At 73.3% G+C, this 94,870-nt stretch carries 95 protein-coding genes, 4 tRNA genes and 1 pseudogene; 26 read left to right on the top strand and 74 right to left on the bottom strand.

The genetic code is table 11. From position 1 onward, the window contains the following. Positions 1 to 145 precede the first annotated feature (145 nt). Entirely contained in the window at positions 146 to 742 is a 597-nt protein-coding gene (locus tag BLW04_RS11325) for a maleylpyruvate isomerase family mycothiol-dependent enzyme (protein ID WP_175484014.1), read from the top strand. Positions 743 to 910: 168 nt separating this feature from the next. Here BLW04_RS11325 and BLW04_RS11320 read toward each other — a convergent pair whose 3' ends face one another. From BLW04_RS11320 to BLW04_RS11300, 5 genes are all read right to left on the bottom strand, one after another. Beyond that, positions 911 to 1,480: a TIGR03086 family metal-binding protein gene (locus BLW04_RS11320; protein ID WP_091540397.1), complete on the bottom strand. Its 570-nt coding sequence runs from the start codon at positions 1,478 to 1,480 to the stop codon at positions 911 to 913. Further along, on the bottom strand, positions 1,477 to 1,989 hold the full coding sequence (locus BLW04_RS11315) for an SRPBCC family protein (protein WP_217630987.1): 513 nt from the start codon (positions 1,987 to 1,989) through the stop codon (positions 1,477 to 1,479). Before BLW04_RS11315 ends, BLW04_RS11320 begins: the two co-directional genes overlap by 4 nt. After that, positions 1,986 to 2,348 (bottom strand): ArsR/SmtB family transcription factor, encoded by a 363-nt coding sequence (locus BLW04_RS11310; protein ID WP_091540392.1) that lies wholly within the window; start codon positions 2,346 to 2,348, stop codon positions 1,986 to 1,988. Before BLW04_RS11310 ends, BLW04_RS11315 begins: the two co-directional genes overlap by 4 nt. A 264-nt stretch (positions 2,349 to 2,612) precedes the next feature. Further along, positions 2,613 to 2,873: a hypothetical protein gene (locus BLW04_RS11305; protein ID WP_091540388.1), complete on the bottom strand. Its 261-nt coding sequence runs from the start codon at positions 2,871 to 2,873 to the stop codon at positions 2,613 to 2,615. Between the two features lie 164 nt (positions 2,874 to 3,037). Beyond that, a tRNA-Asn gene (locus tag BLW04_RS11300) sits at positions 3,038 to 3,110 on the bottom strand. Positions 3,111 to 3,243: 133 nt separating this feature from the next. Here BLW04_RS11300 and BLW04_RS11295 point away from each other — a divergent pair. Continuing rightward, positions 3,244 to 3,456, top strand: coding sequence for a hypothetical protein (locus BLW04_RS11295; protein ID WP_091540384.1), 213 nt, complete (start codon positions 3,244 to 3,246; stop codon positions 3,454 to 3,456). 44 nt (positions 3,457 to 3,500) lie between these two features. Here the strand turns inward: BLW04_RS11295 and BLW04_RS11290 are convergent, their stop codons facing one another. The 6 genes from BLW04_RS11290 to BLW04_RS11265 all read right to left on the bottom strand — a co-directional run bounded on the left by BLW04_RS11290 (position 3,501) and on the right by BLW04_RS11265 (position 9,830). After that, on the bottom strand, positions 3,501 to 4,067 hold the full coding sequence (locus BLW04_RS11290; protein WP_091540380.1) for a hypothetical protein: 567 nt from the start codon (positions 4,065 to 4,067) through the stop codon (positions 3,501 to 3,503). Next, positions 4,064 to 5,953 carry a DNA primase gene (gene dnaG / locus BLW04_RS11285; RefSeq protein ID WP_091540375.1) on the bottom strand — a complete coding sequence of 630 codons (1,890 nt, stop codon included), beginning with the start codon at positions 5,951 to 5,953 and terminating at the stop codon, positions 4,064 to 4,066. The genes BLW04_RS11290 and dnaG overlap by 4 nt, the downstream gene beginning before the upstream one ends. 10 nt (positions 5,954 to 5,963) lie before the next feature. Then, positions 5,964 to 6,593: a YdcF family protein gene (locus tag BLW04_RS11280; RefSeq protein WP_091540371.1), complete on the bottom strand. Its 630-nt coding sequence runs from the start codon at positions 6,591 to 6,593 to the stop codon at positions 5,964 to 5,966. Positions 6,594 to 6,682: 89 nt separating this feature from the next. Beyond that, positions 6,683 to 7,129 (bottom strand): hypothetical protein, encoded by a 447-nt coding sequence (locus BLW04_RS11275; RefSeq protein WP_091540368.1) that lies wholly within the window; start codon positions 7,127 to 7,129, stop codon positions 6,683 to 6,685. Continuing rightward, the gene (gene dusB / locus BLW04_RS11270; RefSeq protein ID WP_254781359.1) at positions 7,126 to 8,307 is read right to left on the bottom strand and encodes a tRNA dihydrouridine synthase DusB; all 1,182 of its coding nucleotides are present in this window, start codon (positions 8,305 to 8,307) and stop codon (positions 7,126 to 7,128) included. Before dusB ends, BLW04_RS11275 begins: the two co-directional genes overlap by 4 nt. A 101-nt stretch (positions 8,308 to 8,408) precedes the next feature. Further along, entirely contained in the window at positions 8,409 to 9,830 is a 1,422-nt protein-coding gene (locus BLW04_RS11265) for a glycine--tRNA ligase (protein ID WP_091540359.1), read from the bottom strand. 141 nt (positions 9,831 to 9,971) lie between these two features. On the opposite strand from BLW04_RS11265, the gene BLW04_RS11260 reads away from it, so the two are divergent. Beyond that, positions 9,972 to 10,793, top strand: coding sequence for an alpha/beta fold hydrolase (locus BLW04_RS11260; RefSeq protein ID WP_175484013.1), 822 nt, complete (start codon positions 9,972 to 9,974; stop codon positions 10,791 to 10,793). 18 nt (positions 10,794 to 10,811) lie between these two features. Here the strand turns inward: BLW04_RS11260 and BLW04_RS11255 are convergent, their stop codons facing one another. Genes BLW04_RS11255 through era form a run of 4 tightly spaced genes read right to left on the bottom strand, consistent with a single transcriptional unit; the run spans position 10,812 to position 13,543 of the window. Then, entirely contained in the window at positions 10,812 to 11,099 is a 288-nt protein-coding gene (locus BLW04_RS11255) for an antibiotic biosynthesis monooxygenase (protein ID WP_254781355.1), read from the bottom strand. Further along, positions 11,092 to 11,856: an isoprenyl transferase gene (locus BLW04_RS11250; RefSeq protein WP_091540355.1), complete on the bottom strand. Its 765-nt coding sequence runs from the start codon at positions 11,854 to 11,856 to the stop codon at positions 11,092 to 11,094. Before BLW04_RS11250 ends, BLW04_RS11255 begins: the two co-directional genes overlap by 8 nt. A gap of 13 nt (positions 11,857 to 11,869) precedes the next feature. Next, positions 11,870 to 12,616: a DNA repair protein RecO gene (gene recO, locus BLW04_RS11245; RefSeq protein ID WP_091540351.1), complete on the bottom strand. Its 747-nt coding sequence runs from the start codon at positions 12,614 to 12,616 to the stop codon at positions 11,870 to 11,872. A 9-nt stretch (positions 12,617 to 12,625) separates the two neighbouring features. Continuing rightward, complete coding sequence (gene era, locus BLW04_RS11240; RefSeq protein ID WP_091540458.1) at positions 12,626 to 13,543, bottom strand: GTPase Era; 918 nt, start codon at positions 13,541 to 13,543, stop codon at positions 12,626 to 12,628. Between the two features lie 162 nt (positions 13,544 to 13,705). Here era and BLW04_RS11235 point away from each other — a divergent pair, with 162 nt between their 5' ends. Then, the gene (locus BLW04_RS11235) at positions 13,706 to 14,302 is read left to right on the top strand and encodes a hypothetical protein (RefSeq protein ID WP_139306817.1); all 597 of its coding nucleotides are present in this window, start codon (positions 13,706 to 13,708) and stop codon (positions 14,300 to 14,302) included. A 58-nt stretch (positions 14,303 to 14,360) separates the two neighbouring features. Here BLW04_RS11235 and BLW04_RS11230 read toward each other — a convergent pair whose 3' ends face one another. The 6 genes from BLW04_RS11230 to BLW04_RS11205 all read right to left on the bottom strand — a co-directional run bounded on the left by BLW04_RS11230 (position 14,361) and on the right by BLW04_RS11205 (position 19,027). After that, on the bottom strand, positions 14,361 to 14,708 hold the full coding sequence (locus BLW04_RS11230) for a cytidine deaminase (RefSeq protein ID WP_254781351.1): 348 nt from the start codon (positions 14,706 to 14,708) through the stop codon (positions 14,361 to 14,363). Between the two features lie 6 nt (positions 14,709 to 14,714). Beyond that, the gene (locus tag BLW04_RS11225) at positions 14,715 to 16,082 is read right to left on the bottom strand and encodes a hemolysin family protein (RefSeq protein ID WP_091540344.1); all 1,368 of its coding nucleotides are present in this window, start codon (positions 16,080 to 16,082) and stop codon (positions 14,715 to 14,717) included. Beyond that, the gene (gene ybeY / locus BLW04_RS11220) at positions 16,079 to 16,585 is read right to left on the bottom strand and encodes an rRNA maturation RNase YbeY (protein WP_091540340.1); all 507 of its coding nucleotides are present in this window, start codon (positions 16,583 to 16,585) and stop codon (positions 16,079 to 16,081) included. Before ybeY ends, BLW04_RS11225 begins: the two co-directional genes overlap by 4 nt. 2 nt (positions 16,586 to 16,587) lie before the next feature. Further along, the gene (locus BLW04_RS11215) at positions 16,588 to 17,721 is read right to left on the bottom strand and encodes a PhoH family protein (protein WP_254781348.1); all 1,134 of its coding nucleotides are present in this window, start codon (positions 17,719 to 17,721) and stop codon (positions 16,588 to 16,590) included. A 96-nt stretch (positions 17,722 to 17,817) separates the two neighbouring features. After that, positions 17,818 to 18,639 (bottom strand): enoyl-CoA hydratase/isomerase family protein, encoded by an 822-nt coding sequence (locus BLW04_RS11210; protein ID WP_091540336.1) that lies wholly within the window; start codon positions 18,637 to 18,639, stop codon positions 17,818 to 17,820. Positions 18,640 to 18,667: 28 nt separating this feature from the next. Next, positions 18,668 to 19,027 carry an HIT domain-containing protein gene (locus BLW04_RS11205; RefSeq protein ID WP_175484012.1) on the bottom strand — a complete coding sequence of 120 codons (360 nt, stop codon included), beginning with the start codon at positions 19,025 to 19,027 and terminating at the stop codon, positions 18,668 to 18,670. A 43-nt stretch (positions 19,028 to 19,070) separates the two neighbouring features. Here BLW04_RS11205 and BLW04_RS11200 point away from each other — a divergent pair, with 43 nt between their 5' ends. The 3 genes from BLW04_RS11200 to BLW04_RS11190 are packed head-to-tail and all read left to right on the top strand — an operon-like array spanning position 19,071 to position 22,458. Then, a complete protein-coding gene (locus BLW04_RS11200; protein ID WP_091540332.1) occupies positions 19,071 to 20,099 on the top strand; it encodes a putative selenate ABC transporter substrate-binding protein in 1,029 nt (342 codons plus the stop codon). Then, positions 20,096 to 20,842 carry a phosphonate ABC transporter ATP-binding protein gene (locus tag BLW04_RS11195; RefSeq protein ID WP_091540442.1) on the top strand — a complete coding sequence of 249 codons (747 nt, stop codon included), beginning with the start codon at positions 20,096 to 20,098 and terminating at the stop codon, positions 20,840 to 20,842. The genes BLW04_RS11200 and BLW04_RS11195 overlap by 4 nt, the downstream gene beginning before the upstream one ends. Next, positions 20,839 to 22,458, top strand: coding sequence for a PhnE/PtxC family ABC transporter permease (locus BLW04_RS11190; protein ID WP_091540328.1), 1,620 nt, complete (start codon positions 20,839 to 20,841; stop codon positions 22,456 to 22,458). The genes BLW04_RS11195 and BLW04_RS11190 overlap by 4 nt, the downstream gene beginning before the upstream one ends. A 109-nt stretch (positions 22,459 to 22,567) precedes the next feature. Here BLW04_RS11190 and BLW04_RS11185 read toward each other — a convergent pair whose 3' ends face one another. Genes BLW04_RS11185 through hrcA form a run of 3 tightly spaced genes read right to left on the bottom strand, consistent with a single transcriptional unit; the run spans position 22,568 to position 25,504 of the window. Continuing rightward, a complete protein-coding gene (locus BLW04_RS11185; RefSeq protein WP_091540324.1) occupies positions 22,568 to 23,332 on the bottom strand; it encodes a 16S rRNA (uracil(1498)-N(3))-methyltransferase in 765 nt (254 codons plus the stop codon). Further along, the gene (gene dnaJ, locus BLW04_RS11180; RefSeq protein ID WP_091540321.1) at positions 23,329 to 24,465 is read right to left on the bottom strand and encodes a molecular chaperone DnaJ; all 1,137 of its coding nucleotides are present in this window, start codon (positions 24,463 to 24,465) and stop codon (positions 23,329 to 23,331) included. Before dnaJ ends, BLW04_RS11185 begins: the two co-directional genes overlap by 4 nt. A gap of 16 nt (positions 24,466 to 24,481) precedes the next feature. Then, positions 24,482 to 25,504 (bottom strand): heat-inducible transcriptional repressor HrcA, encoded by a 1,023-nt coding sequence (gene hrcA, locus BLW04_RS11175; protein ID WP_091540317.1) that lies wholly within the window; start codon positions 25,502 to 25,504, stop codon positions 24,482 to 24,484. A gap of 237 nt (positions 25,505 to 25,741) precedes the next feature. On the opposite strand from hrcA, the pseudogene BLW04_RS11170 reads away from it, so the two are divergent. Further along, positions 25,742 to 26,032 (top strand): annotated as a pseudogene (locus tag BLW04_RS11170) (type II toxin-antitoxin system VapB family antitoxin); the annotation flags it as partial. Between the two features lie 121 nt (positions 26,033 to 26,153). On the opposite strand, the gene BLW04_RS28355 reads toward BLW04_RS11170, so the two are convergent. Further along, positions 26,154 to 27,035 carry a response regulator gene (locus BLW04_RS28355; RefSeq protein ID WP_254781344.1) on the bottom strand — a complete coding sequence of 294 codons (882 nt, stop codon included), beginning with the start codon at positions 27,033 to 27,035 and terminating at the stop codon, positions 26,154 to 26,156. Between the two features lie 101 nt (positions 27,036 to 27,136). Here BLW04_RS28355 and BLW04_RS11160 point away from each other — a divergent pair, with 101 nt between their 5' ends. Then, the gene (locus BLW04_RS11160; protein ID WP_254781341.1) at positions 27,137 to 28,381 is read left to right on the top strand and encodes a Cache 3/Cache 2 fusion domain-containing protein; all 1,245 of its coding nucleotides are present in this window, start codon (positions 27,137 to 27,139) and stop codon (positions 28,379 to 28,381) included. A gap of 139 nt (positions 28,382 to 28,520) precedes the next feature. Here the strand turns inward: BLW04_RS11160 and hemW are convergent, their stop codons facing one another. Next, a complete protein-coding gene (gene hemW, locus BLW04_RS11155) occupies positions 28,521 to 29,762 on the bottom strand; it encodes a radical SAM family heme chaperone HemW (RefSeq protein WP_254781338.1) in 1,242 nt (413 codons plus the stop codon). 89 nt (positions 29,763 to 29,851) lie between these two features. Between hemW and BLW04_RS11150 the strand changes: the two genes are divergently transcribed. The 4 genes from BLW04_RS11150 (at position 29,852) to BLW04_RS11140 (ending at position 31,861) form a co-directional block, all read left to right on the top strand. Then, positions 29,852 to 30,388: a hypothetical protein gene (locus BLW04_RS11150; RefSeq protein WP_091540311.1), complete on the top strand. Its 537-nt coding sequence runs from the start codon at positions 29,852 to 29,854 to the stop codon at positions 30,386 to 30,388. Then, a complete protein-coding gene (locus BLW04_RS11145) occupies positions 30,385 to 31,170 on the top strand; it encodes an enoyl-CoA hydratase-related protein (RefSeq protein WP_091540306.1) in 786 nt (261 codons plus the stop codon). The genes BLW04_RS11150 and BLW04_RS11145 overlap by 4 nt, the downstream gene beginning before the upstream one ends. A 39-nt stretch (positions 31,171 to 31,209) precedes the next feature. Beyond that, positions 31,210 to 31,374: a hypothetical protein gene (locus tag BLW04_RS26670; RefSeq protein ID WP_175484011.1), complete on the top strand. Its 165-nt coding sequence runs from the start codon at positions 31,210 to 31,212 to the stop codon at positions 31,372 to 31,374. A 217-nt stretch (positions 31,375 to 31,591) separates the two neighbouring features. Continuing rightward, the gene (locus tag BLW04_RS11140; protein ID WP_091540303.1) at positions 31,592 to 31,861 is read left to right on the top strand and encodes a type II toxin-antitoxin system Phd/YefM family antitoxin; all 270 of its coding nucleotides are present in this window, start codon (positions 31,592 to 31,594) and stop codon (positions 31,859 to 31,861) included. A 200-nt stretch (positions 31,862 to 32,061) separates the two neighbouring features. Here the strand turns inward: BLW04_RS11140 and BLW04_RS11130 are convergent, their stop codons facing one another. The 9 genes from BLW04_RS11130 to BLW04_RS11095 form a co-directional block, all read right to left on the bottom strand. Continuing rightward, entirely contained in the window at positions 32,062 to 32,556 is a 495-nt protein-coding gene (locus BLW04_RS11130) for a GNAT family N-acetyltransferase (RefSeq protein WP_175484010.1), read from the bottom strand. Continuing rightward, on the bottom strand, positions 32,553 to 34,319 hold the full coding sequence (selB, locus tag BLW04_RS11125) for a selenocysteine-specific translation elongation factor (RefSeq protein WP_254781335.1): 1,767 nt from the start codon (positions 34,317 to 34,319) through the stop codon (positions 32,553 to 32,555). The genes BLW04_RS11130 and selB overlap by 4 nt, the downstream gene beginning before the upstream one ends. Then, positions 34,310 to 35,638, bottom strand: coding sequence for an L-seryl-tRNA(Sec) selenium transferase (gene selA / locus BLW04_RS11120; RefSeq protein ID WP_091540296.1), 1,329 nt, complete (start codon positions 35,636 to 35,638; stop codon positions 34,310 to 34,312). Before selA ends, selB begins: the two co-directional genes overlap by 10 nt. A gap of 80 nt (positions 35,639 to 35,718) precedes the next feature. Continuing rightward, positions 35,719 to 36,912, bottom strand: coding sequence for an ABC transporter substrate-binding protein (locus BLW04_RS11115; protein ID WP_091540292.1), 1,194 nt, complete (start codon positions 36,910 to 36,912; stop codon positions 35,719 to 35,721). Further along, entirely contained in the window at positions 36,913 to 37,395 is a 483-nt protein-coding gene (locus BLW04_RS11110; protein WP_091540289.1) for an ABC transporter substrate-binding protein, read from the bottom strand. Between the two features lie 206 nt (positions 37,396 to 37,601). Beyond that, positions 37,602 to 37,697, bottom strand: a tRNA-OTHER gene (locus BLW04_RS26665). A gap of 56 nt (positions 37,698 to 37,753) precedes the next feature. Continuing rightward, the gene (locus tag BLW04_RS11105) at positions 37,754 to 39,139 is read right to left on the bottom strand and encodes an ABC transporter substrate-binding protein (protein ID WP_091540284.1); all 1,386 of its coding nucleotides are present in this window, start codon (positions 39,137 to 39,139) and stop codon (positions 37,754 to 37,756) included. 56 nt (positions 39,140 to 39,195) lie between these two features. Beyond that, positions 39,196 to 40,104, bottom strand: coding sequence for a carbohydrate ABC transporter permease (locus BLW04_RS11100; RefSeq protein ID WP_091540283.1), 909 nt, complete (start codon positions 40,102 to 40,104; stop codon positions 39,196 to 39,198). After that, on the bottom strand, positions 40,101 to 41,072 hold the full coding sequence (locus BLW04_RS11095; RefSeq protein ID WP_091540280.1) for a carbohydrate ABC transporter permease: 972 nt from the start codon (positions 41,070 to 41,072) through the stop codon (positions 40,101 to 40,103). Before BLW04_RS11095 ends, BLW04_RS11100 begins: the two co-directional genes overlap by 4 nt. A gap of 320 nt (positions 41,073 to 41,392) precedes the next feature. Between BLW04_RS11095 and selD the strand changes: the two genes are divergently transcribed. Then, entirely contained in the window at positions 41,393 to 42,400 is a 1,008-nt protein-coding gene (gene selD / locus BLW04_RS11090) for a selenide, water dikinase SelD (RefSeq protein WP_091540277.1), read from the top strand. Positions 42,401 to 42,491: 91 nt separating this feature from the next. Here selD and BLW04_RS11085 read toward each other — a convergent pair whose 3' ends face one another. Genes BLW04_RS11085 through BLW04_RS11070 form a run of 4 tightly spaced genes read right to left on the bottom strand, consistent with a single transcriptional unit; the run spans position 42,492 to position 46,394 of the window. Next, positions 42,492 to 43,268: an enoyl-CoA hydratase gene (locus BLW04_RS11085; protein WP_091540273.1), complete on the bottom strand. Its 777-nt coding sequence runs from the start codon at positions 43,266 to 43,268 to the stop codon at positions 42,492 to 42,494. Beyond that, complete coding sequence (gene mmsB, locus BLW04_RS11080) at positions 43,265 to 44,188, bottom strand: 3-hydroxyisobutyrate dehydrogenase (protein WP_217630986.1); 924 nt, start codon at positions 44,186 to 44,188, stop codon at positions 43,265 to 43,267. Before mmsB ends, BLW04_RS11085 begins: the two co-directional genes overlap by 4 nt. Further along, positions 44,185 to 45,258 carry an enoyl-CoA hydratase/isomerase family protein gene (locus BLW04_RS11075; RefSeq protein WP_091540270.1) on the bottom strand — a complete coding sequence of 358 codons (1,074 nt, stop codon included), beginning with the start codon at positions 45,256 to 45,258 and terminating at the stop codon, positions 44,185 to 44,187. The genes mmsB and BLW04_RS11075 overlap by 4 nt, the downstream gene beginning before the upstream one ends. Beyond that, the gene (locus tag BLW04_RS11070) at positions 45,255 to 46,394 is read right to left on the bottom strand and encodes an acyl-CoA dehydrogenase family protein (RefSeq protein ID WP_091540266.1); all 1,140 of its coding nucleotides are present in this window, start codon (positions 46,392 to 46,394) and stop codon (positions 45,255 to 45,257) included. The genes BLW04_RS11075 and BLW04_RS11070 overlap by 4 nt, the downstream gene beginning before the upstream one ends. Before the next feature lie 276 nt (positions 46,395 to 46,670). Between BLW04_RS11070 and BLW04_RS25870 the strand changes: the two genes are divergently transcribed. Then, a complete protein-coding gene (locus tag BLW04_RS25870; protein WP_175484009.1) occupies positions 46,671 to 47,657 on the top strand; it encodes a LysR family transcriptional regulator in 987 nt (328 codons plus the stop codon). Positions 47,658 to 47,742: 85 nt separating this feature from the next. Next, on the top strand, positions 47,743 to 47,922 hold the full coding sequence (locus BLW04_RS28350) for a hypothetical protein (protein WP_254781332.1): 180 nt from the start codon (positions 47,743 to 47,745) through the stop codon (positions 47,920 to 47,922). Here the strand turns inward: BLW04_RS28350 and BLW04_RS11055 are convergent. From BLW04_RS11055 to lepA, 4 genes are all read right to left on the bottom strand, one after another. Then, the gene (locus tag BLW04_RS11055) at positions 47,912 to 49,594 is read right to left on the bottom strand and encodes an MFS transporter (protein WP_254781330.1); all 1,683 of its coding nucleotides are present in this window, start codon (positions 49,592 to 49,594) and stop codon (positions 47,912 to 47,914) included. The two genes, BLW04_RS28350 and BLW04_RS11055, sit on opposite strands and share 11 nt — an antisense overlap. Before the next feature lie 16 nt (positions 49,595 to 49,610). Then, the gene (locus BLW04_RS11050) at positions 49,611 to 50,312 is read right to left on the bottom strand and encodes an LppX_LprAFG lipoprotein (RefSeq protein ID WP_091540260.1); all 702 of its coding nucleotides are present in this window, start codon (positions 50,310 to 50,312) and stop codon (positions 49,611 to 49,613) included. A 64-nt stretch (positions 50,313 to 50,376) separates the two neighbouring features. Continuing rightward, entirely contained in the window at positions 50,377 to 51,039 is a 663-nt protein-coding gene (locus tag BLW04_RS11045; protein WP_091540257.1) for an MOSC domain-containing protein, read from the bottom strand. Beyond that, a complete protein-coding gene (gene lepA / locus BLW04_RS11040; RefSeq protein WP_091540254.1) occupies positions 51,036 to 52,874 on the bottom strand; it encodes a translation elongation factor 4 in 1,839 nt (612 codons plus the stop codon). The genes BLW04_RS11045 and lepA overlap by 4 nt, the downstream gene beginning before the upstream one ends. A gap of 309 nt (positions 52,875 to 53,183) precedes the next feature. Between lepA and BLW04_RS11035 the strand changes: the two genes are divergently transcribed. Then, positions 53,184 to 53,924: a phosphotransferase gene (locus BLW04_RS11035; RefSeq protein WP_175484008.1), complete on the top strand. Its 741-nt coding sequence runs from the start codon at positions 53,184 to 53,186 to the stop codon at positions 53,922 to 53,924. Between the two features lie 141 nt (positions 53,925 to 54,065). Beyond that, positions 54,066 to 54,326 (top strand): 30S ribosomal protein S20, encoded by a 261-nt coding sequence (rpsT, locus tag BLW04_RS11030; RefSeq protein ID WP_091540248.1) that lies wholly within the window; start codon positions 54,066 to 54,068, stop codon positions 54,324 to 54,326. Between the two features lie 123 nt (positions 54,327 to 54,449). Here rpsT and holA read toward each other — a convergent pair whose 3' ends face one another. The 10 genes from holA to BLW04_RS10980 form a co-directional block, all read right to left on the bottom strand. Continuing rightward, on the bottom strand, positions 54,450 to 55,397 hold the full coding sequence (gene holA / locus BLW04_RS28345; protein WP_254781362.1) for a DNA polymerase III subunit delta: 948 nt from the start codon (positions 55,395 to 55,397) through the stop codon (positions 54,450 to 54,452). Then, a complete protein-coding gene (locus BLW04_RS11020) occupies positions 55,280 to 57,922 on the bottom strand; it encodes a ComEC/Rec2 family competence protein (protein ID WP_091540245.1) in 2,643 nt (880 codons plus the stop codon). Before BLW04_RS11020 ends, holA begins: the two co-directional genes overlap by 118 nt. Positions 57,923 to 58,037: 115 nt before the next feature. Continuing rightward, entirely contained in the window at positions 58,038 to 58,895 is an 858-nt protein-coding gene (locus BLW04_RS11015; RefSeq protein WP_091540240.1) for a ComEA family DNA-binding protein, read from the bottom strand. Positions 58,896 to 59,032: 137 nt separating this feature from the next. After that, positions 59,033 to 59,980, bottom strand: a complete 948-nt coding sequence (locus BLW04_RS11010; protein WP_091540237.1) for a DegV family protein — start codon at positions 59,978 to 59,980, stop codon at positions 59,033 to 59,035. 22 nt (positions 59,981 to 60,002) lie between these two features. Next, on the bottom strand, positions 60,003 to 60,776 hold the full coding sequence (locus tag BLW04_RS11005) for a histidine phosphatase family protein (protein WP_091540233.1): 774 nt from the start codon (positions 60,774 to 60,776) through the stop codon (positions 60,003 to 60,005). Then, on the bottom strand, positions 60,773 to 61,225 hold the full coding sequence (rsfS, locus tag BLW04_RS11000) for a ribosome silencing factor (protein WP_254781328.1): 453 nt from the start codon (positions 61,223 to 61,225) through the stop codon (positions 60,773 to 60,775). The genes BLW04_RS11005 and rsfS overlap by 4 nt, the downstream gene beginning before the upstream one ends. Then, positions 61,222 to 61,998 carry a nicotinate-nucleotide adenylyltransferase gene (gene nadD, locus BLW04_RS10995; RefSeq protein ID WP_254781326.1) on the bottom strand — a complete coding sequence of 259 codons (777 nt, stop codon included), beginning with the start codon at positions 61,996 to 61,998 and terminating at the stop codon, positions 61,222 to 61,224. Before nadD ends, rsfS begins: the two co-directional genes overlap by 4 nt. Before the next feature lie 325 nt (positions 61,999 to 62,323). Further along, on the bottom strand, positions 62,324 to 63,763 hold the full coding sequence (locus BLW04_RS10990; protein ID WP_091540225.1) for a vWA domain-containing protein: 1,440 nt from the start codon (positions 63,761 to 63,763) through the stop codon (positions 62,324 to 62,326). After that, the gene (locus tag BLW04_RS10985) at positions 63,763 to 64,656 is read right to left on the bottom strand and encodes an AAA family ATPase (RefSeq protein ID WP_091540221.1); all 894 of its coding nucleotides are present in this window, start codon (positions 64,654 to 64,656) and stop codon (positions 63,763 to 63,765) included. The genes BLW04_RS10990 and BLW04_RS10985 overlap by 1 nt, the downstream gene beginning before the upstream one ends. 32 nt (positions 64,657 to 64,688) lie before the next feature. Then, complete coding sequence (locus BLW04_RS10980; RefSeq protein WP_175484007.1) at positions 64,689 to 65,939, bottom strand: glutamate-5-semialdehyde dehydrogenase; 1,251 nt, start codon at positions 65,937 to 65,939, stop codon at positions 64,689 to 64,691. A gap of 104 nt (positions 65,940 to 66,043) precedes the next feature. Between BLW04_RS10980 and BLW04_RS10975 the strand changes: the two genes are divergently transcribed. Next, positions 66,044 to 66,700 carry an MFS transporter gene (locus BLW04_RS10975; protein ID WP_175484006.1) on the top strand — a complete coding sequence of 219 codons (657 nt, stop codon included), beginning with the start codon at positions 66,044 to 66,046 and terminating at the stop codon, positions 66,698 to 66,700. Between the two features lie 465 nt (positions 66,701 to 67,165). Here BLW04_RS10975 and BLW04_RS10970 read toward each other — a convergent pair whose 3' ends face one another. The 11 genes from BLW04_RS10970 to ndk all read right to left on the bottom strand — a co-directional run bounded on the left by BLW04_RS10970 (position 67,166) and on the right by ndk (position 79,990). Beyond that, positions 67,166 to 67,846 carry a GNAT family N-acetyltransferase gene (locus tag BLW04_RS10970; protein WP_091540214.1) on the bottom strand — a complete coding sequence of 227 codons (681 nt, stop codon included), beginning with the start codon at positions 67,844 to 67,846 and terminating at the stop codon, positions 67,166 to 67,168. A gap of 2 nt (positions 67,847 to 67,848) precedes the next feature. After that, positions 67,849 to 68,328: a peptide deformylase gene (def, locus tag BLW04_RS10965; RefSeq protein ID WP_091540209.1), complete on the bottom strand. Its 480-nt coding sequence runs from the start codon at positions 68,326 to 68,328 to the stop codon at positions 67,849 to 67,851. 12 nt (positions 68,329 to 68,340) lie between these two features. Next, positions 68,341 to 69,462 carry a glutamate 5-kinase gene (proB, locus tag BLW04_RS10960; protein WP_091540206.1) on the bottom strand — a complete coding sequence of 374 codons (1,122 nt, stop codon included), beginning with the start codon at positions 69,460 to 69,462 and terminating at the stop codon, positions 68,341 to 68,343. Between the two features lie 73 nt (positions 69,463 to 69,535). After that, the gene (gene obgE, locus BLW04_RS10955) at positions 69,536 to 71,029 is read right to left on the bottom strand and encodes a GTPase ObgE (RefSeq protein WP_091540202.1); all 1,494 of its coding nucleotides are present in this window, start codon (positions 71,027 to 71,029) and stop codon (positions 69,536 to 69,538) included. Positions 71,030 to 71,207: 178 nt separating this feature from the next. Further along, positions 71,208 to 71,483: a 50S ribosomal protein L27 gene (gene rpmA, locus BLW04_RS10950; RefSeq protein ID WP_091540199.1), complete on the bottom strand. Its 276-nt coding sequence runs from the start codon at positions 71,481 to 71,483 to the stop codon at positions 71,208 to 71,210. Between the two features lie 7 nt (positions 71,484 to 71,490). Further along, complete coding sequence (rplU, locus tag BLW04_RS10945; RefSeq protein WP_175484005.1) at positions 71,491 to 71,814, bottom strand: 50S ribosomal protein L21; 324 nt, start codon at positions 71,812 to 71,814, stop codon at positions 71,491 to 71,493. Between the two features lie 279 nt (positions 71,815 to 72,093). Next, on the bottom strand, positions 72,094 to 75,309 hold the full coding sequence (locus BLW04_RS10940; protein ID WP_091540192.1) for an Rne/Rng family ribonuclease: 3,216 nt from the start codon (positions 75,307 to 75,309) through the stop codon (positions 72,094 to 72,096). Between the two features lie 283 nt (positions 75,310 to 75,592). Next, the gene (locus tag BLW04_RS10935) at positions 75,593 to 76,360 is read right to left on the bottom strand and encodes a TIGR03936 family radical SAM-associated protein (protein ID WP_091540189.1); all 768 of its coding nucleotides are present in this window, start codon (positions 76,358 to 76,360) and stop codon (positions 75,593 to 75,595) included. Continuing rightward, positions 76,360 to 78,288 (bottom strand): TIGR03960 family B12-binding radical SAM protein, encoded by a 1,929-nt coding sequence (locus BLW04_RS10930; RefSeq protein WP_091540185.1) that lies wholly within the window; start codon positions 78,286 to 78,288, stop codon positions 76,360 to 76,362. The genes BLW04_RS10935 and BLW04_RS10930 overlap by 1 nt, the downstream gene beginning before the upstream one ends. A gap of 51 nt (positions 78,289 to 78,339) precedes the next feature. Next, positions 78,340 to 79,266, bottom strand: coding sequence for a S1C family serine protease (locus tag BLW04_RS10925; RefSeq protein ID WP_217630985.1), 927 nt, complete (start codon positions 79,264 to 79,266; stop codon positions 78,340 to 78,342). Between the two features lie 301 nt (positions 79,267 to 79,567). After that, positions 79,568 to 79,990, bottom strand: a complete 423-nt coding sequence (ndk, locus tag BLW04_RS10920) for a nucleoside-diphosphate kinase (protein WP_091540410.1) — start codon at positions 79,988 to 79,990, stop codon at positions 79,568 to 79,570. Positions 79,991 to 80,066: 76 nt separating this feature from the next. Between ndk and BLW04_RS10915 the strand changes: the two genes are divergently transcribed. Further along, on the top strand, positions 80,067 to 80,291 hold the full coding sequence (locus BLW04_RS10915) for an RNA polymerase subunit sigma-70 (protein ID WP_091540179.1): 225 nt from the start codon (positions 80,067 to 80,069) through the stop codon (positions 80,289 to 80,291). A 1-nt stretch (position 80,292) separates the two neighbouring features. Further along, complete coding sequence (locus BLW04_RS10910) at positions 80,293 to 80,631, top strand: Clp protease N-terminal domain-containing protein (protein ID WP_091540176.1); 339 nt, start codon at positions 80,293 to 80,295, stop codon at positions 80,629 to 80,631. Here the strand turns inward: BLW04_RS10910 and BLW04_RS10905 are convergent. Beyond that, the gene (locus BLW04_RS10905; protein WP_091540173.1) at positions 80,575 to 80,970 is read right to left on the bottom strand and encodes a DUF4233 domain-containing protein; all 396 of its coding nucleotides are present in this window, start codon (positions 80,968 to 80,970) and stop codon (positions 80,575 to 80,577) included. The two genes, BLW04_RS10910 and BLW04_RS10905, sit on opposite strands and share 57 nt — an antisense overlap. Beyond that, complete coding sequence (locus BLW04_RS10900; protein ID WP_254781320.1) at positions 80,967 to 82,406, bottom strand: bifunctional folylpolyglutamate synthase/dihydrofolate synthase; 1,440 nt, start codon at positions 82,404 to 82,406, stop codon at positions 80,967 to 80,969. The genes BLW04_RS10905 and BLW04_RS10900 overlap by 4 nt, the downstream gene beginning before the upstream one ends. Positions 82,407 to 82,425: 19 nt before the next feature. On the opposite strand from BLW04_RS10900, the gene valS reads away from it, so the two are divergent. From valS to BLW04_RS10885, 3 genes are all read left to right on the top strand, one after another. Then, on the top strand, positions 82,426 to 85,011 hold the full coding sequence (valS, locus tag BLW04_RS10895) for a valine--tRNA ligase (protein WP_091540166.1): 2,586 nt from the start codon (positions 82,426 to 82,428) through the stop codon (positions 85,009 to 85,011). Between the two features lie 10 nt (positions 85,012 to 85,021). Further along, the gene (locus tag BLW04_RS10890) at positions 85,022 to 85,768 is read left to right on the top strand and encodes a nucleoside/nucleotide kinase family protein (RefSeq protein ID WP_217630984.1); all 747 of its coding nucleotides are present in this window, start codon (positions 85,022 to 85,024) and stop codon (positions 85,766 to 85,768) included. Positions 85,769 to 85,870: 102 nt separating this feature from the next. Then, the gene (locus BLW04_RS10885) at positions 85,871 to 86,788 is read left to right on the top strand and encodes an endonuclease domain-containing protein (RefSeq protein WP_175484004.1); all 918 of its coding nucleotides are present in this window, start codon (positions 85,871 to 85,873) and stop codon (positions 86,786 to 86,788) included. A gap of 59 nt (positions 86,789 to 86,847) precedes the next feature. Here BLW04_RS10885 and clpX read toward each other — a convergent pair whose 3' ends face one another. The 6 genes from clpX to BLW04_RS10855 all read right to left on the bottom strand — a co-directional run bounded on the left by clpX (position 86,848) and on the right by BLW04_RS10855 (position 92,284). Next, a complete protein-coding gene (gene clpX, locus BLW04_RS10880; protein WP_091540407.1) occupies positions 86,848 to 88,122 on the bottom strand; it encodes an ATP-dependent Clp protease ATP-binding subunit ClpX in 1,275 nt (424 codons plus the stop codon). Positions 88,123 to 88,413: 291 nt separating this feature from the next. Continuing rightward, complete coding sequence (locus tag BLW04_RS10875; RefSeq protein WP_091540156.1) at positions 88,414 to 89,046, bottom strand: ATP-dependent Clp protease proteolytic subunit; 633 nt, start codon at positions 89,044 to 89,046, stop codon at positions 88,414 to 88,416. A gap of 2 nt (positions 89,047 to 89,048) precedes the next feature. Further along, entirely contained in the window at positions 89,049 to 89,681 is a 633-nt protein-coding gene (locus BLW04_RS10870; RefSeq protein WP_371327786.1) for an ATP-dependent Clp protease proteolytic subunit, read from the bottom strand. A 300-nt stretch (positions 89,682 to 89,981) separates the two neighbouring features. Further along, the gene (gene tig, locus BLW04_RS10865; RefSeq protein ID WP_091540152.1) at positions 89,982 to 91,484 is read right to left on the bottom strand and encodes a trigger factor; all 1,503 of its coding nucleotides are present in this window, start codon (positions 91,482 to 91,484) and stop codon (positions 89,982 to 89,984) included. 95 nt (positions 91,485 to 91,579) lie between these two features. Continuing rightward, positions 91,580 to 91,653 (bottom strand) — tRNA-Pro (locus BLW04_RS10860). 58 nt (positions 91,654 to 91,711) lie between these two features. After that, the gene (locus BLW04_RS10855; RefSeq protein ID WP_091540148.1) at positions 91,712 to 92,284 is read right to left on the bottom strand and encodes a hypothetical protein; all 573 of its coding nucleotides are present in this window, start codon (positions 92,282 to 92,284) and stop codon (positions 91,712 to 91,714) included. Positions 92,285 to 92,438: 154 nt separating this feature from the next. Here BLW04_RS10855 and BLW04_RS10850 point away from each other — a divergent pair. Then, positions 92,439 to 92,512, top strand: a tRNA-Gly gene (locus tag BLW04_RS10850). A gap of 295 nt (positions 92,513 to 92,807) precedes the next feature. Here BLW04_RS10850 and chrA read toward each other — a convergent pair. Both chrA and BLW04_RS10840 read right to left on the bottom strand, forming a co-directional pair. Continuing rightward, positions 92,808 to 93,752 carry a chromate efflux transporter gene (gene chrA / locus BLW04_RS10845; RefSeq protein WP_175484003.1) on the bottom strand — a complete coding sequence of 315 codons (945 nt, stop codon included), beginning with the start codon at positions 93,750 to 93,752 and terminating at the stop codon, positions 92,808 to 92,810. Continuing rightward, a complete protein-coding gene (locus BLW04_RS10840; RefSeq protein WP_175484002.1) occupies positions 93,713 to 94,084 on the bottom strand; it encodes a chromate transporter in 372 nt (123 codons plus the stop codon). Before BLW04_RS10840 ends, chrA begins: the two co-directional genes overlap by 40 nt. A 276-nt stretch (positions 94,085 to 94,360) precedes the next feature. On the opposite strand from BLW04_RS10840, the gene BLW04_RS26660 reads away from it, so the two are divergent. Continuing rightward, positions 94,361 to 94,870: Chromate resistance protein ChrB (locus tag BLW04_RS26660; protein ID WP_175484001.1), on the top strand; the 510-nt coding region annotated here is incomplete at its 3' end.

The raw sequence follows: 94,870 nt of genomic DNA, 5'->3' as shown, positions 1-94,870 counted from the left end.
GGCCCTGATGACCGCCGGCAGGCAGCACCGGCTGGATCAACTCCCACAACTCGTCCGGGATCTCGTCGGTACGCAACATTCGTCCAGCGTCGCCCACCAACCCGCCAATCTTTGGCAGACACGCTCTAGTCCACGAGGAGCGACCGTGACCGACCTGCAGACCTGGGTGGCCCCCACCTACGACGGCCTCGCCGACCTGCTCGCCTCCGCGCCCGCCGAGACCTGGGACGCCCCGTCGCTGTGCGAGAAGTGGCAGGTCCGGCACGTGGTCGCGCACGTGGCGATGCCGGTCCGGCTGACACCCGCGCAGTTCGGCGCCGAGATAGCGGCGGCCGGCGGGGACTTCACCGTGCTCTCCGACACCCTGGCCGCGCGCGACGCCTCCCTGCCGCTCGCCGATCAACTGGAGGCGCTGCGCTCCCCGCTGCTGCACGCGTGGCAGCCCCCGGGCGGCGGCGCGGCCGGAGCGCTCAGCCACGCCGTCATCCACTCCTTCGACATCACCGTCGCGCTCGACCGGCCGGCGGTCGCGCCGAAGGAGGCCGTGGTCGCCATCCTCGACCAGCTCACCGCCGCCAACGGCGCATGGTTCGGCGTCGACCTCACGGGCGTCCGCCTCGAGGCTTCCGACACCGACTGGAGCTGGGGCCATGGTGACGTCGTGCGGGCCGACAGCGGTCGTCTCGTAGCGCTCCTGAGCGGCCGCGCCCTGCCCGACGGCCGGGCCCTGCCTCGCGGCTGAGCCAACTCGGGCTCACCTGTTGGTCGAGACGACACCCGCATCCCGAGCTGGTCCGTCCTCCGTGCACGTTCCAGGACGGACGGCCCTATCCGGGAACAGCGCCGGCACACCCCAACCGTGTCGGTGCTGTGGCCTTTTTGTGCCCCGCCTTTCGTCACACGGTGAACGTCATTCCCTGCCGCGCAGCGGGTCGCGACCGATGAAGCCGAGCAGGCGGGTCTGCACGTCGGCGTCGTCCGGGACCGGCACCTGGGGGCCGAACTGCCCCGAGGACCGCATCAGTTCCTCGATCGGCTCCATCCCTGCGAGCAGGTCGGCGCAGGTCTGCGGGTCGAGCCGCTCGTCCTGGGCGGTGGCGCGGGCCAGGTCCCACGTGTGCATGAACACGTCGGAGGTGTAGAACCGGTCGACCGCGACCGGCAGCGGCATCTCCCCCACCATCGGGTGCCGGAAGGGGGTGGCCGCCTCCGGCCCGTCGAGCAGCCGCTGCACCGCGTCGGCGTGCACCTGCCAGGCGGCGACCGGGTCCTCCTCCGGCGACGGGCCGCGGTCGAGCACCAGGCCGGTCGCGCTCTTCAGGAAGTCCGGGAACCACTCGACCAGGTGACCGACCACGTCCCGGGCGCGCCATCCGGCCACCGGGGCCGGCGCGTCCCAGTCGGACGCTCCCCGCACCCGGGCGGTGAACCCGACGGTCACCGCGCGATGACGCCCGGCCGGGCCTACGGGGAGGGTCATGCCTCGGCTCCTTCGACGGTCCCGGCGATCCGACCGGCGGCGAGCAGGGCGTCCAGCTTGGCGTAGCCCTGGTCCACGCCGACCTCCATCCCGCTGCGCAGCCAGGCGTCCCGGCCCTCGAAGCTGTCGCACAGCGACTGTGCGCGCAGCCGGGTGCGGCCGTCGCCGAGGTCCTCGAAGAGAAGCGTCTCCAGCGCGACTCCGTCCGGGTCGCCCTCCCAGGTGAAGGTCTGCACGATCCGGTCCGGCCGGACCTCGTGGAAGCAGCCGTGGAAGCCGAACTCCATGCCGTTCCGGGCGGCGAGGTAGCGCCAGCTGCCGCCGGTGCTGGCGTCCCAGCGGTCCAGGGTGGTCGTCATCCCGTCCGGGCCGACCCACCGAACGAACAGCTCCGGGTCGGTGTGCGCCCGGAACAGCTGGGCCGGGGTGGCCGCGAAGTCACGGGTGACGCGGATGATCGGGACCTTCGGATCTGCTTCGATCGTCGCGGTCGTCATCGTGTCGTTCATGCCGTCTCCTCGCGCGTCGGGCGGTGCCCGGCCTCCTCGTCGTCGTCCATCTCCGCCAGCACGGCGTCCAGCCGCCGGTACCGGGCCTCGGCCCGCTGCCGGTAGCGCTCGATCCACTTCGTCATCAGGTCGAAGACCTCCGCCTCCAGGTGCACCGGGCTGCGGTGCCCCTCCGCGCAGCGGCTGACCAGGCCGGCCTGCTCGAGCACCTTCAGATGCTTGGAGATGGCCTGCACGCTCACCCGATACGGCGCCGCCAACTGCCCCACGGCGGCGTCGCCGTCGGTCAGCCGCGCCACCAGGTCGCGCCTGGTCGGATCGGCCAGGGCCGCGAACACCTGCGACAGCGGGTCGCTCATCTTGGCCCCCGAACCTCAACTGCTTGGTTGACGAAGGTATGCCGTCGCCTGACGAAAGGCAACCGAATGATTGACACGATGCGAGGCCGTCGGTGACGCTGGTGTTCAGCCGGGCACTGGCGTCCCGGACCGGGTTGGCCGTCACGGCGCCGTCGGCGATGGCGAGCGCGAACATCTCCGAGAGGCAGGCGCGGGCCGTCTTCGCCGCACCCGGGCCGCTCTTCGTGGCAATCGTGGCCAGCGCCCGGCTGACGGCGCCGGGCGTCACCTCACGCAGGCACAACCGACCGAAGGCTGGGAGACCTGGGTTCGCACGGTCGAGCGGTAGGTGCGCTCGGTGTCGTTCGACCAGCCGTGGTCGGCGGCCGACAAGGCGTCGACCACCGCGGACATCCGGGAGCTCGCGGTGAGCACTCCCGCTCCGCCGGGTCCGCGGCGGACGGTCAGCTCGGCTTTGAGCGCCCGCTCGGCGGCGCGGGTGGCGCCGGTCTTGGAGACCAGGCGGGGGCGGCCGTCAAAGTCCAAAACCGGGCGCGGGCCTGGATCTCACCGCTGGGCGAGGTGAGGAACCCGATCCGCCCGAAGGTGCCCACCGGCAGCGGAGGTCGTCCCATGCGGCACCGTCCTCATCGGCATCTGATGAGCGAATGATGGGTGCGGGACCCCAGAGCCAGCCGCCCTGGTCAGAGCTCCCTCGATAGGACTTGAACCTATAACCCTGCGATTAACAGTCGCATGCTCTGCCAATTGAGCTACGAGGGACCGGCGGGCTGACCCGCAGGTGCCCGTCGAGGTTACCGCACCCGGGCGCGGGATGCGGTTGGGGGCTCTCGGCGGGTCGCCGGTTCGTCACGCCGGTAGCGTGATCGTCCCGTCCCCATCCTGGAGGTCCCCCGTGGCCAAGCTGTCCTTCCTCGCCGGCTTCGGTGCCGGCTACGTCCTCGGCGCCCGCGCCGGGCGGGAGCGCTACGACCAGATCCGCCGCGCCTACAACCACGCCAAGGACGACCCGCGCCTGCAGAGCGCCGCCGGCATGGTGCAGGCCCGCGCCGACGCAGCGGTCGACTCGGCCAAGAGCCGCCTCGGTCAGGAGCCCGGGCCGCGCTGACGCCGGGCGGACCCCACGCTGACCTCGCGCGGCCCGGCGGGGCGTCAGCGGCTGGGGTCGTCCGCGGCCACCGCGGCGGCCAGCCGCTCCCGGGCCACGGCGCGGGCGTCCGGGTCGTCGCGGTCGGCGTCGTCGTCGAACACCACCGACCACTCCCGCGTGTCCAGTCCCGGCACCCGCCGGGCGACCAGCAGCACCCCTCCCCCGCCCGGGAGCCGGTGCCGCTGGCTGGTGACCACCGTCCGGTCGACCCGGTTGCGCAGCGCAGCGGGGAGCTCCCCCGCCTCGCGGAGCACGTGGCGCTGGGCGGGCAACCGGCGCTGCACCCCGGGCTCCACCTCGGCCAGCGGCGTCACGGTGAACGTCCCGCCCGCACCGGCCGCCGCCCAGGTGGCGCTAGCCACCTCATGCCACGGCAGGACGTCGCCCGCCGCGGGAGCCGGGTCCGCGGGCACGACCCGGAGCCCGCGCGAGGTGGCCACCAGCCAGCCACCCGCGACCAGCTCTCCCCAGGCCAGCACTCGCTCGTCGGCCCCAGCGGCGGCGACCGCGGCCCGCACCTGCTCGGGCGCCCTGGCGAACCGGGTCCGCAGCCATTCGGCGAGGCTCACGGGGTGAGCCCGCCGGCAGCCCGCTTGCGCAGCGAGATCGCCAACTGCTCGAGGTCCATCAGCTTCTTGAACGCCTTCATGTACTCGTCCTGCGCCTCGACCGGGTTGGTCCGCTGCAGCTTGCCCTTGAGCGCGGCGATCTCGCGGACCGTGGCCATCTCGTGCAGCCGGGCCATCAGCGCGTTCACGTAGCCGGCGTCGTTCTCCCCCACCGAATGCAGCGGCTCGACGGCCAGCGCGGTCAGCATTGCCCGGGCCGAGTCGAGGGAGCAGTGCGCGGACACCTCGTCCAGCCACGCCGGCCCACTGGACGTCGCCGATGCCGCGCCCCCGGCTCCGGCGATCGCCGCGGCCACCGCGGCGTAGTCGGGCTGGGTGTAGGCGCCGGGGTCGACCGCGTCGAACGACGGTCCGGCGATCTCCGGGCACTGCAGCGCCGCCTTCACCGCCTCTCGCTCCACCTCGACCGCGGCGTCGTCCGGAGTCCGCTGGGCCGCACGCGGCCGGGCCCGCGGCCGCTCACCGCTCCCGTTCTCCCCGCTGAGCCGGCGGACCCGCTCGATGACCTCCGACTCGTCGGGCAGGCCGAGCATCCCGGCCAGCCGCCGGGCGTAGGCCGGTCGCAGCGCGTGGTCCTTGACCTGCGCGAGCAGCGGAGCGGTCTTGTCCAGCGCAGCGACACGGCCCTCGACGGTGTCCAGGTCGTAGCCGGCCAGCGTCGTCTTCAGCACGAACTCGATCAGCGGGGTGCGCCGCGCGACGAGATCGCGGACGGCGGCGTCCCCCCGCGCCTGGCGCAGCTCGCAGGGGTCGCGGCCGTCGGGCTCGACGGCCACGAACGTCTGCGCGACGAAACGCTGGTCCTCGGCGAAGGTCTTCATCGCCGCCGCCTGACCCGCGGCGTCCCCGTCGAAGGTGTAGACGACCTCCCCGCGGAACTCGTCCTGGTCCATCAGCAGCCGGCGCAGCACGTTGATGTGCTCGGCGCCGAACGCGGTGCCGCAGGAGGCCACGGCGGTGGTGACGCCGGCGATGTGGCAGGCCATCACGTCGGTGTAGCCCTCGACGACGACGGCCTGGTGCCGCCGGGAGATGTCCCGCTTGGCCCGGTCCACGCCGTAGAGGACGGTGCTCTTCTTGTACAGCGGCGTCTCGGGGGTGTTCAGGTACTTGGGCCCCGGGTCGTCGTCCATCAGCTTGCGGGCGCCGAAGCCGATGACGTCGCCGGTGATGTCCCGGATCGGCCAGAGCAGCCGGCGGTGGAAGCGGTCGATGAGGCTGCCGCGGGAGGACTCCTTGGCCAGGCCGCCGGTGACCAGCTCGCCCTGGGTGAAGCCCTTGACGAGCAGGTGCTTGGTCAGCGCGTCCCAGCCACCGGGCGCGTAGCCGCAGTCGAAGTCCAGGGCGACCTGCTTGTCGAAGCCCCGCTCGGCGAGGAACTGCCGGGCCGGCGCGGCGTCAGGGGTCATCAGCTGCGCGGCGTAGAACTCCGCCGCCGCGGTGTTGGCCGCCACCAGCCGGGCGCGCTGGCCGACCGCAGCCCGGTCCGGACCGCCGGTGGGCCGGCCGCCGTCGTCCTCGTACTGCAGCTGGACGCCGGCCCGCCCGGCCAGCAGCTCGACCGCCTCGGAGAAGGCGAGGTGGTCGATCTTCTGGATGAAGGAGATGACGTCGCCGCCTTCCCCACAACCGAAACAGTGATAGAGCCCGCGCGAGGGGGTGACCTGGAACGACGGCGACTTCTCGTCGTGGAATGGGCACAGCCCCTTGAGGCTGCCCCCACCGGCACGCTTGAGCTGCAGGTGTTCCCCGACGATGTCGTCGATCTTCGACCGCTCACGGACCAGTGCGATGTCCGCGGCCCGGATGCGTCCCCGCGGTGCCATCAGACCCCCCTCAGCCGATCCCCGGTGCGCCCGCGACGCTCTCTCCGGTGGCCCGGTAGAGCAGGTACGCCGCGGTCTCCCGGAGGATGTACCGGAACTGTGTGGCGCGGGTCTGCACCGCCGGCCCCTGTCGGGTCGGCGAGCTGGTGGCGTCGATCCCGGCGTCCTCGGCCATCCGCTCGGCGCGCATCGCGTGCCAGGGGTCGGTCACCAGGACGGCGCTGCTCCACCCACGGTCGGCGAACACGGAGGCGACCGCCCGCATGCTCTCCAGCGTGTCGACGCCCTCGGGCACGGCCAGCAGCCCGTCGGCTGGGATCCCCGCCGCGGCGAGGTAGTCGCGCCCGGCCTCGGCCTCGGTGAACGCGTCACCGGACTTCTTGCCGCCGACGGTGACCACGACCGGGGCGACGCCGTCGGAGTACAGGTCCAGGGCGTGCTCCAGCCGTGCCTCGAAAATCGAGGACGGGACGCCGTTGTACTGCGCCGAGCCCAGCACCACGATCGCGTCGGAGGCCGGGCGCGCGTCCTGCCGCGCCGTCCACCAGATCGCCAGTGCAGTGGAGCCGACCAGCAGCACCAGCGCGGTCACCGCCGCGCCGACCACCCGGGTCACCAGCCGCCCCGCCCATCCCGCCACAGGTCATGGGTACCACGTGACCGGTGGACGGGTGGGACGCCTGTGGACCCCGAGGCGGCGCGCCCGCTCAGCCGCCGGCGGCAGCACGGTCAGCGGGTGCCGCAGACCTTCGTGCCGCCCTCGGGGACCACGGTCAGCTCGGTGGACGTCGCGTCGGCGCCCTCGCCCCACCGGACGTCGACCAGCCGAGTGGGCTGCGCACCGGTGCCCTCGCGCGAGCCGGTGACCTCCGGGGTGCCGTCGTGCAGGTACGCCGCGGCCAGGTCGCCGGGCTGCAGCCTGGCCCGCTCGTCGTCGCAGAGGAGCTGGTAGGCGGTCTCGGTGTCGCCCTGCGACAGCGCCGCGGCGAAGACCCCGGCGACCTCCTCGGCCTGCTCCTGCGCCGAGCCGGTGAGCACCGGCAACAGCACGGCCACCAGGACGGCGACCAGCACGGTGCCGCCGCCGATCGCCAGCAGCAGCCCGTTGCGGTTGCGCGGCGTGCCGGTGTGCAGCGGCGCCGGGTCGTCGTCGTAGAGGTAGTCGCCGCTGCTCATCCGCCACCGACCAGGAGTTCAGCGCCCGCGGGCGGCCGGGGGTCGTCCCGGTCGGCCAGCCAGCCCTCGGGCAGGGCCACCGGCCGCGGCGGGGTCGTGCGGCCGCGGGGGGCGCCCAGCACCGACTGCGGATAGGGCTGGTCGGGGATGCGGTCCAGCAGGTCGGCGAGCTCGTCCAGGCCGCTGACCATGGCCAGCGCGCGGCGGACGTCGGAGCCCACCGAGAAGCCCTTGAGGTACCAGGTGACGTGCTTGCGGAAGTCGGTGCAGCCGTGCAGCTCGCCCTGGTCGGCCGAGAGCAGGCCGGCGTGCCGGTGCATGACCGCGGCGACCTCCCGCATCGTCGGCATGGTCCGTCGCGGGCTGCCGGCGAAGGCAGCGGCCAGGTCGGCGAACAGCCACGGCCGGCCCAGGCAGCCCCGCCCGACGACGACGCCGGCGCAGCCGGTCTCGGCGACCATGCGCAGCGCGTCGTCGGCCTCCCACAGGTCGCCGTTGCCCAGCACGGGGATGCCGACGGTCTCGACCAGCCGGGCGATGAGCGTCCAGTCGGCGGTGCCGCTGTAGAGCTGATCGGCGGTGCGGCCGTGCAGGGTGATCGCGGCGGCGCCCTGGTCCTCGGCGATCCGACCGGCCTCCAGGTAGGTGACGTGTTCAGGATCGATGCCGATCCGCGTCTTCACGGTGACCGGCACGCCGCCGGCGGCGCCCACGGCGGCCGCGACGATGTCGGCGAACAGCCGCCTGCGCCACGGCAGCGCCGCTCCTCCGCCCTTGCGGGTCACCTTCGGCACCGGGCAGCCGAAGTTCAGGTCGATGTGCGCCGGGCGGACGCCGGCCACCAGCTCGTCGACCAGCATCCCCACCGCGCGACCGACGGTCGCCGGGTCGACGCCGTACAGCTGGACGGAGAACGCGTCGGCCTCGTCGGTCGTCGCGCGGACCATCTGCAGCGTCTTCTCGTTGCGCTCCACCAGGGCCCGGGTGGTGATCATCTCGCAGACGTACAGCCCGGCCCCGAACTCCCGGCACAGCGTGCGGAAGGCGGGGTTGGTGATGCCGGCCATCGGCGCGAGGACGACGGCCGGGTTGACGGTGAGCCGGCCCAGCTGCAGCGGCGCCGGCACGGGCCGGGCAGAAATGGCCATTTCTGCCCTCGGGGGCGCCAGGGTCGTCACGGGCTCCAGGGTAGGTGGCCCGCCCGAGTGCTCCCGCAAACGGCCCCGCTGCAGGGGCCCGCCGCGAGCGTGCGAGCGGTGGGGGGCAGCGGGGTCCTTCTTCAGCAGCCGGGCAGGCGCGCGGCGAGGTAGCCGACGACGGCGTCCAGGCCGATCCGCTCCTGACTCATCGAGTCCCGCTCCCGGATGGTTACCGCGTCGTCGGTGAGGGTGTCGAAGTCGACGGTGAGGCAGAACGGCGTGCCGATCTCGTCCTGCCGCCGGTAGCGACGGCCGATCGCGCCGGCGTCGTCGAAGTCGACGTTCCAGTTCCGGCGCAGGGTCGCGGCCAGGTCGCGGGCCTTGGGCGAGAGGTCGGCGTTGCGCGACAGCGGCAGGACGGCGGCCTTCACCGGCGCCAGCCGCGGGTCGAGCTTGAGCACCGTGCGGGTGTCGACGCCGCCCTTGGCGTTGGGCGCCTCGTCCTCGGTGTAGGCCTCCACCAGGAACGCCATCAGCGACCGGGTGAGGCCGGCCGCCGGCTCGATGACGTAGGGCGTCCAGCGCGAGCCCTCGGCCTGGTCGAAGTAGGACAGGTCGTTGCCGGAGTGCTCCGAGTGCGTCTTCAGGTCGAAGTCGGTGCGGTTGGCGATGCCCTCGAGCTCGCCCCACTCCGAGCCGGTGAAGCCGAAGCGGTACTCGATGTCGACGGTGCGCGTCGAGTAGTGGCTCAGCTTCTCCTTCGGGTGCTCGTAGTGCCGCAGGTTGGCGGCGTCGATGCCCAGGTCGGTGTACCAGCGGGTGCGCTCGTCGATCCAGTACTGGTGCCACTCCTCGTCCGTGCCGGGCTGGACGAAGAACTCCATCTCCATCTGCTCGAACTCACGGGTCCGGAAGATGAAGTTGCCGGGGGTGATCTCGTTGCGGAAGGACTTGCCGATCTGGCCGATGCCGAACGGCGGCTTCTTCCGCGCCGCGCCCATCACGTTGGCGAAGTTCACGAAGATGCCCTGGGCGGTCTCCGGGCGCAGGTAGTGCAGCCCCGACTCGTCCTCGACCGGGCCGAGGTGGGTCTTCAGCATCATGTTGAAGTCCCGCGGCTCGGTCCAGGAGCCCTTCACCCCGCAGTTGGGGCAGGTGATGTCGAGCAGGCCGTTCTCCGGGACCCGGCCCTTCTTCTCCTCGAACTCCTCCTCCAGGTGGTCGGCGCGGAACCGCTTGTGGCAGTTCTGGCACTCGGTCAGCGGGTCGGTGAAGACACCGACGTGACCGGAGGCGACCCACACCTGGCGGGGCAGGATGACCGAGGAGTCCAGGCCGACGACGTCGTCCCGGCTCTGCACGACCGTGCGCCACCACTGCTTCTTGATGTTCTCCTTGAGCTCGACGCCCAGCGGCCCGTAGTCCCAGGCGGAGCGGGTGCCTCCGTAGATCTCACCGGAGGGGAAGACGAACCCCCGTCGCTTGCAGAGGTTGACCACCTTCTCCAGGCGGGCCGGGTCGGCCTTGCGCCGCTCGGGAGTCTCGTTCGGGGTGCTCGACATGTGCGGGCTCCATCCGGCTGGCGGTCGGCGGGTGAGCCTCGAAGGTTAGTCGGGGGCTGCGAGCGGTCCCCCGGGGCGTCGGGCCATCAGCCGTGCGGCATCTCACGCGCACTGCGGTGGGGCCGGGGGTATCCCCCGCAGATGCACCTGAACCTGTCCGTCACCCGCTCGGGGCGCGGCGAGCCCCTTCTCCTCCTCCACGGCATGGGGAGCTCCCGTCGGGACTTCGCCCCGCTACTACCGGCCCTGTCCGCCGCCTTCGAGGTCGTGGCCCTCGACCTCCCCGGGTCCGGGCGCTCCGCACACCTCGAGCAGCGCCCCACCGTCGCCGCCATCACCGACGCGGTCGAGGCCACGCTGGACGCCGAGGGCCTGGGCCGGGTGCACGTCCTGGGCAACTCCCTGGGCGCCCGGGTCGCCCTCGAGCTCGCCCGCCGTTGCCGGGCGCGGTCTGTGGTGGCCATCGCGCCGTCCGGCCTGAACGCCCTTCCCGAACGGGCCTACCAGGGGACCGGCATGGCCGTCGCCCGGGTGGCCTTCCGGTCGGTCGGCCCGCTCATCAAGCCGCTGTCCCGCTCGGCGCTCGGACGCACGGCCCTGCTCACCGCGCTGAAGGGCCGCCCCTGGCAGGCCACCCCGGACGAGGCTCTGGCCGCCCGGGACGGGTTCTCCGACGCCCGCGACTACTGGCGCACCCTGCTGTGGGCCCTGCTGCTCGACGTGCCGCGTGGCATGGACCAGATCGACTGCCCGGTCACGCTGGTCCAGGGCGCGGCGGACCTCGTCGCGTCCGGCCAGACGATGCGCTACCTCCCGCTGGTTCCCGGTTCACGGTTCCGGCCGCTGCTGGCCGGCGGGCACTCCCCCCTCTCGGACCGGCCGGGCACGATCGTCCGTCTGGTGCACCAGACCGCGGCCCGGTCCACCGACGCTGCCCCAGTGCGCCTCGCGACCGCCGCCTGAGGGCGCGAGCCGCCGCGCTCAGTCGGTGAGGTAGACGCCCGGCTCGTCGACGGCGTGCAGCCAGACGGGCGCGCCGGCGATCTTCACCTCGGTCGCGCCGAGGGCCCGCCGGTAGGCGCCGACGCCGTCCCACGTCGTCCAGAGGGCGAGCAGGCCTGGTTCGTCGGCGGCCCGGCCCACGGCACCGTCCCGGAACCCGTGGCGTTGGCGCAGGAGCGCCAGCAGCTCGTTCACCGCGATCAGCAACGAGGGGACGTCGGACTCGTCGGCGCGCAGCCGGGTGACGGCGAACACCGGTTCAGGCACTGCCGAACCGGCGTTGCCGGGAGGCGTACTCCTCGCACGCCGCCCACAGGTGCCGGCGGTCGAAGTCCGGCCAGAGAGTGTCGAGGAAGACGAGCTCGGCGTAGGCGGACTGCCAGAGCAGGAAGTTGCTGGTGCGGTTCTCCCCGGAGCTGCGCACGAACAGGTCGACGTCGGGCATGTCGGGCTCGTCGAGGAACCGGGCCACGGTCTCCTCGGTGACCTTGTCCGGCTTGAGCCGGCCGGCCGCGACCTCGCGGGCGATCGCGGCCGCGGCGTCGGCGATCTCGGCCCTGCCCCCGTAGTTGACGCACATCGTCAGCGTCAGGACGTCGTTGTCCCGGGTCAGCTCCTCGGCGACCTCGAGCTCCTTGATCACGCTGCGCCACAGCTTCGGACGACGTCCGGCCCAGCGCACCCGCACCCCGAGGTCGTGCATCTCGTCGCGGCGACGGCGGATGACGTCGCGGTTGAAGCCCATCAGGAAGCGGACCTCGTCGGGGCTGCGCCGCCAGTTCTCGGTGGAGAAGGCGTAGGCGCTGATCGCGGTGATGCCCAGCTCGATGGCGCCTTCGACGCAGTCGAACAGCGAGGACTCCCCGGCCTCGTGACCGGCGGTGCGGGGCAGCCCGCGGGCCTTGGCCCAGCGGCCGTTGCCGTCCATCACGATCGCCACGTGCCCGGGCACCTTGCCCGCCGGGATGTCCGGCGGGCGCGCGCCCGACGGGTGCGGGTTCGGCTGCTTGACGACCCGGTTCACAGCGCCTGTCCTCTCACGTGCGGTCGACCAACGGCAGCGAGCGCAGGCCGCGCTCCAGGTGCCACTGCAGCAGTGCCGCGACCAGTCCGCTGCCTTCCCGGCGGTTGGTGCCCTGGCTCGCCTCCGCCCGGGCCCAGTCGCCGCTCAACAGCGCCTCCATCAACTCGATGGTGACCGGGCTGGGCATCGACGAGCCGGTCGGCCGGCAGGACGGGCAGACCGAGCCACCGGCCGGGACGGAGAAGTGCCGGTGCGGCCCGGCCTCGCCGCAGCGGGCGCAGTCACCGAGCGCCGGTTCCCAGCCGGCCACCGACATGGCCCGCAGCAGGAACGCGTCCAGCACCAGGGTCGGCGGCTTCTCCCCCTCCGCCAGCGTCCGCAGCGCGCCCACCACCAGTAGGAACATCCGCAGCGACGGCTCCTTCTCCTCCGCGGTCAGCCGGTCGGCGGTCTCCAGCACCGCGGTGCCGGCGGTGTAGGCGCGGTAATCGCCGGCGATGCCCGGTCCGTAGGCGCGGATCGACTCGGCCTGGCTGACGATGTCGAGGTTGCGGCCGGTGTAGAGCTGCAGGTCGACGTGGCTGAACGGCTCCAGCCGGGCGCCGAACTTGCTCTTGGTGCGCCGCACGCCCTTGGCCACCGCCCGGACCTTGCCGGTGCGCCGGGTGAGCACGGTGATGATCCGGTCGGCCTCACCCAGCTTCTGGGTGCGCAGGACGATGCCCTCGTCCCGGTACAGCGACTGCGGGACTGAGCTCACGGGAGCAACTCAGTACCCGAGCCGGTTGAGCTTCTTCGGGTCGTCCTGCCACTCGCCGAGCACCGTCACGTGCAGGTCCAGGTGCACCCGGCCGCCGAGCAGCGTCTCCAGTCCGACCCGGGCCTCGCTGCCGATCGCCTTGATGGTCTGCCCGCCCTTGCCCAGCAGCATCGGCTTCTGGCTGGCCCGCTCGACGTGCAGCAGGGCGTGCACCTCGGTGAACACGGCGCTCGCATCGCGGGGGTCGGGCTTGCGGATGATCTCCTCGACGCTGACCGCAAGCGAGTGCGGCACCTCCTGGCGGACCTTCTCCAGCGCCGCTTCCCGCACCAGTTCGGCGATCTGTCGCTCGACGTCCTCGTCGGTGGTCTGCTCCCTGGGATACAGCGGCGGCCCCTCGGGCAGCATCCCGATCAGCAGGTCGCTCAACAGCTCGACCTGATCGCCGGCCACCGCGCTGACCGGCACGATCTCGCGGGCCTCGACCAACTGGCTGGCCGCGATCAGCTGGGCGGTGATGGCCTTCTTGCTCGCCGTATCGGTCTTGGTGACCACCAGCACGACCGGGGTGGACACCTCCTTGAGCTGCCGGGCGATGTAGGCGTCGCCGGTGCCCACCGGCTGGTCGGCGGGGATGCAGAAGACGATGACGTCGACGTCGGACAGGGTGTCGCGGACGACGTCGTTGAGCCGCTGGCCCAGCAGGCTCTTGGGCTTGTGCAAGCCCGGGGTGTCGACCAGCACCAGCTGGCCCTGTGACCGGTGCACGACACCGCGGATCGCGTGCCGGGTGGTCTGCGGGCGGTTGCTGACGATGCCGACCTTCTCGCCGACCAGCGCGTTCGTGAGCGTGGTCTTCCCGGCGTTGGGCCGGCCGACGAGGGCGGCGAAGCCGCTGCGGTGCGGCGCGTGCTCGGGGGTGCTCACGGAGCCAGTCTTCCACCCGGCTACGACGGTCCCGCGGTCCCGGGCGCGAGCACTCTTGCGCTGTTCCATCCGCTCCTGCGGTCGGGCAACAGCGCAAGAGTAGGGAGAACACCGCAAGAGCCGCCGTCCCGGGCGTGCGGACGCAGCTGGGATCATGACCGCATGCCTCCCCGGTCGCGACGTGAGCACGGCGAACCCCTCGTGGTGCAGGCGGCCCGTGACCGGGAGCGGCACGTCAGCCAGGTGACCAGCTACGGCTTCTTCGCGGGGCGCGGCCCCAAGCGCACCGTCACGGTCGTCCCGCCGCCCCTGCGGTACTGGCAGTACGACGCGGCGAGCCCGCTGGTGGTGCTGCTGACCGTCGCCGCCCTCGCCGCCTGGCTCGGCTTCCTCGGCTGGCGCGACGGCAGCGCCGCGGTCACCGACGAACTCCCGCTCGCGTTCGGCCTGGCCGCCCTCGTGCTTCTCGGGGCCACCGGTCGGCTGACCGTCTCCGACGTCGGGGTGTCCACCGACATCGCCGGGCTGCGGCAGACGTCGTCCTTCGGGATCGTGCCGCGGGTCCTGGTCACCGACGTCGTGCTGGGCTCGGCGCCGAAAGGCTGGCCGAAGCCCAAGCGCCGCGGCGGCTGGTGGCCCGGCCGGCGCCGGGTCACGGTGCGGCACCTGGACGGCGACGCGGTCACCGAGCAGGCGTTCACCGTGTGGGTGCGCGACCCGGCCGCCTTCGCCGACGCCCTGGGCCACCCCCTCCCTTGACGGCCCCGTCCAGGGCACCGCCCCGAGCTCGCGAGGGGTGGGAGGACGGGGTCCTTCTTCAGGCGGTGGTGCGCAGGGCCCCGTCCGGGCCGGCCAGGTACACCGGCGCGGACGGCGTCAGGTCGTGGACGGCAGTCAGCCCGGCGTCCTCGACCGCGTCCGCGGCGCTCACCACGGCCGCGGCCTCCAGACCGGTGACGCCACTGGACACCGCCGCCGCGACGGCCGCCTGCAGCGCGGTCAGCTGCAGCGAGGGCAGCGAGACCGTGGCCGCCAGGTAGGTGCGGCCGTCGGTGTCGCGCACGGCCGCACCCTCGGCCGCGCCGGTGCGGCCGCGGGCAGAGCGCGCGAGGGTCACCAGCTTGGCGTCCTCGGGGTCCAGTTCAGGCAGGTCAGCGGCACTCACGAGCAGTCAGCCTTCCACGACGGCGTGCTCGGGCTGACGCCCGGCCGGCTCGCCCTCGTCGGCCCGGCCGCGCCCGTCCGCGCCGTCCTGGTCGCCCGGCCCGGGCACCCGGCAGACCAGCAGCGTGTCGATGCGGTTGCGCCGCCCGCCGGTGCTCTCGGCGACCAGGCGCAGGCCCCCGACCTCGGCGACCGAGCCCTCGATCGGCACCCGGCCGAGCTCGCGGGCCAGTAGGCCGCCCACGGTCTCCACGTCGTCGTCCTCGGGCAGCTCCACCTTGAACAGCTCGGCGAGGTCCTCCACCGGCAGCCGGGCGGTGATCCGCACCGAGCCGTCGGTGAGCTCCTCGACCGGCGGGCGCTGGACGGCGTCGTGCTCGTCGTCGATCTCCCCGACAATCTCCTCGAGGATGTCCTCGATCGTCACCAGGCCGGCAAAGCCGCCGTACTCGTCCACGACGACGGCCATGTGCGTGCGCTGGGCCTGCATCTCCCGCAGCAGCTCGTCGACCGGCTTCGACTCCGGGACGAAGCTCGCCGGGCGCATCAGCTCGGCGACCTGCGGGGCCACCCGGGTGGAGTCGCTGGCGCCCTGGGACCGGCGGACCAGATCCTTCAGGTAGACGATGCCCAGCACGTCGTCGACGTTCTCGCCGATGACCGGGATGCGGCTGAACCCGCTGCGCAGCGCCAGCGCCAGGGCCTGCCGCAGCGTCTTGGTGCTCTCGATCCAGACCACGTCGGGCCGGGGCACCATCACCTCGCGGGCGATGGTGTCGCCCAGCTCGAACACGCCGTGGATCATGTTGCGCTCGCCGGCCTCGACGACACCGCGCTCCTCGGCCATGTCGACCAGCTCGCGCAGCTCGACCTCGCTGGAGAACGGGCCGTCGCGGTAGCCGCGGCCGGGCGTGATCGCGTTGCCGACCAGGATCAGCAGCGTGGCGACCGGGCCCAGCAGCCGGCCGAGCAGGCGGATCAGCTTGGCCCCGGACAGCGCGATGCTGTAGGCGTGCTGGCGGCCCACGGTGCGCGGGCCGACGCCGATCAGCACGTAGCTGACGACGACCATCACCCCGGCCGCGGTGACCACGCCGAGGGCGACGCTGTCGAAGAGCCGGAAGAAGACGTCGGCCACCAGCACCGCCGCGGTCATCTCGCAGACGATCCGCAGCAGGAGCAGCAGGGCGACGTGCCGGGCGCGGTCCTCGACCACCCGGCAGAGAGCGGCGGCGTGCTTGACCCCGTCGCGGCGCATTTCCTCCGCCCGCGCCTTGGACAGCCGCTGCAGGGCGGCCTCCAGTGCGGCGAAGACGCCGGCCAGCAGGACGAGGGCGACGGCGATCACGAGCAGGACCACCGCGGTCGGGCTCATCGGGGACCCGACTCCCCGCTGGCGGTCGGCTCCCCCGTCACCGGGTCACGGGGCGTGGAGCGCCAGCCGTCGAGCAGCGTGGTCTGCAGGCCGAACATCTCCTTCTCCTCGTCGGGCTCCATGTGGTCGTAGCCGAGCAGGTGCAGCACCCCGTGGGTGGCTAGCAGCAGCAGCTCGTCGCCCATGGAATGGCCGGCCGCGCGCGCCTGCCGTACCGCGACGGCGGGGCAGAGCACGACGTCACCGAGCAGCGCCGGACCCGGGTCGGGGTCGTCGGGGCGGGCGGTGTCCAGCTCGTCCATCGGGAAGGCCAGCACGTCGGTCGGGCCCTTCTCCCCCATCCACCGCTCGTGCAGGCTGGCCATGTAGTCGACGTCCACGCACAGCACAGACAGCTCGGCCAGCGGGCTGACGTCCAGCTCTCCCAGCACGTAGCGGCAGACGCCGGCCAGCGCGTGCTCGTCGACGGAGATCTCGGACTCGTTGGCGACCTCGACGGCCACGCTCAGCTCCCCTGCTGGCGGCGCGGCCGGGTGGCCCGGGCCTGTGGCGCCGCGGTCGGGCCGGACTGCCGGGCGGCGTCCCAGCGCTCGTAGGCGTCGACGATGTCGCCGACCAGCCGGTGCCGGACGACGTCGGAGCTGGTCAGCAGGGCGAAGTGGACGTCCTCGATGCCGTCGAGGATGTCCCGCACGATCCGCAGCCCGCTCTGCGCGCCACCCGGGAGGTCGACCTGGGTGACGTCGCCGGTGACCACCATCTTGGAGCCGAAGCCCAGCCGGGTCAGGAACATCTTCATCTGCTCGGCAGTGGTGTTCTGCGCCTCGTCGAGGATCACGAACGCGTCATTCAGACTCCTGCCACGCATGTACGCCAGCGGGGCGACCTCGATGGTGCCGGCGGCCATCAGCCGCGGGATCGACTCGGGGTCGACCATGTCGTGCAGCGCGTCGTACAGCGGCCGCAGGTAGGGATCGATCTTCTCCGACAGCGAGCCGGGCAGAAAGCCCAGCCGCTCGCCGGCCTCGACGGCCGGCCGGGTCAGGATGATCCGGTTGACCTGCTTGGTCTGCAGCGCCTGCACGGCCTTGGCCATGGCCAGGTAGGTCTTGCCGGTGCCGGCCGGGCCGATGCCGAAGATCACGGTGTGGTCGTCGATCGCGTCGACGTAGCGCTTCTGGTTCAGCGTCTTGGGCCGGATGGTGCGGCCCCGGCGGCTGATGATGTCCAGGCTCAGGACGTCGGCCGGCCGCTCGGACCCGCCACTCCTGAGCATCGCCACCACGCGGCGCACCGAGTCCGGGCGCAGCGCCTGCCCGGTGTTCAGCAGCGCGATCAGTTCGTCGAAGACGCGGACGGCGAAGGCGTTGTCGGCCGGCTGACCGGTGACGGAGATCTCGTTGCCGCGCACGTGGACGTCGGCGGTGAGCTCGTCCTCGACCAGTCGGAGGATCTCGTCGCCCGAGCCGAGGAGGGCGACCATGGAGACGCGCGCCGGGACGGTGATGGCGGTGCGGACGGCCGGGGGCCCGCCGTCGGCGGTCGTGTTGTCGATGTTCCCGAGGCCGGCGGCGCGCGCCGAAGCCTCACGGGACTCGCTGGCACCGGGCGGGGTGGACCCTGGTGAGGTGTCGGGCAAGAACGCTCGACCCTGCCTTCCTGCGACGGGGCTGTGACCCGGGCCAGTCTACCCGCGCGGACGACCCGACGAGCCCGGGTTCACACCTCCAGGGGGTCAGCGCCCGGTGTAGCCGGCCTTTCCCGGGCCGTCGGTGAGGAAGGAGGCCACGGCCCCGCGCAGGTCCGCGGTGCCGAACAGCAGCCCCGAGACGGCCGGGACGACGTCGTCCGCCGCTCGTACCCCGTGCCGGACCGCGGTGGCGACCAGCCGCTTGGTCGCCGCGTGGGCGACGGTGGGGCCGGCGGCGACCCGGCGGGCGTACTCGCGGGCGGCCTCGGCGAAGCCCTCGTCGGGCAGCACCCGGTTGACGACGTTCCACCGCTCCAGGACGGCGGCCGGGTAGCGCTCGCCGGTGAAGACCAGCTCCCGGGCCCGCGCCGGACCGGCCCGCTCGGCCAGCCGCTGCGGCCCGCCCATCGACGGGGTGAGCCCCACGACGATCTCCACCAGGCCGAAGGAGGCACGCTCGGCGGCGAGCAGGATGTCGCAGGCCAGCGAGATCTCGAACGCCGCGGTGAGGGTGAGCCCGTGGGCGGCGAAGACGGTGGGCACCGGGAGGTCCTCCAGCGTCTGCACCGTGCGCAGCAGCCGGGCCCACAGTGCCCCACCACGGGCGACGGCGTCCGGGCCCTCGGCGATCTCTGCGAACAGGTGCACGTCGACGCCGGCGGAGACGACCTTGCCGCGAGCCTCGATCAGCACCGCGCGGGCCCGGTCGGGCCGGGCGGGGTCGGTGAGCTCGGCGAGCTCCGCGGTGACCCGTTCCCAGGCATCGAAGACCGCCTGGTCGAACAGGTTGAGCGGGGGGTTGTCCAGGACGACGACGGCGACGTCGCCGTCCCGCTCGACCCGGACGGGGGCAGTGGTCTCGGTCACGCGGACACTCTCGCAGGCGCAGGCGAGCTCAGCCGGGCGGCCAGCCCATCGGGCGCCCGCCCAGGACGTGCAGGTGCACGTGGTGGACCGTCTGGCCGGCGGCCGGTCCGGTGTTGGCCACCAGCCGGTACCCCGGCTCGGCCCCGTCCTCGGTCACCAGACCCTCGGCCACGGCGACCGCGTGGGCCGCGGCCACCACCTCGGCCAGCAGCTGCGGGTCGGCACCGACCAGCAGTCCGGCGGTCGCGTGGTGGTCCTTGGGGACCACCAGCACATGGGTGGGGGCCTGCGGGTTGATGTCCCGGAAGGCGAAGGTGCGCTCGGTCTCGTGGACGACGTCGGCCGGGATCTCCCCGGCGACCATCCGGCAGAACAGGCAGTCCGTCACGACCCTGACCCTAGGTGAGCAGCAGCCGCAGCGATGCCCGACGATGAGCCCGCACCCCATCGTCCCGCTGGAGGTACCCCGTGTCCGCACCCATCCCCTGTCCGAGGACGTAGTGAGCACCCATCGCGCTGCCCGGTCGGGTGGTCCCGTTCCGCACCTCCCGCTCTCCCGCCGCGGCTTCCTCGCCGGCACCGCGGCCCTCGCCGCCGCCGGTCTCACCGCCTGCGGCCGCACCTCCCCCGTCGCCCGTGCCGCGCCCGCGGGTTCGACCGGCCGGCTGAGCATCGGCGCCATCCCCGACCAGGACCCCGAGGTCCTGGCGCGCCTCTACGGCACCGTCGCGGACTCCATGTCCGCCGCCCTGGACCTCGAGGTCGCCTACCAGCCGGTCACCGACTACGCCGCCGCCGTCTCGCTGTTCCGCACCGGCGACCTGGACCTGGTCTGGTTCGGCGGGCTGACCGGCGTGCAGGCCCGGCTGCAGACCCCGGGCGCGACCCCGATCGCCCAACGCGACATCGACGAGGCGTTCCACTCGGTCTTCGTGGTCAACGCCGCGACCGGGCTCGCCCCCTCGGACGACCTCACCCCGCTGGCCGGGCTTCGGTTCACCTACGGCAGCGAGACGTCGACGTCCGGCCGGCTCATGCCCGCGTACTTCCTGCAGCAGCAGGGCGTCGACCCGCAGGGCTTCCCCGGCGGACCCGGGTTCTCCGGCTCGCACGACGCGACCCTCGGGCTCGTGGCGTCGGGCAGCTATCAGGCCGGGGTGCTCAACGAGCAGGTCTGGACGACGCGCACCGCCGAGGGCTCGGTCGACCCGGCGGTCGTGCAGTACGCCCGGACGCCGGCCTTCTCCGACTACCACTGGCTGCTCGGACCCCAGGCGGTCGAGCGGCTCGGCGCGGACCTCCCCGACCGGCTGACCGGCTACTTCACCGGGCTGTCCGCCGACGACCCCGGTGGCGCGGAGGTCCTCGACCTGTTCGGCGCCGGCTCCTTCGTGCCGACGGAGGCCTCGAACTACGATCAGATCGAGGAGATCGGCCGGCAGCTGGGACTGGTCAGCTGACCGCCGTCCTGCGGCTCTCCGGCGTCGAGGTCCGCTTCGGCGGCACGACCGCGCTGGCCGGCGTCGACCTCGTCGTCGACGCCGGCGAGCGGGTCGCCGTGGTCGGGCCCTCCGGTGCGGGCAAGTCGACGTTGCTGGCGCTGGCCAACGGTGCGGTTCCCCCCACTGCCGGGTCGGTGCAGGTGCTGGGCGCGGACGTGGCCGCACTGCGCGGCCGGGCGCTGCGCCGGCTGCGCGCACGGGTCGGCACGGTGCACCAGCATCTCGAGCTGGTCGGGCAGCTGCGGGTGGTGCACAACGTCAACGCCGGCCGGCTGGGCAGCTGGCCGGCCGGCCGGGCGGCCTGGTCGCTGGCGCGCCCGCAGGGCCTGCCGGAGGTGCTGGCCGCGCTGGCCCGGCTCGACCTGGCCGACCGGGTGTTCGAGCGCACCGACCGGCTCTCCGGCGGGCAGCGGCAGCGGGTCGCCGTCGCCCGGCTGCTCGTGCAGCGACCGGAACTCGTGCTCGCCGACGAGCCGGCGTCCGCGCTGGACCCGGCCCTGGCCGACCGCGTCCTGGGGCTGCTGGCGGAGCTGGCGACCGAGCCCGGCGGCGCGCTGGTGGCCTCGCTGCACGACCCCGCGCTGGCGCTGCGGCACTGCACCCGGGTCGTCGGGCTCGTCGCCGGCCGGGTGGCGCTCGACGCACCCACGTCTGCGCTCACCGTCGGGGACCTGGCCACCTTCTACGGGGCACCGCGGTGACCGCCGTCCTGGAGTCACCGCCGACGGTGCCGTCCCGCCTGCACCGGGCGCGGGCCCGGTGGGCGTGGGGGCTGGGCGCGGTCGCCGTCGTCCTCTGGTCGCTGGCCGGCGCTGGGCTGTTCAGCGGGAACGTCGTCAACCCGGCCGGCCGGGCACAGTTCGGCCGGTTCGCCGGCACCGCCCTCTCCCCCGCGCTGGACGCCGCCTTCCTGCAGGTGCTGGCCTCCAGCGCGCTGATCACGATCGCCTACGCCGTCCTCGGCGCGGCGCTGGCGGTGCTGCTCGGCGCGCTGGGGGCGGTGCTCGTCGCCCGCACGACCTGGGGACGGCGCCGGCTGGGCTGGACGCTGGCCCGCGGGGCGCTCGCCGTCCCCCGCGGGCTGCACGAGGCGGTGTGGGGGCTGCTGCTGGTCAACGTGCTGGGTCTGGACCCCTGGGTGGGGGTGCTGGCCATCGGCCTGGCCTACGGCGCGGTGACCGCCAAGGTCTTCGCCGACCTGCTCGACGAGGTGCCCCGCGGCAGCTACGACGCGCTGCTGGCCGCCGGCTCGGGCCGGATCGCCGCGGCGCTCTACGGGCTGCTGCCCCCGGCGTCCGGCGGGCTGCTGTCCTACGCCTTCTACCGGCTGGAGTGCGCGGTCCGGTCCGCGGTCGTGCTCGGACTGATCGGCGCCGGCGGGCTCGGGTACCAGCTGGCGCTGTCGTTCAGCTCGCTGCGCTGGGAGCAGGTGTGGAGCTGCGTCTACGCGCTGGCCGCGCTGTGCCTGCTCGCCGACGTCGGTGGACGCGCTGTCCGTCGCCGGCTGGCCGCCCCGCGCACCCCGGGCGACCGGCTGGCCCGCGATCGGGTGCTGACCGCGGCGGTGCTGACCACGCTGGCGCTGGTGGCCTGGTCGTGGTGGTACCTGGCGATCTCCCCGGCCACGCTGTTCGCCGAGCGGACCCGGGAGCAGCTGGGCTACGTGCTGGGCGCGGCCTGGCCGCCGGACACCGACGGCGGGCTGCTGCGCTCGATCGCCGTCCTGGCGGTGGACACGGTGCAGATGTCGGTGATCGCCATCGCGCTGGCCACCGTCGGCACCGTCGCCCTCGCCGGCCTGGCCGCGCAGCCCGCCGGGCCCACAGGGCCGGGACGGCGGCTGACCGGGACCGCCGTCCGGATGGGATTGCTGCTGCTGCGCGCCGTCCCGCCGCCGGTGTGGGCACTGGTGGTGCTGTTCGTGCTGCTGCCGGGCGTGCTGCCCGGTGCGGTGGCCCTGGGCCTCTACACCCTGGGCGTGCTCGGCCGGCTGGCCGCGGAGGCCACCGAGGAGCTGGACCCCCGGCCCCGGGCCGCACTGGCCGCACTCGGCGCCGGCCCGGCTGCCGGGTGGCTGTACGGGGTGCTGCCCGGGGCCACCGGGCCGGTGCTGGCCTACGCGCTCTACCGGTGGGAAGTTGCCATCCGGGACAGCGTGCTGGTGGGGCTGCTCGGTGCCGGCGGGCTCGGTGCGCTGCTCGCCTCCCGGGTGGGGGCCTTCGACTGGGCCGCGGTGACCACGATCCTGATCGCGCTGGTGCTGCTGACGCTGGCCGTGGACCTGGTCAGCGCCCGCGCCCGAGCGGCGCTGAGATGAGTTGCGGGGAAGGAACGCTTGCGACCACCCCCGAGTTGATCAACGGCAACCGGTTGACCCCACCGGCGTGGCGAGCAGCCATTCGCCGATGATCAACTAGGGACCGGTTCTACAACCAGCGGGTCCCGGCCGAGATCGCAGCCAGCGCAGCGGCGCCGGCGGTCGACGTCCGCAGCACCTCGGCGCCCAGGCGCACCGCCTGCGCGCCCGCCGCACGGAAGGCGACCACCTCGCCGTCGGTGAGCCCGCCCTCGGGCCCGACGACGACGGCGACGGTGCCGATGGCCGGCACGGTCAGCCCGGCGAGGGGGCGGCTGGCCTGCTCGTGCAGCACCAGCGCGAGGTCGACGTCGGTGAGCAGCCCGCACACCTGGCGGGTGCTCATCGGCTCGGTCACCTCGGGCACCCGCGGCCGGCGGGCCTGCTTGCTCGCCGCCCGGGCTGCGGACCGCCACTTGGCCAGGCCCTTGTCCACGCGGTCGTCGCGCCACTTGGTGACGCAGCGGGCCGCCGTCCACGGCACGACCCGGTCCACGCCGAGCTCGGTGGCCAGCTCCACGGCCAGCGGGCCGCGCTCACCCTTGGGCAGCGCCTGCACCAGCACCAGCGTCGGGGCGGGCTCGGGGACCTGGTGCCGGACGGCGACCTGCACCCGCAGTCCGTCGGGGCCGGCTGCGAGCACCGTGCCCTCGGCGACCAGGCCACGGCCGTCGCCGACCCGCACCCGCTCTCCCGGGGTCAGCCGCAGCACGTCCACGGCGTGCCGCCCTTCGGACCCCGCCACGATGAGCACGTCGCCGTCGGGCAGCTCGTCGAGCAGGAACAGCGGGGCGCCGTCGAGCTCGGGCACCGCACTGTCGGTGGGGACGCTCATCGCCCGAACGCGTCCCGGACCCGGGAGAACAGCCCGCCCTGCGGGGCGCCGCTGCCCACGGGCAGTTCCTCGCCGCGCAGCGCGGCGAGCTCGCGCAGCAGCTCCTGCTGGCGCTCGTCGATCCGCGTGGGGGTCTGCACGTCGACGTGCACCATCAGGTTGCCGCGCCCGGTGCCGCGCAGCCGCGGCGCACCGTGGGCGCGCAGGGTCAGCACGCTGCCGGACTGGGTGCCGGCCTTGATGTCGAGGTCCTCGACGCCGTCGAGGGTCTGCAGCTTCAGCGTCGTCCCGAGGCCTGCGGCCGTCATCGGCAGGGTGACCCGGCAGTGCAGGTCCTCCCCGTCGCGGGTGAAGACCTCGTGCGGGCGCTCGTGCACCTCGACGTAGAGGTCACCGGCCGGGCCGCCGCCGGGGCCGACCTCGCCGTGGCCGGCCAGCCGGATGCGCATGCCGTCCTCGATGCCGGCGGGGATCTTCACCGGGATGGTGCGGCGGGCCCGGACCCGCCCGTCACCGGCGCACTTCGGGCACGGCTCGGGGATGACCCGCCCGGTGCCGCCGCAGGTGGGGCAGGGGCGGGTGGCGACGACCTGGCCGAGGAAGGAGCGCTGCACGCTCTGCACCTCGCCGCGGCCCTCGCAGGTGGTGCAGGTGGCCGGGTGCGTGCCCGGCGCGGTGCCCGCGCCGGCGCAGGTGTCGCAGAGCACGGCAGTGTCGACGGTGATGTCGGTCGTCGTCCCGAAGACCGTCTCGTCCAGGTCGAGGTCGACCCGGATGAGCGCGTCGCCGCCGGCCCGGGTGCGGCTACGCGGGCCGCGCGCGGCTGCCCCGCCCCCGAAGAAGGCGTCCATGATGTCGCCCAGGCCGCCGAACCCGGCGCCGCCGCCGAACGGGCTGCCGGCGCCGCCCCGGGCGGTGTCGTACGGGTCGCCGCCCAGGTCGATGATCCGGCGCTTCTCCGGGTCGGTCAGCGCCTCGTAGGCACGGCTGACCTCCTGAAAGCGCTCCTTGGCGCCGGGCTCGGGGTTGACGTCGGGGTGCAGGTCCCGCGCCAGCTTCCGGTAGGCGCGCTTGATCTCGGTGTCACTGGCGTGCTGGGCCAGGCCCAGCACGCCGTAGTAGTCGGTCGCCATCGATGTGTTCTCGTCCTCAGCTCTCGGCCAGCAACTGGCCGACGTAGCGGGCCACGGCTCGTACCGCGGCCATGTTGCCTGCGTAGTCCATCCGGGTCGGGCCGACGACGCCGAGCCCGCCGAGGGCCTGTTCGCCGGCGCCGTACCCGACCGAGACGAACGAGGCACCGGTCAGCGCCTCGTGCTCGTTCTCCTGGCCGATGCTCACCAGCACGGTGCTGGGCCCCACCTCGGCCATCAACCGCAGGACGACGACCTGTTCTTCCAGCGCCTCCAGCAGTGGGCGCACGGTCCCCGGGAAGTCCAGGGCGCTGCCCCGGGCCAGATTGGCCGTGCCGCCGATGACCAGGCGGTCCTCGGTCGGCTCCATCAGGGTTTCCAGCAGCGTCGCGCTGACCGCTGCGACGAGGCCGCGCAGGTGCGGCGGGGCACCCTCGACCAGGTCACCGACCTTGCCGCTGGCCTCGGCCAGCTTGGCGCCGGTGAAGGACGCGTTGAGCAGCGTGCGCAGCTCGGCGACGGTGTCGGCGTCGGCCTCGGCGGCGACCTCCACGACCCGCTGCTCGACCCGGCCGGTATCGGTGATGAGCACCATCAGCAGCCGGGAGGCCGTGAGCGGCACCAGTTCCAGGTGCCGGACAGCGCTGCGCGACAGCGTCGGGTACTGGACGACAGCCACCTGGCGGGTCAACTGCGCGAGCAGCCGCACCGTCCGCCCGAGGACGTCGTGCAGGTCGACCGCGCCGTCCAGGAACTTCTCGATCGCCCGCCGTTCGGCCACCGACAGCGGCTTGACCGCCGACAGCCGGTCGACGAAGAAGCGGTAGCCCTTGTCGGTGGGCACCCGGCCGGCGCTGGTGTGCGGCTGGGTGATGTAACCCTCCTCCTCGAGGACGGCCATGTCGTTGCGGATCGTGGCCGGGCTCACCCCGAGGTCGTACCGGGCGGCCAGTGCCTTGCTCCCCACCGGGTCGTTGGTGGAGACGTAGTCCTGGACGATCGCCCGCAGCACCCGCAGGCGCCGGTCGTCGTGCGCCACGGCTGACACCTCCCGTACCCGTCGACGTGGCCCGCGCAGGAACCGGCCGGGGCGGCGCCCTGGCACTCCCACAGGCCGAGTGCCAGCATACGACCGCCCGGCGCCCGGGTCGTCAGGTCGCGGGTGTGGGATCGATCCCCCACCGACCGTGGGCGGCGACGTCCGCCGGCCCCCACTAGGCTGGTCTGCGGTCGACGGGCCCCTGCCGACGGGGCCCGGGGAGCAGGGGGATCGGTCCTGATCTTCAAGGCGGTGCGGGACGGGCGGCCGTACCCCGACCATGGCTTCTCCACCCGGGACTGGGCGTTGATCCCCCCTCGGCAGATCCGGCTCGACACGCTGGTCACGACCAAACTGGAGCTGGCCCTCGACGCGCTGCTCGCCGACGACTCCACCTTCTACGGCGACCTGTTCCCGCACGCCGTGCAGTGGCTGGGCGAGATGTACCTGGAGGACGGCCTGCACCGGGCGCTCCGGGCGGCGCTGCAGCAGCGCAACGTCATCCATGTGCGGGTGCTGGACCTCGACGCACTGATGCCCGCCCAGCCGGCCGGCGAGCCGGGCACGGACGATGCCGCGCCGGCGGACTTCCCTGCGGACGCTCGCTCGGCCGCCGGTGGGCACTCCCCCAGCTGAGCCGGCCGGCAACTCAAAGCCAGCCCTTGTCCTCCGCCACCCGCGCTGCCTCCACCCGGGGACGGGCGCCGGTCTTGCCGATCGCCGAGGACAGGTGGTTGCGCACGGTCCCCTCGGACAGGAACAACCGCCCGGCGATGTCGGAGACGGTCGCCCCGCCGGCCGCGGCGCGCAGCACGTCGGCCTCCCGGACCGACAGCGGCGTCGCGCCCAGGGCCAGCGCCGCCGCGGCGAGGTCCCGGTCGATCACCCGCTCGCCGGCGACCACCGCGCGGATTGCCCGGGCCAGCTCGGACACCGTGGAATCCTTGACCAGGAACCCGGCCGCGCCGACCTTCATGGCCCGCCGCAGGAACCCCGGCCGGCCGAAGGTGGTCAGCACCACCGCCCGGCAGGTGGGCAGCTCGGCGGCCAGCTGGCCGGCTGCGGCGAGGCCGTCCATCCCGGGCATCTCGATGTCGAGCAGGGCGACGTCCGGGCTGCTCGTCCGCTTCGCGGCCAGCACCTCTCCGACCCGCGTCTCGGTCGGCAGGCCGCCGCGCTGGAGCCGACCCCGCCGACCCCGCCGACCCCGCCGACCCCGCCGGCGGCGATGGCGGCCGCCGGATCGCGGCCGAGCAGCCGCACCGTCCCGGCGGCCGGCCGGAACAGGCCCAGCGCCGCGTTTGACGGTGGAGGACTTGCCGGGCCCGTTGGAGCCGAGGAGCGCGACGGTCTCACCGGCGGCGATGCGCAGGCCGAGGCCGTCGACGGCGAGCGTGTCGCCGTATCGGACGGTCAGCCCCTCGATCTCGAGGGCGGCGGGCGGGAGCGTGCGTCGAGCCTGGCCGCCGCAGCCCGTCCCCGGCAGTGCGAGACGTCGTCGACCCGACCCGACGGATGTCAGATCGGGCACCGGCGCGTCCGCTCCCAGCAGCCCGTCCGGACTCGACGTTCGACCTACTCTCGGGCCGCGCTCCGGTCGGAGCCGAGCCGGAACAGGGAGGTGGCGGGATCGTGCGCTGGACAGCTCTGCGCGGACCCGAGTCCCCAGGTGCGGTCGCGGTCGCTCCCACACCGCCGACCGCTGCCCTGGCGCGGCCGGTCCGCCGGGTCGAACACGACGCCAGCATGGAGACCGCCGCGCAGCAGGCCGGGGTGCTGTCGCAGGCCAGCCGCGAGGTGTCGGACACCTCGCAGCAGGCGGCCGAGTCCCTCACCGAGCTGCGCGCCGCGATCGGCGACATCTCGGCGAGCACCAGCCGGGCCTCCGCGGTGGCGGAGGAGGCGGTCCGCGACGCGCAGGCGGTCGACGAGCGGATCGCCGCCCTGCAGAGCGCCAGCGATGCGATCACCGAGATCGTCCGGCTCATCTCCGCCATCAGCCAGCAGAGCCGGATGCTGGCGCTGAACGCCTACGTCGAGGCAGCGCGCGCCGGAGAGGTGGGCCTCGGGTTCGCCGTGGTCGCCGACGAGGTCAAGCAGCTGGCTGGGCGCACCGCGCAGGCCGCCGAGGACATCGGGGCGCAGATCGGCGCCGTCCAGTCGGAGACCCGGCAGGCGGTGGCGGTCATCCAGCGGATCAGCGGCACACTCGGCTCCATCGCCCAGGCCCAGGACTCCATCGCTGCGGCAGTGGAACAGCAGCGGGCCGCCGCCGACCGGGTCGTGGACAACGTCGACCGCGCGGCCAGCGGGTCCGCCCGCATCACCGAGGCGGTCGCCCAGCTGGCCGAGAGCCAGCGCCTGGTCTACGTCCGTCGCGCGCTGGCCACGGCCCAGGACCTGCTGGACGACGCGGGCGGGATCGAGCTCGGGACGGCCCGCGTCACGCTGACCGTGCGCAACCAGGTCACCGCGCAAACGGGCACCGCGCAGCTGCCCGAGTTGCTCCTCGGTGGCGTGCCGCTGCACCGGGAGGACGACCCGCGGCGATCGGCCGCGCTGGTCGATGAGGTCGTGCGGAACGTCGGTGGGACCTGCACCTTGTTCCAGCGCCTCGATGACGAGGGCAGCATGGTGCGGGTGGCGACGACGGTCGTGACGGCCGAGGGAAAGCGCAACATCGGCACCTACATCCCCCGGTCCAACCCGGATGGCAGCTCCAATCCCGTGCTGGCCGCGGTGCTGGCCGGACAGACCTACACCGGCGCTGCGACCGTCACCGGGCGGCCCTACTTCACCGCCTACGCGAGCGTGCAGTCGGCGGCCGGGGACCTCATCGGCATGCTGTACGTGGGGCTGCCGCTCGGAGATGGGTAGGAACCTGGACTGCGCCGACGAAGTCGGCTCCGCTGGCCCGGCGCGGGGCCGCAGGCTTCCGCCGGGCCCGCGGGCAACGGCTCAGCGGAAGCCGGGAACGGCACCTGGCCGCGGTGCGGCCCGGAGGGTCGCGATGTGCTCAGCTCAGGTCGCGGATCACCGCGTCGGCGAGCAGCCGGCCGCGGTCGGTGAGGACGGCGAGCCCGGCGGCGTGCGGCTCGGGCTCGAGCAGCCCGCGGACGACGGACTCCGCGGCCCGCAGCCGGCCGGCCTCCGACAGCGCACCCAGCGGCAGCCCGTCGCGCAGCCGCAGACCCAGCATCACCCGTTCCAGCGCCTGGTCCTCCGCGGTGAGCTGCTCGGCGTCCGCGGCCGGGGACAGCCCGGCGGCGAGCCGGTCGGCGTAGGCGGCAGGGTGCTTGACGTTCCACCAGCGCAGCCCGCCGACGTGCGAGTGCGCTCCCGGTCCGATCCCCCACCAGTTGGCGTTGGCCCAGTACAGCTCGTTGTGCCGGCAGCGTGCCGCCCGGTCCCGCGCCCAGTTGGAGACCTCGTACCAGCCCAGTCCGGCGCCGGCGAGCACCCGGTCAGCGGCCTCGTAGCGGTCGGCCAGGACGTCGTCGTCCGGCATGGGCAGCTCACCGCGGGCGACCCGCCGGGCCAGCCGGGTGCCCTGCTCGACGATCAGCGCGTAGGCACTGACGTGGTCGACGGGGGCGTCCAGGACGGCGGCCAGTGAGGCCGCCCAGTCGGCATCGGTCTCGCCGGGAGCGCCGTAGATCAGGTCCAGGTTGACGTGCTCGAAGCCGGCCGCGCGGGCCTCCCGGGCGGCCTGCGCTGCCCGGCCCGGGGTGTGCCGGCGGTCCAGCACGGCGAGCACGTGCTCGGCGGCGGACTGCATGCCCAGGCTGATCCGGGTGAACCCACCGGCGCGCAGGGTGTCCAGCGACGCGGGGGTGACCGACTCCGGGTTGGCCTCGGTGGTCACCTCGACGTCCGCGGCGACCGGGAAGAGCTCGTGGACCTCGGCCAGCACCGCGGTGAGGTCGGCGGCCGGGAGCAGGGTGGGCGTGCCGCCGCCGACGAAGACCGTCTGCACCGTCGGCCGGTCGGGGCCCAGGACGTCGGCGGCCAGCCGGAGCTCGGCGATCGCGGTGGCCGCGTACTCGCTGCGGGTGGCGCCGGGACCGAGTTCGTCGGAGGTGTAGGTGTTGAAGTCGCAGTAGCCGCAGCGGGTGGCGCAGAAGGGCACGTGCACGTAGAGGCCGAACGGCGTCGTCGCCAGGCTGTCCCGGGCCGACGCCGGCAACATCGAAAGGTCGGCCGGCAGCACGGGCGGGACGGCTCGGGCGGCGCCGAGCAGGGGCAGGGTGGTGGTCACTGCCTCCCAGTGTGACCGTCTGCTGCAACCTCCCCGCGACGCGCCGTCCTCACCTTGTCGCTCGGCATGCCGGTGGGTTGGCTCGGGGGATGGGCAGTGCCTGGGTCGGGTTCAGCAGCGCCGTCGTCGTCGCCGTGCTCACCTTTGGGTTCGGACTGCTCAACCTCCGTCGCAACACGACGAACCAGCGAGCGGAAGAGCTGCGCCGTCGCCGAGTAGAGGTGTATTCGGCATTCTGCGCCGGGGTCATCGAGTACCGCCGGGCCCAGCTACACCGGTGGCACGTCACGGCACGGTTGGGTAGCACGGAAAAGGTCGAGAAGAAGGCCCCGGACGTGGCCGAAGACGTCCGGCGCAACCGCGCGACTGCATGGGGCCGCTTCTACGAAGTCCTCATGATCTGCAACGACCCGCACGTGGAGAGCGAGGCGCGCGCGGCAATGGAACTGGCCCGCTCGATGAAGGAGTCCCGGACGGCGGAACAACTGGACGCAATCAGCGACAAGGTCCACGACCAAGTCGCACGCTTCGCCCGTGTCGCTGGGCGCACCGTCCTCGCGACGGACCAGCGCGAGGCGGCACCGCCCCCAGCGCCAGCTGTCGGGCCCGGCAGGATGGCCCGGTGACCTCAGGAACAGAGCGCGTGCTGTCCGTCGAGGTGTCCCGCGGTGTGGCGCGGTTGACCCTGGACTCCCCCGCCAACCGCAACGCCCTGTCCCGCGCGATGCGGGCGCAGCTGCGGCAGGCGCTGACCGACGCCTTCGCCGACGACGCCGTCCGGGTCGTGGTGCTCGACCACACCGGCCGGGTGTTCTGCTCCGGGATGGACCTGTCCGAGGCATCCGGCGGTGCGGCCGCCGACCAGGGGGTCAACGAGTTCCCCGAGCTGCTCGAGCTGGTGTGGTCGGCACCGAAACCGGTCATCGCCGCCGTCCGCGGTCCGGCGCGCGCCGGTGGGGTCGGACTGCTCGCGGCCTGCGACGTGGTCGTGGCCGGCGCCTCGGCCACCTTCGCGTTCAGCGAGGTCCGGATCGGCGTCGTCCCGGCGGTGATCTCGGCGGTGGTCCGGCCGCGGATGCTGCCCCACGCGGTGCACCGGCTGATGCTCACCGGCGAGGTGTTCGACGCCGACACGGCGGCGGCCGGCGGGCTGGTCGACCTGGCCGTGCCCGATGACGAGGTCGACGCCACGGTGGCCGCGCAGGTCACCGCGCTGGGCGCAGGCGCTCCGGCTGCGCTGGCGGAGACCAAGCGGCTGCTGCGGTCCACGCCGACCGGGACGCTGTCGGAGCAGTTTGCCAACCTGTCGAGCCTGTCGGCCCGGTTCTTCGCCAGCGCCGAGGGACAGGAGGGCATCGCCGCGTTCCGGGAGAACCGGCCCGCCCGCTGGGTGCCCGCCGCGGAGTGACCGCTTGTCAGCCGCCGCCGGGGCGCGGACGCTGACGCCATGACCCATCAGGCGCAGCCTGCGGAGGACCGGGAAAGCCGCTTCCGGGAGCTGCCCGTGCCGGTGCGGCTGGAGGACATGGTCGAGAGCGTCGACACCGGCCGGCTGCCCGAGCGCGACCTGGACGCCGAGCGCGACCAGCTGCTCCGCGCCGCCGGGGGCTGAGCCCCCGTCCGTCAGGCCAAGATCAGCCGGGTCCAGGCGTCGGCGAGGACGGCCCCGAACCGCTCGGCCGACCAGCCGCGCTGCCCGACCAGACGCCAGTGAGGTCGGGCCCTTCCGGCAGTGGGTCCGTATCCGATCGCGGACGAGTGGATCCGAGGTCGGGTCGCGACACGTGCAGCAGTAGTGTTTGCCCGTACTTCTGGCTGTCCTGAGCGCCATGAGCGCTGTGCCGCTGGGCGAGGCTCGTGACCGGCTGTCTGAGTACGTGACCGATGTCGAGCGCACCCACGAACGGGTCACCATCACACGACACGGTCGCCCGGCCGCCGTACTCATCTCCGTAGACGACCTCGCCTCCATCGAGGAGACCTTGGAGATGCTCGACACCCCCCGGCGCCGCGAAGGCGGTCCGGGAGGGCAGGCCGACGCCGCAGCCGGTCGGTTCGCCGACAACGACGAGATCAGCGCCCGCTCCGGGTTCCGGTGAGCGAGCTCACGCCGGAGCACGGCACTGAGCCGTATCAGATACAGATCACCGCTCGCGCTGCCCGCGACCTGCTGCGCCTGCCGGAGAAGATCGCAACGGCCTGCGTCGAGTTCCACTTCGGCCCGCTCGTCGAGAACCCCCAACGGGTCGGCAGGCCCCTCCCGGCCACCGGTGGAGCCGACCGGAAACCGGCGGGTTCCTCAGCGCAGGTACCGGACCAGGTACCGCACCGGGTCAGCCTCGTCATGGGCCTCGCCGGTGAGGTCGGTCCAGCTGTAGCGGTCGACGTAGCGCAGTCCGTTCTCGGTGAAGCCGAGCCGCAGGTACAGCCGCGCCGCGCCCGGGTTCTCGTCGCCCACGGCCAGCCCGAGGGTCGGGCAGCCGGCGGACGCGGCTCGCGCCGCGATCGCCTCGATCAGCGCCGATCCGGAGCCGCGGCCGCGCGCGGCCGGGCTGACCTGGAGGTTGGACAGCTCCGGTGCGCCGGGAAAGGCCGTGCGGACGACGTCCTCACGCGCCCGCCAGCGGAGCAGTCCGCTGCCCACCGGACACCCGTCTTCGCCGAACGCGAGAAACAGCACCGCCTCCCCCGCCTCGTGCCGGGCGAACAGCGAACGGTGGACACCCGGCGGTGCACCGAGCGCCTCGTCCAGGCCGGGCAGGTCGGTGGCCGCGGCGGCCCGGACGCCGGTCACCGCAGTCGGCGGGTGTTGTCCGGCAGCCGCTCGGTGACGCCGCGGGCGTCGAGCCACTCGGCCAGCGGGACGGCGACCCGGCGGCTGGTCCCCCACGCCGTCCGGGCCTGGCTGAGGGTGAACGGCTGCGGCACAGACGCCAGCCGGGCCGTCGCCTCTGCCTCGACGCCGGGCGCCAGGTACACGGCGTCGGCGATCCGCACCAGTAGCTCCTCGCGCACCGCGGCGGCCAGCTCACGGGGACCCAGCCCGGCGGCGGCCAGGTCACCGGCCTCCGGAGCGGCGAACGGCGACTCGGCCAGTCGCGCCCGAACGCCGTCCACGGCACGCTGCACCGCCGGCGGCAGTCCGGCGCCGGCGACCACCACCCGCCCGCCGCGCAGCGCCAGTGGCGCCCGGACGACGCCGGCCACCAGCTCGGCGTCGGGCAGGCCGAGCTCCTGGCGCACCCACTCCACCGGCGGCCCCGGCTCCAGCGGCAGCCGGTTCCGGTAGCCCGCCACCAGCGGCAGCACGCGGGCCGCGAGCTCCTCGACCAGCCCCGGCGCCAGCAGCCACGGCCCGGTCGACGTCGCCTCGGGCGGCACTGGCCAGCCCATCGCGACGAAGTCCACCCGCCGCACGACCCGGCGCCGGGCCAGGTCGGCGCGGGCCCCGCCCGCACCCGGCGGCTGTTCGGCGAGCTCGGCGGCGCGGGTGCGGGCCGCCCCCCGCCGGCCCAGCTCCGGCGGGTCGACGTCGCGCACGTCGGCGCCCAGCACGCGGCGCGTGCCGGGGTCGCGCAGCAGCAGCCGGTCGCCCACCCGCAGCGGCAGCGGCTCGGTCAGCCGCAGCCGCAGCGCCGACCCGTCGAGTGGGCGCACCCGCGCGGCGACGGTCGCCGACCCCACGTGGACGACGAGCTCGGCCGGCAGCCGGTCCTCGACCGGCGTGACCAGCGTGACGTCGAGGGCGTCGGTGCGCCGGAAGGCGTCCGGGGTCAGCAGGGCGTCGCCACGGGCGACCTCCTCCACCGCGACGCCGCGCAGGTTCAGCGCGACCCGGGCGGTGGCCGACGCGGTCGGCACCGCCTCGCCGAGGGACTGCAGCCCCCGCACTGTCACCGGCCGCCCGCCGAGCTCCAGCCGGTCACTCACCGCGACGGTGCCGGCGGCGAGCGTGCCGGTGACCACGGTGCCGGCGCCGCGGATGGTGAAGGCGCGGTCGACCCACAGCCGCACGGGCGCGGTGACGTCCGGCGCGGGCAGCCCGGCCAGCACCGACTCCAGCGCCGCCGCGACCTCGGGCACGCCGGCGCCGGTGCGTGCGCTGGCCGCGACGGCCGGCAGTCTGCCCAGCGACGTGCCGGCCAGCCGGTCCAGGGCGTCGGCGAGCGCCGGTGCCGGGTCGGCGGCATCGGCCTTGGTCACGACCAGCAGCCCGTGCCGCACGCCGAGGGCGTCCAGGACGGCGACGTGCTCGGCGGTCTGCGCCGACCAGCCGTCGTCCGCCGCAACCACGATGAGGGCGGCCGGCACCGAGCCGACGCCGGCCAGCATGTTGCCGACGAACTTCTCGTGCCCGGGGACGTCGACGACCGCCAGTCGGCGACCCGAAGGCAGCGTCGTCCAGGCGAACCCCAGGTCGATGGTCAGCCCGCGGCGGCGCTCCTCCTCCCAGCGGTCCGGCTCCATCCCGGTCAGTGCCTTGACCAGCGTGGACTTGCCGTGGTCGACGTGCCCGGCAGTGGCGACGACGTCCATGCCGGCGCCGGTCACGTCCACCGCTGCGCTACCGCGAGCACCGCGTCGGCCAGGGCGTCGTCCTGGGCCGGGAGCAGGCTGCGCAGGTCGAGCAGGGTGCGGTCCCCGGCGAGGTGGCCGACCACCGGCCGCGGTCCGCGGCGCAGCGGCTCGGCAAAGGCGGCAGGCAGCGAGACGGCACAGCTGGGCAGTTCGAACTCCGGGGCTCCTCCCCCGCCGACCCGGGCGGTGGAGGCGACGGCGACCGCGTCCAGCCCGCCGTCGACCAGCCGGGCGGCCAGCGCCCTGGCCCGCTTCCGGAGCATGTCTGGGTCGGCGTCGAGCATCTGGTGAACCGGCGGCTGCGGTCCGCGCAGGGTCGCCTCCAGCGCGGCCAGGGTCGTCTTGTCGACCCGCAGCGCGCGGTACAGCGGAGAGCGGCGCAACCGCTGCACGAGGTCGGCGCGGCCGAGCACCAACCCGGCCTGCGGGCCGCCGAACAGCTTGTCGCCGCTGGCCAGCACCAGGTCCGCGCCGTCGGCCAGAGCGGTCTGCAGGTCCGGCTCGTCGGGCAGCAGCGGGTGCGGGCGGAGCAGCCCGGAGCCGACGTCGGCGACCAGCGGGACGCCGGTGCCGGCGAGCGCGGGTGCCAGCTCGGCGACCTCGACGGCCCGGGTGAAGCCGCGGACGACGAAGTTGGAGGGGTGCACCTTGAGCACCGCGCCGGTGTCCGGGGTCAGCGCCGCGGTGTAGTCGGCCAGCGCGACGCGGTTCGTCGTCCCGACCTCGCGGAGCCGGGCCCCGGTGGCGGTGAGCAGTTCGGGAATGCGGAACCCGTCGCCGATCTCCACCAGCTCCCCGCGCGCGATGACCAGCTCCCGGCCGGCGCAGAAGCAGGTGGCGACCAGCGCGAGGGCGGCCGCGCAGTTGTTGACCACGAGGGCGGCCTCGGCGGCGGGGACGGCGGCCAGCAGCGCCGACAGCGCCGCCTCGCCGCGGGGACCGCGCCGTCCGGTGGCCAGGTCCAGCTCGACGTCGGTGGTGCCGCTGGCGGCGACCACCGCCTCGACCGCCGCGGCCGACAGCGGGGCCCGGCCGAGGTTGGTGTGCACCAGGACGCCGGTGGCGTTGAGCACCGGCTGCAGGCTGCCGGCCGTGCCGGGCAGCGCCGCCAGCACGGCCGCGACGGCGTCCTCGGGGGGCAGGTCACCGCTGCGCACCCGCGTCTGCACGGTCTGCACGGCCGTTTTGACCAGCTCGCGCCCGAGCCGGCCGGCGGCAGCGGCCACCTGCGGTTCGGCGAGCAGCGTGTCGGTGCGCGGCACCCGTCGGCGGGGGTCGGCGCTCGGGTCGGCGGTCATCGTCGCCGAGCGTAGGAGGTCGGTGCCCGGAGCGGCGCAGGGCGGCCCGGGCGGGGATCCGCCGCCCGGGCCGGCCGGCGTCAGCAGGCGTTGCCGGCCGCGCCGGCGAAGCCCGGCTTCGACTGCGACCGTGCGGTCCGTGCGCCGAGCTCCGCTCCACCGCCGGTGACCGACCAGTGCCGGTCGTCGACGGTGACCTCGGCGAGCTCGAAGGTCGTCTTGTACGGGGAGAACGTGACGTGCTCGTTCACCGCGTACAGCGCCTGCGGGGCGCAGATGAACAGCGCCAGCGCCTGGTCGTGCACGTACGCGTCGATCCGCTCGGCCACCGCAACCAGTGCCCCGCCGTCCAGCTGCACCTTCATCTCGTCGAACAGCGCGTCGAAGGCGTCGTCCGGCGGGCCGGCCCGAAAGGCGCCGTCTAGCCCGAAGAACTCCCGGTGCACCGCGGCGGGTGGCGCCTCGGAGGAGAGGTCGAACCAGGCGTGGATCAGCACGTCCCACGGCAGGTCGAGCTTCTTCTCCACCAGCGCCCGGGCACCGCCCGGGGCCTGGTCCGGAGGCACCACGATGACCTCCACCATCAGGTCCAGGGTCGAGCGGATGCTGGCTGCCACCATGTGCGCGATCCCGGCGAACGGCTCGGGCGTGGCGATCCGCAGCGGCCGGCGCGCAGGCCAGGACCCGCGGGAGAACGCCTCGCGGGCTCTCGCCGCGTCCAGCTCGTAAGGGACCGCGCCGGCGGGGAAGCCACTGCACCAGTTCGGGGTCAGCGCCGGGATCACCGACGCATACCCGGCCAGCCCCTGCTCGATGATCGCCTGCCGGTCGATGGCCATGTTCAGCGCGCGGCGGACGCCGAGGTCGTCGAGCGGCGCGTCGCTGTTGCGGTTGAGGATCCCGACGAGGACCCGGTTGGCGTCACAGACGACCAGGCGGGCGTGCGCGGAGTCCTGCACCCGCTGGGCGTCCGCCGGTGACACCTCGGTGACGATGTCGACTTCGCCCTCGGTGTCGCACACCAGCCGCAGCGCCTCGTCCGGCGTCACGTCGTTGCGGAACACGGCCCGCTCGATGCGGGGGCCGCGGGCCGCGCGGTTCCAGTGGTCGGGGTTGGCCTCCAGCACGACCTGCGGATCACGCTGCTCGCTCTCGATGAACCAGGACGCGCGGTAGGGGTCCGCGCTCATGACGACGTTGCGGGTGGTGATCGACGAAGCACCCTGGACCAGGGTGAACGGACCGGTGCCCCACGGGCCCGGCTCGTCGATCACCTACCAGTGGCCCTCTCCCGAGCCGAACTTCTTGTAGCCGAAGCCGGGGGCGTCCTTGCCGTTCCAGAAGGCGGAGGAGGCGACGTGGAAGCCGCGGAACTTGCCGATGGCCAGCCCGTCCGGGCCGGGGAAGTGGAAACGCAGGACGTGGTCGTCGACGACCTCGGCGGTGGACTGCGGTGGGAAGTTCAGCCAGGTGCCCGGCGGGTGGGGAGCCGCCCAGCGCTGCATCTCGTCGAAGTTCTGCTTGATGTTGTGGGCGGTGAAGTGCTCGCCGTCCTGAAAGCGGACCCCGCGGCGCAGCCGGAGCTCCAGGGTCCGGTCGTCGAGCCATTCCGAGGACTCGGCGAGGGAGTAGACGACGCGTCCGGCCTCGTCGATCCGGATGGGCTCTTCCATGGTGTTCCAGGTGATGAAAAGCCAGTTCAGCGGGGACGGGTCGACGACGTGGACGGTGCCGGCGGCCTGCGGAGGTGCGGTCATGCGGGGGCCTCTCGTGCGGCCGGGACAGCGCCGTCCCGGGCGGACCGCACGGCGGACGCCGGCGGCTCGACGCAAGGAGCGCTGCGCAGTTTGTGATCCGGCTCACGCTCCCCGGCGGACGGTAGTGGCCCATTGGGTTGCGCGCAACAGTGCCGGCGGTGGGTACGAGCAAGGCCGGCCGGGAGGTTCCCGGCCGGCCCTGTGGCTGGCGGAGGCGGACGGGAATCGAACCCGCCTGACCGAGCTGCTCGGTCACGTCGGCTTTAGAGGCCGCGGGGGCCACCAGACACCCTGACGCCTCCGGGAGCGAGCTTAGGGCCGGCCCCGGCCCGGTGCTGCACGGGACCGGCCCCAGCGGTCAGATGTTCGGCGCGACGTCCCGGTTGTAGATCGTCTCCAGGGTCGTCTTCAGCCCGTCCAACTCGCTCTGTACGTCGGCCTGGCTGGTCAGGATGTTGGCGCAGGTCTTGGCCATCTCCTGGTCGGCGCCGGGCAGGAAGACGCGGGCCCAGTCCTGCGGGCGGGTCACGTCCAGCTGCTCGATCGCGACTTTCGCCTGCGGGGCGGCGGCGATGATGTCGTCGACCTTGGCCGACTTGCGCACCGGCAGGTAACCGGTGGCCTTGGAGAAGGTGACCGCGTTCTCCGGCGAGGTGAGGAACTTGATGAAGGTGGCCGCGGCGAGCTGGTTCTCCTTGGGGATGTCCTTGGGGATACCCACCCCGGCGCCACCGGTCGGGCAGACGGGAGAAATCTCCTTCGGACCACCGGGCAGGAAACCGGCGCCGACGTCGAACTGGGCGGCCTTGAGGACGGTGACCAGGCTGCCGGTGGAGGCGATCGTCGCGCTGGCCGCCCCGGCGGTCAGGTCGTTGACCGAGTCGTTGCTGGCGACCCCGGCCCAGCCGTTCTTGTAGACCGAGTCCTGCAGGAACTGGATCGCGGCCGCCGACGGCTCGGAGTTGCAGGTGATGTCGAACGAGCCCTTCTTCGACCAGCCGCCACCCCAGCCCCACAGGTTGTTCTGGAAGCTCCAGCCCGCGTAACCGGCCAGCGCCGGGTGCTGGAAGGCGTGCTGGACGCCGGTGCCGGCCGCCTGCAGCTTCGGCGCCCACTCACTGAACTCGTCCCAGGTCTTCGGCGACCGGTCGGGAAGGCCGGCGGCGGCCCAGTGGGCCTTGTTGTAGTAGAAGAGCGGCGTCGAGCGGGCCCACGGGATGGCCCACTGGGAGTCCTCGTACTGGTAGTCGGCCAGCAGCGAGTCGCGGTAGTCGTCGGTCTCGATGCCCACGGCGTCCATCAGCGGGTCCAGCGGGACGATCGAGTCCTGCATGAAGTAGCGGAACCACCACACGTCGGAGAAGACCATCAGGTCCGGCAGTTGGCCGCCGGACTGCGCGGCCTGGAACTTCTGCGCGATCTCCTCGTAGTTGGCGCCCGCGGTGACCAGGCTGACCTTGATGTCGGGCTGGGAGGCGTGGAAGGCGTCGACGATCTGCTGGGAGACCTCCTGCGACGAGCCGGGGTTGCTCGACCACCAGGTGATCTCCGCGGCGGGCTTCACCCCGGAGTAGTCGATGCCGGTGGCCGCGGCCGACGCACGGGCGCCGGGGGCGGTCGAGGGACCGCTGCAGGCGGCGAGGGCGGCAGCGGACAGGCCGAGACCGGCCAGGCCGAGGAAACGGCGGCGGTCCAGGGCGGCGGATGCGAGGGTCCCGGGGCGGAACGGCGGCGTGGCTGACATGGGGTCTCCTGAGGACGGATGGGGCGGAGTGGTGGCTGGGCCGGAAGCGGGAGTCGTCAGTCCTTGACGGCCCCCTGGGTCAGCCCGGAGACGATGTAGCGCTGGAAGGCGGCGAAGACGACCAGCACCGGGACGAGCACCAGCACGGTGCCGGCCATGACGATCCCGTAGGAGTCCGCCCCGCTCTCGCTGTTGGCCAGCAGGGTCAGCCCGACCGGCAGGGTCATCATGTGCGGGTCGGAGACGATGACCAGCGGCCAGAGGTACTCGTTCCACTCGAAGACGATGTTGACCAGCGCGACGGTGGCGATGGCCGGCGTGGAGATCGGCACCACGATCCGGGTGAGCCGGCGCCAGTGGCTCGCGCCGTCGATCTCGGCGGCCTCCAGGATCGACAGCGGCAGGCTGAGGAACTGCTGGCGCAGCAGGAACGTGGCGAACCCGGTGCCCAGGCCCGGCAGGATGATCCCCCAGTAGGTGTCCTGCCCACCGAGGCTGCTGATCAGCACGTAGTTGGGCAGCACGGAAACCTGCGGCGGGACCATCAGCGTGGCCAGCACGAGGATGAAGATGATCCGCTTGCCGGGGAAGCGGACGAAGACCAGCGCGTACGCGGTGAGCACCGCCAGCACGACCTTCAGCCCGGCGCCGACCACGGTGACGATCGCCGAGTTTAGGAACAGCCGCCCGAACGGCACGCTGCGTGCGGCGTCGGTGTAGTTCGTGGGCGCGAAGGAGTCCGGCAGCACGCTGGGGCGCTGGGTGAGCAGCTCCCCCGGGCTCTTGAACGAGGCCAGCGCCATCCACACCAGTGGGAGGACGACGACCGCGGTGGCCAGCAGGATCGGCAGGTAGCCGGTGGTGATCGTGGCGACCAGGTTCCTCCGCGACAGCGGCCCGGACCGGCGGGGCTCCGACGTCTGCTCGGCCGGTCGAGGGTCGGTGGGGTCCAGCAGCGCGGTCACCGGTAGTGCACCCGGCGCTCGAGGACGGTCAGTTGGAAGACCGTCAACAGCACCAGCAGCGCGAAGAGCACCGTGGACACCGTCGCGGAGTAGCCGGCCCGGTTGGAGCCGCCGAAGGCCTGCAGGTATGCGTCGAAGATCAGCGTCGTCGTCCCCCGGCCCAGCGGCGTCATGATGCGGAGCAGGTCGAAGGCCTGCAGCGAGTTGAGCATGGTGGTGACCAGCAGGAAGAAGGTGGTCGGCGACAGCAGCGGCAGCACGATCGAGAAGAAGGTGCGCCGGGAGCTGGCGCCGTCGATCGCGGCGGCCTCGAGCAGGTCCTTGTTGATCGACTGCAGACCGGCGAGGTAGATCACCGCGGCGTAGCCCAGGTTCTTCCAGACGTAGACGATGATCACCATGACCAGGCTGAGCGTCGGGTCGTTGAACCACTGCGGGCTGGAGCTGCCGAAGGCCCGCAGGATCGCACCGAGGACGCCGACCACCGGGTCGAAGATGAACAGCCAGACCAGCCCGACACCCACCCCGGACAGCACGAACGGGGAGAACACCGCGGCCCGGGCGAACCCGCCGCCGCGCACCCGCCGGTTCAGCGCGAGGGCGACCAGCAGCCCCAGGACCATCGACCCGCCGACGGTGGCGACGGTGAACACCAGGGTCGTGGTCAGGATCCGACCGGTGCCCGGGGAGCTGAAGAACTCCTGGTAGTTGCCCAGCCCGATCGGGGTCGCGTAGGGCGAACCGAGGGTCCAGTTCAGCGTCGAGTAGTAGATGTTGGAGAACAGCGGCCGGTAGGTGAAGAACGCGATGAGCAGCAGGTTGGGCGCAGCGAAGGCGAGGAAGACCAGGTAGTCGCGCCGGTTCCGCCGGCTGGGCCGCCGCCGGCGGCGGGTCCGGGCGCGCGGGGCCGGCGGGGAGCCGGGCGCAGCGCCGGGGACCTCCATCGGCGGCGCCGCTACCGACGCCATGACGTCTCCAGACCCATCCGGGACCGCCCCCCTGCCCGCGCCGGGGACGTCCCGGCCGACCGTGGAGCAGCGTGCCGGGCGGCCGGGGCCGCAGGACCGCCGTCAGGTGTCCATGGGTCGAACTTCCGACGACGACCCGGTGCGGGGTCGACGAGAGGGCCGCGGCCGTCCCGCACCCCGTTGCGCGTACTCACGGGCAGAAGATAACGGCACGGGACGCGATCCCGGACACAGATCGGCAACGCGAGATGCAGTTGTGTCCAGCGCCGTCCCGAACCGGGGATGCGGCGACCGTCGTCCGGACGACCTACCGTGCTGTCATGACCGCGCTCGCCTCCCCCGTCCGGTTGACCCAGTACGCCCACGGCGGCGGCTGTGCCTGCAAGATCCCGCCCGGCGAGCTGGAAGCCGTGGTCGCCGGGCTCGCCGGCACAGAGCCGACCGACCCGGCCGCCGAACTGGTCGTCGGCCTGGACGACGGGGACGACGCCGCGGTGGTCCGGATCGCCGGCGGCCAGGGGCTGGTGCTGACCACCGACTTCTTCACCCCGGTGGTCGACGACGCCTACACCTTCGGCCGGATCGCCGCGGCCAACGCGCTCTCCGACGTCTACGCCATGGGCGGCACCCCGGTCGTTGCGGTGAACCTGCTGGGCTGGCCGCGTGACGTGCTGCCCGCCGAGCTCGCCGCCGAGGTCCTGCGCGGCGGGCTGGAGGTCGCCCACGAGGCCGGCTGCCACGTCGGCGGCGGGCACTCCATCGACGACCCGGAGCCCAAGTACGGTATGGCCGTCACCGGCCTGGTCGACCTGGACCGGCTGATCCGCAACGACGCGGCGGTGGCCGGGACGGCGCTGTCGCTGACCAAGCCGCTCGGCGTCGGCGTGCTCAACAGCCGGCACAAGAACACCGGCGAGGTGTCGGCGGAGGCGGTCGCCTCGATGACCGCGCTCAACGCCGAGGCCGGCCGGGCCGCCGTGGCCGCGGGCATCCGCGCCGGCACCGACGTCACCGGGTTCGGGTTGCTCGGGCACCTGCACAAGATGGCCCGGGCCAGCGGGGTGACCGCCGTCGTCGACGCAGCCGCCGTCCCGTACCTGACCGGGGCCCGGCAGGCGCTGGCCGACGGCTGGGTCTCCGGCGGGACCCGGCGCAACCTGGACTGGGTCCGGCCGCACACGGACCTGTCGGCGGTCGGCGAGGACGAGGCACTGCTGCTGGCCGACGCACAGACCTCCGGCGGGCTGCTGCTGGGCGGCGAGGTCCCCGGCGCTCCGGTGATCGGCGAGTTCATCGCGCAGACGGAGTTCACGGTCATCGTCCGCTGACAGCCGCGGGAGCATCGCCGGGAGCGCCAGCGACCGAGGAGCGGAGTTACGGCGGTACCCGCTTTCGGCGCCGAAGCGGGTACCGCGGGCGTCAGCGGTGCCGGAAGACCGGGGTCCGCTTCTCCACGAACGCGGCCATGCCCTCCTTTTGGTCGGCCGTCGCGAACGTCGCGTGGAAGAGGCGACGCTCGAAACGAACGCCCTCCGCGAGGGTCGTCTCGAAGGCGCGGTTGACGCTCTCCTTGACCATCATGGCGACCGGCAGGGACATGCCGGCGATCACCGCGGCCAACTCCAGCGCCTCGCGCACGAGGTCGTCGGCGGGGACGATCCGGGAGACGAGCCCGGCCCGTTCGGCCTCCTCCGCGCCCATGGTCCGGCCGGTCAGGCACAGCTCCATGGCCTTGGCCTTACCGATGGCCCGGGTGAGCCGCTGCGAGCCGCCGATGCCGGGGATGACGCCGAGCTTGATCTCCGGCTGGCCGAACGTCGCCGTGTCGGCGGCCAGCAGGATGTCGCAGAGCATCGCCAGCTCGCAGCCGCCACCCAGGGCGTAGCCACCCACCGCGGCCACCAGTGGCGTCCGGACCTGGCTCAGCCGGTCCCACTCGGAGAACCAGTCCGCCGCGTAGACGTCGGAGAACTCCTTGGGCTGCATCTCCTTGATGTCGGCGCCGGCCGCGAACGCCTTCGCCGAGCCGGTGAGAACGATCGCGCCGACGCCGGGGTCGCGGTCCAGCTCGGCGACGGCGTCGGTCAGCTCGTGCATCAGCTGGGTGTTCAGCGCGTTCAGCGCCTTCGGCCGGTTCAGCCGGACCAGGGCGACCCGGTCGTGCCGCTCGAGTGAGATCGTGGTGGGCTCGTTCATGCGTCGGCCGCCCCGGCGCCGGAGTTCCCGCGGATCCGGTTGATCACCGTGGAGAAGTCCTGTCCGGCCAGCTCCCCGTCGGCGAGCTGCCGGTAGATGTCGGCGGCCGCCAGGCCGAGGGTGGCCTGCACGCCGTTGCTGGTCACCGCGTCGGCGGCCAGCCCCAGGTCCTTGGCCATCAGGGCCGCGGCGAACCCGGCCTGGTAGTCGCGGTTGGCCGGGCTGGCCGGGACCGGACCGGGCACCGGGCAATTCGTGGTGAGCGCCCAGCACTGGCCGGTCGCGGTCGAGGAGACGTCGAACAGCGCCTGGTTCGACAGGCCCAGCGCCTCGCCGAGGACGAAGGCCTCGCTCACGGCGATCATCGAGATGCCGAGGATCATGTTGTTGCACAACTTGGCGGCCTGGCCGGCGCCGGGACCACCGCAGTGCACGGTCTTGCGGCCCATGACCGTGAGCAGCGGCTCGGCCGCCTCGATGTCCTCCTCGGACCCGCCGACCATGAAGGTCAACGTGCCGGCGCTGGCACCCGCGACACCCCCGGAGACGGGGGCGTCGATGGCCCGGTGGCCGGCGGCCTGCGCGGCCGCGGCGGCGGTCCGGGCGTCGGCGACGTCGATGGTCGAGCAGTCGATGAACAGCGTTCCGGCCGGAGCGGCGGCCAGCAGTCCGTCCTCGCCCTGGTAGGCCCCCAGCACGTGGCGTCCGGCCGGCAGCATGGTGATGACGTACTCGGCCGAGGCCACCGCCTCGGCTGCGGACCCGGCGATGGGAACGCCCGCCGCGCGGGCGGCGTCGTTGGCCTCCGGCGAAAGGTCGAACCCGGTCACTGCGTGACCCGCGGCGACCAGGTTGGCCGCCATCGGACCGCCCATGTTCCCCAGACCGATGAAGCCGACGGCGCGCGGTGTCTCTGTCACGGGTGGTTCCTCCTGGTGGTCGGCGTCAGCGTGAGTTCCTCGTCGCCGAGCGGCGCGAAGTACGTGTCGACGGCGTCGTCGGACACCTCGGTCAGGCGCGCCGGCTCCCAGTGGGGGGTGCGGTCCTTGTCGACGACCTGGGCTCGGATGCCCTCGGGGAAGTCGTGCCCGCGGAGGCATCGACAGGAGATGCGGTACTCACGGACCAGGGTGTCCCCGAGGGACGCGTCGCCCCGGGCCGCACGCAGCGCCCGGAGGGTCACCTTCAGCGAGGTCGGCGACCAGGCACGCAATCGTCCGGCAGCCGCGGACGGCGCCTCCTCCCCGCGGCTGTCGAGCCGCTGGAGGACGGTCTCCACGTGGTCGGCCGCGTAGCACTCGTCGATCCACGACCGGTGGCCGGCGAGCCCGCTCGCCGGCGGCGCCGTCGCGAGGTCCCGGAGGGCCTGGTCCGGCCCGACGTCGCGGATCGCGGCGACCAGTTCGTCGCGGCGGGCCTGGGGGACGAAGGCGTCGGCGAAGCCGCAGTGGATGGCGTCACCGGCGTCCATGCGGTCGGTCGTGAGGGCCAGGTGGGTGCCCAGCTCCCCGGGTGCCCGGGCGAGCAGCCAGGTGCCGCCGACGTCGGGGACGAAGCCGATCCCGACCTCGGGCATGCCCACCACGGAGTCCTCGCGCACGACCCGGTGGCTGGCGTGCCCGGCCAGCCCCACTCCCCCACCCATCACGATGCCGTCCATCAAGGCGACCACGGGCTTGCCGTAGCGGGCGACGTGGGCGTTCATCCGGTACTCGTCGGCCCAGTACCGGGCCGATGCGTCGCCGCCGGCGCGGGCGTCGTCGTAGATGGCGCGGATGTCACCCCCGGCGCACAGCCCGCGCTCGCCGGCACCGTCGACCAGCACCGCGGTGACCGCGTCATCGTGCTCCCACTCGTCCAGCGCCGCCTGGACCACGCGCACCATGTCGTGCGAGAGCGCGTTGATCGCCCGGGGCCGGTTGAGCGTGAGGTGACCGATGCCGCCCTCGACCTGGACCAGGACGTGGCTGTCCTCCGTCGGGGCGCTCATGCCTGTCCCACCAGCTCGCGGCCGATGATGACACGCATGATCTCGTTCGTGCCCTCCAGGATCTGGTGCACCCGGAGGTCTCGGACGATCTTCTCGATGCCGTACTCGGCGAGGTATCCGTAGCCGCCGTGCAGCTGCAGGGCCCGGTTGGCCACGTCGAAGCCGACGTCGGTGACGAAGCGCTTGGCCATGGCACACAACCGGACGGCGTCCGACTCCCCCGCGTCCAGCGCCGAGGCGGCCCGCCACAGGAGCGTGCGGGCGGCCTCCAGCTCGGTCGCCATGTCGGCGACCTGGAACTGCAGGGCCTGGAACGCGGTGAGGGGCGAGCCGAACGCGCGCCGGTCCCGCATGTAGGTCAGGGTCTGCTGCAGCGCCGCACCCGCCCCGCCCAGCGAGCTCGCCGCGATGTTGAGCCGGCCGCCGTTGAGCCCGGACATCGCGATCCGGAAGCCCTCTCCCTCTTCGCCGAGCCGGGACGAGGCGGGCACGCGCACCCCCTCCAGCACGACCTGGCGGGTGGGCTGGGCGTTCCAGCCCATCTTGACCTCGTTCGGGCCGAAGGAGACCCCCGGCTGGTCGCGCTCGACGAGGAAGGCGCTGATCCCCCGGTGCCCGTCGTCACTGGTCCGGGCCAGCACGATGTACAGCCCCGCCGCGCCGGCACCTGAGATGAACTGCTTGACGCCGGTGAGCACGTACTCCTCGCCGTCCCGCTCGGCGCGCGTGCGCAGTGCCGCAGCGTCCGAGCCCGCCCCGGGCTCGGTCAGGCAGTAGCTGCCCAGCGTGGTCATCGAGCAGAGGTCGGGCAGCCAGCGCAGGCGCTGGTCGTCGCTGCCGTAGCGGTCGACCATCCAGGCGACCATGTTGTGGATCGACACATAGCTGGCGATCGACGGGCAGCCGGTGGCCAGCGCCTCGATGATCAGGACGGCGTCCATCCGGGACAGCCCCGTCCCGCCGACGTCCTCGCGTACGTAGATGCCGCCCATGCCCAGCTCCCCCGCCTGCTGGAGAACGTCGACCGGGAAGTGCTTGGCGCGGTCCCACTCGATCGCGTGCGGAGCGAGGTTCTCCGCCGCGAACTCGCGGGCCAGGGCAGCGAGATCCCGCTGGTCCTCGGTGAGGGCGAACACTCAGACCACCGCCGGTGCGGCGGGGCCGGTGGTCGTGAACTGGGGCGCGGTCGGACGCCGTCGAGGGGACACGGGGCAGCCTTTCGGGTCAGGGCAGTCGGCGACGGCGCGGCCGCAGCCGCGGCGCATGGCCGAGCCGGCCAGCGACGAGGGACGGGGAGTCGGGCGACATGGGACCTCCTGCAGGCGTGCGGGCGCACGTCGCGTTCCGGGCGAGGCTGCCCGCCGGCCCGAGGACCGGCGGCGCAGGCTGTGGCGGCTGCCACCATCCTCCCGGTGCAGGTGCATGCAGTCGATGGGCAGGCGCGCACTGGCAGTCTGCAAGGATGTGCACCTCGACACGGCGAGGAGGGCACCCTGGTCGACCCGCATGACCTGCTGGTACTACTCGCCGTGGCCCGGGCGCGCACCTACACCGCTGCCGCGACGATGCTGGGCGTCAACCACACCACGGTCGCCCGCCGGGTGGGTTCCCTGGAACGCGCACTCGGCGTTCGCCTGGTCGTCTCGGCCGTGGGCGGCTGGGAGCTGACGTCCGCCGGGCGGGAGGCGCTGGCGGCCGCCGAGGCTCTCGAGTCGGCGCTGTCCCTGCTGCCGGGTTCGGACGGCCGGGCTGCTGACGACGACCTGCACGGCCTGGTCCGGGTCTCCTGCACGGAGGTGTTCGGGGTGCTCGTCGTGGCGCCCGCCCTGGCCCAGCTGCACGTCGACCACCCGCTGGTCAGCTTCGAGCTGACCTCGGTCACCCGGCCGACGCCGGCGTACGGCCCGGCGGCCGACCTGGACATCGGGGTGACCCGCCCAGCCTCCCGCCGGCTGGCGGTGAGCAAGCTCGCCGACTATGAGCTCGGCCTGTTCGCGACAGCGGAGCACCTGGACCGGCTCGGGCACCCCCGCCACCTCGCCGAGCTGGCGGCGCACCGACCGGTCTACTACGTGGAGTCCATGCTCCAAGTGGTCGAGCTGGACCTGCTGGACCGACTGTTCCCGCAGCGTGCCGAGGTCCTGGGCGCCACGAGCGTGCTGGCGCAGCTGGAGATGACGCGTTCCGGTGCAGGCATCGGCCTGCTCCCCGCCTACCTCGCCGCACGCTCGCCCGACCTCGTCCGGGTGCTCCCCGACGAGGCGACGGTCGTGCTCACCTACTGGATGAGCGGCCGCCCGGAGAACCTCCGTCGTCCGGAGGTCCGCGCTGCGGCAGCCGCCATCCAGGCGCGGGTGCCCACGGTGATCCCCGCCCCGCTGCAACGCACAGCGGACTGACCGCCTCGGCGGCGGCGTCGTCATCTGCGATGCGACCACCGGCTGCAACCCCGGCGCCGAGCTGAACCGGGTCTTCCTCACCCAGTTGTCGGTCATCGGTTCCACGATGGGCACCCGGGACGAGCTGGACTCCCTCATCCAGATGTGCCGGGTCACCGGCGTCCGCGCCGAGATCGACGTCGAGCTGCCGCTGGACCGGGCCCGCGAGAGGTTCGAGCGGATGCTCGAGGGCCGCACCGCAGGGAAGATCGTCTTCACCCTCTGACCCGGCGCCCGCCCCGCAGCAGCACCAGGGCGGCAACCGCGGCCAGCGCCGCCGCGACCGCCGCTCCGCCGAACACCGTGTGGAGCTGGGTGAGCACGGCGGCGTTGGTGGCCGCGTCGTAGGGCGGGCAGTTCGCCGGAGTCTGCGGGCACTGCTGGAAGGGCGAGGCGATGACGGCCACCTCCGCGGTGAATCGGCGGAGGGCGACGGCGGTCAGCAGCGAGAGCCCGACCAGCATCCCGACCGTGCGCGCCACGACGGCCAGCGCACCGGCGCTGCCGTGCACCCGGGGTGGGGTGACGGCCAGCAGGACGGCGTTGACCGGGGCGATCGTCAGTCCGAACCCGAGCCCGGCCGCCAGCAGGACGACGGTGGACGCCGCACCCTCCAGGGACCGCTCGCCCCAGCCGGTCATGACGACGAACGCTCCCGCACTGAGCGCCATCCCGGCCGCCGCGACGAACCGGGGTGCCACCCTGCGGCTCAGCCAGCCCCCGGCCACCGCCCCGACCGGGACGGCGACGAGCAGCTGCAGCAACACCAGGGCGGCACCGAGCTGGTCCCCCTGCGCGGTGGTGGACCGGGCGAACAACGGCACATCGACCAGTGCCGCCCCCACCAGCGCCGCCCCCACCAGCACATTCACCACCAGGGCACCCCAGGCGCCGACCGGCCGCAGCACGGCCAGCGGCAGCACCGGGTCGGGCGCCCGCCGCTCGTGCAGCACGAACGCTCCCGCGGCCAGCACCGCGACCGGCAGCAGCACGGGCCCGTGCGCCACCACCTGGGTCGCTGGGTCGGCTGCGGCGAAGGCCCACACCACGGCACCCAGGGCGACAATTACCAGCCCGGAGCCCAGGACGTCGACGTCGGCGACCAGCGAGCGCAGACCGCGCAGCGGCAGCACCGCGCCGGCCGGAACCGTCCAGCTGCGGACGACGAGCGCCAGCCCGGCCAGCGCGGCCACCAACACCAGCGGGCTGGCCCCCTCGGCTACGGGCACGTAGAGCAGGCCCAGCGTGACGTCCTCGGCCAGCGCCGCGGGGGCCGCCAGCTGCAGCGCGACCGCGACACCGGCCAGGGCGGCCAGGACGGTCCCCAGCGGGTCGAGCCGGCGGACGCGGCCGGTGGCGACGATGCCGATGGCCAGCCCGAGGGCCAGGAGCAGGTTGAGCCAGAAGATGGCGCGCCAGTCGGCCACGGCGAGGACCGCGGCCCCGGCCAGCGGGCCGAGCACCGCGCCGGCCTCCTGCACGGCTCCCACCACGCCCAGCGGGAGCGCCCGGCGCTCTGGCGGCCATCGGTCGGCGACCAGCGCGAGGGTGGCCGGCACCAGGCCACCGGCCCCGACGCCCTGCAGCCCGCGTCCGGCCACTGCCTGACCGAGGCCCAGGGCGGTGGCGGTCAGCAGCGAGCCGGCCGCGAAGAGGAGCAGGCACCCGACCAGGACGGGGACCCGGCCGCGCAGGTCGGCCAGCCCGCCCAGCAGCGGCAGCGTGGCGGTGTAGCCCAGCAGGAAGCCGCCGACGATGGGAGTGGCCCGCTGGAGTTCGTCGATCCCGACCCCGATGCCCACCAGGACGTCGGGCAACGCCAGGACGACGACGTAGGTGTCGGCCGCGGTAACCAGGACCGCGAGCGCTGCGAGGACGACCAGCCCCAGCCCGGGCAAGGGCGGGGCGGCCGGCTCAGCCGGTGGGGGGTGCGGTGATCTGGACATCGGCCCCGAAGTCGGACAGCTCCAGCGTGTACGTCGCGTCATCTCCGGCGGTGAAGAACGGGCCGGTCAGCTCGACCCGGCGCAGCTGTCCGCTGTCGGTGGCGATGGACAGCCGGGCCTGCACCGGCTGACTGGGTTCCTTGCTGGTGAGCGCCTGCGCGACGAGGTCCCCGGGCAGTTGCGCGGTGACCTCGCGGACCACCTCCCCGCCCACCCGCTTCTCCTTCCCGAGCTTCGCGTCCTCGGCGGAGGTGAGCAGCGGGGAGATGCCGGTGTCTGGGTCGAGCAGGGCGCCGGGGTCACCGACGCCGAACTGCGCGGGGTCGACAATGCTGTAGGTCTGCTGGAACGGCAGCTGGGCGTAGACGGTGCCGTCGACGGAGACCGCGTTGACGTCGATCGCCGAGCCCACTGCCTGCACGCGCAACGTCCCGCTGAAGGAGGCGGGTCGGGCGAGGTCGCCCATCCCGCCGAGCAGCACGGTGCCGGTGGCCGGGGCACCCGTGCTTTCCAGGACGAAGTGCACGCTGCGGGTGTCGTCGAGCGTCGTCCGGGCCCGGGCGAGCAGGTCGGTGGCCGACTCCGCCGGGTCGCTGCTGCAGGCGGCGAACGCGGGGACGGCGAGGATGGCGAGGATGGCGAGTGCCGTGCCTCGGCGGCGCTGCCGCATGGTCCCCCCCGTTGCCGGGGCGGGCGCCCGGCGTACCGGGCCGGACAGTAGCGCGGCCGCGTTCTCACGCCCGCGCGGCGAGCCGCCGCTCGATCGTGGCCGCCAGCTTCGGCTGGTCCTTGACCGGCAGGTGGTGGAGCGCCGGGGCGAGGTCGGGGAGCCGGGACTTCTCCGTCATGGCGATCCGGAAGGCCCGCCCGACGGTGATCCCGTGGTCGGGGCGGGAGACGACCTCGACGACGTCGCCGGCCGCGAGGTGACCCGGTTCGAGGACCCGCAGATAGGCACCGGTGGCGCCGTGCGCTGCGAACCGCTTGACCAGGTCCGGGATGGCCCAGTAGCGGGCGAAGTTGGCGCACGGGGTGCGCCAGGCGGTCACCTCGAGCAGCGCCGTCCCGACCTGCCACCGCTCACCGAGGACGGCGCCGACGAGGTCCAGGCCCGTCGTCCGCAGGTTCTCTCCGAAGCGGCCCGGGGGCAGGTCGCGGTCCAGCTCGGCGGCCCACCAGTCGGCGTCGTCCTGGGCGTAGGCGTAGACCGCCTGGCCCTCCCCGCCGTGGTGCCGGCGGTTGACCTGGACGTCGCCGTCCAGGCCGAGCTCGCCGACGGCGACCCGGCCACCGACCGGCCGCTTGTCGATACCGCTGCGGTCGGGCCGACGGCCGGGCAGCGGCAGCAGGTCGACGCCTGCGACGCAGACCGCCTCGACCCGGCCGGTCGAGCTCACTTCTTGGTGGGCTCGGCGTTGGAGAGCGCGGCCACGAAGGCCTCCTGGGGGACCTCGACGCGGCCGACCATCTTCATCCGCTTCTTGCCCTCCTTCTGCTTCTCCAGCAGCTTGCGCTTGCGGGTGATGTCACCGCCGTAGCACTTGGCCAGCACGTCCTTGCGGATCGCGCGGACGGTCTCGCGGGCGATGACCCGGGCGCCGACGGCGGCCTGGATCGGCACCTCGAACTGCTGGCGCGGGATCAGCTCCCGCAGCTTGCCGGCCATCATCACGCCGTAGCCGTAGGCCTTGTCCCGGTGCACGATCGAGGAGAAGGCATCGACGGCCTCGCCCTGCAGCAGGATGTCGACCTTGACGAGATCGGCCTCCTGCTCGCCGGCCTCGGCGTAGTCCAGGCTCGCGTAGCCGCGCGTGCGTGACTTCAGCGCGTCGAAGAAGTCGAAGATGATCTCGCCGAGGGGCAGCGTGTACCGCAGCTCGACCCGGGACTCCGACAGGTAGTCCATCCCGGAGAGGCTGCCGCGGCGACCCTGGCAGAGCTCCATGATGGCGCCGGTGTAGTCGCTGGGCGCGATCACCGTGGCGCTGACGATCGGCTCGAAGATCTTGTCCATCTTGCCGTGCGGCCAGTCGCTGGGGTTGGTGACGACGTGCTCGGAGCCGTCCTCCATCACCACCCGGTAGACGACGTTGGGCGCGGTGGAGATCAGGCTCAGCCCACTCTCCCGCTCGAGCCGCTCCCGCACGATCTCCAGGTGCAGCAGGCCGAGGAAGCCGACCCGGAAACCGAACCCGAGTGCGGCGGAGGTCTCCGGCTCGTAGACCAGCGCGGCGTCGTTGAGCAGCAGCTTGTCCAGCGACTCGCGAAGCAGCTGGTACTCGCTGCCGTCGATCGGGTAGAGCCCGGAGTAGACCATCGGCTTGGGGTCGCGGTAGCCGCCGAGGGACTCCTTCGCCGGGGCGTGCTGCAGGGTCACGGTGTCACCGACCCGGGACTGCCGGACGTCCTTCACCCCGGTGATGAAGTAGCCGACCTCCCCCACGCCCAGGCTCTCCACCGGCTTGGGCTCTGGGGAGATGACGCCGATCTCCAGCAGCTCGTGGGTGACGTTGTTCGACATCATCTTGATCCGCTCGCGGCCGGAGATCCGGCCGTCGAAGACCCGCACGTAGGTGATGACGCCGCGGTAGATGTCGTAGACGGAGTCGAAGATCAGCGCCCGGGCGGGGCCCTCGGCGCGGCCCGTCGGGGCCGGGATCTTCGCGACGATCTGGTCCAGCAGCTCCGGGACGCCCTCCCCGGTCTTGCCGCTGACCCGCAGCACCTCGTCGGGCTTGCAGCCGATGATGTGCGCGATCTCCGCGGCGAACTTCTCCGGCTGGGCGGCCGGGAGGTCGATCTTGTTGAGCACCGGGATGATCGTCAGGTCGTTCTCGATGGCCAGGTACAGATTGGCCAGCGTCTGCGCCTCGATGCCCTGCGCGGCGTCGACGAGCAGCACAGCGCCCTCGCAGGCGGCCAGCGACCGGGACACCTCGTAGGTGAAGTCCACGTGGCCAGGGGTGTCGATCATGTCCAGCACGTGCTCAGTGCCCGCGAACTCCCCGCTGCGCGGAATCCAGGGCAGCCGGACGTTCTGGGACTTGATGGTGATGCCGCGCTCGCGCTCGATGTCCATCCGGTCGAGGTACTGGGCGCGCATCGCGCGTCCCTCGACGATGCCGGTGACCTCCAGCATCCGGTCGGCCAGCGTCGACTTGCCATGGTCGATGTGGGCGATGATGCAGAAGTTCCGGATGCGGGCCGGGTCAGTGGAGGCGGGAGCAGTCACAGTGCGCCCATCGTCCCACGGACCGGCGCGCGGCAAAGCGATTGCCTGGGACGACATCGTCCCGCACGGTGAAGGGGTGCCCCTCCCCGGTAGTCCGCGCCTTCCCTACGCCCAGCTCCCGGCCGGACTGCGCGCGGAGATCGACGAGGCGCTGGGCTCGCCGGTGGTGGGCATCTCGCCTCGACAGGGCGGCTTCTCCCCCGGTCCGGCTGTCGTCGTCACCTGCACGGATGGGCGCCGCGCGTTCGTCAAGGCGGTCGGGACGCCGCTGAACCCCGACACCCCGCACTGCTGCGCACCGAGGCCCGGGTGGCCGCCGGACTGCCCTCGACCCTGTCGGTGCCCGCGCTGCGGGCGAGCGTCGAGTGGTCCGACGCCGCCGGCCAGTGGGTGGCCCTGGTCTTCGACGTGGTCGACGGCGCCCCACCGCCGCTGCCGTGGACCACGTCGACCGCGGCCCGGGCGCTCGCCGGCGTGGGCACCTTCTCGCAGCTCGCCACGCCGTGCCCGGTTCCCGATCTGCCCCCGCTGACCGACCGGCTCGCCGAGGAGTTCACTGCGTGGCGACTGCTGGCCGTACAGCCGCCCGAGGACCTGTATCCCTGGGCGGCCGCCCGGCTCGACTGGCTCGCCGCCACCCCGGACCGGTTGGCCGCCCGGGGCAGCCTGGCCGGCGACACGCTCGTCCACCTCGACCTGCGCGCGGACAACCTGCTGTTCACGCCGGACGGCGGTGTCGTCCTGCTCGACTGGCCGTGGGCCTGCCGAGGCCCGGCGTGGGTCGATGCGGTCGTCCAGGCGCTGGACGCCGCGGTGCACGGCGGACTGGATCCCGGGCGCCTGGTGGACGGGGTGCCGGTGGTTGCCGCGGCGGACGCGGCCGACGTCACCGACTTCCTCCTGGGCATGGCCGGGATGTGGGAGTTCTCGATGCGCCGTCCCGCGCCACCCGGACTGCCCACGCTGCGGGCGTTCCAGCGGCGGTTCCACGACGCGGCGCTGGACTGGGTCGTCCGCCGGGTGGCGGTCGGGCGCTGCGTCGGCTGCTGACCGGCCAGCCGCCGGTTGGGGCCGGAGCGGGCGGGGCTGGTATCTTGTGAGACCGGTCCGCTGATGCATGCCGTCGCGGACGCACGATCATTGCAGCACCGTCAGAAGTACACCTTCCTGCGAGACACCAGAGGCTCACGCGTGGCGAACATCAAGTCCCAGATCAAGCGGATCAAGACCAACGAGATCGCGCGTCAGCGCAACGTCGCGGTCAAGTCCGCCCTGAAGACGTCGGTGCGACGTTTCCGTACCGCCGCCGAGGGCGGGGACAAGGCCGCCGCAACGGCCGCCCTGCAGACCGCCAGCAAGGCGCTCGACAAGGCCGCCAGCAAGGGCGTCATCCACAAGAACCAGGCCGCCAACCGCAAGTCGGCGCTGGCCAAGAAGGTCGCCGGCCTCTGATCTCCGCCGTTCGGCGGACCGTCGTGGTGACGGCCCACCGGCGGGAACGACGAGCCCCTCCCCGCCGCGGGACGGGGCTCGTCGCGTTCTGCGGGGTGCCACTCTCCCGCTACGGAACATGCCTCAGCGACCGGTGCGTACCCGCGCGTCGCGACCGCGGGCGGACTCCGCCCGGATCGCCACGATCCGGCGCACCGCCCGCTCCAGCGCGTAGTCCGGGCTGGCCGCGGCGCCCTTGACGTCGGCATTGAGCTCGGCGGTGACGCCGATGGCCTGCTGCAGCGCGTCGATCGTCCAGCCGCGGGCTTGGCTCTGAGCCTTCTTCACCTTCCACGGGGGCAGCTTCAGCGTGCGGGCCAGGTCCCCGACGTTCGAGGTGTTCAGCGACGCGACGCGGGCCGCGGTGCGCACACCGTCGGCGAGCGCGTCGGCGATGAGGACGTGCGCAACGCCGCGCTGCAGCGCCCACCGGAGCATCTCCACCGAGCCGGCCGTGTCGCCGACGAGGACCCGCTCGGCCACGGTGAACCCGGTGACCTCCGCCTGCCCACGGTGGAACCGGGCCACCGCGTCGGCGTCGATGGACCCGCCGAAGTCCGATACCAGCTGGCTGGCCGCCGAGGACAACTGGCGCAAGTCGTTGCCGACGGCCTCCAGCAACGCGGTGGCCGCGTCGGGGGTGATCCGCCCACCGACCCGGCGCACCTCGTTGCGGAGAAAGGCGATGCGCTCCCCCGCCGAACCGATCCTGGGGCACTCGTCGACGGCCGCGCCGGCCGCCTTGAACGCTTTGAGCAACGCCTCGTTCCGCTTCCCGCCGGGGTGCACGACCACGAGCGTCAGGTCGGGGTCGGGACTCGTGGTGTAGCTGACGAGGGAGTCGACCAGCACCCCGGCTGCCTCGTGCACCCCGGTGACGACGACCAGCCGGTGCCCGCCGAACAGCGAGGGGGTCAGCGCCTCGGCCAGGGTGCCCATCGGCAGGCCGCCGGCGACGAGCTCGTGCTCCTCGGAGTCGGGATGGGCGTCGCGGACCGCCGCCCGGACGGCGGAGACCGCGCGGGCACGCAGCAGCTCCTCCTCGCCCACCACCACCCGCAGGTGCGACGTCGGTGCCGGGGGTGCTGCTGCCACGGGCCCATCGTGTCACGCGGTACAGACCGTCCGGTCGCCGCGCAACGGGCCGCACGGCGCAGGTCGACGGGCACCCCAGCGACCGGCAGCCCACCGGCCGTGGCCCGGGCGACGGTGTCCGGCCCGCGCACCGCCACGCCCCAGTCCCCGGCTCGGCCGACCACGGCGACGTCGCCGTCCCGGTCGGTGCGATAGACCCGCATCCGGTCCTCGGCGAGCCAGTCGAGCAGCCGGTCCGTGGGGTGGCCGTAGGTGTTATCGACGCCCACGGACACCACCGCCACCTGCGCACCGCTGGCCGCCAGGAAACCCGGATCAGCGTCCGCGCTGCCGTGGTGAGGCACCTTGAGGACGTCGGCCTGCAGATCCACCCCGGCGGACACCAGCCGCTGCTCGGCCTCGGCGCCGAGGTCCCCGGTGAGCAGCACCCGGACACCGCGCTGACTGGCGCGCACTACCATGGACAGGTCGTTGGGCTCCGCGCCGGCCGTTGCCGCGGCAGCCCGAGGAGCCAGCACCTCGAACCGGGCGTCCCCGACCGTGCGGATCTCGCCCGGCTCCAGCACCACGTGTCGGCCGCCCGATCGGACGACCAACCGCTCCAGGGAGCCCACCCGGTCGTCGGTCGGGGCGAGGGTCCCGGTGGCGACCACGCCGACCTTCCGGCCGGTCAGCGCACCCGCCAGCCCGGCGACGTGGTCGGCGTCCAGGTGGGAGAGCAGCACCAGCGGCAGCCGGTCGACGCCCAGCCGGGTCAGGCAGCTGTCGACGCCGGTGGCATCCGGGCCGGCGTCGACGAGCACGCCCTCCCCCGGCGCGGTGGGCAGCACGAGGGCGTCGCCCTGACCGACGTCGCAGGCGACCAGGACGGTGTCGGCCGGCGGCCAACCACGGGCCGCCTGCCGCAGCGGCCAGCCGAGCAGCACGACGCCGAGCAGTGCGGCCAGGAAGAGGGGGCGCAGGCGGGGCCAGCGCAGCAGCACCACCGCGCCTCCCGCCAGCAGAACGGCCAGCAGCACCGCGCCCCGCAGGCCGGCCGGCCAGCCGGCCGCCCCATCCGGTACGGCTGCGGCGCGCTCGGCGACGACCACCAGCCAGCGCACCGGCCAGCCGGCCAGCCAGCTCAGCACGTCGGCCGCACCCGGCAGGATCGGGGACATCACGGCCGCGCCGAGGCCGAGCACGGTGGCCGGCGCGACGGCGGGCGCGGCCAGCAGGTTGGCCGGCAGCGACACCAGGCTGACCACCCCGGAGAACGCGGCCACCAGCGGCGCGGTGACCAGACCGGCTGCGGCGCTGACGGCGATCGCCTCGGCCGGCAGCCGTGGGACGCCCCGCCGCCGCAGGGCCAGTGCCCACGGCGGCGCCAGCAGCACGATGGCCACGGTGGCGGCGACCGACAGGACGAAGCCGCCGTCCCGGGCCAGCGTCGGGTCCAACAGGAGCAGCACGGCGACGGCCGCGGACAGCGCCGGCACCGCGGCCCGGGACCGCCCGGATGCCAGGGCCACCAGCGTGACCGCACCCATCGCGCCGGCCCGCAGCACGCTCGCACCCGGCCGGGCCAGCACCACGAAAGCCACCAGGGCCAGCAGGCCGACCGCTGCCTGTACCCGGCGGTCGACGGCCCGGCGGCGCAACGGCCACAGCACCAGGGCGACCGCGATGGCGACGTTCGCGCCGGACACGGCCGTCAGGTGCGACAGCCCTGCCCGGTGGAACTCGCTGGTCAGCGCCGGGTCCATCGCGCCGGTGTCGCCGACCACCAGCCCGGGCAGCAGGCCGGCCGGTCGCGGGTCGAGCGCGCGGGCGGCCGAGTCGGCCAGGCCGGTCCGGAGCACCCCGGCCACCTGCTGCACCCGTCCCGGGCCGCCCGCGCCGACCGGCGGGGACCGGGCCGAGAGCACTGCCACGACGTCGTCGCCGGGTTCCGCCGGCCGGACCGCCGCCCGCAGCCGCACCTGTTGCCCGGGCAGCAACCCGGACCACTCCGCGGCGGGACCGAAAACCAGCACCGCGCCGCCCCGCACGGGCAGGCCGGCGGCCTCTTCGACCGTGGCGGCGATGAGCACGCGAGGTTTCCCCATCCCCGACAGCGGACGTGGGTCGTCGTCCACTCGCACCAGGACCGGGGCGATCGCCTCTTCCGCAGCGAGTTGGGCCAGGGGTGAGCCGGCCCGGTCTGCGGCCCGTGCCGCAGCGGTGGCCGACACCGCGGTGGCGGCGGCCAGGCAGGCCACGGCGACGGCCGCACGGGCCGGCCACCGCGCCAGTCCGGGCCTCCGCCCGCGCACCAGCAGCACGGTCGCCAGCACCGCGCAGCCGACGGCCAGGACTCCCAGCGTCGCCGGGGCCCAGGTGCGCGCAACCAGGGTGAGCAGCCAGACGGTGACTGCCGGCGGCACCAGCCGGAGGTCGACCCACGACCACCGGTCGGTCGTCACCTGCCGTCGCACCCGCACACCGGCGACGCTAGGAGCGGCCGGCCGTCCGACAGCCCGGCACAGGCAGGCTGTGGACGGGCGCGGCCGCTGGGGACGGCGGCCAGCGCATCGAACCACCGGTGTGCTCAGACAGTCAGACGGTGACCCGCTCGGCGAGCTGGGCGAAGATCGCCGGCCCGATGCCGCTGACGTCGTCCAACTGGTCGACGCTGGTGAAGGGGCCGGACGTGGTGCGGTGGTCGACGATCCGCTGCGCCAGCACTGGCCCGATGCCCGGCAGGGCGTCGAGGTCGGCGACGGTGGCGCTGTTGAGGTCCAGCAGCCCGCCGGGCGCAGCACCCCCCGAAGGACCCGCGGGCGGGACCGGCGCGCCGGACACGCCCACCGCGATCTGCTCGCCGTCGGTCAGCAGCGCAGCGGCGTTCACGGCGGCCGGGTCAGCTTCGGGCAATAGGCCGCCGGCGGCGGCCAGTGCGTCGGCGACCCGGGAGCCCGCCGGCAGCGTCACCACGCCCGGTGACGCCACGTGCCCGACCACGGAGACCACGACCGTGCCGCTGGTCGGCGAAGGAGGCGGCGCCGAGCTCGGGGCCGCGGACCCCGCGGTCGCCGCCGGGGCAGCGGTCTGCACTGCGGGGACCGGCTCTACTGCCGGGCGGTCCACCCACGTCCAGCCGGCCACGGCGACGGCGGCGAGCAGGCCGACCGCCCACAGCGCCCACGTGCCCGGCCTCCCGGGGTCCAGCCGGGCAGTGGCGCCCGGCGCCCGGTGCCGCCCCATCCCGGCCGGCAGGCGACCGGCCGGATCAGACCCCGCCTCGGGCCGCGCCGCCGGCCCCGCCTCGTCCCGTTCGCCGTCGTCCTCGTCCGTCCACTCGTCCGGCTCGTCTTCGTCAGAGGGCACCCACCCGTCGGTGCGGGTGCCGGCGAGCAGCGCACGCAGCCGGGCCCGGATCACGTCGTCGTCGCTGCGGCGGGCTGAGGAGCGCACGGGTCTGGACGGTAGGTGTCACTCCCGACCGGGGCGACCCCCGCAGGCCGACTGTGGACGACGGACCCGGCTGTGGACGGCGGGCCACGCTCGACGGGCCCGAGGTCCAGGGTGAGCGGGTGCCCGCCCCCTCCTCCTCAACCGTCCCCGTGCTGGCCGGTGTGCTGGCCTGCGTCGTCCGGGCGGTCGTCGCCGGCCGGGCCGCGTACCGGCGGCGCGTCCCCGACCGCTGCCTCCGGCCGGAACGGATCGAGCACGACCCCGACGGCGCCGGGGCCGACGTGGGCCCCGACCGCGGCGCCGATCTCGCTGAAGTGCAGCTCGCGGACGTCGGGCAGCCGGGCGGTGAGCGCGTCGGCCAGCCGCTGCGCCCGGTCCGGCGCCGCCAGGTGGTGCACCGCCACGCCCACCGGTCCGCTGCCGGCCACGTCGACGGCGTGCTGGACGATGCGGTTGAGTGCGCGGCTCGACGTGCGCACCTTCTCCAGCGCCACGACCCGGCCGTCGACCACGTGCAGCACCGGCTTGACCGCCAGAGCGCTGCCCAACAGCGCCGCCGCCGACCCGATCCGCCCGCCGCGGCGCAGGTGGTCCAGGGTGTCCACGACGAAGAAGACCCGGGCACCGGCGGCGGTGTTGCGGGCCGCGGCGGCGACCAGCGCTGCGTCCTCCCCGGAGGCAGCCGCCCGTGCGGCGGCGAGCACCGCGAACCCGGTGCCCATCGCCGCCGACCGCGAGTCGAGAACGGTCACCAGGTGCTCACCGACCTGGGCGGCAGCCAGCCGGGCGGCGTCCACGGTGCTGGACAGCTCTCCGGAGAGGTGGACCGACACGATGCGGTCGGCGCCGGCGGCCAGCCGCCGGCGGTAGGCGGCCACGAAGTCCCCCGGCGTGGGCCGGGAGGTCGACACCTGGCCGCCGCGGACGCCGAGCGCCCGGGCCACCTCGTCGGGGGTGACGTCGGCGCCCTCGCGCCCCGAGCGGCCGGCCAGCACGACGTAGAGCGGGACGACCTCCACGTCGTACCGTCCGATCAGGGCGGCCGGCAGATAGGCCGTGGAGTCGGTGACCACGGCGACGGACATGTCGCGAGGCTAACGGCGCGGCTCAGAGCGCCGCGTCGGCGTCCTCCGGCGACGCCGCCGGCGCCCCCTCCTCGGGGGTCGCTCCACTGCGCGACGGGTGCCCGTCCGCGTCCGCTCCGGAACGCCGGCCGGCCAGGGTGACGTCCACCGGGGTGGGGGCGCGGCCGGGTCGCGGCACCGAGACGTTGTGCTGCATCAGGCGCCACCGGGTGGACTGGAAGGTCAGCTCACTCCAGTGGCAGTTGCCCAGCGGCCCGAAGACCCGCCGGTGGTCGGCCCCCAGGCCCATCAGCACCTCGACCAGCCGACCGGCCGTGCCGCCGTGGGTCACCAGCACCGCCACGTCCACCGGAGGGAGCCCAGCCACGGCGGCCAGCGACCGCTGCCCCACGGAATCCGCGGACTCCCCGCCGCGCCCCCGCACCGGGCGCCCGGACATCCAGTCGGCGTACTGCTCGGGATGCCGTTCGGCCACCTCGTCCCGGGTCAGGCCCTCCCACGCACCCAGGCCGTGCTCCCGCAGCCGCTCGTCGACCTGCACCGGCACACCCAGCAACGGGGCCAGAGCGGCCGCGGTCCCACGGGCGCGCAGCAGGTCGCTGGAGATCACGGCCGTCTGCTGGCCGGACAGCAGCTCCGCCAGGTGCGGTGCGGTCCGGGCGGCCTGTGCCCGGCCCTCGTCGTCCAGGGGTGGGTCCAGCTGGCCCTGGAAGCGCCCGCCGGCGTTCCACTCCGTCCGGCCGTGCCGCCAGACCAGCAGTCGGGCGACCGGCGGGACGGCGACCCCGTCGGTCACCGCTCGGTCTGCCCCGCGGTGTCGAGGTCAGGGTCACCCAGCTCGTCGGTGTCGTGGGCGGCCGGCGCAGCGGGTGCCGAGGGCGGCGCGGCAGCGTCGACGAAGGGGATGACCGGGCAGTCCTTCCACAGCCGCTCGAGGGAGTAGTAGGCGCGCTCCTCGGCGTGCTGGACGTGCACGACGACGTCGACGAAGTCCAGCAGCACCCAGCGCGACTCGGCGACGCCCTCGCGGCGCACCGGCTTCACACCGTGTTCGCGCAGCCGCTCCTCCACCGCGTCGACGATGGACTGGACCTGGCGTTCGTTGGGTGCCGACGCCAGGACGAAGGCGTCGGTGATGGCCAGCCGGTCGCTCACGTCGATGATGGACACGTCGGTGGCGAGCTTGTCGGCGGCAGCCTGTGCGGCGAGCAGTGCGGTCTCGCGGGCCTCGGCCGAGGCGGTCATCGGGGAATCTTCTCCTGCAGGTCGTGGGACGGGGGGTCCCCGGGGGATGGGCCGTCGGGCGACGGCGCCGGGTCACCGGCCGGGTCGTCGGAACCCGAGTGGTGGTGGAGGGGGGCCGGTCCGGAGACGGTGAACGGTCGGCGCAGCCCCGTCCCGGCACGCGCCTCGTCGTTCACGGCGGAAGCCCGGGGCGCGCGGTACAGCCCGCGCTTCTCGATGTACTGCACGACGCCGTCGGGCACCAGGTACCAGACCGGCGACCCCCGACGGACCCGGTCGCGGCAGTCGGTGGAGCTGATCGCCAGGGCCGGGATCTCCACCAGACTGACGCCGCCGGCGGGCAGGTCGGCCTCGGCGAGCTGGTAGCCGGGGCGGGTGACGCCGACGAAGTGCGCCATGTCGAACAGCCGCTGGTTGTCCCGCCACCCCACGATCTGGGCGAGAGCGTCGGCGCCGGTGATGAAGAACAACTCGGTGCCCGGGTGCTGAGCGCCCAAGTCGGTGAGGGTGTCGATGGTGTAGGTGGGCCCGCCGCGGTCGACGTCGACCCGGCTCACGGAGAAGCGGGGATTGGAGGCAGTGGCGATCACCGTCATGAGGTAGCGGTCCTCGGTGGGGCTCACCCCGCGCTCGGACTTCTGCCAGGGCTGGCCGGTGGGGACGAACACCACCTCGTCGAGGTCGAAGAGGTCGGCCACCTCGCTGGCGGCCACCAGGTGCCCGTGGTGGACGGGGTCGAAGGTGCCGCCCATCACCCCGAGTCGTCCGGCCACCGAACGAGCCTAGCCCGGTCCCACCGGAGCCAGTCGTGTGACCACCGGCTCCGGCGGGCGCAGTACCTCGGGGCCAGGCGTTCGACTGCGGCGGACCGGCACCCTTCGGCGACCGGCCCCCCCGTGCAGCCGGTCGTTCAGCGGCTCACCCGCCGCGACGCCCCCGAGTGCGGGCTCTTGCTGCAGCGGGCGGCGAGCCGCCGTCCCACCCAGGGCAACGCGGCCGGCGCTCCCCGGATACGGCTCGGATGCGGAAAACCCGATGGCAACGGTCCCACCGGCGTGTCGTCCCGGTGGGCGGGACGGTGAGGTCCGACAGCGCGGGTCAGAGGGTGGTGACGAAGTCGGCCAGCTGGGCCGCGGTGCGCACCTCGACCATCGGGATGACCTCGCGGTAGCGGTCGGCGTCAGAGTCACCGCTCCCCCACAGCCGGCGGGGTTCCGGGTTCAGCCAGTACGCCGAGCGCGACCGCCGGACCAGGTCGGCCAGCGTGGCCAGCCCCGGCTGGCGGTAGTTGGTCCGCCCGTCGCCCAGCACCAGCAGCGAGGTCTTCGGACCCACGGCCGCCGGCCACTTCTCGGCGAACACCTCGAAGGCGTTGCCGTAGTCGCTGTGCCCGTCGAAGGCGACGACGTCGGCCTCCCGGCCGATCCGGGCGATCGCGTCGACGACGTCCACCCCGGGGCGGAAGAACCGGGTCACCTCGTCGGTGGCGTCGACGAAGGCGAACGCCCGCACGCCGGTGAAGTGCTCGCGCAGCGCCTGGGTGAGCATCAGGGTGAAGTGGCTGAAGCCGGCGACCGAGCCGCTGACGTCGCACAGCACCACCAGCTCCGGCTTGTGCACCGCCCGCGGCCGGTGGTGCGTGACCAGCGGCATGCCGCCGGTGGCCAGCGAGGCCCGCACGGTGCGGCGGAAGTCCAGCCGCCCCTCCCGGCCCAGCCGACGGCGGGCTGACAGGCGGGCGGCCAGTCGCCGGGCCAGCGGTGCCACCGTGCGGCGCAGCTCCGCCAGGTCGGACTGCTGGGCACGGAGGAAGTCGACCTGGTCAGCCAGCGGGCGCACCGCCGTCCGGGCGACCCTGTCCCGGCCCTTCTCCGCGGCCGTGCGCCGCCGCACCTCTGCCTCCACGGCCGCCCGGAATGCCGCCACGCGCTCCTTGCCCGTCTGCCGGGCGACCTGCTCGGCCAACCCGCCGCCCTGCTCTCCCCCGAGCAGGCCGCGGACCAGGGCGGCGATCAAGGTGTCCGGCGACAGCGCGCGCAGCACCCGGTAGCTGAAGAACGACTGCCCACTCGGGGAGGGCTGGCCCTGGCCGAGCTGGTCGACGGCGAGCCGGGCGAAGCGCCGCAGCGCCTCCTCGTCGCCGGACAGCAGCAGCCGCAGCAGCTCTGCCCGCATCCACTCGGCCAGCTGCCCGGGGTCCCCGCCGGCCGGGGGCATGCCGTCGGTGTCCGCCCCGGTCGCCTCGTCGTCCGCGTCCGGATTCGCACTGCCCCCGGGCCGGCCCGGCCGGTCCGTCAGCGGCCACCACAGGTCGAACAGCACGTCGAAGGTCGGCCGCTGGGCCGCCCGCTGCAGCAGCACGGCACCCAGCCCGTGCCGCAGCTGCTCCCGGTCGAGCAGGTCGACCACGGTGAGCACCTCGGCGGCGTCCACCGCCTGGCTGATGCCGACCGGCACGCCGGCCTCCCGCACCGCCCGGACGAAGCCGTCCAGGTGCCCGGCCAGCCCCCCGGGCACGGTGTCGTCCGGGGCGGGCATCAGTTCAGCCGGAGCTCGGCGGCGGCCCGCGCCTGGTCGCTGGAGTGCTTGAGCACCACACCCAGCGTGGCCTTCACGGCCGCCTCGTCCAGCGTGTCCAGGCCCAGCGCCAACAAGGTGTGCGCCCAGTCGAGCGTCTCGGAGATCGACGGCGACTTCTTCAACTCCAGCGCGCGCATCGCCCGCACGGTCCGCACCAGCTGGTCGGCCAGCGCCGGCGCCAGGTCGGGCACCCGGGACAGCACGATCTCCCGCTCCCGCTCCGCGGTCGGGTAGTCCAGGGCCAGGTACAGGCACCGGCGCTTGAGCGCCTCGGACAGCTCGCGGGTGGCGTTGGAGGTGAGCACCACCAGTGGACGGCGCACCGCGGTGATCGTGCCCAGCTCGGGGATGGTGACCTGGAAGTCGCTGAGCACCTCCAGCAGCAGGCCCTCCACCTCGACGTCGGCCTTGTCGGTCTCGTCGATGAGCAGCACCGTGGGGTCGGTGCGGCGGATCGCGGTGAGCAGCGGGCGGGCGAGCAGGAACTCCTCGCCGAACACGTCGTCGTGCACGCTGTCCCAGTCGGCGCCACCGTCGGTACCGGCCCCGGCCGCGGAGATGCGCAGCAGCTGCTTCTTGTAGTTCCACTCGTACAGTGCGCGGGCCTCGTCCAGACCCTCGTAGCACTGCAGCCGGATCAGCTCGGCCGCTGTCGCCGTCGCCAGCGCCTTGGCCAGCTCGGTCTTGCCGACGCCCGCCGGTCCCTCGACCAGCAACGGCTTGCCGAGCCGGTCGGCCAGGAAGACGGTGGTGGCGATCTGGTGGTCGGGCAGGTAACCGGCCGCGGAGAGCCGAGCGGTCACGTCCGCGACGTCGGCGAACTGGGCGGTGTGCGCCGGCGGGCGGGGCATGCGGCTCCTCGGAAAGCGGGTCGGTCAGGTGCTCAGCGGATGTGGCCGGAGCCCGTGACGACGTAAGTGGTCGAGGTGAGTTCGGGCAGGCCGAGCGGCCCCCGGGCGTGCAGCTTCTGGGTCGAGATGCCGATCTCGGCGCCGAACCCGAACTCAGCCCCGTCGGTGAACCGGGTCGAGGCGTTGACCAGGACGGCGGCGGCATCCACCCCGGCGGTGAAGGCGGCGATCGCCGTCGCGGAGTCGGCCACGATCGCCTCGCTGTGCCCGCTGCCCCACCGGTCGATGTGGTCCAGCGCCTGCGGCAGGTCGTCGACCACGCGGACGGCCATGTCCAGCGACAGGTATTCGGTGGCCCAGTCCTCGTCGGTGGCCGGGAGGACGCCGTCGTGCGCGGCGAGCGCCATCTCGTCGCCGTGCAGGGTCACCCCCGCGTCGGTGAGCGCGGACAGCAGCCGGGGCAGGAACGGCACGTCCCGGTGCACCAGCAGCGTCTCCGCGGAGTTGCAGACGCTGACCCGGTGGGTCTTGGAGTTCAGCACGACCGCCTCGGCGGTCGCAGCGTCGGCGGAGGCGTCGACGTAGACGTGGCAGTTGCCGACGCCGGTCTCGATCACCGGCACCGTCGCCTCCCGCACGACCCGCTGGATCAGCGAGGCGCCACCGCGGGGGATGACCACGTCGACCAGCCCGCGGGCGCCCAGCAGCTCCCCCACCGAGGCCCGGTCGGCGGGCAGCAGGGCGATCGAGCCGGCCGGCAGCCCGGCCTTCTCGGCCGCCTCGGTGAGGACGGCGACCAGCGCCGTGTTGGTGCGGTGCGCCGAGGCGGAGCCACGCAGCAGGGCCGCGTTGCCGCTCTTCAGGCACAGTCCGGCGGCGTCGACGGTCACGTTGGGGCGGGCCTCGTACACGATGCCGACCACGCCGAGGGGCACCCGCACCTGGCGCAGCTGCAGCCCGTTGGGCAGCGTCGACCCGCGGACGACGTCGCCCACCGGGTCGGGCAGCGCGATCAACTGACGGAGGCCGTCGGCGGCCCCGGCCAGCCGGGTCCGGTCCAGCCGCAGCCGGTCCAGCAGCGACTCCGGCGTGCCGTCGGCGGCGGCCGCCTCCACATCGGCGGCGTTGGCGGCGAGCACCTCGTCCGCCCGCTCCAGGAGCGCTTCGGCCATCGCCGCCAGCGCGGCGTCCTTGGTGTCGGTGGGCAGCGTGCGCAGCACGCGGGCGGCCTCGCGGGCGCGCTCCGCGGCAGCCCCGATCAGGGGCAGGTCGGCGGCGTACACGCCCCCAGACTACGCGGCGGGCATGCCGGGCAGCTCCTCCCAGCAGGTGCAGCGGCGTCCGAATGCGGTTGCCCGCCCGGCCGGAGCCCGGCAGCCTCCGCGAGGTGTCCGGGCGACGAGCGGTGCCCGCCGCTGACCGCTCCGTCCACCGCCTGCTCGCCAGCCTGTTCCTCACCTGGACCGGGTTCGCCCTGACATCGGTGGGTGCAGCGCTCCTGCTGGTCGACCGCTTCGGCCTCGGGGTCACCACCGGGACGGCGCTCGCGGTGCAGGTGCTGACCAACGTGCTGGTCGGACCTCTGGTCGGTGACCTGGTGTCCCGGCGCGCCCCCCGGTCGCTGGCCATCGGCAGCTCCCTGACCGGCGGGCTGCTGGTGCTCGGCTACCCGGCGGCGCACACGCCCGGTCAGGCGCAGCTCGTCGCCTTCCTGACCGGCCTGGCGGTGCTGCCCGGCATCCCGGCCCGGATGGCGCTGCGGTCCGCGCTCGTGCCCGCGGCGTCCCAGCACCGCGTCAGTGGCCAGATGGTCGCGGCCGAACGGCTGGCCCTGGTGCTCGGTCCGCTGGCCGCCGGCCTGCTCGCTGCCCGGCTGGGCTACCCGGCCGTCTTCTACGGCGAGGCGGTGCTCGCCGCTGCAGCTGCCGCCCTGCTGCTCCGCACGCCCTCCTCGCGCCGGTTCCGGCGGTCACGTCCGGGCCCCACCGGTGGAGCGGGCCCTACCGACGGGCGACGGCGCTGTTCCGGGGAAACGCGCTGCTGACCGGCTACACGGTCCCGGCGACCACCTACTCGATCGGCATCGGAGTGCGGCGGCTGGCGCTGCCCGCGCTCGCGGTCCTCCTCACCGGCCGCGCGGGACCCGAGCTGGGTGTGCTGACGGCCGCGCTCGCGGCCGGGGGCGCCGCCGGCGGCCTGCTGCTCGGTCGGCTGGCTCCGGCCCGGCCCGAGCGGTGGTACCTGCTGTTGTCGGCCATGGAGGGCGCCGGGTGGGCGCTGCTGCTGCTGGTGCCGTCCTACCCGGGGACCGTGGTGCTGCTGGCCCTCGTCGGGGCCGGCGAGGGTGCGGCCACCGCCCTGTTCTTCAGCCGCGTGCAGGAGCTGGTCCCGTCGGCCGAGGTCGGGCGCTACTTCTCCGTGCTCAGCCCGGTCACGGACGCGGCGGTCGTGGCCGGCCTGCTGCTGGCCGCCACGTTCGGCGGGCCGCGGTTGGCGAGCTGGGGACTGGTCACGATCGCCGTCCTGGTGGTGCTGCCGGTCCTCCTGACCCCCGCGCTGGTGCGCGCAGCCCGGGCAGAGCCCCGACAGGGGTGGCGGGGCGGTGCCGGGCCAGCCGGGAGCGCAGCCCGCTCCGGACGGCGGGCCACTCGGCGTCGGTGATGGAGAAGACCACCGTGTCCCGCAGCGACCCGTCCGGCTGCCGCCGGTGGTTGCGCAGCACGCCGTCCTGCTTGGCGCCCAGCGCGGCGATCGCCGTCCGGGACTGCCGGTTGTGCCAGTGTGTGCGGAACTCCACCGCGATGCAGCCGAGCGTCTCGAACGCGTGGCCGAGCAGCAGCAGCTTGCTCTCGGTGTTCACCCCGGTGCGCTGGGCGGAGCGCGCGGTCCAGGTGTAGCCGATCTCCAGCCGGGGCGTCGCGGCGTCGACGTTGCAGTAGGTGGTCATCCCCAGCGCCGTCCCGGTGCTGGCCCGGCGCACGGTGAACGGCAGCATCGTGCCGGCGGCGTGCGCCGCCAGCTTCGCCTCGATGTCGGCCGCCATCGTGTCCGGACTCGGCACGGCGGTGTACCAGAGCTCCCACAGCCGCCCGTCCGACGCCGCGACGGCCAGCTCGTCGGCGTGCTCCCGCCGCAACGGCTCCAGGACGACGACGTCCCCGGCGAAGGTGACCGGCTCCAGGAACTCCACGGTCAGCCGCGCAGCGCCCGGAGAACCCGCTTGCGGGTGTCCCCGGTGAGCCGGTCGACGAAGAGCTTCCCGTCGAGGTGGTCGACCTCGTGCTGCAGGCAGCGCGCCATCAGGCCGGAGCCCTCCAGCCGCAGCGGCTCGCCGTGCACGTCGAGACCCTCGGCGGCGCAGTGCATCGCCCGCACGGTGGGTGCGTACAGGCCCGGGATGGACAGGCACCCCTCGTCGTCGTCCTGGAGCTCCTCGGACCGCTCGACGACCACCGGGTTGACCAGGTGGCCGATGACCCCGTCGACGTTGTAGGAGAAGACGCGCAGGGACACCCCGATCTGCGGAGCGGCGACCCCGGCGCGACCGGGGTGGTCAACGGTCTCCTCCAGGTCGCGGACGAGGGCGGCGAGATCACGGTCGAAGGCCCGCACCGGGTCGGCGGGGGTGCGCAGCACGGGGTCCCCGAGCTCGCGGATGGGACGGATGCTCACCCGCCCAGTCTCTCAGCCGACGAGTCTGCGCCCGACGAGGACCATCTCGTCCCGGTGCACGACCTCCCGGCGGTGCTCGGGGTCCAGCTCGGAGGTCTTGCGTCCCAGCAGGTCGGGCAGCTCGCGGGCGTCGTAGGCGACCAGGCCCCGGGCCACCACGAGCCCGTCGGGGGCGACCAGCTCCACCGGGTCGTCGGCCAGGAACTCCCCGGTCACGCCGGTGATGCCCGCCGCCAGCAGCGAGGCGTGCCGCTCCCGCACCGCGCGCACCGCGCCGTCGTCGAGCAGCAGCCGGCCGCGCGGGCGGCTGGCGTAGCGCAGCCAGAACTGACGGGCCGAGGGCCGGCGCCCCGACGGCGCGAACAGCGTGCCGACCCGCTCCCCGGCCAGCGCCGCCGCGGCCTGCGCAGTGGAGGTGACGACGACGGGCACCCCGGCAGATGCGGCGATGAACGCGGCCTCGACCTTGGTGGCCATCCCCCCAGTGCCGACGCCGTTGCGGCTGGCCGACCCGAGGGTCACCGTCGCCAGGTCGGCCGGGCCGTGCACCGTGTCGACCAGCTGGGCAGGGCCGGTGCGCGGGTCGCCGTCGTAGACGCCGTCGACGTCGGAGAGCAGCACCAGCGCATCGGCGGCGGCGACGTGCGCGACCAGCGCGGCGAGCCGGTCGTTGTCCCCGAAGCGGATCTCCTCGGTGGCCACCGTGTCGTTCTCGTTGACGATCGGCAGCGCACCAAGGGCGAGCAGCCGCTCCACCGTCTGCCGGGCGTTGCGGTAGTGGCTGCGCCGGGTCAGGTCGTCGGCGGTGAGCAGCACCTGCCCGACCATGATGTCGTGTGCGCCGAAGGCGTCGGCGTAGGTCTGCACCAGGCGGAGCTGCCCGACGCTGGCGGCGGCCTGCGCCGTGGCCAGGTCACGCGGCCGGCCGGTGAGCCCGAGCGGGGCCAGACCGGCGGCGATCGCGCCGGAGGAGACCAGCACGACCTCACGGCCGGCGGCGCGCAGGGCACCCAGGACGTCGACGAGCGCCCGCAACCGGTCGACGTCCAGCCCACCGGGCAGGGTGGTCAGCGACGAGGAACCGACCTTGACCACGACCCGGCGGGCATCGCCGATCTGCGGCCGGGCAGTCACGTGTTTTCCTCGCTGGCGCTCGTCGGCCACGCGCCTGGAGGTGCTCCGTCCCTGCGTGAGCTCGCGAGCTCGCTCACGTGCCGTCGGCGGGGACGGCGTCCGGGTCGTGCTCCGGCTCGTCCTCCAGCGGGGTCAGCTCGTAGGGCACCCGACGGGCCTTCTTGGCCGCCAGCCGCTCGTTGGCCCGGGCCCGACTGTCGCTCTCCAGCCGGGTGTCAGTGCCCCGGCCGCCGAGCCCGGCGGTCTCCTCGATCGACAGGATGCCGGCGGGCAGCGTGGGCTCCCAGTCGAAGGTGACGTCGCCGACGGTGATCGCGTCGCCGGGGACGGCGCCGACCTTGGCCAGCTGCTCCTCGACGCCCAGCCGGTTGAGCCGGTCGGCGAGGTAGCCGACCGCCTCGTCGTTGGTGAAGTCGGTCTGCCGGACCCACCGCTCGGGGCGGGTGCCCAGCACGACCCAGCCGTCGGTGCGCGGGTCGGGCTCGACGGTGAAGCCGCCGTCGTCCACCGCGCGCGGAGTGATCGTGATCGGCGCCGCATCGAGTGCGGGCAGCGTGGCGCGGTGCTCGTCGACCGCCGCGGCCAGCGCGAAGCCGAATTCGGTCAGGCCCTCACCGGTGGCCGCGCTGATGGCGAAGACCTGCAGCCCGCGCGCCTCCAAGGTGGGACGGACCAGGTCGACCAGCTCGCGGGCGTCCGGCACGTCGATCTTGTTCAGGACGGCGATCTGCAACCGGCCGACGAGGTCGAGCTCGTCGCCGCCGTACTCGCGGAGCTCGTGCTCGAGGGCATCGATGTCAGTCTCCGGGTCGCGGCCGGGCTCCATGGTCGCCATGTCGATCACGTGCACCAGGACGGCGCAGCGCTCGACGTGCCGGAGGAACTCCAGGCCCAGGCCCTTGCCGACCGACGCACCAGGGATGAGGCCGGGGACGTCGGCCATCGTGTACGTCGTGTCGCCGGAGCGGATGACGCCCAGCTGCGGCACCAGAGTGGTGAAGGGGTAGTCGGCGATCTTCGGCCGGGCCGCGGACATGGCGGCGACCAGCGAGGACTTGCCCGCCGACGGGAACCCGACCAGGCCGACGTCGGCGACGCTCTTGAGCTCGATGACGGCGTCGACGGTCTCGCCGGGCTCGCCGAGCAGGGCGAAACCGGGGGCCTTGCGGCGGGCGTTGGCCAGCGCCGCGTTGCCGAGGCCGCCCTTGCCGCCCTTGGCGAGCACCATCTGGGCGCCGGCGCCGACGAGGTCAGCGACCTGGATGCCGTTCACGGTCACGACCGTGCCCGACGGGACGCGGAGGACGAGGTCCTCGCCGCGGCCACCGTTGCGGTAGTTGCCGGCGGCCTGCTTGCCGTTGCCGGCCTTCTGGTGCGGGCTGTGGTGGAAGTCCAGCAGCGTGTGCACGCTGGGGTCGACCTCGACGACGATGTCGCCGCCGTCGCCGCCGTCGCCGCCGTCCGGGCCCCCGAGGGGCTTGAACTTCTCGCGGTGCACGGAGCTGACTCCGTTGGCGCCCTTGCCTGCTGCCACAAGCACGGTCACGCGGTCGATGAAAGCGGCCATGATCGCCGCCTCTCTGCGTTACGGCCGTACGGAAACAGGGAAACTACCGCTCCGCCCAGCGCCGACCGGGGTCGGCGCTGGGCGAAGGACAGCAGGTGGTGCTGGGTCGGCCCCGATCGGCCCCTCTGCAGGGTCCCGCCGCGAGCGTGCGAGCGGTGGGGGGCAGAGGGGTCCTCTTTCAGACGGCGACCGGGACCTGCGCCGGGACGGCGGAGATCGCGACCTCGCGCCGGCCGCGCCGGAAGCCGAAGGTCACCGCGCCGGGGACCAGAGCGAACAGCGTGTCGTCCTTGCCGCGGCCGACGCCCAGACCCGGGTGGAAGTGCGTGCCGCGCTGGCGGACGATGATCTCACCGGCCTTCACGACCTGGCCACCGAAGCGCTTGACGCCGAGACGCTGCGCATTTGAGTCGCGGCCGTTGCGGGAGGACGAGGCGCCCTTCTTGTGTGCCATGTCGTCGTCAGCCCTTCGTGATGTCTGCGCTGATGTCCCGGACCACGACGTCGGTCAAGGGCTGACGGTGCCCCTGCCGCTTGTGGTAACCGGTCTTGTTCTTGAACTTGTGGATGTGGATCTTCGGGCCCTTGCCGTGGCCGACGATCTCACCGGTCACGGTGACGCCCGCCAGGGCCTGGGCGTCGGCGGTGACAGTGTCACCGTCGACCAGGAGCACGGCCGGGAGGGTGAGGGTGTCACCGGCCTCTCCGACCAGGCGGTTCACGGTGAAGGTGTCACCGACACCCACCTTGTGCTGCTTGCCACCGGCCTTGACGACTGCGTACACCACTGACTCCTCGATCGGTTAACTCATGTCCTGCGCTGTGTCCTGCGCGCACGACCGGTACGGGGCCGGGTGCTGGACGGGTCACGGACGCCGACCAGGCGGCACGCGAGTGCGCGGCCCGTGGCGATGCAACCCGGCCAGCGTACCCGAGGCACGCGGCCCGGGTCGAACGCGGTGGGCACGGTCCCGGGTGGGGCGTGCCCCGGCCCCCTCCAGGGCGTCCCCGACGCGTGCGAAGGGACCCAGGAGGGGGCCCTTTGTCCAGGAGGGGGTCCTTCATCAGGACGGCGGACCGGCCGGCCGCGAGGCTGCACGGCGACGGCGCGGGCGCGCCACCGGCTCTTCGGCCGCCACCTCCATCTGGGCCTCGGCCTCCGTCTCGGCCGGGACGATCGGGCCGGAGATCGGGACGAGGTCGACGGCGGTCACCTCGACCGGGGCGATCTCGACCGAGCCGAGCTCGGCGGTTGCGACCTCGTCCGTGCTGACCTCGTCCGTGCTGACCTCGTCCGTGCTGTGACCGACCGACTCGTCTGCCCGCTCGTCCTCGGGCTCGCCGCCGTCGGTCTCCTCCGTGTCGCGTGCGCCGGCCAGCACCGCGGCGTCCTCGGCCGCGCGGGCCTCGCCGGACTGGCCGCGGCCACGACGGCCCCGACTGCGCCGGCCACTGCGGCTGGTCCCCTCGGCCGAGGTCTCCGCGACGCCCGCGCCGGTCGACTCCAGTGCCGCGGCCCCGGCCGCCTCCACCGCGTCGTCGACGACCGCCTCCAGGTCGTCGAGCGGCTCGGTGGTGTCGCGGCGCGGCTGGTCGCTGCCGGAGTCACGGGAGGGATCGCGTCCGGAGCGGTCCCGGTCGCGGTTGCGGCCAGAGCCGTTCCCGCCCCCACCGCCGTTGGAGCCACCGCCGTTGGAGCCACCGCCGTTGGAGCCACCGCCGTTGGAGCCACCGCCGTTGGAGCCACCGCCGTTGGCACCGGAGCGCCGCTTCTCGTCCACCGGGTCCAGCTGGACCAGCACGCCGCGGCCGCGGCAGTGCTCGCACGGCTCGGAGAAAACCTCGAGCAGGCCCTGGCCGACCCGCTTGCGGGTCATCTGCACCAGGCCCAGCGAGGTGACCTCGGCGACCTGGTGCTTGGTGCGGTCCCGGCCCAGGCACTCGGTGAGCCGCCGGAGCACCAGGTCGCGGTTGCTCTCCAGCACCATGTCGATGAAGTCGATGACGATCATGCCGCCGATGTCGCGCAGCCGGAGCTGTCGGACGATCTCCTCCGCGGCCTCGATGTTGTTCCGCGTGACGGTCTGCTCGAGGTTGCCACCGGACCCGACGAACTTGCCGGTGTTGACGTCGACCACGGTCATTGCCTCGGTGCGGTCGATGACCAGCGACCCGCCCGAGGGCAGCCAGACCTTGCGGTCCAGCGCCTTCATCAGCTGCTCGTCGATCCGCAGGTCATGGAAGGCGTCGCCGGTGCCGGTGTAGCGCTGTACCCGCTCGGACAGCTCCGGAGAGACGTGCGCGACGTAGGCCTCGACGGTGTCCCAGGCGTCATCCCCCTGGACGACCAGCCGCTTGAAGTCCTCGTTGAACACGTCGCGAATGACCCGGATGGCCAGGTCCGGCTCACCGTAGAGCAGCGTCGGGGCGGTGCTGGTCGACGAGGCCTTGGTCTGGATGACCTCCCACTGCGCCTGCAGCCGGGCCACGTCGCGGGTGAGCTCCTCCTCGGAGGCGCCCTCCGCCGCGGTCCGGATGATGACGCCGGCGTCCTCGGGAACGATCTTCTTGAGGACGTCCTTGAGCCGGGTGCGCTCCTTGTCCGGCAGCTTCCGGCTGATCCCGGTCATCGAGCCACCGGGCACGTAGACCAGGAAGCGGCCCGGCAGGTTGATCTGCTGGGTCAGCCGGGCGCCCTTGTGGCCGATCGGGTCCTTGGTCACCTGGACCAGCACCTTGTCGCCGGACTTCAGCGCCTGCTCGATGGAGCGGGACTTGCCGGACAGGCCGGCGGCGTCCCAGTTGACCTCACCGGCGTACAGGACGGCGTTGCGGCCCTTGCCGACGTCGACAAACGCGGCCTCCATGCTGGGGAGCACGTTCTGCACCCGGCCGAGGTAGACGTTGCCGGCGAAGGACGCCGACTGCGCCTGGGTGACGTAGTGCTCGACCAACACGTCGTCCTCGAGGACGGCGATCTGGGTGCGCTCCCCCTGCTGCCGGATGACCATCGCCCGGTCGACCGCCTCGCGGCGGGCCAGGAACTCCGATTCGGACAGGATCGGCGCGCGCTTGCGCCCCCCGTCACGGCCCTCCCGCCGGCGCTGCCGCTTGGCCTCCAGCCGGGTGGAGCCGGCGACGCCACGGACGTCGTCATCGCTGGAGGTGCGACCGTTGCGCCCGGCCCGCTCGGGGCGGTCGTCGGTGTCCTCGACGGCTTCCTCGGTGCCGGTGCCGGTGCCGCTGCTCTCGCCCCGGCGGCGGCGCCGGCGCCGGCGCCGGGTGCTCGAGCCGCCGGCGGCCTCACCGTCGTCGGAGTCGTCGTCGTCCTCACCGGTGGAGTCCGCGTCGCTGTCGCTGTCGCCGTCGCTGGTGTCCTCGACGTCGTCTTCGGTCGAGGCGTCGTCGGCGGAGGTGTCGCCCTCATCTTCGGCATCCGCGCCATCCTCGCCGCTGCGGCCACGACCGCGACCCCGACGACCGCGCCGCCGGCGGCGGCTGCCGCTGGAACCGGACTCCTCGCCGTCGCGGTCGTCGCCGTCCTCGGCGTCGCGCTCGTCGAGGTCGGAGTCGTCGGAACTGGGTGCATGGGTGCCCGGGCGCGAGACAACGGCCTCCTCGGCGACCGGGCTGGTCTCCTCGTCGGCGGCGTGCTCGACGGGCTCCCGGCGACGGCCGCGGCTGCGGCGGGGGGCCGGCGCCTCGGTCTCCGCGGCGGCCGGCTCGGCCGGCCGCGTGGCGGCCGGCTCCCCGGTCTCGACCGGCGACTCGGCCTGCGGACGACGGCCGCGCCGGCGGGGGGCGACGGCGTCGGGCTCGGGCGGGGCCACGAAACTGACGAAGGCCGGGATGGACGGGACGGCCGGGGGGACCTGGGCCGGAGCCGGGGCAACCGAGTCCGGGTCGGCCGACAGGGCGGGGCGGGTGGCCCGCCGGCGCGGCCGGGCGGTCACCGTGGTCGGCTCGGGCGAGCTGAACGGTGCGGCGAAGCGGGGGACCTCGTCGACCGGCGCGGAGACCGGGACGGGCGGCGGTGCGGAGAAGTCGAGGGCGGCCTCGGCGGACCGCCCGCCGGTCCGCTCGGCTGCGGCCAGGGCCTCGGCCCCGCCGTCGGCCTCCTCGTCCTCCTCGTGGGCCGGGCCGGGAGCAGGGACCTCGGCGGCTGGGGCCTCGGGTGTCGGGTTCTCCGCAGCCGGGGTCTTCGGCGTGGGGTCCTGGGGGATCTCCCCCGCCGTCCCCTGCTCGGTCTCGGGGGTGTTCTCGTCGATGCGGTCGGCCACGAAGGGCTCGCCTCCTGGTGCGCTCCCGGGCGCCGATCGGAGTGTTCCGACTGGCGGCCGCGCAGGAAACGCGGGTTGGGCAGGTCGAGTGGCCGCATCAGGGTGCGGCCGGGAGTCCCGACCCGCGAAGTCTTGGGTACGCGCCCCGGCCGGTGCGGCTGGGGCCCGGTGGTGCTGCGTGCTGTTCGCGGTGGAGCTGTGCCGTGCAGGTGGTGCAGAAGACCGTGCGCCACGGCTGGCAGACGTGGCACGACGATGACGTCCGGGCACCCGGCCCCGCCGGTCAGACCTGCGCGTGCTCCTCCTGGCAGTAGGAGCTGGCCACGCGGTCGGGCCCGAGCGGATCGGCGACGTTCCCGCTGTCGTCGAGCCGGCCCTGCGCCTCACGCACGGCCCGGGCGGGCAACGGCGGGTGCAGGTCGGCGACGACAGCCAGGGCGGCCATCACGTCGTCCGGTCGAACCGTCGGTGTGAGCTGACGGACGACCATGTGCAGTATGGCACAACCTGCCTCCTCGGCCACCGACGCGTTGACGACCGCCGCCCGCGCGTCGACCTCCCGCGTGCCATTCTTGGTCCGCTTGGTGACCATCACCTCACTGCGCGCGAGCATCGCTTCGACCGCGGTGGCGAGCTCCCCGGCGTCCACCCCGGGCAGGTCGACCCGCCAGCGGGTCGCGTCGAGCCGGTCGGCCAGCGACCCGGTGCCCTCCCCCGCCTCGACGCACTCCAGGACGTCGATCCCCGGCGGCAGCGAGGCGTCCAGCGCGGCCCGCACCTGCTCCGGGTCACGGCGCTCCGACAGCCCGATCTCGAAGTACTCCGCCTCCGAGGCCGCCCCGGTGGGAGCAGCACCCATGTAGGAGACCTTCGGGTGCGGGCTGAAGCCGGCCGAGAACGCCATCGGCACCTGAGCCCGGCGCAGCGCGCGCTCCAGCGCCCGGGCCAGGTCGCGGTGCGAGGCGAAGCGCAGCGGGCCGCGCTTGGTGTAGCGCAGCCGCAGCTTCTGCACGGTGGGCGGCGGCGGCGGGCCGTCGGGTCGTCGGGCCATCAGCCGGTGACGGGCGTCAGCGGGATCAGCGTGCGACCCGTGGGGCCGATCTGGATCTCGGTGCCCATGGTCGGACAGACGCCGCAGTCGTAGCAGGGGGTCCACCGGCAGTCGGCGACCTCCTCCTCGGAGAGCGAGTCCTGCCAGTCCTCCCAGAGCCACTGCTTGTCCAGCCCGGCGTCCAGGTGGTCCCAGGGCAGCACCTCGTGCTCGGTGCGTTCACGGGTGGTGTACCAGTCCAGATCCACCCCGAACGGGGCGAGCTCCTCCGCCGCGGCCGTCGTCCACCGAGCAAAGGAGAAGTGCTCGCTCCAGCCGTCGAACCGGCCACCGTCGCGCCACACCCGCTCGATGACCCGGCCGACCCGGCGGTCGCCGCGGGACAGCAGGCCTTCGATCACCCCGGGCTTGCCGTCGTGGTAGCGCAGGCCGATCGAGCGGCCGATTCGGCGGTCGGCGTTGATCGCCTCGCGCAGCACCTTCAGCCGGTGGTCGATGGTGTCGGCGCTGGCCTGGGCGGCCCACTGGAAGGGGGTGTGCGGCTTGGGCACGAAGCCACCGATGGAGACGGTGCAGCGGATGTCCCTGGACCCGCTGGCCTCCCGGCCGGCGCGGATCACCTCGACCGCCAGGTCGGCGATCTCCAGCACGTCCTCGTCGGTCTCGGTGGGCAGACCGCACATGAAGTACAGCTTCACCTGGCGCCAGCCGTTGGCGTAGGCGGTGGTGACCGTGCGGACCAGGTCCTCCTTGGACACGGTCTTGTTGATCACCCGCCGGATCCGCTCGCTGCCGCCCTCGGGGGCGAAAGTCAGCCCCGACCGGCGACCGTTGCGGGACAGCTCGTTGGCCAGCGTGACGTTGAAGGCATCGACCCGGGTGGAGGGCAGCGACAGTCCGGTGTTGGTGCCCTCGTAGCGGTCGGCGAGCTCCTTGGCCAACTGGCCGATCTCGGAGTGGTCGGCGCTGGAGAGGGAGAGGAGGCCGACCTCCTCGTACCCCGTCGCCTTCAGCCCGGCGTCGACCATCGAGCCGATGCCGGTGATCGTCCGCTCCCGCACCGGGCGGGTGATCATGCCGGCCTGGCAGAACCGGCAGCCGCGGGTGCAGCCGCGGAAGATCTCCACGCTCATCCGCTCGTGCACGCTCTCGGCAAGCGGGACCAGCGGCTGCTTGGGGTAGGGCCACTCGTCGAGGTCCATCACGGTCCGCTTGCCGACCCGCGCCGGCACGTCGTCGCGGGTGCGCGAAACGGCGGCGATCGTGCCGTCGGCGGCGTAGGAGACGGCGAAGAACCGGGGCACGTAGACGCCGTCGACCCGCGCCAGGCGGGTCAGCAGCTCGACCCGGCCACCGGGGCAACCGGCGGCCTTCCAGGCGGCGACGACGTCGGTGATGTCCCCGACGACCTGCTCGCCGTCCCCGAGCACCGCGCAGTCGACGAAGTCGCTGACCGGCTCGGGGTTGAAGGCGGCGTGCCCGCCGGCGACGACGACCGGGTGGCTCTCGTCGCGGTCGACCGCGTGCAGCGGGACCCCGGCGAGGTCGAGCGCCTCGAGCAGGTTGGTGTAGCCCAGCTCGGTGGCGAAGCTGACGCCGAGCACGTCGAAGGCGGCCACCGGACGGTGCGTGTCGACGGTGAACTGGCCGACGCCGGCCTCGCGCATGAGCGCGGCGAGGTCCGGCCAGACCGCGTAGGTGCGCTCGGCCAGGGCGTCGGGGCGCTCGTTGAGCACCTCGTACAGGATCATGAGGCCCTGGTTGGGCAGCCCGACCTCGTAAGCGTCGGGGTACATCAGCGCCCAGTGGACGGCGACGTCGTCCCACGGCTTGGTCTGGGCGTTGAGCTCGCCGCCGACGTACTGGATCGGCTTCTGCACCTGGGCGAACAACGGCTCGAGCTGGGGGTAGAGCGAGTCCACAGTCATGACCCGGATCAGGGTAGCCGTCCATCGGCCCACCCCGGGCCGGCGACCGGGTCAGCCGCCGAGCTCCCCCAGGGTGATCTGCAGCTTCTGCTCCTGACCTTGGCGCTGGACCGTGACGGGCACCGCCTTGCCCACCTGCAACCCGGCGAGGAGCGCACTGAGCGCCTGGACCGTCGGTGTCTGCTGGCCGTCCAGGGACACGATCACGTCCCCCGGCTGGATCCCCGCCTGGTCCGCCGCCCCGCCGGGAGCCACGTCGACCACGCCCACACCCTGCGGCTGCCCGGACTGGTCCGTGACCGTGGTGACGCGGACGTTCAGTGCGGCCCGGCCGGAACTGGTGACGGTGCCGGTCGCCACGAGCTGGTCGGCGATCCGCTTGACGTCGTTGGACGGGATGGCGAACCCGATCCCCGGGGCGGCTCCGCCGCCCTCCGCCGTCGGGGCCAGCGCAGCCAGGGTCGGGATGCCGACGACCCGGCCCTCCAGGTCGACCAGGGCGCCCCCGCTGTTTCCGGGGTTGATGGCGGCGGAGGTCTGGATCGTGTTGGGCAGCGCGGCTCCCGGCGACTCCTGGGTCACGGGCTCGCTCACCGTGCGGCCGATCGCCGAGACGATCCCGTTGGTCACCGTCGCGGACAACCCGAGCGGGTTGCCCATGGCCAGCACGATCTCGCCGACCTGGGCCTGGGACGAGTCGGCGAAGGTGGCCGGGTGCAGTCCGGAACCGTCGGACACCTTGATCACCGCGATGTCGTTGGGCTGGTAGACGCCGACGAGGGTGGCCGACAGCGGGGTGGCCGAGCCGGAGGTGAGCACCTGGAACTGCTGGTCGGACCCCACGACGTGCGCGTTGGTGACGATGTCGCCCTGCTGGTCGTAGACCACTCCGGAACCGAGGCCCGTGCTGCTCCGGATCTCCACCACCGAGGGGAGGACGTCGGAAATGACGTTCTCGTAGGCGGACTGCAGCGCCACGACCGCACCGTCGGACGGCGGTGCACCGCTGTCGACGGACGCGGAGGACCCGGATGCCTCCTGCGCATCACCCGCCGTCCCGGTACAGCCGGCCAGCGGCAGCAGTACCAGCAACCCAGCGGCTCCGCGCAGGCTCCGCCGCCGCCGTCGCACCGGTGTCGCAGCACCGCGGTCGCCGCCTGCTGCGGTGCGAGAAGAGGTAACCGTTGCCATGTGCCAACCGTTACCCGAGCGAGCGGCGATCGAACACCGCCCAGCCACGCATCCCCGAGGAGCGCCAGCGGTGCAGCCCCCGGCCGGTTCAGCCGAGGTCGGGGAAAAACAGCGCGATCTCGCGCGCGGCGGACTCCGGGGAGTCCGAGCCGTGCACGATGTTGTTCTGCACCTCGAGGGCGAAGTCGCCGCGGATGGTGCCGGGGGCCGCCTTCACCGGGTCGGTGGCGCCGGCCAGCGCGCGGAACGCCTCGATCGCCCGCGGGCCCTCGACGACGAGGGCGAGCAACGGGCCGCCGGTGATGAACTCGACGAGGGAACCGAAAAAAGGCCGCTCGCGGTGCTCGGCGTAGTGCGTCTCGGCGACCTCGGCGGTCAGCGTGCGCAGCTCGGCGGCGACCAGACGCAGGCCCTTGGCCTCGAGCCGGGCGAGAACCTGACCGGCCAGGCCGCGGGCCACGCCGTCGGGCTTGACGAGGACGAGGGTGCGATCAGCAGTGGGAGCAGACACGGCGGGAGCGTACGACACGCCGCCCTGGCGTCAATGTGGGTTGACGAGCTTCGGCGGCGTCAACCACAGTTGACACATGGCCGCGACATCTCCCGACGTCATCACCGCGGCGGCCGCCGAGGACCCCGAGGTGGGCCTGCGGGCCATCCGCGCGCTGCGCGAGCTGGCCGACCGGCTGGAGACCCTGCAGGTCGCCAGAGCCCGGTCCCGCGGTTGGTCCTGGCAGCAGGTCGCCGACGCGCTCGGCGTGACCCGGCAGGCCGCCCACAAGAAGCACGCCCGCAATCGGAAAGACCGCTGAGATGTTCGAACGCTTCACCGCCGAGGCCTGTTCAGTGGTCGCCGCGGCCCAGGAGGAGGCCCGCCGCCTGCGGGCCGACGCCGCCGCCCCGGTGCACCTGCTGCTGGCACTGGCCGCCGGCGGCGGCCCGGGGGGACGGCTGGCGCAGGACGCCGGTCTTGATGTCGACCGGCTGCGGGCGGCCGCCCGGCGCTCCGGGGACCCGCTGGACGCCGACGCGCTGGCCGCCCTCGGGGTGGACCTGGAGCAGTTGCGGACCGCGGCCGAGGCCACCTTCGGCCCCTCAGCCCGCCGTCGGGGCCGTCGGCGGCGGTCCCGACGGCGGCGGGCCGAAGGGTGACCCGAGCAGGTCCTTACGGACCTGGAGGAGGTACAGCCAGATCAGCGCGAACAGACCGCCGACCAGCCACATCGCCGGGCCCAGCAGCCCGGTGAGCACCAGCGGCACCTGCAGCACCGTGCCGATCACCAGGCCCTGCGGACGGCGCTGCACACCGCAGGCGACGATCAGCAGCGCGGCCAGCACGAGGAGCACGGTCAGCCGGAACCCGGTCAGGCCCGGTCCGCTCTGCGCGATGCCCCGGGGCACGAACAGGACGGCGATGCCCTCCAGCAGCAGGATCGCGGCCGCGGCGCCACCGAGGGCCTTCCCCGCGCGGACCGGGTCCGGCGCCGTCATGCGCTGCCCCCGGAGAGCAGGGTGCGGGCCTCCCCCGCGGTGATCACGCTGCCGGTGACCAGCACGCCCGAGCCGCCCAGGGCGTCGTCCGGGCCGGCCTCGGCCAGCTCCATCGCCGACTCCAGCGCGTCGAACAGCCGCGGGTGCACGCTGACCCGGTCGGCGCCGAACACGTCGACGGCCAGCGCCCCGAGCTCATCAGCGGGCATTGCCCGCGGCGAGCTGTTCTGGGTGACGACCAGCTCGGCGCACAGCTCCTCGAGCTCGGACAACATCCCGGTCACGTCCTTGCCCACGACGCAGCCGACGACGCCGACCAGCCGGGTGAAGTCGAACGACTCGCGGACCGCCGCGACGGTCGCCGCCATGCCGGCCGGGTTGTGCGCGGCGTCGACCAGCACGGCCGGCGAGCTGCGCACCCGCTCCAGCCGGCCGGGCGAGCGGACGGCGCCGAACGCCGACCGGACGACATCGGGGTCGATCGGCCCGGTGGCCGCGCCCGCACCCAGGAACGCCTCCACCGCGGCCAGCGCCACGGCGGCGTTCTGCGCCTGGTGGGCGCCGAACAGCGGCAGATAGACCTCGGGGTACTCACCGGCCAGGCCCTGCAGCCGCAGCTGCTGCCCGCCCACGGCGACCCGGCGCTCCAGCACCGCGAACTCGGTGCCCTCCCGGGCCACGGTCGCGTCCACCTCGATCGCGCGGCGCACCAGTGCCTCCAGCGCACCGGCCGGCTGGTGGGCCAGCACCGCGACCACGCCGCCGTCCGGGCTGCCGTCGGGCACGACGTCGTCCGGCGCGCCGGCCTTGATGATCCCAGCCTTCTCGGTGGCGATCGTGGCGACGTCGGGGCCGAGGTACTCGGCGTGGTCCAACGCGACCGGGGTGACCACGGCGACCCGCGCGTCGGCGACGTTCGTCGCGTCCCAGGTGCCGCCCATGCCGACCTCGATGACGGCGACGTCGACCGGGGCCTCGGCGAAGGCGGCGTAGGCCATGCCCACGACCACCTCGAAGAAGGACATCGGCACGTCGCTGCCGGCGTCGACCAGCTGCACGTAGGGCGCGATGTCGTCGAAGACCTCGACGAAGCGCGCGGCGCTGATCGGCTTGCCGTCCAGCACGATGCGCTCGCGCATGGTGGTCAGGTGCGGGCTGGTGAAGCGGCCGACGCGCAGACCGAAGCCGCGCAGCAGCTCGTCGATCATCCGCGCGGTCGTCGTCTTGCCGTTGGTACCGGTGACCTGGATGACCGGCATGGCCCGCTGGGGAGAGCCCAGCAGGTCGACCAGCGCGGAGATGCGGGTGAGGGACGGCTCGAGGCGGCTCTCCGGCCAACGGGCCAGCAGCGCCTGCTCGACCCGGGCCAGTTCGCGGCCCCCGCTGGTCTGCCCGTGGGCCATGTCAATCCGCTCTTCGGGAATGGGGGTGCTCACCGCTCCTAGGATGCCAGTCATGGTCACCGACACCCGCGCCCCGGACAGCACGGCCCCGGGAACGGCCGGCGGCGTACCCGAGAAGCCCACCCTGGACGGGCTCGAGGACAAGTGGGTCGCCCGTTGGGCCGCTGAGGACACCTACGGCTTCGACCGGGCGGCCGCGCTGGCCGCGCCCCGGGCGGAGACCTACGCCATCGACACCCCGCCCCCCACGGCGAGCGGGTCGCTGCACGTGGGCCACGTGTTCAGCTACACCCACACCGACATCGTGGCCCGCTTCCATCGGATGCGCGGTCAGCACGTCTTCTACCCGATGGGCTGGGACGACAACGGGCTGCCGACCGAGCGCCGGGTGCAGAACTACTACGGCGTGCGCTGCGACCCCTCACTGCCCTACGACGGGTCCTTCGAGCCGCCGGAAAAGGCGGGCAAGGACCAGCAGCCGATCTCGCGGCGCAACTTCGTCGAGCTGTGCGAGCGGCTGACCGCCGAGGACGAGGCGGAGTTCGAGAAGCTGTGGCGCCGGGTCGCCCTGTCGGTGGACTGGAACAACGTCTACCGCACGATCTCGAACACCTCCCGGGCCACCGCCCAGAAGATGTTCCTGCACAACCTGGCCCGCGGTGAGGCGTACGCGCAGGAGGCGCCGACCCTCTGGGACGTCACCTTCCGCACCGCCGTCGCCCAGGCGGAACTCGAGGACCGCGAGCGCCCCGGCGCCTACCACCGGATCGCCTTCGCCGGCCCGTCCGGCCCGGTCTTCATCGAGACCACCCGCCCCGAGCTGCTGCCGGCCTGCGTCGCACTGGTCGCCCACCCCGACGACGAGCGCTACCAGCCGCTGTTCGGGAAGACCGTCACGACGCCGCTGTTCGGCGTCGAGGTGCCGGTGGTGGCGCACCGGCTGGCCGAGCCGGACAAGGGCTCTGGCATCGCGATGATCTGCACCTTCGGCGACCTCAACGACGTCACCTGGTGGCGGGAGCTGCAGCTGCCGACCCGCGCCGTCATCGGCTGGGACGGCCGTTTCGTCGCCGACCCACCGGCCGGGGTGCCTGCCGACGTCTACGCCGAGCTGGCCGGGAAGACGTCCTTCAGCGCGCAGGCCCGCATCGTGCAGCTGCTGCGGGAGTCCGGTGACCTCGAGGGCGACCCGAAGCCGATCACCCACCAGGTGAAGTTCTTCGAGAAGGGCGAGCGCCCGCTGGAGATCGTCACCACCCGGCAGTGGTACATCCGCAACGGCGGGCGGGACGGCGACCTGCGGGCCGCCCTCGTCGCGCGCGGCCGGGAGATCCAGTGGGTGCCCGAGCACATGCGGCACCGGTACGAGAACTGGGTCGAGGGGCTCAACGGCGACTGGCTGGTCAGCCGGCAGCGGTTCTTCGGCGTGCCGTTCCCGGTCTGGTACCCGCTGGACGCCGACGGGGAGCCGGTGTACGACCAGACGCTGCTGCCGCCGGAGGCGTCGCTGCCGGTCGACCCGTCGTCCGACGTGCCGGACGGGTACACCGAGGACCAGCGCGGGGTGCCGAACGGGTTCATGGCCGACCCCGATGTGATGGACACCTGGGCGACGTCGTCGCTGTCGCCGCAGGTCTCCTCCGGCTGGGACACCGACCCGGACCTGTTCGCGCATGTCTTCCCGATGGACCTGCGGCCCCAGGCACACGACATCATCCGGACCTGGCTGTTCTCCACCGTGGTGCGCGCGCACTACGAACAGGGAACGGTGCCGTGGTCGCACGCGGCGATCTCCGGGTTCGTGGTCGACCCCGACCGCAAGAAGATGTCGAAGTCCAAGGGCAACGCGACCACGCCGATCGACGTCCTCGAGCGGTACGGGACCGACGCCGTCCGGTGGCGGGCGGCCGGTGCCCGGCCGGGTGCCGACAGCCCGTTCGACGAGACCCAGATGAAGGTCGGCCGCCGGTTGGCCATCAAGCTGCTCAACGTCGGGAAGTTCGTGCTCGGGTTGGGGGCGTCGGCGGGGCTGTCGGCCGACGACGTCAGCGAGCCGCTGGACCGGGCGCTGCTGGCCCGGCTGGCCGCGGTCGTCGACGAGGCGACGGCGGCCATGGAGGCCTACAACTACACCCGGGCCCTCGAGGTGGCCGAGACGTTCTTCTGGTCGTTCTGCGACGACTACGTGGAGCTCGTCAAGACCCGGGCCTACAGCTCGAGTGCCGCCGCGGCGTCCGCGCAGGCGACGCTGGCGCTGGCCCTGTCGGTCCAGCTGCGGCTGTTCGCCCCGGTGCTGCCGTTCGTGACCGAGGAGGTGTGGTCGTGGTGGCAGACCGGCTCGGTGCACCGTGCGCTGTGGCCGGCGGCCGCCGAACTGCCGACCGGCGGGGACCCGGCGGTGCTGACCGTGGCTGCCGAAGCGCTGGCCGCGGTGCGGAAGGCCAAGTCGGAGGCCAAGCAATCGATGCGGGCCGACGTCGCCTCGGCGACCGTGACCGCGCCGGCCGAGCAGGTGCCGCTGGTGGAGGCGGCCCGCTCCGACCTCATCGACGCCGGCCGCATCGTGGAGCTCGGCGTGTTGGCCGGCGACAGTGCGCTGCGGGTGGACGTCGTGCTCGCCGAACCCGCCGACGCCTGACCGCCCACCCGTGAACCTCGGCGGCCCAGAACCCGCCCGCTTGTGGGCCGCCGGTGTTCAACGCGAGGTCGCGGGGGCCCGCAGGCAGTTGCTGGCCGAGGTCGCAGCGCGCGTCCCTGCCCGGGGCGAGGACTGCCCGCTGGTCGCGATCGACGGCGTGGACGGCGTGGACGGCGTGGACGGCGCAGGCAAGTCCGTCTTCAGCGACGAACTTGCCGATGTCCTCGTCGGCGCTGGGCGCACGGTCCTCCGCGCGTCAGTCGACGACTTCCACCATCCGCGAGCCGTGCGCCACCGCGGTGGGCCCGGCTCCCCTGTCGGGTTCTGGCTGGACAGCTACGACCAGGACTCACTCGAGCGGGACCTCCTGGCGCCGCTCCGACGCGGCGGCTTCCGTTCCTGCCGCACCGCGGTGCACGAACTGGCGACCGATCGAACGCTCGACAGGCCACTGCTCGAGGTGCCACCCGGTACGGTCCTCGTCCTGGACGGGCTCTTCCTGCACCGCGATGAGCTGGCCGGACGCTGGGACCTCTCGGTCTTCCTCCAGGTGCCCTTTGCCGTCAGCGTGCCTCGGATGGCCACCCGCGACGGCACACATCCCGATCCCGCACACCCGAGCCTCAACCGTTACGTCGGTGGCCAGCAGCTCTCCTTCGCCGCCTGCCGTCCCTGGGCGCGGGCCGACGTCGTGATCGACAACAGGGACGTGAACGCTCCGCGCATCGCTCCCGGATCGGGCCGTCGCCGAACCTGACCCCCCCTCAACGGCCTGCCTATGGGCCACCCAGGTTCAACCGTGAGCCGCCGTCCACAGGCCCCGGCCAGTCGGCGCCCTCCATGCGGCAGCCTCGCGTGCATGCACCAGCTGGCGTTCCTGCTGCCGGACGGCGTCGCCCGCCGGGAAGACATCACCCTGGCGACCAGTGCCAGCAGTGTGAGCCGCTGGATGAGTCGCGGCGACGTCGTGCTCCTGCATCCGGGGGTTCTCGTCCTTGCCGACCGCGCCGAAGATTGGCTTGTTCGGGCCCGCGCCGCCTCTCTGTGGACGCGAGGACCGCTCAGCCACCTCTCGGCCCTGACGGCGGCCGGACTGCTGGTACCGAGCGGCGGTCCCGTCCACGTGACCGTGCCGGCCGACCGCTTCCCTCGCGGCTGCGCCGACGTGGTCGCGCACCGGACGACGGCACCGATCGGGCGAATCGAACCGACGAGCCCTCCGCGACTACCGGTGGCCCGGAGCATCGTCGACGCCTGGAGCTGGGCTCACTCGGGAAGGCGGAACCCACGCTCAGCCACGGAGCAGCCGGTCGTCCGCCGACTCGTCATCGAGGCGGTCCGGCAGCGCGCCGTCCGGACCGGTTGGCTCCGCGCCGAGTCCGGGCGTCAGCCACTGCACGGCGGCCGTGTCGCCCTGTCCGGGCTCCTCGACCTGGTCGAGGGCGGCTGCCAGAGCGAGCTGGAGGTCTGGGGTGTGACGCACGTCCTGCGCATCCCCGAGGTCCCGGCACCGGTCCAGCAACACCGGGTCGTGCTGGCCGATGGACGGTCCGTGTTCCTGGACGCCGCCTACCGGGAGGTCCGCGTCGCGGTCGAACTGGACGGCGCCCAGTTCCACGACGGCCGCCAGGCCAGGGAGCGGGACATGCGCCGGGACAGCGCGCTGGCCGTGCTGGGGTGGGTCGTACTCCGGTTCAGCTACCAGCGGCTGACCCAGGACCCGGCCGGCTGCCGAGCCGAGATCGAGGCCGTGGTGCGCCGCCGACTGGGTCGTTGAACGTCAGTGGCCCAGAACCTCATGGGTTCTGGGCCAGTGACGTTCGAAGCTGCTGAGGGTCAGGCGCTCTTCTCGCGGTTCACGCGGGCAGGCTTGCGCGGGACGATCGTCGGGATCGCGCGCTCCAGCACGACCTCGCGGGTGATGACGACGGTCGCCACGTCCTCGCGACTGGGGACGTCGTACATCACCGACTGGAGGACCTCCTCCATGATCGCCCGCAGGCCGCGGGCGCCGGTGCCCCGCAGGATCGCCTGGTCGGCGATCGCCTCGAGCGCGTCGTCGGTGAACTCCAACTCCACGCCGTCGAGCTCGAACAGCTTCCGGTACTGGCGCACCAGGGCGTTCTTCGGCTCGGTGAGGATGTTGGTCAGCGCCTCCCGGTCCAGCTTCTGCACGCTGGTGATGACCGGGAGCCGGCCGATGAACTCCGGGATCATCCCGAACTTCATCAGGTCCTCGGGCATGACCTGCGCGAAGGCATTGGCCTCCTCGATCTCGGCCTTGCCGCGCACCTCGGCGCCGAAGCCGATCCCCTGCTTGCCGGTGCGCTGCTCGATGACCTGGTCCAGGCCGGCGAACGCGCCACCCACGATGAACAGCACGTTGGTGGTGTCGATCTGGATGAACTCCTGGTGCGGGTGCTTGCGGCCGCCCTGCGGAGGCACCGACGCCGTCGTCCCCTCGAGGATCTTCAGCAGCGCCTGCTGCACGCCCTCACCGGAGACGTCGCGGGTGATCGACGGGTTCTCGCTCTTGCGGGCGATCTTGTCGACCTCGTCGATGTAGATGATCCCCGTCTCGGCCCGCTTGACGTCGTAGTCGGCGGCCTGGATCAGCTTGAGCAGGATGTTCTCGACGTCCTCGCCGACGTAGCCGGCCTCGGTCAGCGCCGTGGCGTCGGCGATCGCGAAGGGCACGTTCAGCATCCGGGCCAACGTCTGCGCCAGGTGGGTCTTGCCGCACCCGGTGGGGCCCATCAGCAGGATGTTCGACTTGGCCAGCTCGACTGAGTCGTCGCGGTTGCCGCGCTCACCGCCGGCCTGGATGCGCTTGTAGTGGTTGTAGACCGCGACCGAGAGCGTCCGCTTGGCCTTCTCCTGGCCGATGACGTACTGCTCGAGGAAGTCGTGGATCTCCTTGGGCTTCGGGAGCTCGTCGAACTTCAGGTCCGAGGACTCGGAGAGCTCTTCCTCGATGATCTCATTGCAGAGGTCTATGCACTCGTCGCAGATGTAGACCCCGGGGCCAGCGATGAGCTTCTTGACCTGCTTCTGGCTCTTGCCGCAGAAAGAGCACTTCAGCAGGTCGCCGCTCTCACCGATACGTGCCACCTGGCGTACCTCCACCTCGGGATGGGACACCGCGCTCGCGGTCCCTCGATTGCGTTCTCGTGCCCGTCATGACACCCCGTGTCGGGGCGTCCGTCGTCCCTGCCGGTGTTGACCGGGGAATCGGGCGTTCACCGACCGTACCGGCCTCCACCGACGTTCCCAGGCAGTGACGCACCCGGTCCAGCGACTCGGCGACCCCCTGTTCCCCAGGTGTCCCAGGGAGCTGGGAGTTCCCCGCACGGTACGGGCCGAAGACGCGACACGCGCGCCCTCGACCCGCACCGATCCGGCTCAGACCGGGGGAAGGGCGTTGAGCTTGCGGCTGGGGATCACCTGGTCGACGATCCCGTAGTCCTTGGCCTCCTGGGCCGTGAGGATCTTGTCGCGGTCGATGTCCTTGCGGATCTGTTCCTGGGTCTGGCCGGTGTGCCGGGCCAGGATCGACTCCATCTGAACGCGCACGCGCTCGATCTCGCGGGCGTGGATCTCCAGGTCGGTGACCTGGCCGCCGGCCTCGCCGGAGGGCTGGTGGATCAGCACCCGGGAGTAGGGCAGCGCCAGCCGCTTGCCGGGTGTCCCGGCCGCGAGCAGGACGGCGGCCGCTGAAGCGGCCTGGCCCATGCAGACGGTCTGGATGTCGGGCCGGACGAACATCATCGTGTCGTAGATCGCCGTCAGCGCGGTGAACGAGCCACCGGGTGAGTTGATGTACATGGTGATGTCGCGGTCGGGGTCGTTGGACTCCAGCGTGATGAGCTGGGCCATCACATCGTTGGCCGACGCATCGTCGACCTGCACCCCGAGGAAGATGATCCGTTCCTCGAAGAGCTTGTTGTAGGGGTTGGACTCCTTCATGCCGTAGCTCGTGCGCTCCACGAAGGAGGGCAGGATGTACCGGCTCGAAGGCATTTCGAAGCTGCTCATGGTCACTTCTCCGGTCCGTCGGTGACCGGGTTGTCGGTCGCGGTCATGGTCTCGGCCCGGGTCACCACGTGGTCGACGAAGCCGTACTCGAGGGCCTCCTGCGCGGTGAACCACCGGTCGCGGTCGGAGTCCTCGGTGATCCGCTCGGCTGTCTGACCGGTGTGCAGCGCCTGCAGCTCGCTGAGCTGCTGCTTGGTACTGCGGAACAGCTCTGCCTGGATCGCGATGTCCGAGGCGGTGCCACCGACGCCGGCCGAAGGCTGGTGCATCAGGATCCGCGCGTGCGGCAGGCTGTAGCGCTTGCCCTTGGTGCCGGCGGTCAGGAGGAACTGGCCCATCGAGGCGGCCAGGCCCATCGCGTAGGTGGCGACGTCGCAGTCGATGAACTGCATCGTGTCGTAGATGGCCATGCCCGCGGTGACCGAGCCACCGGGCGAGTTGATGTAGAGGTGGATGTCGCGCTTGGGGTCCTCGGCGGACAGCAGCAGCATCTGCGCGGCCAGCTGGTTGGCGATGACGTCGTCGACGGCGCTGCCGAGGAAGATGATCCGCTCGCGCAGGAGGCGCTCGTAGACGGAGTCGTTGAGGTTCATCATCGACCCGCCGCCGCGCAGCAGCGGTGCGCTCGACGTGATCAGGTCTGTGGTGCTCACGGGTGCGGTGACCTCCGTAGGACTGCCGGGCAGTCGGTCTCGTGGAACGGGTAGGTCGGTCGTCCGGGGACGGTCGGCGACACCGGAGACGGCCGGGTCACGCCCGGCTGCGTCGATGGTGGCGTCGGTGGTCGTCCTGGTGTCACGTCGACCCTAACGCGCACCCCCGACCCCTTCCTCCCCGTGCGGGTCGGTGTTCGCCGAGGGCGCAGCGCGGTGCCGTCGGAAACGACGGCGCCGCCCGCACCCGGGCGGGTGCGGGCGGCGTCGTGGCCGGGCGGGTCAAGCCTTCGCGTCGTCCTCGGTCCCGTCGTCCTCGGTCCCGTCGTCCTCGGTCCCGTCGTCCTCGGGCGTGGCGGCCTCGGTCACCTCGGCCTCGATCACCTCGACGTCGGCGGCGGCGGCGTCCTCGGCGTCTGCGTCCTCGGCGGCCGGGTCGGCGGCGGCGCGCACCGTCTGGGGGCCCTGCGTGCGCAGCTCCTCCAGGTCGACGGGGTTGCCGGAGGCGTCGGTGATCGTCGTCTCCTCCAGCAGCTGGGCCAGCGCCTTGGTACGGCGGACGTCGGCGACGAAGTCGGCGATGTTGCCCCCCTGCTGCAGCTGTTGGGCGTACTGCTCCGGGCTCATCCGATTGCGCTGGGCCTGCGCCACGATCTGCGCGGAGAGGTCGTCGTTGTCGACGGTGACCTCGCGGGCGTCGGCGACCGAGTCGAGCACGAACTGGGTGCGGATCGCGTTCTCCACGTTCTCCCGCAGCTCCGCGTCGTAGGCCTCGCGGCTCTCCACCTCGGCGGCGGTGAAGTAGGCGTCCCAGTCCATGCCGGCCTGCTGGAGCTCGCGCTCCATGGCCTGCGTGCGCCAGGCGACCTCGGTCTCCACGAGCTTCTCGGGCACCGGCACCTCGGTGGAGCCGAGCAGGTGCTCGACCAGCTTGTCGCGAGCCTGCGCGCCCTGCTGCAGCGTCTTCACGCGGCCCAGCCGGGTGCGGATGTCGTCCCGGAGCTCGGCCAAGGTGTCGAACTCGCTGGCGGTGGAGGCGAACTCGTCGTCCAGCTCGGGGAGGTCCTTGGCCTTGACCGTGCGCACGGTGACCTTGACCTCGGCCATCTCACCGGCATGCTCGCCGGACAGCAGCGCGGTGGAGAAGGTGGCGCCCTCGTCGGAGGACAGGCCGCGGACGGCCTCGTCCAGGCCGTCCATCAGCTGGCCGGAGCCGACCTCGTGGGACATGCCGGTGGTGGTGCCGTCCTCCAGCACCTCGCCGTCGAGCGTGGCCTCCAGGTCGATGGAGACGAAGTCGCCGTCGGCGGCCGGGCGGTCGACGCCGGTGAGCATCGCGAAGCGCTCACGCATGGTGTCGATCTGTGCGTCGATCTCCTCGTCGGTGACCTCGACGTCGTCGACGGTGACGGCCAGGCCGTCCAGGGAGGGCAGCTCGAGGACCGGGGCGACGTCGACCTCGGCGGTGAAAGCGATGGTCTCGCCGTCGTCGACGCGGGTGACCTCGACGTCGGGCTGGCTCAGCACCCGGACCTGGTTCTCGCGGATGGCCTCGGAGTAGACCTCCGGGACGGCGTGCTGAACGACCTGCTCGAGGACGACGGGGCGCCCGATCCGCTGGTCGAGGATCCGGTTGGGGACCTTGCCGGGCCGGAAGCCGGGGACGCGCACCTGCTTGCCGAGTTCCTTGTAGACCTCACCGAAGGCGTGGTCCAGGTCGCCCCACGGCACCTCGATAGCGAGCCGGACCCGGGTCGGGCCCAGGTTCTCGATGGTGCTCTTCACAGCGCAGCGCTCCTCTTCGAGGGATGTACAGACGGTGGGAGGTGACGCCGGCGGCGCCGGGTTGCCCCGAGTCTAGATGCGCCGCTCGTGCACTGTCGGGGTGGCGGGATTCGAACCCACGGCCCCCCGCTCCCAAAGCGGGTGCGCTACCAAGCTGCGCTACACCCCGTGGCCAGCCTGAGTGTAGGCACCTCGCGGACCGGCGACCGGCGCGAGCGTCCGCACGGCTATCCGCGCGGCCGTACCAGCGAGTCGGCCAGGGCGACCAACTCCTCATAGGCGGCCGTCCGACAGCGCAGCGCGAGGGCGGCGTCCTCGGCGTCCTGGGCGAGCGTCCCGTCGGCCGCGGACGTCAGCGTCGCCGTCCGGACGGCATCGCTCAGGTCCTCCAGCGTCGACAGGTGGGTCCGTGCCTCGTCGAGCAGCCGGGGCGCCGACACCGCCGGGACGACGGCCACGTGGCGCAGCCCCGCCCCGATCCGGACCCCGGCGACCTGCAGGCGGGGCAGCAGCGCGGGGACGTTGCCGAGGTGCGCTCCGGCCCGCTCCGCCACGGTGACCTCCTGCCGCAGGCGGGCGTGCGCGCGGGAGATGCGCAGCGCGAGCGCGGCGGTGGAGCGGTCCGGGCTGGAGCGCAGGCGCCACGCAGTCACCGCCATGCTCCCGTAGCCGGCTGCCTCACGGGCCAGCGCGAGTGCGTGGCTGCGCCGGATCCGGCGCCAGACCAGCCAGCTCCCGGTGACCACCGCGAGAAGGACGGCGAGCACCATCGTTCCCAGGATGAGGATCAGGTCGGTCACGGGGGCCTCCTCAGGACGTCGGGCCCCTGATGATGCACGCCCACGGGGTCACCCGTCAGGAGCACGGATGAGAGCCACGACAGAGCGGGATGCGACACTGGCCCCCGCACGTCGCACGACAGCACGGCCGACCGGGGCATCGCCCCTGGTCACCGCGGGTGTAGCTCAATGGTAGAGCCCCAGCCTTCCAAGCTGGCCATGCCGGTTCGATCCCGGTCACCCGCTCCACGAAAATCCCAGGTCAGGGCCGCAGTGGCGCCTCCGCGAGGCGCCCTTGATCTGCCCGCCAGTACCCGCGTTTCGCCCCTGTTTTCCTCCTCTACGGACATGACTAGGTCACGCGGGTCGGGTTATTGGCGCTGGTCAGATGGCACGTCCCGGAGTCTCTGGTGGACGGTTCGCCCAGCTACCTTCGCCGCTAAGACCCGAGCCAGCGATGTTGGGCGAGCCCGGACAGGCGCCGTATTCCTCTCTCGTGGACAGCCGTTCTGCCGAGGGCCCAGGCCGGCAGCGGCGGGTGAGGTCAGTGCAGGAGGATGCCGGCGATGGCGCAGACGAGGACGACGTAGGGCTCTTTGACTTTGAAGCGGAGCAGGACGCCGAGGGTGATGACGGCGATGAGAAGGGTGCGCCAGTCGATGACGACTTGCCGGGTGAGGACGACGGTGGCTCCGGTCAGGGCGCCGGCCGCGGCTGCGGTGGCGCCTTTGACGAAGGCTTTGACCTGACGGTTGTCCTTGTGCCGGACGAACCAGGGGCCGGGGAGGACCACGCCGAGGTAGATGGGGATGAAGATGGCGGCGGTCGCGACCAGGGCTCCGGGCAGTCCTGCGGTGAGGTAGCCGATGAAGGTGGCGGTAATCACGACCGGGCCGGGGGTGATCAGGCCCATCGCGACCGCATCGAGGAACTGGCGGGGGTCGAGCCAGTGATGGGTGGTGACGACGCCTTCGCGGAGGAAGGGCACGATCGCCAGGCCCGAACCGAAGGTGAAGGCGCCGGTCTTGAGGAAGAACAGGGTCAACGCGACCAGCGTTCCGGCGCCGGTGAGGGCCAACACGGCCAGGAGCGTGCCGGCGCCGGCCAGCGCACCGATTCCGCCGGCCATTCTCCCGAGAGGGCCCGTGCGCGACCGGCTGGGCCCGGCGCTCGCTGGGGACGGTTGCCCACCCGCGGTCGAGGTGGTGGGTGTCGGCTGTGGTGGCTCGGAGACGGCAGGGCGTCGGTGTCGCCGATGAAGGGCGGCGAGGAAGGCCGGCGGCGCGTCGATGAGGATCATCAGCAGCCCCGCGGCGATGAAGAGCACGGCGATCTCCGCGCCGGTGACGGCGGTGACGGCGGCGAGGACGGCGCTGATCGCCCACAGGCGCCAGTCGCGGCGGTTGGTGATCTTAGCGAGCTTGTAGGCGGCGATGGCGATGATCGCCATCACCCCGGGGGCGACGCCGTAGAAGACCGCCTGGACCACCGGCAATCCGGAGAAGTGGGCGTAGAGGCCGCGACGGCCAACACGAACAGGAAGGAGGGGGCGATGAAGGCCACCGCGGTGGCCAGCGCCCCCAGAGCCCGGCGCTGCAGGAACCCGACCCACATGGTGACCTGTGCCGCCAGGGGCCCGGGCATCGTCTGTCCCAGCGCGACACCGTTGAGGAAGTTTTCCCGGTCGATCCAGCCGCGGTTCTCCACCAGGTCGCGCTGCATGTAGCCGACGGTGGCGATCGGCCCACCGAAGCCGGTCGCGCCCAGGATGAGGAAAGACTTGACCAACCGACGCAGACCACCCGGTGAGGGCTGGTCCACGGGGTCAGGCTCCGGGCCAGCCGCCTGCTCTGGGCTCGCCGCCTGCTGGGTGTCGCTGCCGCGTCGCCACGCTGTCCAGCCGGGATAACGAGGCCGCACCGTGGAGCTCCAATCCATCAGCTTGATGCCGACCCGTCCGCCGGCTCGTCTATGTGGCGGCGCGGTGCCTGCTCTACCGGCACCAGTACAGCTACGCAACCGCGGTTACACTAGGCCGCGTACGGTCGGGAGGCCAACAGACGGGTGCCATGGAGGGCTGGGCGGAAGGCGGGGTCTGTGACGGACAAGCGTGGCTGGGTGATGTTGGCCTATCGGATGCCGCGGGAGCCCTCGACCCCCCGGATCGCGGTGTGGCGGCGGCTTCGCCGGCTGGGGGTGGCGCAGCCGGTGGACGGGCTGGTGCTGCTGCCCGACGAGCCGCGGACCCGGGAGGGCCTGGAGTGGGTGGCCGAGCGGGTTGTGGCCGCCGATGGTCAGGCGACGCTGTGGACGGCGGCCTACCTGTCGGGGGATGAGGAGGACACCATGGTGCAGTCGATGAACAGCGCAATCGCCGCCGCGTACGCCGCAGTGAGCCGCGAGGCGCGCGCCGTTGCCGCCGAGGGGGGCCAGGCGTGGCTGGCAGCGACCAGGAACGGTCCGAATAACGAGGACTCCTCAGGTGACCGCGGCGAGCTGCGGCGCCGCGCCGCGCAGCTGGCCCGGACGTTGAGCCAGGTGCAGTCGCGCGACTACTTCGGCGCCGACGGACGCGTGGAGGCTGAGCAGGCGATCCTCGCGCTGACG

It is taken from the genome of Modestobacter sp. DSM 44400 (genome assembly GCF_900107175.1).
Lineage (GTDB): Bacteria > Actinomycetota > Actinomycetes > Mycobacteriales > Geodermatophilaceae > Modestobacter.
Note: the sequence above shows the minus strand (reverse complement) of the source record. Positions and strands in the feature narration are given on the sequence as shown.

Bases quoted from the DNA above. Each gene is read 5' to 3' on its own strand.
- BLW04_RS11320 (WP_091540397.1), bottom strand. From the start codon at position 1,480: ATGACCCTCCCCGTAGGCCCGGCCGGGCGTCATCGCGCGGTGACCGTC.
- BLW04_RS11315 (WP_217630987.1), bottom strand. From the start codon at position 1,989: ATGAACGACACGATGACGACCGCGACGATCGAAGCAGATCCGAAGGTC.
- BLW04_RS11310 (WP_091540392.1), bottom strand. From the start codon at position 2,348: ATGAGCGACCCGCTGTCGCAGGTGTTCGCGGCCCTGGCCGATCCGACC.
- dnaG (WP_091540375.1), bottom strand. From the start codon at position 5,953: ATGGCACCGCGGGGACGCATCCGGGCCGCGGACATCGCACTGGTCCGT.
- BLW04_RS11275 (WP_091540368.1), bottom strand. From the start codon at position 7,129: ATGAGCAGCGGCGACTACCTCTACGACGACGACCCGGCGCCGCTGCAC.
- BLW04_RS11265 (WP_091540359.1), bottom strand. From the start codon at position 9,830: ATGTCGAGCACCCCGAACGAGACTCCCGAGCGGCGCAAGGCCGACCCG.
- BLW04_RS11260 (WP_175484013.1), top strand. From the start codon at position 9,972: ATGCACCTGAACCTGTCCGTCACCCGCTCGGGGCGCGGCGAGCCCCTT.
- BLW04_RS11235 (WP_139306817.1), top strand. From the start codon at position 13,706: ATGCCTCCCCGGTCGCGACGTGAGCACGGCGAACCCCTCGTGGTGCAG.
- BLW04_RS11225 (WP_091540344.1), bottom strand. From the start codon at position 16,082: ATGAGCCCGACCGCGGTGGTCCTGCTCGTGATCGCCGTCGCCCTCGTC.
- BLW04_RS11200 (WP_091540332.1), top strand. From the start codon at position 19,071: ATGAGCCCGCACCCCATCGTCCCGCTGGAGGTACCCCGTGTCCGCACC.
- BLW04_RS11185 (WP_091540324.1), bottom strand. From the start codon at position 23,332: ATGAGCGTCCCCACCGACAGTGCGGTGCCCGAGCTCGACGGCGCCCCG.
- dnaJ (WP_091540321.1), bottom strand. From the start codon at position 24,465: ATGGCGACCGACTACTACGGCGTGCTGGGCCTGGCCCAGCACGCCAGT.
- BLW04_RS11150 (WP_091540311.1), top strand. From the start codon at position 29,852: ATGGGCAGTGCCTGGGTCGGGTTCAGCAGCGCCGTCGTCGTCGCCGTG.
- BLW04_RS26670 (WP_175484011.1), top strand. From the start codon at position 31,210: ATGACCCATCAGGCGCAGCCTGCGGAGGACCGGGAAAGCCGCTTCCGG.
- BLW04_RS11140 (WP_091540303.1), top strand. From the start codon at position 31,592: ATGAGCGCTGTGCCGCTGGGCGAGGCTCGTGACCGGCTGTCTGAGTAC.
- selA (WP_091540296.1), bottom strand. From the start codon at position 35,638: ATGACCGCCGACCCGAGCGCCGACCCCCGCCGACGGGTGCCGCGCACC.
- BLW04_RS11110 (WP_091540289.1), bottom strand. From the start codon at position 37,395: ATGACCGCACCTCCGCAGGCCGCCGGCACCGTCCACGTCGTCGACCCG.
- BLW04_RS11105 (WP_091540284.1), bottom strand. From the start codon at position 39,139: ATGTCAGCCACGCCGCCGTTCCGCCCCGGGACCCTCGCATCCGCCGCC.
- BLW04_RS11095 (WP_091540280.1), bottom strand. From the start codon at position 41,072: ATGGCGTCGGTAGCGGCGCCGCCGATGGAGGTCCCCGGCGCTGCGCCC.
- selD (WP_091540277.1), top strand. From the start codon at position 41,393: ATGACCGCGCTCGCCTCCCCCGTCCGGTTGACCCAGTACGCCCACGGC.
- BLW04_RS11085 (WP_091540273.1), bottom strand. From the start codon at position 43,268: ATGAACGAGCCCACCACGATCTCACTCGAGCGGCACGACCGGGTCGCC.
- BLW04_RS11075 (WP_091540270.1), bottom strand. From the start codon at position 45,258: ATGAGCGCCCCGACGGAGGACAGCCACGTCCTGGTCCAGGTCGAGGGC.
- BLW04_RS11050 (WP_091540260.1), bottom strand. From the start codon at position 50,312: ATGCGGCAGCGCCGCCGAGGCACGGCACTCGCCATCCTCGCCATCCTC.
- BLW04_RS11010 (WP_091540237.1), bottom strand. From the start codon at position 59,980: ATGTCCGTCGCCGTGGTCACCGACTCCACGGCCTATCTGCCGGCCGCC.
- rsfS (WP_254781328.1), bottom strand. From the start codon at position 61,225: ATGACCGCCTCGGCCGAGGCCCGCGAGACCGCACTGCTCGCCGCACAG.
- BLW04_RS10990 (WP_091540225.1), bottom strand. From the start codon at position 63,763: ATGCCCGCCCCGGACGACACCGTGCCCGGGGGGCTGGCCGGGCACCTG.
- BLW04_RS10985 (WP_091540221.1), bottom strand. From the start codon at position 64,656: ATGCCCCGCCCGCCGGCGCACACCGCCCAGTTCGCCGACGTCGCGGAC.
- obgE (WP_091540202.1), bottom strand. From the start codon at position 71,029: ATGGCCGCTTTCATCGACCGCGTGACCGTGCTTGTGGCAGCAGGCAAG.
- rpmA (WP_091540199.1), bottom strand. From the start codon at position 71,483: ATGGCACACAAGAAGGGCGCCTCGTCCTCCCGCAACGGCCGCGACTCA.
- BLW04_RS10935 (WP_091540189.1), bottom strand. From the start codon at position 76,360: ATGGCCCGACGACCCGACGGCCCGCCGCCGCCGCCCACCGTGCAGAAG.
- BLW04_RS10930 (WP_091540185.1), bottom strand. From the start codon at position 78,288: ATGACTGTGGACTCGCTCTACCCCCAGCTCGAGCCGTTGTTCGCCCAG.
- BLW04_RS10915 (WP_091540179.1), top strand. From the start codon at position 80,067: ATGGCCGCGACATCTCCCGACGTCATCACCGCGGCGGCCGCCGAGGAC.
- BLW04_RS10910 (WP_091540176.1), top strand. From the start codon at position 80,293: ATGTTCGAACGCTTCACCGCCGAGGCCTGTTCAGTGGTCGCCGCGGCC.
- BLW04_RS10905 (WP_091540173.1), bottom strand. From the start codon at position 80,970: ATGACGGCGCCGGACCCGGTCCGCGCGGGGAAGGCCCTCGGTGGCGCC.
- valS (WP_091540166.1), top strand. From the start codon at position 82,426: ATGGTCACCGACACCCGCGCCCCGGACAGCACGGCCCCGGGAACGGCC.
- BLW04_RS10885 (WP_175484004.1), top strand. From the start codon at position 85,871: ATGCACCAGCTGGCGTTCCTGCTGCCGGACGGCGTCGCCCGCCGGGAA.
- BLW04_RS10875 (WP_091540156.1), bottom strand. From the start codon at position 89,046: ATGAGCAGCTTCGAAATGCCTTCGAGCCGGTACATCCTGCCCTCCTTC.